General features: G+C 54.3%; 82 protein-coding genes, 1 tRNA gene, 1 pseudogene and 1 other annotated feature. Of the genes and pseudogenes, 59 read left to right on the forward strand and 25 right to left on the reverse strand.

Features of this window, described 5'->3' with window-relative positions; all coding sequences use genetic code 11:
- Positions 1 to 28: 28 nt before the first annotated feature.
- Both FHC49_RS16370 and rsmC read right to left on the reverse strand, forming a co-directional pair.
- Positions 29 to 114: transfer RNA gene (locus FHC49_RS16370), tRNA-Leu, on the reverse strand.
- Positions 115 to 339: 225 nt separating this feature from the next.
- Positions 340 to 1371 (reverse strand): 16S rRNA (guanine(1207)-N(2))-methyltransferase RsmC, encoded by a 1032-nt coding sequence (gene rsmC / locus FHC49_RS16375; protein ID WP_220440316.1) that lies wholly within the window; start codon positions 1369 to 1371, stop codon positions 340 to 342.
- Between the two features lie 227 nt (positions 1372 to 1598).
- On the opposite strand from rsmC, the gene FHC49_RS16380 reads away from it, so the two are divergent.
- From FHC49_RS16380 to FHC49_RS16415, 8 genes are all read left to right on the forward strand, one after another.
- On the forward strand, positions 1599 to 2012 hold the full coding sequence (locus FHC49_RS16380) for a DNA polymerase III subunit psi (RefSeq protein WP_220440317.1): 414 nt from the start codon (positions 1599 to 1601) through the stop codon (positions 2010 to 2012).
- A complete protein-coding gene (gene rimI, locus FHC49_RS16385) occupies positions 1981 to 2427 on the forward strand; it encodes a ribosomal protein S18-alanine N-acetyltransferase (protein ID WP_220440318.1) in 447 nt (148 codons plus the stop codon). Before FHC49_RS16380 ends, rimI begins: the two co-directional genes overlap by 32 nt.
- Before the next feature lie 14 nt (positions 2428 to 2441).
- A complete protein-coding gene (gene yjjG, locus FHC49_RS16390; RefSeq protein WP_220440319.1) occupies positions 2442 to 3122 on the forward strand; it encodes a pyrimidine 5'-nucleotidase in 681 nt (226 codons plus the stop codon).
- A 93-nt stretch (positions 3123 to 3215) separates the two neighbouring features.
- Entirely contained in the window at positions 3216 to 4805 is a 1590-nt protein-coding gene (prfC, locus tag FHC49_RS16395) for a peptide chain release factor 3 (protein WP_220440320.1), read from the forward strand.
- Between the two features lie 330 nt (positions 4806 to 5135).
- Positions 5136 to 5297 carry a DUF1328 domain-containing protein gene (locus FHC49_RS16400; RefSeq protein WP_185668247.1) on the forward strand — a complete coding sequence of 54 codons (162 nt, stop codon included), beginning with the start codon at positions 5136 to 5138 and terminating at the stop codon, positions 5295 to 5297.
- A 121-nt stretch (positions 5298 to 5418) separates the two neighbouring features.
- Positions 5419 to 6477 carry a patatin family protein gene (locus tag FHC49_RS16405; RefSeq protein ID WP_220440321.1) on the forward strand — a complete coding sequence of 353 codons (1059 nt, stop codon included), beginning with the start codon at positions 5419 to 5421 and terminating at the stop codon, positions 6475 to 6477.
- Positions 6474 to 7253 carry a metal-dependent hydrolase gene (locus tag FHC49_RS16410; protein ID WP_220440322.1) on the forward strand — a complete coding sequence of 260 codons (780 nt, stop codon included), beginning with the start codon at positions 6474 to 6476 and terminating at the stop codon, positions 7251 to 7253. The genes FHC49_RS16405 and FHC49_RS16410 overlap by 4 nt, the downstream gene beginning before the upstream one ends.
- Before the next feature lie 147 nt (positions 7254 to 7400).
- On the forward strand, positions 7401 to 8678 hold the full coding sequence (locus FHC49_RS16415) for a NupC/NupG family nucleoside CNT transporter (protein WP_185668250.1): 1278 nt from the start codon (positions 7401 to 7403) through the stop codon (positions 8676 to 8678).
- Here FHC49_RS16415 and FHC49_RS16420 read toward each other — a convergent pair.
- Both FHC49_RS16420 and FHC49_RS16425 read right to left on the reverse strand, forming a co-directional pair.
- The gene (locus FHC49_RS16420; RefSeq protein WP_220440323.1) at positions 8673 to 9536 is read right to left on the reverse strand and encodes a YjjW family glycine radical enzyme activase; all 864 of its coding nucleotides are present in this window, start codon (positions 9534 to 9536) and stop codon (positions 8673 to 8675) included. The two genes, FHC49_RS16415 and FHC49_RS16420, sit on opposite strands and share 6 nt — an antisense overlap.
- Positions 9508 to 11058, reverse strand: a complete 1551-nt coding sequence (locus FHC49_RS16425; RefSeq protein WP_220440324.1) for a YjjI family glycine radical enzyme — start codon at positions 11056 to 11058, stop codon at positions 9508 to 9510. The genes FHC49_RS16420 and FHC49_RS16425 overlap by 29 nt, the downstream gene beginning before the upstream one ends.
- A gap of 258 nt (positions 11059 to 11316) precedes the next feature.
- Here FHC49_RS16425 and deoC point away from each other — a divergent pair, with 258 nt between their 5' ends.
- From deoC to yjjJ, 5 genes are all read left to right on the forward strand, one after another.
- On the forward strand, positions 11317 to 12096 hold the full coding sequence (gene deoC, locus FHC49_RS16430; RefSeq protein ID WP_220440325.1) for a deoxyribose-phosphate aldolase: 780 nt from the start codon (positions 11317 to 11319) through the stop codon (positions 12094 to 12096).
- Between the two features lie 137 nt (positions 12097 to 12233).
- Positions 12234 to 13556: a thymidine phosphorylase gene (gene deoA, locus FHC49_RS16435; protein ID WP_220440326.1), complete on the forward strand. Its 1323-nt coding sequence runs from the start codon at positions 12234 to 12236 to the stop codon at positions 13554 to 13556.
- A 52-nt stretch (positions 13557 to 13608) separates the two neighbouring features.
- Positions 13609 to 14832 (forward strand): phosphopentomutase, encoded by a 1224-nt coding sequence (gene deoB / locus FHC49_RS16440; protein ID WP_185668255.1) that lies wholly within the window; start codon positions 13609 to 13611, stop codon positions 14830 to 14832.
- A gap of 57 nt (positions 14833 to 14889) precedes the next feature.
- On the forward strand, positions 14890 to 15609 hold the full coding sequence (gene deoD, locus FHC49_RS16445) for a purine-nucleoside phosphorylase (RefSeq protein WP_035894565.1): 720 nt from the start codon (positions 14890 to 14892) through the stop codon (positions 15607 to 15609).
- A 229-nt stretch (positions 15610 to 15838) separates the two neighbouring features.
- Positions 15839 to 17179, forward strand: a complete 1341-nt coding sequence (yjjJ, locus tag FHC49_RS16450; RefSeq protein ID WP_220440327.1) for a type II toxin-antitoxin system HipA family toxin YjjJ — start codon at positions 15839 to 15841, stop codon at positions 17177 to 17179.
- On the opposite strand, the gene lplA is transcribed toward yjjJ, so the two are convergent.
- Together lplA and FHC49_RS16460 are read right to left on the reverse strand one after the other, a co-directional pair.
- Complete coding sequence (gene lplA / locus FHC49_RS16455; protein ID WP_185668257.1) at positions 17176 to 18192, reverse strand: lipoate--protein ligase LplA; 1017 nt, start codon at positions 18190 to 18192, stop codon at positions 17176 to 17178. The genes yjjJ and lplA overlap by 4 nt on opposite strands.
- Positions 18193 to 18210: 18 nt before the next feature.
- On the reverse strand, positions 18211 to 18843 hold the full coding sequence (locus FHC49_RS16460) for a YtjB family periplasmic protein (protein ID WP_185668258.1): 633 nt from the start codon (positions 18841 to 18843) through the stop codon (positions 18211 to 18213).
- 106 nt (positions 18844 to 18949) lie between these two features.
- Here FHC49_RS16460 and serB point away from each other — a divergent pair, with 106 nt between their 5' ends.
- The 7 genes from serB to FHC49_RS16495 all read left to right on the forward strand — a co-directional run bounded on the left by serB (position 18950) and on the right by FHC49_RS16495 (position 29497).
- Positions 18950 to 19921 (forward strand): phosphoserine phosphatase, encoded by a 972-nt coding sequence (gene serB / locus FHC49_RS16465; RefSeq protein ID WP_185668259.1) that lies wholly within the window; start codon positions 18950 to 18952, stop codon positions 19919 to 19921.
- A gap of 10 nt (positions 19922 to 19931) precedes the next feature.
- Positions 19932 to 21314, forward strand: coding sequence for a DNA repair protein RadA (radA, locus tag FHC49_RS16470; RefSeq protein WP_220440328.1), 1383 nt, complete (start codon positions 19932 to 19934; stop codon positions 21312 to 21314).
- Positions 21315 to 21432: 118 nt separating this feature from the next.
- A complete protein-coding gene (gene nadR / locus FHC49_RS16475; protein WP_185668260.1) occupies positions 21433 to 22659 on the forward strand; it encodes a multifunctional transcriptional regulator/nicotinamide-nucleotide adenylyltransferase/ribosylnicotinamide kinase NadR in 1227 nt (408 codons plus the stop codon).
- Between the two features lie 486 nt (positions 22660 to 23145).
- Positions 23146 to 23922: an ABC transporter permease gene (locus FHC49_RS16480; RefSeq protein WP_220440360.1), complete on the forward strand. Its 777-nt coding sequence runs from the start codon at positions 23146 to 23148 to the stop codon at positions 23920 to 23922.
- A complete protein-coding gene (locus tag FHC49_RS16485) occupies positions 23919 to 24590 on the forward strand; it encodes an ABC transporter ATP-binding protein (RefSeq protein ID WP_185668261.1) in 672 nt (223 codons plus the stop codon). The genes FHC49_RS16480 and FHC49_RS16485 overlap by 4 nt, the downstream gene beginning before the upstream one ends.
- Before the next feature lie 34 nt (positions 24591 to 24624).
- Positions 24625 to 25749: a stealth family protein gene (locus FHC49_RS16490; protein ID WP_255581392.1), complete on the forward strand. Its 1125-nt coding sequence runs from the start codon at positions 24625 to 24627 to the stop codon at positions 25747 to 25749.
- Positions 25739 to 29497 (forward strand): CDP-glycerol glycerophosphotransferase family protein, encoded by a 3759-nt coding sequence (locus FHC49_RS16495; protein WP_220440329.1) that lies wholly within the window; start codon positions 25739 to 25741, stop codon positions 29495 to 29497. Before FHC49_RS16490 ends, FHC49_RS16495 begins: the two co-directional genes overlap by 11 nt.
- A gap of 16 nt (positions 29498 to 29513) precedes the next feature.
- Here FHC49_RS16495 and FHC49_RS16500 read toward each other — a convergent pair whose 3' ends face one another.
- The 5 genes from FHC49_RS16500 to ettA all read right to left on the reverse strand — a co-directional run bounded on the left by FHC49_RS16500 (position 29514) and on the right by ettA (position 37802).
- Positions 29514 to 30785, reverse strand: a complete 1272-nt coding sequence (locus FHC49_RS16500) for a capsule biosynthesis protein (protein ID WP_220440330.1) — start codon at positions 30783 to 30785, stop codon at positions 29514 to 29516.
- Between the two features lie 14 nt (positions 30786 to 30799).
- Positions 30800 to 32821, reverse strand: coding sequence for a capsular polysaccharide biosynthesis protein (locus FHC49_RS16505; protein WP_220440331.1), 2022 nt, complete (start codon positions 32819 to 32821; stop codon positions 30800 to 30802).
- A 65-nt stretch (positions 32822 to 32886) separates the two neighbouring features.
- Positions 32887 to 34560, reverse strand: a complete 1674-nt coding sequence (locus FHC49_RS16510) for a polysaccharide biosynthesis/export family protein (RefSeq protein ID WP_220440332.1) — start codon at positions 34558 to 34560, stop codon at positions 32887 to 32889.
- Positions 34561 to 34590: 30 nt separating this feature from the next.
- Positions 34591 to 35649, reverse strand: coding sequence for a capsule biosynthesis protein (locus FHC49_RS16515; RefSeq protein ID WP_220440362.1), 1059 nt, complete (start codon positions 35647 to 35649; stop codon positions 34591 to 34593).
- 485 nt (positions 35650 to 36134) lie between these two features.
- Positions 36135 to 37802, reverse strand: a complete 1668-nt coding sequence (ettA, locus tag FHC49_RS16520; protein ID WP_220440333.1) for an energy-dependent translational throttle protein EttA — start codon at positions 37800 to 37802, stop codon at positions 36135 to 36137.
- Positions 37803 to 38020: 218 nt separating this feature from the next.
- On the opposite strand from ettA, the gene sltY reads away from it, so the two are divergent.
- Entirely contained in the window at positions 38021 to 39958 is a 1938-nt protein-coding gene (gene sltY, locus FHC49_RS16525; RefSeq protein ID WP_220440334.1) for a murein transglycosylase, read from the forward strand.
- 63 nt (positions 39959 to 40021) lie between these two features.
- The gene (gene trpR / locus FHC49_RS16530; RefSeq protein ID WP_185668268.1) at positions 40022 to 40345 is read left to right on the forward strand and encodes a trp operon repressor; all 324 of its coding nucleotides are present in this window, start codon (positions 40022 to 40024) and stop codon (positions 40343 to 40345) included.
- A 16-nt stretch (positions 40346 to 40361) separates the two neighbouring features.
- Here the strand turns inward: trpR and yjjX are convergent, their stop codons facing one another.
- On the reverse strand, positions 40362 to 40880 hold the full coding sequence (yjjX, locus tag FHC49_RS16535; protein ID WP_220440335.1) for an inosine/xanthosine triphosphatase: 519 nt from the start codon (positions 40878 to 40880) through the stop codon (positions 40362 to 40364).
- 53 nt (positions 40881 to 40933) lie between these two features.
- Here yjjX and gpmB point away from each other — a divergent pair, with 53 nt between their 5' ends.
- Positions 40934 to 41581 (forward strand): 2,3-diphosphoglycerate-dependent phosphoglycerate mutase GpmB, encoded by a 648-nt coding sequence (gene gpmB, locus FHC49_RS16540; RefSeq protein ID WP_185668270.1) that lies wholly within the window; start codon positions 40934 to 40936, stop codon positions 41579 to 41581.
- Here gpmB and robA read toward each other — a convergent pair.
- Complete coding sequence (robA, locus tag FHC49_RS16545) at positions 41578 to 42447, reverse strand: MDR efflux pump AcrAB transcriptional activator RobA (RefSeq protein ID WP_220440336.1); 870 nt, start codon at positions 42445 to 42447, stop codon at positions 41578 to 41580. The genes gpmB and robA overlap by 4 nt on opposite strands.
- Positions 42448 to 42658: 211 nt before the next feature.
- Here robA and creA point away from each other — a divergent pair, with 211 nt between their 5' ends.
- Genes creA through creD form a run of 4 tightly spaced genes read left to right on the forward strand, consistent with a single transcriptional unit; the run spans position 42659 to position 46668 of the window.
- Positions 42659 to 43132: a protein CreA gene (gene creA, locus FHC49_RS16550; RefSeq protein ID WP_220440337.1), complete on the forward strand. Its 474-nt coding sequence runs from the start codon at positions 42659 to 42661 to the stop codon at positions 43130 to 43132.
- Positions 43133 to 43144: 12 nt separating this feature from the next.
- On the forward strand, positions 43145 to 43834 hold the full coding sequence (gene creB, locus FHC49_RS16555) for a two-component system response regulator CreB (RefSeq protein WP_185668273.1): 690 nt from the start codon (positions 43145 to 43147) through the stop codon (positions 43832 to 43834).
- Complete coding sequence (gene creC / locus FHC49_RS16560; RefSeq protein WP_220440338.1) at positions 43834 to 45258, forward strand: two-component system sensor histidine kinase CreC; 1425 nt, start codon at positions 43834 to 43836, stop codon at positions 45256 to 45258. The genes creB and creC overlap by 1 nt, the downstream gene beginning before the upstream one ends.
- 57 nt (positions 45259 to 45315) lie before the next feature.
- Positions 45316 to 46668 carry a cell envelope integrity protein CreD gene (gene creD / locus FHC49_RS16565; protein ID WP_185668275.1) on the forward strand — a complete coding sequence of 451 codons (1353 nt, stop codon included), beginning with the start codon at positions 45316 to 45318 and terminating at the stop codon, positions 46666 to 46668.
- Positions 46669 to 46713: 45 nt separating this feature from the next.
- Here creD and arcA read toward each other — a convergent pair whose 3' ends face one another.
- Positions 46714 to 47430, reverse strand: a complete 717-nt coding sequence (gene arcA, locus FHC49_RS16570; protein WP_015966004.1) for a two-component system response regulator ArcA — start codon at positions 47428 to 47430, stop codon at positions 46714 to 46716.
- A gap of 96 nt (positions 47431 to 47526) precedes the next feature.
- Here arcA and yjjY point away from each other — a divergent pair.
- The 7 genes and pseudogenes from yjjY to FHC49_RS16605 all read left to right on the forward strand — a co-directional run bounded on the left by yjjY (position 47527) and on the right by FHC49_RS16605 (position 54325).
- Positions 47527 to 47668: pseudogene (yjjY, locus tag FHC49_RS16575) on the forward strand (protein YjjY).
- A 399-nt stretch (positions 47669 to 48067) separates the two neighbouring features.
- Positions 48068 to 48754, forward strand: a complete 687-nt coding sequence (locus FHC49_RS16580) for a tRNA/rRNA methyltransferase (RefSeq protein WP_185668276.1) — start codon at positions 48068 to 48070, stop codon at positions 48752 to 48754.
- A gap of 205 nt (positions 48755 to 48959) precedes the next feature.
- Positions 48960 to 49028, forward strand: a complete 69-nt coding sequence (thrL, locus tag FHC49_RS24760; protein WP_072129079.1) for a thr operon leader peptide — start codon at positions 48960 to 48962, stop codon at positions 49026 to 49028.
- Positions 48967 to 49084 (forward strand) — a sequence feature (Thr leader region). It overlaps the preceding gene by 62 nt.
- 25 nt (positions 49085 to 49109) lie before the next feature.
- Positions 49110 to 51572: a bifunctional aspartate kinase/homoserine dehydrogenase I gene (gene thrA, locus FHC49_RS16590; RefSeq protein ID WP_220440340.1), complete on the forward strand. Its 2463-nt coding sequence runs from the start codon at positions 49110 to 49112 to the stop codon at positions 51570 to 51572.
- Between the two features lies 1 nt (position 51573).
- Positions 51574 to 52503 carry a homoserine kinase gene (gene thrB / locus FHC49_RS16595; protein WP_220440341.1) on the forward strand — a complete coding sequence of 310 codons (930 nt, stop codon included), beginning with the start codon at positions 51574 to 51576 and terminating at the stop codon, positions 52501 to 52503.
- 3 nt (positions 52504 to 52506) lie between these two features.
- Positions 52507 to 53793: a threonine synthase gene (thrC, locus tag FHC49_RS16600; RefSeq protein WP_220440342.1), complete on the forward strand. Its 1287-nt coding sequence runs from the start codon at positions 52507 to 52509 to the stop codon at positions 53791 to 53793.
- A 196-nt stretch (positions 53794 to 53989) separates the two neighbouring features.
- Positions 53990 to 54325, forward strand: coding sequence for a DUF2502 domain-containing protein (locus FHC49_RS16605; protein ID WP_220440343.1), 336 nt, complete (start codon positions 53990 to 53992; stop codon positions 54323 to 54325).
- Between the two features lie 84 nt (positions 54326 to 54409).
- On the opposite strand, the gene yaaA is transcribed toward FHC49_RS16605, so the two are convergent.
- Together yaaA and FHC49_RS16615 are read right to left on the reverse strand one after the other, a co-directional pair.
- On the reverse strand, positions 54410 to 55183 hold the full coding sequence (gene yaaA, locus FHC49_RS16610) for a peroxide stress protein YaaA (RefSeq protein WP_185668282.1): 774 nt from the start codon (positions 55181 to 55183) through the stop codon (positions 54410 to 54412).
- 66 nt (positions 55184 to 55249) lie between these two features.
- Entirely contained in the window at positions 55250 to 56680 is a 1431-nt protein-coding gene (locus tag FHC49_RS16615) for a sodium:alanine symporter family protein (protein WP_185668283.1), read from the reverse strand.
- Between the two features lie 252 nt (positions 56681 to 56932).
- Between FHC49_RS16615 and tal the strand changes: the two genes are divergently transcribed.
- Positions 56933 to 57886 (forward strand): transaldolase, encoded by a 954-nt coding sequence (gene tal, locus FHC49_RS16620; protein WP_220440344.1) that lies wholly within the window; start codon positions 56933 to 56935, stop codon positions 57884 to 57886.
- A gap of 58 nt (positions 57887 to 57944) precedes the next feature.
- On the opposite strand, the gene FHC49_RS16625 is transcribed toward tal, so the two are convergent.
- On the reverse strand, positions 57945 to 58883 hold the full coding sequence (locus tag FHC49_RS16625) for an Rpn family recombination-promoting nuclease/putative transposase (RefSeq protein WP_220440345.1): 939 nt from the start codon (positions 58881 to 58883) through the stop codon (positions 57945 to 57947).
- A 197-nt stretch (positions 58884 to 59080) separates the two neighbouring features.
- Here FHC49_RS16625 and mog point away from each other — a divergent pair, with 197 nt between their 5' ends.
- Both mog and FHC49_RS16635 read left to right on the forward strand, forming a co-directional pair.
- Positions 59081 to 59668, forward strand: a complete 588-nt coding sequence (mog, locus tag FHC49_RS16630) for a molybdopterin adenylyltransferase (protein ID WP_035896213.1) — start codon at positions 59081 to 59083, stop codon at positions 59666 to 59668.
- Positions 59669 to 59793: 125 nt separating this feature from the next.
- A complete protein-coding gene (locus FHC49_RS16635) occupies positions 59794 to 61089 on the forward strand; it encodes an MFS transporter (protein WP_220440346.1) in 1296 nt (431 codons plus the stop codon).
- Positions 61090 to 61200: 111 nt separating this feature from the next.
- Here FHC49_RS16635 and satP read toward each other — a convergent pair whose 3' ends face one another.
- The 3 genes from satP to FHC49_RS16650 form a co-directional block, all read right to left on the reverse strand.
- The gene (satP, locus tag FHC49_RS16640; RefSeq protein ID WP_185668287.1) at positions 61201 to 61767 is read right to left on the reverse strand and encodes an acetate uptake transporter; all 567 of its coding nucleotides are present in this window, start codon (positions 61765 to 61767) and stop codon (positions 61201 to 61203) included.
- 134 nt (positions 61768 to 61901) lie between these two features.
- A complete protein-coding gene (locus tag FHC49_RS16645) occupies positions 61902 to 62627 on the reverse strand; it encodes a DUF3944 domain-containing protein (RefSeq protein ID WP_220440347.1) in 726 nt (241 codons plus the stop codon).
- Between the two features lie 27 nt (positions 62628 to 62654).
- Positions 62655 to 63059: a DUF2541 family protein gene (locus FHC49_RS16650; RefSeq protein WP_185668289.1), complete on the reverse strand. Its 405-nt coding sequence runs from the start codon at positions 63057 to 63059 to the stop codon at positions 62655 to 62657.
- A 369-nt stretch (positions 63060 to 63428) separates the two neighbouring features.
- Here FHC49_RS16650 and dnaK point away from each other — a divergent pair, with 369 nt between their 5' ends.
- The 4 genes from dnaK (at position 63429) to nhaR (ending at position 68860) form a co-directional block, all read left to right on the forward strand.
- The gene (dnaK, locus tag FHC49_RS16655; RefSeq protein WP_035896220.1) at positions 63429 to 65351 is read left to right on the forward strand and encodes a molecular chaperone DnaK; all 1923 of its coding nucleotides are present in this window, start codon (positions 63429 to 63431) and stop codon (positions 65349 to 65351) included.
- An 88-nt stretch (positions 65352 to 65439) separates the two neighbouring features.
- Positions 65440 to 66579: a molecular chaperone DnaJ gene (gene dnaJ / locus FHC49_RS16660; protein WP_185668290.1), complete on the forward strand. Its 1140-nt coding sequence runs from the start codon at positions 65440 to 65442 to the stop codon at positions 66577 to 66579.
- Between the two features lie 173 nt (positions 66580 to 66752).
- A complete protein-coding gene (gene nhaA / locus FHC49_RS16665; protein WP_220440348.1) occupies positions 66753 to 67922 on the forward strand; it encodes a Na+/H+ antiporter NhaA in 1170 nt (389 codons plus the stop codon).
- 38 nt (positions 67923 to 67960) lie between these two features.
- Entirely contained in the window at positions 67961 to 68860 is a 900-nt protein-coding gene (nhaR, locus tag FHC49_RS16670) for a transcriptional activator NhaR (RefSeq protein ID WP_185668292.1), read from the forward strand.
- Between the two features lie 138 nt (positions 68861 to 68998).
- Here nhaR and rpsT read toward each other — a convergent pair whose 3' ends face one another.
- On the reverse strand, positions 68999 to 69262 hold the full coding sequence (gene rpsT, locus FHC49_RS16675; RefSeq protein WP_003018940.1) for a 30S ribosomal protein S20: 264 nt from the start codon (positions 69260 to 69262) through the stop codon (positions 68999 to 69001).
- Between the two features lie 328 nt (positions 69263 to 69590).
- Between rpsT and ribF the strand changes: the two genes are divergently transcribed.
- The 6 genes from ribF (at position 69591) to rihC (ending at position 76399) form a co-directional block, all read left to right on the forward strand.
- On the forward strand, positions 69591 to 70529 hold the full coding sequence (ribF, locus tag FHC49_RS16680) for a bifunctional riboflavin kinase/FAD synthetase (RefSeq protein WP_185668293.1): 939 nt from the start codon (positions 69591 to 69593) through the stop codon (positions 70527 to 70529).
- A gap of 33 nt (positions 70530 to 70562) precedes the next feature.
- The gene (gene ileS, locus FHC49_RS16685; RefSeq protein WP_220440349.1) at positions 70563 to 73412 is read left to right on the forward strand and encodes an isoleucine--tRNA ligase; all 2850 of its coding nucleotides are present in this window, start codon (positions 70563 to 70565) and stop codon (positions 73410 to 73412) included.
- A complete protein-coding gene (gene lspA / locus FHC49_RS16690; protein WP_185668295.1) occupies positions 73412 to 73900 on the forward strand; it encodes a signal peptidase II in 489 nt (162 codons plus the stop codon). The genes ileS and lspA overlap by 1 nt, the downstream gene beginning before the upstream one ends.
- A 117-nt stretch (positions 73901 to 74017) precedes the next feature.
- The gene (gene fkpB, locus FHC49_RS16695; protein ID WP_185668296.1) at positions 74018 to 74467 is read left to right on the forward strand and encodes an FKBP-type peptidyl-prolyl cis-trans isomerase; all 450 of its coding nucleotides are present in this window, start codon (positions 74018 to 74020) and stop codon (positions 74465 to 74467) included.
- Position 74468: 1 nt separating this feature from the next.
- Positions 74469 to 75419 (forward strand): 4-hydroxy-3-methylbut-2-enyl diphosphate reductase, encoded by a 951-nt coding sequence (gene ispH / locus FHC49_RS16700; RefSeq protein WP_220440350.1) that lies wholly within the window; start codon positions 74469 to 74471, stop codon positions 75417 to 75419.
- 65 nt (positions 75420 to 75484) lie between these two features.
- Entirely contained in the window at positions 75485 to 76399 is a 915-nt protein-coding gene (gene rihC, locus FHC49_RS16705) for a ribonucleoside hydrolase RihC (protein ID WP_185668298.1), read from the forward strand.
- Positions 76400 to 76405: 6 nt separating this feature from the next.
- On the opposite strand, the gene FHC49_RS16710 is transcribed toward rihC, so the two are convergent.
- Complete coding sequence (locus tag FHC49_RS16710; RefSeq protein ID WP_220440351.1) at positions 76406 to 77314, reverse strand: LysR family transcriptional regulator; 909 nt, start codon at positions 77312 to 77314, stop codon at positions 76406 to 76408.
- A 92-nt stretch (positions 77315 to 77406) separates the two neighbouring features.
- Here FHC49_RS16710 and FHC49_RS16715 point away from each other — a divergent pair, with 92 nt between their 5' ends.
- From FHC49_RS16715 to FHC49_RS16740, 6 genes are all read left to right on the forward strand, one after another.
- Positions 77407 to 78039 carry an alanyl-tRNA editing protein gene (locus FHC49_RS16715; protein WP_220440352.1) on the forward strand — a complete coding sequence of 211 codons (633 nt, stop codon included), beginning with the start codon at positions 77407 to 77409 and terminating at the stop codon, positions 78037 to 78039.
- 269 nt (positions 78040 to 78308) lie between these two features.
- Positions 78309 to 79130 carry a 4-hydroxy-tetrahydrodipicolinate reductase gene (gene dapB / locus FHC49_RS16720; protein ID WP_220440353.1) on the forward strand — a complete coding sequence of 274 codons (822 nt, stop codon included), beginning with the start codon at positions 78309 to 78311 and terminating at the stop codon, positions 79128 to 79130.
- Between the two features lie 456 nt (positions 79131 to 79586).
- Positions 79587 to 80735, forward strand: coding sequence for a glutamine-hydrolyzing carbamoyl-phosphate synthase small subunit (gene carA / locus FHC49_RS16725; protein ID WP_220440354.1), 1149 nt, complete (start codon positions 79587 to 79589; stop codon positions 80733 to 80735).
- An 18-nt stretch (positions 80736 to 80753) separates the two neighbouring features.
- Positions 80754 to 83978 (forward strand): carbamoyl-phosphate synthase large subunit, encoded by a 3225-nt coding sequence (gene carB / locus FHC49_RS16730; RefSeq protein WP_185668602.1) that lies wholly within the window; start codon positions 80754 to 80756, stop codon positions 83976 to 83978.
- A gap of 216 nt (positions 83979 to 84194) precedes the next feature.
- On the forward strand, positions 84195 to 85070 hold the full coding sequence (locus tag FHC49_RS16735; RefSeq protein ID WP_185668601.1) for an ROK family protein: 876 nt from the start codon (positions 84195 to 84197) through the stop codon (positions 85068 to 85070).
- Between the two features lie 103 nt (positions 85071 to 85173).
- A complete protein-coding gene (locus FHC49_RS16740) occupies positions 85174 to 85407 on the forward strand; it encodes a YgdI/YgdR family lipoprotein (protein ID WP_035896033.1) in 234 nt (77 codons plus the stop codon).
- Between the two features lie 48 nt (positions 85408 to 85455).
- Here the strand turns inward: FHC49_RS16740 and FHC49_RS16745 are convergent, their stop codons facing one another.
- The 3 genes from FHC49_RS16745 to idnO are packed head-to-tail and all read right to left on the reverse strand — an operon-like array spanning position 85456 to position 87230.
- Entirely contained in the window at positions 85456 to 85923 is a 468-nt protein-coding gene (locus tag FHC49_RS16745; RefSeq protein WP_220440355.1) for a YhcH/YjgK/YiaL family protein, read from the reverse strand.
- On the reverse strand, positions 85920 to 86450 hold the full coding sequence (locus tag FHC49_RS16750) for a gluconokinase (RefSeq protein WP_185668599.1): 531 nt from the start codon (positions 86448 to 86450) through the stop codon (positions 85920 to 85922). The genes FHC49_RS16745 and FHC49_RS16750 overlap by 4 nt, the downstream gene beginning before the upstream one ends.
- A 15-nt stretch (positions 86451 to 86465) precedes the next feature.
- Entirely contained in the window at positions 86466 to 87230 is a 765-nt protein-coding gene (gene idnO / locus FHC49_RS16755; protein WP_185668598.1) for a gluconate 5-dehydrogenase, read from the reverse strand.
- A gap of 253 nt (positions 87231 to 87483) precedes the next feature.
- Between idnO and FHC49_RS16760 the strand changes: the two genes are divergently transcribed.
- The 6 genes from FHC49_RS16760 to folA all read left to right on the forward strand — a co-directional run bounded on the left by FHC49_RS16760 (position 87484) and on the right by folA (position 94144).
- Positions 87484 to 88476, forward strand: coding sequence for a LacI family DNA-binding transcriptional regulator (locus FHC49_RS16760; protein WP_220440356.1), 993 nt, complete (start codon positions 87484 to 87486; stop codon positions 88474 to 88476).
- A gap of 197 nt (positions 88477 to 88673) precedes the next feature.
- The gene (locus FHC49_RS16765; protein WP_185668596.1) at positions 88674 to 89624 is read left to right on the forward strand and encodes a 2-hydroxyacid dehydrogenase; all 951 of its coding nucleotides are present in this window, start codon (positions 88674 to 88676) and stop codon (positions 89622 to 89624) included.
- A 57-nt stretch (positions 89625 to 89681) separates the two neighbouring features.
- Positions 89682 to 90992 (forward strand): MFS transporter, encoded by a 1311-nt coding sequence (locus tag FHC49_RS16770; protein WP_185668618.1) that lies wholly within the window; start codon positions 89682 to 89684, stop codon positions 90990 to 90992.
- A gap of 120 nt (positions 90993 to 91112) precedes the next feature.
- Positions 91113 to 91646, forward strand: coding sequence for a glutathione-regulated potassium-efflux system oxidoreductase KefF (kefF, locus tag FHC49_RS16775; RefSeq protein ID WP_220440357.1), 534 nt, complete (start codon positions 91113 to 91115; stop codon positions 91644 to 91646).
- Complete coding sequence (gene kefC, locus FHC49_RS16780) at positions 91639 to 93507, forward strand: glutathione-regulated potassium-efflux system protein KefC (RefSeq protein ID WP_220440358.1); 1869 nt, start codon at positions 91639 to 91641, stop codon at positions 93505 to 93507. The genes kefF and kefC overlap by 8 nt, the downstream gene beginning before the upstream one ends.
- A gap of 157 nt (positions 93508 to 93664) precedes the next feature.
- Positions 93665 to 94144 carry a type 3 dihydrofolate reductase gene (folA, locus tag FHC49_RS16785; RefSeq protein WP_035896030.1) on the forward strand — a complete coding sequence of 160 codons (480 nt, stop codon included), beginning with the start codon at positions 93665 to 93667 and terminating at the stop codon, positions 94142 to 94144.
- Positions 94145 to 94369: the final 225 nt, after the last annotated feature.

The following is a 94369-nucleotide window of genomic DNA, read 5'->3' on the forward strand; positions in this document are numbered from 1 at the left end:
TCTCGTTACTTTTGTTATATCGCTTCGTTGGTGCGAGGGGGGGGACTCGAACCCCCACATCCAAAGGACACTAACACCTGAAGCTAGCGCGTCTACCAATTCCGCCACCTTCGCATACCATTGACTCTTTATGAAAGAATCATTACCACGGGGCCGAATTCTAGAGATTTTACGCTGGGCGTCAACAGTTAATTATCGAACTCGGCGCGATTGCCGAAAAAAAAGGCGTTTCTTCGGTTATGGGGAGTTTATGTAGCCCGGCCGAGCGTAGCGACGCCGGGCAATGCCACGGTGTAAGTCCCGGCGTCGCTACGCTCGGCCGGGCTACAGGCGATCTGATTAGGCTTTTTTCGCCTGACGGGTCAAAACGGTGCGGTACACTTTAAAACGGCCAGTCTGGGCGATGACTTCGTGGAAACCGAAGGTTTCATCCAGCACTGCCGGATACGGCAGGAAGGCGTTCGCCACGATGCGTAGCTCGCCGCCGCTGTTCAGATGACGAACCGCGCCGCGGATTAAGGTCTGGGCAGCGTCCAGGCTGGTCTGCATCCCATCGTGGAACGGTGGGTTGGAGATAATCATGTCAAAGCGACCGTTAATCTCAGAGAAGACGTTACTGGCAATGACTTCACCCTCAACACCGTTCGCCGCCAGCGTGGCGCGGCTGGCTTCGACCGCCGGAGCGCTCACGTCAGACAGGGTCAGACGTACCTTTGGTGAATGGCTGGCAAGGGTGGCTGCCAGTACGCCAGCGCCGCAGCCGACATCCAGCACTTTGCCTTTGGTATGCGGGGTAAGGGTAGAAAGCAGCAGCTGGCTACCGACATCCAGACCGTCGCGGCTGAATACGCCAGGCAGAGTCTTGATGGTCAGATTATCCAGCTGGTACTCGCCCCAGAAACTCTCCGCATCGAAGGTGGGCTGTTTTTCCAGACGGCCATGGTACAGGCCGCAGCGACGCGCGCTGTCGATTTTGTTCAGCGGGGCATATTCAGCCAGCATCTGCTCGGCGCTACGTACGCCGCTGCGGTTTTCACCGACGACAAAAATATCGGTACCAACCGGCAGCAGAGAAAGAATATTCATCAGCTGGAACTGGGCTTCCGCCTTGTTCTTCGGCCAGTAGTAGATCAGGGTATCGCAATCCGCGACGTCTTCTGCCTGAGCTACCAGGCTAAAGCGAACGTTGTCTTCCATCTGACGGCTCAGCACCTGCCAGTGGTGATACTGCTGGGTATGCGCGCGGCTTGCCGCGGTGTCCAGACGTGCGGGCAGGTCATCCTGCAGATCGCCGGCAAAGAAAATACGGCTCTGTTCGAAATCATCACTGTGACGCAGCAAGACTTCACTTGCCGGGGTAAAAGCAGACATGAATTATTCCTCAATAAACTTAGGCGACGATTATACACGTCATCCTTCAAGTTGCCTCTACGTTGGCTGCACTCTTTCACCCCAGTCACGTACTTATGTACGTTTCTGGGGATTCATTCGCTTGCCGCCTTGACGCAACTCGAATGATTTTGTGTATATAGTGTGTAATTGGCGCAGTTTCGATGAATTTGCTATATTTGCGCCCTTGATAGACAGGAGCGTTTCACATGACATCCCGGCGAGACTGGCAATTACAACAGTTGGGTATCACCCAGTGGGTATTACGTCGCCCTGGGGCACTGCAGGGTGAAATTGCGATTACGCTTCCGCCGCACGTCAAGCTGGTGATGGTTGCCGAGGCGTTTCCGCCCCTCACCGAGCCGCTGATTAGCGATATTCTCCGCGCGCTGTGCCTGACGCCGGACCAGGTTTTACCGCTGACGCCTGACCGGGTGGCGATGCTGCCGCAGGACAGTCGATGTCACTGCTGGCGTCTTGGCAACGATACGCCGGTGACGCTGGAAGGGGCGATGATTTCGACGCCTCCGTTTAATGAACTACAGGCTAGCGCGCAAGCTCGCGCCGCGCTGTGGCAACAAATTTGCGCCCATGAACACGATTTCTACCCTCAGCACGACTGATTTACCCCGCGCCTTTCACATTGAAACTCGCGCGCATGCGTTTCCCTGGAGTGAAAAAACCTTCTCCAGCAACCAGGGCGAGCGCTATCTGAACCTTCAGCTGTCCGTCGACGGTGAAATGGCCGCGTTTGCCATTACTCAGGTCGTGCTGGACGAAGCCACGCTGTTCAACATTGCCGTCGATCCTGCGTATCAGCGCCGTGGTCTGGGACGTGAACTGCTGGAACATCTCATTGATGCACTAGACGCGCAGGGCGTGGTGACGCTATGGCTGGAAGTGCGAGCCTCAAACCACGCGGCCATCGCGCTGTATGAAAGCTTAGGCTTCAATGAAGCGACGATCCGTCGCAACTATTACCCCACGGCGGACGGCCGTGAGGACGCCATCATTATGGCGCTGCCCCTCAGTATGTAAGACAAGGTGAAAAGATGAAGAAGTGGGACTGGATTTTCTTCGATGCCGATGAAACGCTGTTTACGTTTGACTCGTTTAGCGGCTTACAGCGGATGTTTCTCGACTATAGCGTGACCTTTACCGCGGAAGATTTCCAGGACTACCAGGCGGTCAACCAGCCGCTGTGGGTCGACTACCAGAACGGCGCGATCACCTCGCTGCAGCTTCAGCACCAACGTTTTACCAGCTGGGCGGAGCGTCTGAACGTGAAGCCAGGCGACCTGAACGATGCCTTTATGAACGCGATGGCGGAAATCTGCGCCCCGCTGCCGGGCGCGGTATCGCTGCTGAATACCCTGAAGGGCAAGGTGAAGATGGGCATCATCACCAACGGCTTTACATCGCTACAGCAAATTCGTCTGGAGCGCACCGGGCTTCGCGAACACTTTGATCTACTGATTATTTCTGAAGAAGTGGGCGTGGCAAAACCGGACCGCCGGATCTTTGACTATGCCCTGGAACAGGCCGGTCATCCGGACCGTTCCCGCGTGCTGATGGTCGGCGATACCGCCGAGTCTGATATTCGCGGTGGGATGAACGCCGAGTGGGCAACCTGCTGGCTGAACGCGCATCAGCGTCCGCTGCCGGAAGGCATTACGCCTGACTGGACGGTGACCTCATTGCCTGAACTGGAGTTACTCCTGTGTAAACAGTGATTGCCAGCCCCCCTTTGATGGGTAAAATAGCCGCAATTTTTTCGTATTCAACCTGCGCGGCGTGAAGCCGTGCTTACTCAAGAAGATTGAATTATGACGTTGTCTCCTTATTTGCAAGAGGTGGCCAAACGCCGCACTTTTGCCATTATTTCCCACCCGGATGCCGGTAAAACGACAATCACTGAAAAAGTGCTGTTATTCGGACAGGCTATTCAGACCGCCGGTACGGTAAAAGGCCGTGGCTCCAGCCAGCATGCTAAATCTGACTGGATGGAGATGGAAAAGCAGCGTGGTATCTCTATTACCACCTCCGTGATGCAGTTCCCGTACCACGACTGTCTGGTAAACCTGCTGGACACCCCGGGGCACGAAGACTTCTCCGAAGATACCTACCGTACGCTGACGGCAGTGGACTGCTGTCTGATGGTTATTGATGCCGCGAAAGGCGTTGAGGATCGTACCCGTAAGCTGATGGAAGTTACCCGTCTGCGCGATACGCCGATCCTGACCTTTATGAACAAACTCGACCGTGACATCCGCGATCCGATGGAAGTGCTGGATGAAGTTGAGCGCGAGCTGAAAATTGGCTGTGCGCCAATCACCTGGCCAATTGGCTGCGGCAAGCTGTTCAAAGGCGTTTACCATCTCTATAAAGATGAAACTTATCTGTATCAGACCGGTAAAGGCCACACCATTCAGGAAGTGCGCATCGTTAAGGGCTTAAACAACCCGGAACTGGATGCCGCTGTGGGTGACGACCTGGCTCAGCAGCTGCGCGATGAGCTTGAGCTGGTGCAGGGCGCGTCCAACGAGTTTGATAAAGAGCTGTTCCTGGCAGGCGAAATTACCCCGGTATTCTTCGGTACCGCGTTGGGTAACTTCGGCGTTGACCATATGCTGGACGGTCTGGTGGAGTGGGCGCCAGCGCCAATGCCGCGTAAAACCGACACCCGTCTGGTGGAAGCGCTGGATGAGAAATTCACCGGCTTCGTCTTCAAAATTCAGGCCAACATGGACCCGAAACACCGTGACCGCGTGGCGTTCATGCGCGTAGTGTCCGGGAAATATGAGAAAGGCATGAAGCTACGTCAGGTCCGTATCGGTAAAGACGTGGTGATTTCCGATGCGCTGACCTTTATGGCGGGCGACCGTTCTCACGTTGAAGAAGCCTATCCAGGCGACATCATCGGTCTGCACAACCACGGTACCATCCAGATTGGTGATACCTTCACCCAGGGCGAAATGATGAAGTTCACCGGCATCCCGAACTTCGCACCGGAGCTGTTCCGTCGTATTCGCCTGAAGGATCCGCTGAAGCAGAAGCAACTGTTGAAAGGGCTGGTTCAGCTGTCCGAAGAGGGGGCGGTGCAGGTGTTCCGTCCGATCGCCAACAACGATTTGATCGTCGGCGCGGTGGGCGTGCTGCAGTTTGACGTGGTGGTTGCGCGTCTGAAAAGCGAATACAACGTGGAAGCTATCTACGAATCGGTGAACGTCGCGACGGCCCGTTGGGTTGAGAGCAAAGACGTGAAGAAATTCGAAGAGTTCAAACGTAAAAACGAAGTTCAGCTGGCGCTGGATGGCGGTGATAACCTGACCTATATCGCCCCAACCATGGTGAACCTGAATCTGACTCAGGAACGTTATCCTGAAGTTGAGTTCCGCAAAACTCGCGAGCACTAAAAACCCCTTCAGGGTGCGGCATCCGCTGCACCCTGACGCTTTTCCTTCCTGATTAGCCGTTTGCGGAAAGTTCTTAATTCCTCCTCTTTTTTCGCTAGCTGTCTGTTTTTTGACCAGCGGAGCGGGCGATTTCAAAATTGTGATCTATATTTAACAAAGCTATGACATTTTCGTTGGCTTTAAATGCTGATGATGCGTATGCATTAAGCGCTTAAAGCTAACATTTGTTTTTGTCGCAATATTAATCACTAATTCAGGTCGTTGCGGCGGCGAAAGCGGTTGAAGGCTCATAGCAAGCGGTCGACATTAACTATGGTAAAGGAGAAGCTTATGTTTCGTTGGGGCATTATATTTCTGGTTATCGCGTTAATTGCCGCCGCATTAGGATTTGGTGGACTGGCAGGTACGGCAGCGTGGGCAGCAAAAGTTGTATTCGTTGTCGGGATTATTATCTTCCTGGTGAGCCTGTTTACCGGGCGTAAACGGCCCTAGAACGCCACGCGTTAACGAGCATGACACCAAAGCCAGTCCAGCGGACTGGCTTTATTAGTTTTAGCCCAGCGGAAATTAGGCTACTTTGTCAGTCTGGTGAATAAAAAACAGGTAGGCAGAGGTGGGGCAGCGTATACCCGTCACGCTTGGTAATATTGCGCCATTATCGCTGAGTCGTTTCAAACCAGGCCGCACGGCACTGGTTTGTGAAGGAGGAGGGCAGCGAGGAATTTTCACCGCTGGGGTGCTTGATGAGTTTATGCGGGCACAGTTCAACCCCTTTGATCTCTACTATGGCACCTCTGCGGGCGCGCAAAACCTTTCCGCCTATCTGTGTAACCAACCGGGCTACGGGCGCAAAGTCATCATGCGCTACACCACCCGGCGGGAGTTTTTCGACCCAGTACGTTTTGTTCGCGGTGGTAATCTTATCGACCTCGATTGGTTGGTCGGCTCTACCGCAGGGCAGATGCCGCTGGCGATGGAAAACGCCGAACGCCTGTTTGAGTCGGGAAAATCCTTTTATATCTGCGCCTGTCGAAGCGATGACTATACCCCCAGCTATTTTTCGCCCACCAGGCAGAACTGGCTCGATATTATTCGGGCGTCCAGCGCGATTCCTGGTTTCTATCGCCCCGGCGTCGCGCTGGATGGCGTCAGTTACCTGGATGGTGGCGTGAGCGATGCGATCCCGGTGCGCGAGGCGGCAAAGCAGGGGGCTAAAACGCTGGTGGTGATCCGTACCGTTCCGTCGCAGATGTATTACACGCCGCAGTGGTTTAAACGTATGGAGCGCTGGCTGGGCGAAAGTAGCCTACAGCCGCTGATGAACCTGGTGCAGCACCATGAAACGACCTACAGTGAAACCCAGCAATTTATTGAGAACCCGCCGGGTAAGCTGCGTATTATTGAAATCTACCCGCCGAAACCGTTACTGAGTATGGCGTTAGGTAGCCGCATCCCCGCACTGCGTCAGGACTACAAAACAGGGCGCTTATGCGGCCGTTACTTTCTGGCGACCATTGGTAAACTGTTGGCTTCGACTCCGCCGTTAGTACGCCACCTCAAACGAGGCCGACCGACTCCCGTGGTTCCTGTGGTGGAAGATATGCCTGATGTTGCGATGAACGATGTACCACCAATAAACGATACACTCTTTGATGATAAGGATCTGGCGTGAACGGCCGTTTTATTGATACCCATTGCCACTTCGATTTCCCTCCATTTACCGGCGACGAAGAGGCGAGTATCCAGCGTGCGGCCGCCGCGGGCGTTAGCAAGATAATCATGCCGGCCACCGAAGCCGACAATTTCCCTCGCGTATTGGCGCTGGCCGAACGGTTTTCTCAGCTGTATGCCGCCATTGGGCTGCACCCGATCGTGGTCGAGCGTCATGGCGATGAGAGCCTGGCGCAACTGGAAGCAGCACTCGCCCTGAAGCCAGAAAAATTGGTGGCGGTGGGGGAAATGGGCCTCGATCTTTACCGGGAGAACCCGCAATTTGAACGCCAGCAGTACCTGCTGGATGAACAGCTGCGGTTGGCAAAGCGTTACGATCTGCCGGTGATCCTCCATTCGCGACGCACCCACGACAAGCTGGCGCTGCACCTGAAACGACATAACCTGCCGCGAACCGGTGTGGTACACGGTTTTGCCGGTAGCCTCCAGCAGGCGGAACGCTTCGTCCAGTTGGGCTATAAAATCGGCGTGGGGGGAACGATCTCCTATCCTCGCGCCAGTAAAACCCGCGACGTGATGGCGCAGTTGCCGCTTTCATCGCTGATTCTGGAGACCGATGCGCCGGATATGCCGCTCAACGGCTATCAGGGGCAACCGAACCGCCCGGAGCGGATTGCTGATGTATTCACGCACCTCTGTTCGCTGCGAGACGAGCCTCCGGAAGAGATAGCTTCAGCGCTGCTGGTAAATACGCACGCCCTTTTTTCACTCTCCTGAAGTGACGTAGATCTCATTACTGGCTATTCATCTGTTGCTGTTGCGTAAAACCTGTGACGTTTTGCAAAAAAGATAATTACGTAGCGTTATAATCGCCGCGATTGGTATGCCGTAATTACTATATTTTTCAATACACAGGGACTCTGTATGCAAATCCTCATGGGACTTATCGGCATGGTGGTGTTGCTCGCCATTGCCTTACTTCTTTCCAGCAATCGTAAAGCGATTAACTACCGAACCGTACTGGGTGCCTGGCTTTTGCAGATAGGTATCGGTGCGCTCATCCTCTATGTACCTGCCGGGCGTAAAGTCCTGCTGGCGATGTCCGAAGGCGTGGCTAACGTGATTGCCTACGGCAACGAAGGGATCGGCTTCCTGTTCGGCGGCCTGGTCTCCGACAAGATGTTTGAAGTCTTTGGCGGTGGCGGCTTTGTGTTTGCGCTGCGCGTACTGCCGGTTATCGTCTTCTTCTCCTCACTGATTGCGGTGCTGTACTACATCGGCATCATGCAGTTCGTGATTCGTATTCTGGGCGGCGCGCTGCGTAAGGTGCTGAAAACTTCACGCACGGAATCGCTCTCTGCCACGGCAAATATCTTTGTCGGCCAGACCGAAGCGCCGCTGGTGGTTCGTCCGTATATCGCCACCATGACCCGTTCCGAACTGTTTGCCGTGATGTGCGGCGGGCTAGCCTCGGTGGCGGGTTCCGTTCTGGCAGGCTATGCACAGATGGGCGTACCGCTGGAATACCTGATTGCGGCCTCGTTTATGGCGGCGCCAGGCGGCCTGCTGTTTGCCAAAATCATCGTGCCGGAAACGGAAACGCCGCACGATTCCCCAACGCTTGAGAAAGATACCAAGAACCCGGACGCACCGGCAAACGTACTGGATGCTGCGGCATCGGGCGCGGCATCCGGTATGCAGTTGGCATTGAACGTGGGCGCGATGCTGCTGGCGTTTATCGCGCTGATTGCATTGCTGAACGGGATGCTCTCTGGTATTGGCGGTTGGTTCAACCATCCGGAGCTGTCGCTGCAACTGATCCTCGGCTGGCTGTTTGCGCCGCTGGCGTGGGTGATTGGCGTGCCGTGGGGCGAAGCGACGGTGGCGGGCTCGTTTATCGGCCAGAAGCTGGTGATCAACGAATTCGTGGCTTACATGAACTTCGGTGAATACCTGAAGGCGGATGCTGAAGTGGCTGCGGCTGGCCTGCAGGTGATCTCCAACCACACTAAAGCGATCATCTCCTTTGCTCTGTGCGGCTTCGCGAACCTCTCCTCGATCGCCATTCTGATTGGCGGCCTGGGCAGCATGGCGCCAAACCGTCGTCAGGATATTGCGCAGCTCGGTCTGAAAGCCGTTGCCGCCGGGACGCTCTCCAACCTGATGAGCGCCACCATCGCGGGCCTGTTCCTCGCCCTATAAGTACAGCGCCGGAGGGATAAGCCTCGTTATTCCTCTGGCCTGTAGCGCCTGGCTGACGGCATCAATATCTGTTGGCCCGGCGCTACCCCACGCTTTTGCCTCACCGTAAACGCCGTGTGCGTGAAAGGCGTTCAGACGCACGGGAATATCCCCCAGCCCGGCGATAAACGCGCCTAGTGGCTCCGCTTCCTCCAGATAATCACTGTGCCCCGGAATAACCAGCAGCCGTAGCTCCGTCAGCATGCCGTGCTGGGCAAGCCACTGAATGCTCTGTTTGATCCGTGCGTTGCCGCGCCCGGTCAGGGCCAGATGTCGGGCGCTATCCCAGGATTTTAAATCGACCATCACCCCGTCACACACCGCTTGCAGCTTCTGCCAACCGCTTAGCGGCAGCTCGCCGTTACTGTCGACGAGGCAGGTCAGGTGCGTCAGTGAAGGCGTAGATTTCAGCGTCTGGAAGAGGGCGATGATGAACGGTAACTGCGTGGTGGCTTCGCCGCCGCTGACGGTAATACCCTCGATAAACGGTGCGACCTGCGCTATCTGCTGAATCACTTGCTCCACGCTCATGGTTTGCGCCATCGGCGTGGCCTGCTGCGGGCACATATGCAGACAGGTATCGCACTGCTGGCAAACCTCCGCCTGCCAGCTGACTTTCCCGTCGTGCACGCTTAACGCCTGGTGCGGACACTGCGGCACGCACTCACCGCAGTCGTTGCAACGCCCCATCGTCCATGGGTTATGGCAGTTTTTGCAGCGCAGGTTGCAGCCCTGCAGAAACAGGGCCAGGCGGCTGCCGGGCCCGTCGACGCAGGAGAACGGGATAATTTTACTGACTAAAGCGCATCTGCTGTTCATGGCTCACGACACGAGGTTGACGTTCCAGGATACGCGTGTTGCGTGCGGCTTCTTCGCCCAGCCACGTGGTGTTGGTGCGGGAGCCTTCATCACGGTATTTTTGCAGGTCGGACAGGCGCACCATATAGCCCGTGACGCGCACCAGATCGTTACCGCTGACGTTGGCGCTGAACTCACGCATACCGACTTTAAACGCGCCGAGGCAGAGCTGCATGACCGCCTGCGGGTTACGTTTCACGGTTTCATCCAGGGTCAGTATATCGCTGATCCCTGCGGTGTAGTGGGCGTGATGTGGGGCGACGGTGAGCAGGTGGTTTATCGGGTCCGGCTCGTCGCCGTATGGCAGACGTGCGCCTGGTGTGGTGCCAATGTCTGAGCTGATGCCGGACTGTGCGTGGAGCAGTGCGCGCTGCTGCCAGCCGTACTGTACCGGTGCACGGGCGACGAAGGCGGCAAGCTCGGCGCTGATGCGGTAGGCCAGCTGATTCGCCTGCTCGTCTTTACCGTAGCGCCCGCTAAGCCCTTCGCGCTCGCACAGGATGTTAACCGCCTCGGCGAGCGAGTAGATGCCGAACATCGGCACAAAACGGTCCGGGTCGATCAACCCTTCACTCACCAGGAAGCTATTCTCAAAGAAGTGCGACTGCTCGTAGAGGAAGCGGCAGCGCGCATCGATGATATCGACTTGCAGCTGGCAGAAACGCGGTAACACGTTGGCAAAGAAATCATCGATCGATTCACTGCGTTGCGCCACCTGCTGGAGATTCAGACGCACCAGCGTACTGCCGCCGCCGGCAAGCGGCAGCGAGTTGTAACAGCTTACGATGCCATATTGACTATTTGTGAATATTTTATCATTTAACGGCCCGTTGGCGATGTGCGGCTTACTGCACTCGCAGATATTTTGTGCTACCTGCAGCAGCAAATCATCGGAGGTTATTTCCGGGTCGTAGATAAAGGTCAGATTTGGCGCGACCTGCTTTAACTCTGCGTCTGCCCGTAGTATTGCGCGGGTGACAGGCGTATCAAGCGGGCCAATATTGACGTGCGTGAACGCATCAGGGAGCGTGCGATCGAGATAGCGCCAGAAACGTTTTATTCGAATATCAATTTCATCTTGTGTTAGAATTCTAACATAAGGCGATAACAGCGCATCAAGATGACCGAGGTACACCGGCATCGCCGTCACGGAAGGGACGTGATGGTAGAGGATGGTCAGTAGTGAAAGGGCATCGTCCAGATCTTTGGCTCCCTCCAGCTCCAGCCATTCAGAACCGTTAGCCAGAAAGCGCGCGTAGTCCGGCAGGACGTAACGCGGCTTATACGGCGCATGCCCTTCATACATATCGCAAATGACGCCGTCGGCCAGCGCCGCTTGCGCGTCCTCAGAGAGTTCTGGATACGGCAGGGCGTTTTCGGCCTCCAGCGCCAGAAAATGACGTTTCTGTTCTGGGGTTAACACGGAGCTTGTCACAATTTGCTGGCAGTGTTGCAGCAGTGATGAATCATTCGATGTTGGCATGTTCAGTTCCTCAGACGAGCGATAGGCGGAGTGTATGAAAAACGATGAGGCTGTCCTTTGATCCCAGCGGCCGAACGGGTGCTTTAATTACCGTTTCTGATTCCAAAATTTGATGTATGTCTCGTTATTGTTATGCAATTTTGTACGAAGTTTTCACTAAGTGTGATGAAAGTCGAAGTGTGAACGCGGGGCAGTGTTACAATAGTCACAGACCCGCAAGGTAACGATTTACACGGCAGTATGCCGTCGGAGAGAAAAATGACTGATTTAAAGGCAAGCAGCCTGCGTGCGCTGCAGTTAATGGACCTCACTACCCTGAACGAAGACGATACCGACGCGAAAGTGATCGCGCTGTGTCATCAGGCGAAAACGCCGGTGGGCAACACCGCCGCTGTCTGCATCTATCCGCGTTTCATTCCGATTGCGCGTAAAACGCTGAAAGAGCAGGGAACTCCGGACATCCGCATCGCCACCGTCACCAACTTCCCGCACGGTAACGACGATATTGATATCGCGCTGGCAGAAACCCGCGCGGCTATCGCTTACGGTGCTGACGAAGTTGACGTGGTCTTCCCATACCGTGCGCTGATTGCGGGCAACGAGCAGGTTGGTTTCGACCTGGTGAAAGCCTGTAAAGACGCCTGTGCGGCAGCAAACGTGCTGCTGAAAGTGATCATCGAAACCGGTGAGCTGAAAGAAGAGCGGCTTATTCGTAAAGCGTCTGAAATCTCGATCAAAGCCGGCGCTGATTTCATCAAAACTTCTACCGGTAAAGTGCCGGTGAACGCGACGCCAGAAAGCGCGCGCATCATGATGGAAGTGATCCGCGATATGGGCGTACAGAAAACCGTGGGCTTCAAGCCAGCGGGCGGCGTTCGCAGCGCAGAAGACGCACAGCTGTTCCTGTCTATCGCTGACGAACTGTTCGGTGCGGACTGGGCTGACTCCCGTCACTACCGCTTCGGCGCTTCTTCTCTGCTGGCTAGCCTGCTGAAGGCGCTGGGCCACGGCGACGGTAAAAGCGCTAGCAGCTATTAATGCATTATCGTAGCCCGGACGAGGCGCATGCGCGCCGACTCCGGGATCTCCCCGGCGGCGCTACGCTTGGCCGGGCTACAGGAACGTAGCGCGGGCGCGAGCCCGCTGCATTTAACCTGATTAATCAGGAGGGTACCTTGTTTCTCGCTCAAGAAATTATTCGCAAAAAACGTGATGGCCACGCGCTGAGTGATGAAGAAATTCGTTTCTTTATCAACGGGATTCGTGACAATACCATCTCTGAAGGGCAGATTGCCGCGCTGGCGATGACCATTTTCTTCCATGATATGAGCATGCCGGAGCGTGTCTCGCTGACCATGGCGATGCGAGATTCAGGCACCGTTCTGGACTGGAAGAGCCTCAACCTCAACGGCCCAATTGTCGACAAACACTCTACCGGCGGCGTAGGTGACGTGACCTCGCTGATGCTTGGCCCAATGGTGGCGGCCTGCGGCGGCTATATTCCGATGATCTCCGGTCGCGGCCTCGGCCATACCGGCGGTACGCTCGACAAACTGGAAGCCATTCCAGGCTTCGACATCTTCCCGGACGACAACCGTTTCCGTGAAATTATTAAAGACGTGGGTGTGGCGATTATTGGGCAGACCAGCTCGCTCGCTCCGGCGGACAAACGTTTTTATGCCACCCGCGACATTACCGCGACGGTGGACTCCATTCCGCTGATCACTGCGTCCATTCTCGCCAAAAAGCTGGCGGAAGGCCTCGACGCGCTGGTGATGGACGTGAAAGTAGGCAGCGGCGCGTTTATGCCGACCTACGAACTCTCTGCGGCGCTGGCGGAAGCCATTGTGGGCGTTTCTAACGGCGCAGGCGTGAAAACCACGGCCCTGCTGACCGACATGAACCAGGTGCTGGCCTCCAGCGCCGGTAACGCCGTGGAAGTGCGCGAAGCGGTGCAGTTCCTGACCGGTGAATACCGCAATCCGCGTCTGTTCGACGTCACCATGGCGCTGTGCGTTGAGATGCTTATCTCTGGCAAGCTGGCCAAAGACGACGCCGAAGCGCGCGCCAAACTGCAGGCCGTGCTCGACAATGGCAAAGCGGCTGAGATCTTTGGTCGCATGGTGGCGGCACAGAAAGGCCCAACCGATTTCGTTGAAAACTACGCGAAATATCTGCCGACAGCGATGCTGAGCAAAGCCGTCTATGCTGATACCGAAGGTTTTGTCAGCGCGATGGACACCCGCGCGCTGGGCATGGCGGTGGTTTCTATGGGCGGTGGCCGTCGCCAGGCTTCTGACACCATCGATTACAGCGTTGGCTTCACCGACATGGCCCGCCTGGGCGACAGCGTTGACGGACAGCGTCCGCTGGCGGTGATCCACGCGAAAGATGAAGCAAGCTGGCAGGACGCGGCGAAGGCCGTGAAAGCGGCAATTAAACTGGACGATAAAACGCCTGAAATTACGCCAACCGTCTATCGTCGCATCACCGAATAGTTATATACTGATCTGATCGCTTTTTTGCAGCGCAAGATGTATGGAGAACAAGATGAAACGTGCATTTATTATGGTGCTGGACTCCTTTGGGATTGGTGCAACGGAAGACGCGGACCGCTTTGGCGATGTCGGCGCAGATACGATGGGCCACATTGCAGAAGCCTGTGCCAAAGGCGAAGCTGACAATGGCCGTAAGGGCCCGCTGAATTTGCCTAACCTGACTCGTCTGGGTCTGGTGAAAGCACATGAAGGTTCAACCGGCAAAATTGCTGCTGGCATGGACGGCAACGCGGAAGTAGTGGGTGCATACGCCTGGGCGCATGAGCTCTCTTCCGGTAAAGATACGCCGTCTGGTCACTGGGAAATCGCTGGTGTGCCAGTTCTGTTCGACTGGGGCTACTTCAGCGACCACGAAAACAGCTTCCCGCAGGAACTGCTGGATAAACTGGTTAAGCGTGCCAACCTGCCGGGCTACCTCGGCAACTGCCACTCTTCCGGTACCGTGATCCTCGACCAACTGGGCGAAGAGCATATGAAAACCGGCAAGCCGATTTTCTATACCTCTGCTGACTCGGTGTTCCAGATCGCCTGTCACGAAGAGACCTATGGCCTGGATAAGCTCTACGAGCTGTGTGAAATCGCCCGTGAAGAGCTGACCGAAGGCGGCTACAACATTGGCCGCGTTATCGCGCGTCCGTTTGTGGGCGACAAAGCGGGTAACTTCCAGCGTACCGGTAACCGTCACGACCTGGCCGTTGAGCCACCGGCGGCGACCGTTCTGCAGAAACTGGTTGATGAAAAACACGGTCACGTGGTTTCCGTCGGTAAGATTGCAGACATCTACGCCAACTGCGGTATCACTAAAAAAGTGAAAGCCACTGGCCTGGACGCGCTGTTCGACGCCACCATCAAAGAGATGAAGGAAGCGGGTGATGAGACTATCGTCTTCACCAACTTCGTTGACTTCGACTCTTCCTGGGGCCACCGTCGCGATATCGCAGGCTACGCTGCGGGTCTGGAACTATTCGACCGCCGTCTGCCAGAGCTGATGGAGCTGGTGGGTGAGGATGACATTCTGATCCTCACCGCTGACCATGGCTGTGACCCAAGCTGGACCGGTACTGACCACACCCGTGAGCACATTCCGGTGCTGATCTACGGCCCGAAAGTTAAACCAGGTTCGCTGGGTCACCGTGAAACCTTCGCGGATATCGGCCAGACGCTGGCGACCTACTTCGGTACGTCTCCAATGGCGTACGGTAAAAACATGCTGTGATTCTTTGGGCGGGAGGATTCCCGCCCTTCGTCTATTTGAAAAATAAAGGAAATTACGATGGCTACCCCACATATTAACGCTGAAATGGGCGATTTCGCTGATGTTGTGCTGATGCCGGGCGACCCGCTGCGTGCAAAGCACATTGCTGAGACTTTCCTCGAAGATGTGCGCGAAGTGAACAACGTTCGCGGCATGTTAGGTTTCACCGGGACTTACAAAGGCCGTAAGATCTCCGTCATGGGCCACGGCATGGGTATCCCATCCTGCTCCATCTACACCAAAGAGCTGATCACCGACTTCGGCGTGAAGAAAATCATTCGCGTGGGTTCCTGCGGCGCGGTACGTGCTGATGTGAAACTGCGTGACGTGGTTATCGGCATGGGCGCATGCACCGACTCCAAAGTGAACCGCCTGCGCTTCAAAGATCATGACTTCGCGGCGATCGCCGACTTCGGCATGGTGCGTGACGCGGTTGATGCAGCTAAAGCGCTGGGCGTTGATGCTCGCGTAGGTAACATCTTCTCCGCTGACCTGTTCTACACCCCAGATCCAACCATGTTCGACGTGATGGAAAAATACGGCATCCTGGGCGTGGAAATGGAAGCGGCGGGTATCTACGGCGTAGCTGCAGAATTCGGTGCGAAAGCGCTGACCATCTGCACCGTATCCGACCATATCCGTACCCACGAGCAGACCACTGCCGCTGAACGTCAGACGACCTTCAACGACATGATCAAAATCGCGCTGGAATCTGTTCTGCTGGGCGATAAAGCGTAAGCCGATTCCCGGCGTAGCGTTCGATATACCGTAGCCCGGACGAGGTGCGTCAGCGCCGACTCCGGGGCCGCTCGGCGCTGAATCCCAGCGCTGCGTTGGTCGACTGGGATACCTTCTTAATACTGATAATCTATTCACACTCCCATTCTTCAATTCCATTTTATGTGTACAATTCAAGCAAATATGCTATTAAATGTATCCATATATCTATTCATAAATCTATTCACTCATGAGCGCATTAACCGATTTGCTTCTGCAAGGGCCACGTTCCGCCCCTGAACTGAGACAGGTACTGGCGATAAGCCAGGCGACCTTCTCGCGACTTGTGTCAGCTCATGATGAGGTGCTGCAGTTTGGTAAGGCGCGCGCCACTCGCTATGCCCTCATTAAACCGATTCGCGGTGTATCAACGTTTCCGCTTTGGCAGGTGGATGAGCAGGGGAACGCTCGCCAATTTGGCGTGTTGTATCCATGCTGGCCGCAGGGCAGTTGTCTGGTTGCATTGTCGTCAGGGGAATGGCAGTGGTTTGATGGCCTTCCGTGGTATTTGACCGACCTTCGGCCTCAGGGATTTTTAGGGCGAGCCTGGGGGAGGGCGGTTGCTACTCAGACTCATTTGCCAGACGATATCCGCTTATGGCAGGAAGATGAAGTGCTATACGGACTGCGTGTGTATGCGGGTGAAAATGCAGGTGGATGGCTTATTGGTGAAGAGAACTATCAACGATGGCTTATCGCGCCAGAGCGAGTTGCCGTCGCACAATGTGATAAAACCAGCGACTACGCCAGGCTCGCAGAAGAAGCCATCGCGGGCGATATTGTTGGGTCCTCTGCAGGAGGGGAGCAGCCTAAATTTGGCTGTTATGTGCAAACAGCGCAAGGCAATCAAAACGTATTGGTCAAATTTAGTGCCCGAGAACAGAATACGGTTTCCGAGCGCTGGGGTGACCTGCTGATTGCTGAGTCTATTGCGTTATCGGTATTGTCCGCTACGGACATTGATGCGAGCCATGCCACGGCGATCTGCTGCAGTGATACGGGGCAGGTGTTTCTCGAAAGTCTCCGTTTTGATTGTGTGGGCGTTCACGGCAGACGGCAAATCGTCTCTCTGGAAGCCCTACAAAGTGAATTCGTTTCCTCTCCGGGGGCCTGGCCTACCGTAACAAGCCAACTTTCCGCAAAGGGCATTATTGCTGAATATTCCCATCAGCAAACCGCGAAAATCTGGGCATTTGGGCGCTTAATTGCCAACAGTGATATGCACGCAGGTAATCTCTCGTTCTATTTATCTGCCACGCCAATGGTTATTGCCCCGGTGTATGACATGCTGCCAATGTCGTTTGCCCCGTCTAGTTCTGGCGCGATGCGTAGTGAGGCTGTCGATATTAAAGTGGATCCTACCGTCAGCAAAGCTGCATGGGAGTTTGCTTTACCGCTTGCGGAACAGTTCTGGCTGCGGGTTCAGGACGACCCGCGCATTAGCGCGGGTTTCCATGATATTGCTCGTGCTATGCTGGAAAAATTAACGTCAGCCGCCGTGATTATCGGGCGGCTCGCCTGGCGGTGTTAGCGCACCGCTCCCGCCAGCCAGCCCGATAGCTCTCGCAGTTCATTACGCTGCTCCGGGAACGCTTCTCTCAGCCCTTCGCAGGCTTGCTGCAGCACGTCAGCACGATACTGACAGCCCTGTAAGCGCGCGGCCAGCGCCTCCAGCGGCGCGGGGTTCAGACTGTCGGTAAACACCTGCGCGCGGGTGATAACGCCTTTCTCCACGTCGAAGTGCAGCTCTACGCCGCCCCAGGTGAAGCGCTCGTCCAGCAGATGACTGAACGCTGGGGCCTGGCCGAAATTCCACTCCCAGCTGCTTTGACGGGCAAACGTCTCGGCAAAATTTGGCAGGTCCGGTGCTTTATCCGGGGAGATTATTTCGGCTTCGACTCGCTCGCCGTAGTGGCGGAAAAACGCCTCAGTGACGGCTTCGCAGATTTGTTCATGGGTGATATCGGGCAGCAGCTCAACCAAATTCGCCACGCGCCCTCGCACCGAAGTAATACCCTTAGCCTGAAGCTTTTTCTTATCAGGGTTCAGGTAGTTAGCCAGACGGCTAAGATCGGCATTGAGCAGCAGCGTGCCGTGGTGGAAGCCACGGTCGATGGTCTCCCGGTAGGCGGAGCCGGAGACTTTACGGTCGCCTTCTTCGGTTTTCACGATCAGGTCGTTACGCCCGGAGGCTTCCGCCGTAATACCCAGCGAATTTAGCGCCTCGAGCACGATGGCCGTAGAGATGGTTTTATCGTACTCCGGCTTGCCAGCCATAAAGGTAAAGCAGGTGTTGCCGAGGTCGTGGAACACCGCGCCGCCGCCGCTGCTGCGGCGAGCCAGACGGACGTTGTCCTCTTCCATACGCCGGGTGTTGCACTCTTTCCACGGATTCTGCGCACGGCCAATGACGACCGTATCGGCGTTACGCCACAGGAACAGCACCCGCTGCGTGGCGGGCATCTGGCGAAAAATACACTCCTCCACGGCGAGGTTAAACCACGGGTCGTGGGAGTCTGAAAGCAGCAGGCGCAGCGTTGACATAGCGATTTCCTTTTCTGATTAATCTTTATCTTCGTCCTGCACTGGCTTGTTGGCAGTGAGCAGGAACGGCGACTGTTGCCAGCGGGTGCGTTTGCCGCGCAGCAGCGTGCGGGCGAGCACTACGCCGATAGCCAGCGACAGCAGCAGCATCAGACGAAGAATGTTGGTGGTGTTATCCACCTGACGGGATTCGGTGGCGATGGTGTGGGTATCCAGCGTCAGACGCAGGTAACCGAGGGGGCCGTTTTTCCCCTGAATAGGCTCAACGATTTGCTGATTAAAATAGCTGCCCGCTTTTTTGCCGTCCAGCGCCAGACGGTCGCGGAGATCGACCTGTTCCCCGGCGCGGGCGATCAGGTCACCCTGCTCATCATAGACCCCAGCGTCCAGAATACGGCTTTTGTCGGTTAGCTGTTTCAACAACTGACCGATCTTTTTCTCGTCCGGCGTTTCGCTTTTCATCAGCGGCGCGAGGTTCAGCGAGACCTGAAATGCCAGGGTTCTGGCCAGTTCTTCCAGCTGCGGATTTCGTTGTTTCTGGCTTTGTTGACTGAACCAGGAAGCGCCCTGCATCAATGCCACCAACAGAGCGAGACAGATCAGGACAATCGCGGTGCGATGCAGTCGAAATTTCAGTTTTGCGCGAACCATATTCCACCTTTGAAAATTTACAGCTTAATGTTGCCAGAAGCGCTGGTTACAAGGTAGCCTCATGCGTTATTTTCCTGGGCTTAATATAGTGAAGATTGGAGCTGTAATGCCAAACAGTTTGACCTGGTGCGATCTGTCAGAAGATGTCTCCCTGTGGCCTGGATTGCCGCTTTCCCTGAGTGGCGATGAAGTGATGCCGCTGGATTACCACGCCGGTCGCAGCGGTTGGCTGCTGTACGGCCGCGGGTTGAATAAAGCGAGCCTCACCACCTATCAGCGCAAGCTGGGGGCGGCGATGGTGATTGTCGCGGCCTGGTGCGTGGAAGACTATCAGGTTATTCGCCTGGCGGGGTCATTAACGCCACGCGCTACGCGCCTGGCGCACGATGCGGGTCTGGACGTTGCCCCGCTGGGTAAAATCCCGCATTTACGCACACCGGGTCTGCTGGTGATGGATATGGACTCCACGGCGATCCAGATTGAGTGCATCGACGAAATCGCCAAACTGGCCGGCACCGGTGAACTGGTGTCGGAAGTGACCGAACGCGCGATGCGCGGCGAGCTCGATTTCAGCGCCAGCCTGCGTCAGCGCGTCGCCACGCTGAAAGATGCCGATGCCGATATTCTGCGTCAGGTACGCGAAACGCTGCCGTTGATGCCGGGGCTGACTCAGCTGGTGCTCAAGCTTGAAACGCTGGGCTGGAAGGTGGCGATTGCCTCCGGCGGCTTTACCTTCTTCGCCGATCACCTGCGCGATAAGCTGCGTTTAACCGCTGCGGTTGCCAACGAACTGGGTATTCGCGACGGCAAGCTGACCGGCGAAGTGGTTGGTGACATCGTCGATGCGCAGTATAAAGCGAAAACCCTGCTGCAACTGGCTGAGAAACATGAAATTCCGCACGCCCAGACGGTGGCGATTGGCGACGGTGCTAACGACCTGCCGATGATCAAAAAAGCCGGGCTGGGGATTGCGTATCATGCCAAACCAAAAGTGAACGAACAGACGGAAGTCACTATCCGTCATGCCGATTTGATGGGGGTGTTCTGCATTCTCTCCGGCAGCATGAATCAGAAATAAAGAGGTTAACGTGGCGAAAGCTCCTAAACGCGCATTTGTGTGTAATGAGTGCGGTGCGGATTACCCGCGCTGGCAGGGGCAATGTAGCGCCTGCCATGCCTGGAATACCATCACCGAAGTGCGCGTTGCGGCTTCCCCTACGGTCGCACGTAACGAGCGCCTGAGCGGCTATGCGGGCAATGCTGGTGTCGCGAAGGTGCAAAAACTGTCGGATATCAGCCTGGAAGAGCTGCCGCGTTTTTCCACCGGCTTTAAAGAGTTTAACCGCGTACTGGGCGGCGGCGTGGTGCCCGGCAGCGCCATCCTGATTGGTGGTAACCCTGGGGCGGGGAAATCAACCTTGCTGCTGCAAACGCTGTGCAAGCTGGCGGAGCAGATGAAAACCTTGTACGTCACGGGGGAAGAGTCGTTACAGCAGGTTGCCATGCGCGCGCATCGTCTCGGCTTGCCAACCGCCAACCTGAATATGCTCTCCGAAACCAGCATCGAGCAGATTTGCCAGATAGCGGAAGAAGAGCAGCCGAAGCTGATGGTTATCGACTCCATCCAGGTAATGCACATGGCGGATATTCAGTCCTCACCAGGCAGCGTGGCGCAGGTGCGTGAAACCGCGGCCTATCTGACTCGCTTTGCGAAAACACGCGGTGTGGCGATTGTGATGGTCGGCCACGTGACCAAAGATGGCTCGCTGGCGGGGCCAAAGGTTCTTGAGCACTGTATCGACTGCTCGGTACTGCTCGACGGCGATGCCGACTCGCGCTTCCGTACGCTGCGCAGCCATAAAAACCGTTTCGGTGCGGTGAACGAACTGGGCGTATTCGCGATGACTGAACAGGGCCTGCGCGAAGTCAGTAACCCTTCTGCCATCTTTCTGAGCCGCGGTGATGAAGTCACCTCCGGCAGTTCGGTGATGGTGGTATGGGAAGGCACGCGTCCGCTGCTGGTAGAGATTCAGGCGCTGGTGGATCACTCTATGATGGGCAACCCACGTCGCGTAGCCGTTGGCCTTGAGCAGAACCGCTTAGCGATTCTGCTGGCGGTGCTGCACCGTCACGGCGGTCTGCAGATGGCGGATCAGGATGTGTTTGTAAACGTCGTGGGTGGTGTGAAGGTTACCGAAACCAGCGCTGACTTAGCCCTGCTGATGGCGATGGTTTCTAGCCTGCGCGACAGGCCGCTGCCGCAGGATCTGGTGGTCTTTGGTGAAGTGGGGCTGGCCGGGGAAATTCGTCCTGTACCTAGCGGACAGGAGCGTATTTCAGAAGCCGCTAAGCATGGTTTCCGCCGCGCTATCGTGCCGGCGGCAAACGTGCCAAAGAAAATTCCGGAAGGCATGAAGGTCTTTGGCGTGAAGAAGCTCGCCGACGCGCTGGACGTCTTTGACGAACTATAATGTTCAATCCTGGCGGCATATTGCGTCGCCGGTCTCTTTCCCCGGATAGTACCGTGAGTACATCCGGGTTTTTTGTATAATGGGTAGATGGTTTACCCCAATTCAGCAGGAGGCTCTTGTGTCGTCGTTCGACTATCTCAAAACCGCAATTCGTCAGAAAGGCTGTACGTTGCAGCAGGTCGCAGACGCCAGCGGCATGACCAAGGGCTATTTAAGCCAGCTTCTCAACGCCAAAATTAAGAGCCCCAGTGCGCAAAAGCTCGAAGCGTTACACCGCTTTCTCGGGCTCGAATTTCCGCGCCAGCAGAAAAATATCGGCGTGGTGTTCGGTAAGTTTTACCCGCTGCATACCGGCCATATTTATTTGATCCAGCGCGCCTGTAGCCAGGTTGACGAGCTGCACATCATCATGGGTTATGACGACACGCGCGACCGCGCGCTGTTTGAAGATAGCGCTATGTCGCAGCAGCCTACCGTACCGGACCGCCTGCGCTGGCTACTGCAAACCTTTAAATACCAGAAGAACATCCGCATTCACGCCTTTAATGAAGAGGGCATGGAGCCGTACCCGCACGGTTGGGATGTATGGAGTGCGGGCATAAAGACTTTTATGGAAGAGAAGGGCATCGAACCCAACTGGATTTACTCCTCTGAAGAGGCCGATGCGCCGCAGTACCTCGAGCATCTTGGGATTGAAACGGTGCTGATTGACCCGAAACGGACTTTCATGAGCATCAGTGGGGCGCAGATTCGTGAGAATCCGTTCCGCTACTGGGATTACATCCCAACCGAAGTGAAGCCGTTCTTCGTACGTACGGTGGCAATTCTCGGCGGTGAGTCCAGCGGAAAGTCGACGCTGGTGAACAAGCTGGCGAACATCTTCAACACCACCAGTGCCTGGGAATATGGGCGAGACTACGTCTTCTCGCATCTGGGCGGCGACGAGATGGCGCTACAGTATTCCGACTACGACAAAATCGCCCTGGGGCACGCTCAGTACATCGACTTTGCGGTGAAGTACGCCAACAAGGTCGCGTTTATCGACACCGATTTTGTCAGCACCCAGGCATTCTGTAAGAAGTATGAAGGCCGTGAACATCCGTTCGTGCAGGCGCTGATCGATGAATATCGCTTTGACCTGGTTATCCTGCTGGAAAACAACACGCCGTGGGTTGCCGATGGTTTGCGCAGCCTTGGCAGTTCGGTTGACCGCAAAGAATTCCAGACCTTGCTGGTCTCGATGCTCGAAAAGAACAACATCGAATTTGTGCATGTAGAAGAGTCGGACTATGACTCTCGGTTCCTGCGCTGTGTGGAACTGGTGAAAGGATTGATGGGCGATTAACCTTTCGGCACGGTGTCATCGTGGTACCGTGCCGATTTTCATATTCACTGTTAATATTTTATCGTGGATATTATTAAGCTAGAAATATAATAAGTGGCTTCATTTTTATTTTAGCGTTGTTATTATTGAATAATGACTTTATAAATTCGTATTTCCCATCACCATCTATTTCTTAACAACCTCTTGATTTATAGATAAAATATTTTATTTAATGTGAGCTTAATGATAATTTAAGTTTAATTAAATAAGATACTACTGGTCATGATGACAATTAAAAGATAAATTCCACTCTCCAATTTATTTCATTGGGATACATCAAGGGAATGATGTAGTTGTATTTATTTATGGTTTTTATAATTCACTTTAATTAGTGTTTCACCCTCTATTATTCACTCCCTGAAGATGTTCATCCCCTGTGATTTTTTGCTTATCGCTATGGTCGCATAAGGCCAGGGCGGTAGCATGCCTGAATGGAAGCAACATCTTATGGCCAGAAGCGGTATCGATGTCCAGCGTGCAGCGGTTTGCGCGCTATTTCTACGTGAGATCAAAACGCGTTTCGGCAAGTACCGGCTAGGCTACTGCTGGGCCATTCTTGAGCCTGCCGCGCATATGCTGGTTATGCTTGCGGTGTTTGGTTTTGTTATGCACCGCACGATGCCAGATATTTCATTTCCCGTTTTTTTGATAAACGGCATTATCCCCTATTTCCTTTTTAGCCATATTGCCACCCGCTCTATCAGCGCAATCGATGCGAACCAGGGGTTATTTAATTATCGGCCGGTAAAGCCGATCGACACGATCCTGGCAAGGGCATTGCTCGAAAGCCTTATCTACAGCTGCGTCTATATTGTCCTGATGTGCGTGGTCGGAATTGCCGGTGAGGTGTTTAGCGTCACGCAACTCATTACCTTAGTAGTGACGTGGTTGCTATTGATTCTCTTTTCCTGTGGGCTAGGAATGGTGTTTATGGTGGTAGGGAAGACGTTTCCTGAAATGGAGAAGTTTCTGCCTATCCTGATAAAGCCGCTCTATTTCGTCTCCTGCATCATGTTCCCGCTGCACGCCGTACCGCGTGACTATTGGCCCTATCTTCTCTGGAACCCTATCGTGCATATCGTTGAACTGAGCCGCGAATGCGTGGTGGCGGGCTATGAAAGCCAGGGGGTGAGTCTGCCTTATCTGGCCTTTTGTACCCTACTCATGCTGTTTGTCGGGCTTGCGCTGTATCGCCTGTGCGAAGAGGCAATGTTAACATCATGATCCGCATCGAGAATCTCACCAAATCCTATCGTACGCCCCAGGGGCGGCACTATGTCTTTAAAAATCTCAATATTGAACTGCCGAGTGGAAAAAGCGTGGCGCTTATTGGCCGCAATGGCGCTGGGAAATCGACGTTACTGCGTATGATTGGCGGTATAGACCGACCAGATAGCGGCAGGATCGTCACCAACAGTACCATCTCGTGGCCCGTGGGCCTTTCCGGCGGCTTCCAGGGAAGCCTGACTGGACGTGAAAACGTGAAGTTTGTCGCCCGACTGTATGCACAAAAAGGTGAACTGAAAGAGAAGGTCGCATTTGTCGAAGCGTTTGCCGAACTGGGGAAATACTTCGATATGCCGATTAGAACCTACTCGTCAGGGATGCGCTCGCGATTGGGTTTTGGTTTAAGTATGGCGTTTAAGTTTGATTATTATTTGGTTGATGAGGTTACCGCAGTGGGTGATGCCAGATTTAAGCAGAAGTGCGCGGATATGTTCAATGCGCGGCATAAAGAGTCGAGTTTTTTAATGGTATCGCATAGTTTGAATAGTTTGAAAGAGTATTGTGATGCGGCAATTTTTGTTGGTCGTGATAATGAGATTGAATATTGCAATAGCATCGATGATGTTATTAACCGATATAGAGATGACGAGGGTTTATCAGCATAGCAGAAAATATTCAGATAGTTAAAAGGATTAAAGAATGAGGAAGCAATCATCATTAATAAAAAGAATGACAAAGCTCATTCATTCTCCAGGCATATTTTTTCGGGATTATTTTAACAAGAAATACCCAGTGATTCGTAATGAAATATTATGTCCGGAAGTTGAAGAGTCAATTTTAATCAGGCACGATCTTCAATTGGAAAATATCCTGCATGCTGATTTTCCTATTGATGTTGTGTTTACATGGGTTAATGACAAAGACCCTAAATGGCAAGAGAAATATAAACGCTTCAAAATGGTTAATATTGATTCTCATGGTCAATATGCGACAGATACAGCTCGTTTTAGCAATCACAATGAACTCTATTTCTCTGTAAAAAGTGTGCTGACTTATCTCCCCTGGATTAATAATATTTATATCGTCACCGATGAGCAATATCCTGAATGGGTTGATAAATATGAGAATGTTATCGTTGTCGATCATAAAGATATTATACCAGAAAAATATCTGCCGACGTTTAATTCTCATGTTATTGAAGCGCATCTTCATAAAATAAAAGAACTTTCAGAGCATTTCATCTATTTTAATGATGACGTTTTTGTTGCCCGTGAATTGCCACAAGGCCATTTTTTTAAAAGTAACGGTATAGCTTCTATTTTCTTATCACGGAAAAATCTTGTAGAGATGAAAAATAGAGGAGTGACTACCCCAACGTTAAGTGCATCTATACATGCCAGTGAGTTATTAAAAGGTGCCTTTGGTTATGAAGTGTTGACGCCATTGGTCCATACTTATGTGCCACTAAAGAAAAGTATGTTCGAAGAAGTCTGGGGTAAATATTATAATGAAATTGATAGTTTTTTATGTAATAGATTCAGATCAGATTTTGACCTAAATTTAGCAACATTTTTAGTGCCGTGGTTTTCGTATTTTAAGCAGCAATCAATTCCAGCCAGAGATATCTGCTATTATTTTAATATTCGCTCACCTGTTGCCAGAGGGTGCTATTTGGCGTTGCTTAAATATAAAGTAATCTGCGCTCCTCATTCATTTTGCGCTAATGATTTCACATCAACGAGAAAAAATGTAGAAAATTATCAAGGTTCACTAATGGATATGTTAATAAAGTATTTTAGAAAGGGTAATACGGATGTTAAATAAAAAGCTAAAAAAATTAATGCGAAACCCAGGTTTGTTTTTTAGCGATATGCTCGCAAAAAAGAGAAAAAAGGTAAGTGGCCTCTATTCTAAGAAGGTAGATGGTAACTATGAGTATACGGTTGTCTCTGCCGTTTATAATGTCGGGCGATATCTTGATGATTACTTTAAAAGTCTTGTTAATCAGAAACTGAACTTCAAGAAAAATATCTATTTAATTATGGTTGATGACGGCTCTGTCGATGACTCAGCGGCAATTATTAAAAAATGGCAGAGCAAATACCCTGACAACATACTCTATCTCCGAACGGAGAATGGCGGGCAAGCTTCGGCGCGAAATCTGGGCCTTGAGCATGTAAAGACAGAGTGGGTGACGTTTATCGATCCTGATGATTTTGTTGATGTTAATTATTTCTATGAGGTTGACTCTTTTGTCAGTGCAGGAAATGATCAATACTGCATGGTTTCATGTAATGTTGTATTTTACCATGATAATAATAAATCAATAAAAGATTCTCATCCCTTGAACTTTAAATATTCTAAAGGAAATGTGTCATTAAATGTAAATAATCTTAATAAACATATTCAATTATTTTGTAATTCTGCTTTCTTTAAAACCAAAAATATAAATAATTATGGGCTGAAATATAATTCTGAGATCAAGCCTAATTTTGAAGATGGGAAATTTGTTGCTGATTATTTAATGTATCAACAAGCAGGGAAAGTGGCATTTGTTAGTACAGCAACATATTTTTATAGAAAGAGAAGTGATGGCACTTCCACTTTATATTTATCCTGGGACCAGGTTGGGCAGTTTACAATGGTAACCAGAAATGGTTATCTAGCATTGCTAAAAGAATACTATGATAAATTTGGCTATGTACCTATTTTTATTCAGAATACAATTCTCTACCTGGTTATTTGGCATCTTAAAAGACTCATTAACCATGCAGAGCGGGTTTCATTTTTATCAAATGAAGAGAAAAATGAATATATTCAAAATATATTTTCTGTTTTCAAATTCATAGATTCTGATGTAATTAACCGTTTTGATCTTGCTGGTTGTTGGTTTTACCAAAAAATGGGCATGCTTTCTTGTTTTAAAGAACTAAATCCTGAGTTCCAGATTGTATATGTGGAGCGCTACGATAAATATAAAAATATGGTGCAATTGAAATATTTTTGCAGAGGTGAAGGTTTTGAAGATATACAACTTGATGGTGTAAGTGTGCTTCCCGCGTATACTAAGACTGTTAGTCATGATTTCCTTGGATTTGAATTTATTCTCGAAAGAAGACTATGGGTTAATGTTGATGAGGCAAAAGAACTGCTTATTAAGATATCTGATGTTCCTACAAGGATATCGCTGTCAGGGAAGCATTATACTACACCAGTTAATATTGTTGATGTGGTCAGTTGTTTTCAGAATAAGATTCCATTCTATGGTAACCAAAGCAAATATTTATCTTCGTGGGTATTTCTTGATAGAGATTCGCAGGCTGATGATAATGCAGAGCATCTTTATCGTTATGTGATGAATAATCATCCTGAAAAAAGTATCTTCTTTGTTTTAAGAACTGATTCGCATGACTGGGATAGATTAAAGAGAGAGGGTTTTAATCTTTTGGAATATGGCTCTGATGAGCATGTCAATGCACTGAAATCTTGCAGGAAAGTGATCAGTTCGCATATAGATCTTTATGTGGCTAACTATCTTGGTAATGATATGTTAAAAGGTAGGCATTGTATATTCCTACAACATGGCGTCACAAAAGATGATCTTTCCACATGGCTTAATAATAAAGATAATATTGATTGTTTAGTGACTGTGTCTCCATATGAATATAACTCGATAGTAAATGATGGTTCTCGATATATTTACAATGAAAAAGAAGTTGTTCTTACTGGTTTCCCAAGGCATGATTCACTGATTAAATTTAATGATACAGAGAAATTAATCTTAGTTATGCCGACATGGCGTAAAAACATCGTTGGTGATGCTGTTACCCTTGGTAATGAAAGAGCATATAATCCTAATTTTATGCAGACAGAGTTTGCGCTGCATTGGTATAGTTTTGTACATTCTGAGAAATTAAAAGAACTCGTTGAATGTTATCAATATAAGGTTGTGTTCTTCCCTCATGCAAATATACAGCCATATCTTCAGAATTTTGAAGTCCCGGAATACATTGAAATAATTACACACCAGGACGGCAGTATCCAGAACCTGTTTGGTAAAGCGGCAATGATGATAACCGACTATTCATCTGTCGCATTCGAAATGGCGGTTATCAACAAACCTACATTGTACTATCAATTCGATGAAGCTGATTTCTTCTCCGGTGGTCATGCCTACACGAAAGGGTATTTTGATTATCGGGAGCACGGCTTTGGCGATGTCGCCACCACTGAAGAGGCTTTGTTATCAAGCCTTGAGGTGCTGTTAAAGAATGATGCGAAACCCGATGCGATTATCCAGTCACGTATCGACGCTACGTTCCCCTATCGTGACGGACACTGCTGCCAGAGAGTTTATGACGAAATTATCAAACTTGATGCGCCTATGCCCGATGATTATGTTGATGATAATATTTTGCGAGACTATGCCATTCAGTCATTAAATGCGCATCAGATCACTCTGTCTGAGCGTTGGTGGGAACAGTATATTTCTCGAAATACGAATGTTTCCTTAAGCGATAACCTTTTATATGTAACGGTGTTGCGGGAGTCTGGTAAGTTAAATGCGGCAGCTAAATATCTCGAAATGTTATTTTCCTCTTGTGGCGATAATGTTGATTCTTCATTGTACTTATCAAGAGCGTTGCTGATGTTGGCAATGCAGGAATGGAGTTCCGCAATTAATTTCTTTAGAATTTCTGGCGTTAAATCTGTCTCGGATAATTACTACCATTATCTCTTCTGTTTTTTACACTCCAGTGAGTATAAAGCGTTGCCGACTGAATCAATGCTGACGCCTGGTAATGGTCTTTTATTGAGCGCATTTTCACTTTTATCACATTGCCAATATAGGGAAGCTATTGAATTACTTAACTCGGTACCGGTTGATGAGAGTGATGAATATTATCGGTTATTGGTTTTATCCGATGCTTATGCAGGGCTGAAAAATTATCAAGAGGCCATGGGCTGTATTAATAAAGCTGAGTGTCTGCGTGGTGTTGATATTTTTGTTATCTATAAGAAAATAGGCTTGCTCTATGAGCTACAAGAGTGGGAAACAGTGTGCGAGCAATTCTCGACTATTGCTCATGATATAGCATCCCTACCCATTGTTTACGTGTTCTATTATGTGGCGGCACTCTGTCAGCTTGACCAAAAGGATGTGGCCCGAGAACAGTTCGAACGATTGAAACCTGATCATTATGATGAGAGTAATGAATACTTTTATTCAAAAATATGTATTATGCTGGATAAATGGGATTTAGCGGTGAGTTATCTGTCGAAAAACAACTTGGCTAACTCGCAAGCCGTCGAGGATCTGTCAAATGCATTAAGATTCAGCGGGCAGTTGATGCCAGCATTGTTGAATTTAAAAACACAAGAAGAGACTCTGGAGCCTTCAGGTTGGGCCTTAAGGGCTGAGCTTGCACAGCTGAATGATGACTGGGAGGATGCTTATCAAAGCTGGCGTCGTTATTTATCATTAGCCCCGTTACAGGTGACTACCGAGGCTATGACAAAACTTCAGGATTTAAAAAAGTTAAGTGAGTTGGTAAACGTTAATCGGTACTAATGTCACCTTCTTCTGGTTAGTTTTGTTTAGTGATGTTCCTATGTGTGGAGACAGCCTTATCAGCGATAAAGGCATGAGCATTTACCCGATTAGGTTGCTCCACACTGGCATTATGCTTTCCGTAAAATACTTCATTTATCTGCGTCGTTTCCAACAAATATCCACGAAACTTACCCAACAACTTCATATCCGGGCGGAAGCCCGCCGTCCAGAACTGGTGCAGATGCCCCTGATACGTCAACCCTTTCATGTCGTACAGGGCATCACCCATCACCTTCAGCGATTTATTGTGTATCAGCGCAGACAGCCCCGCCGTACTGTTAATCGTCACCATCGCTTTTGCGTGCTTCAGCATTTCCGGCATCGGTAGGTCGTGCACATAGAGCACGCGATTCCGGACCCCATATTTTTTACTGAGGCGCTTAATCAAGGGAGCATACAAACGGTGGCCGCGATCCATTGGATGGTGTTTAAACACGAGAAACTTTGTCGCTGGGGCTTTGGTCGCGAAAGAGTAAATCACATCATTAATATACTCGCGAACGTCGTTATATGGGCTGTGCTGCCGAATCTGGCTGTCGTTGTAGACCTGTAAAATGGCCAGGTAAAAACGATTATCCAGCTGGTTTTGCAAGCGCGGGAGCATATGCCGTTCGCTGAAGGCATACCAGTGTTTACGCCTCCACGCTCGGATCCAGCATCGCATCTCATACCACGGAGAGAACGACTTGTGGTGCCGATAGTGTGGGTACTGCTTTTGGTGAAACCAGCCAATCAGATAATACCAGGTTGCATGCCAGTAGCGCAGGCGCGTGGAGGGTTTCAGTGATTGAATAACGCGTGGCGGCATCTCCGGCAACTGGCGATAAAAGTCGGGTTCCTGAGGGAGGGAAGAGTAGGCGTTAACGCCGCCTACCTCAAGCGTAATGAAATGAGGACGCAAGTAGCCTTCTTCGAACGCCAGAAACCGCAGTCCCTTTGCGTTAGCCCACTGGCGCGCCGCCTGGTGCAAAGGGCGGCAATCGCCAAAACAGACCAGCGTGTCAAAGGGATAGGTTTGCCAGACTTCTTTAAGCCAGCGGGCAAACTGAGCGGGGGTTTGGGTGTAGTACAGCACGGAGCGCTGACGGCAATAAAAATGGTCACCGCCGTTAAACACAACGTTGACGGCCTCTCGCCCTTTACTCTCCAGCCAACCGGCTAGATCAGAAAAGAAGGGGCCCATTGGGCCTTGTAAAAGCAAATAGCGCTTACCTGCCAGCAGGTTGTTCATTGCGGTGCTTTCCATGCACCCTCCTGATTTTATTTGAATTTTACGCGGTAAAAATTGATGGCCTTGCGACTCAGACGTACCAGTCGATTGGCTTTTTTCTTTGCCGCCATATCGGGGCGGGTTTGCGTCATCAGCCACGCCGCAGCTGCTTCGGCCGTGATGACGCGCTGGTCATGCGGGTGGATATAGGTTGGGTAGGCAATGAGAGTCTGGTAGATGAGATCCTGCAGCGTTAACGACCGCTGGCGACGAGCATTGGGGTGTTCATCCACGGTAAGCCCCCATCCGGCGTAAAACGGTTGGCCGTAGCAGTACACCAGCTTACCGTGCAGCAGCGCTTCAAACCCGGACAGTGAGGTCATGGTGTGGAGTTCATCGGCCTGCTGAATGCACTCGATAATATCGGCATCAAGCGCCACGCAGTCGGCAAGGCTCGTCATCTCTTCTTCAGTAATGTGGCCGGGACGGTTACCGGTGAGCACGTCGGGGTGCGGTTTATAAATAATAAATGCATCTGGATGACGCTCGCGTACGGTACGCAGGAGTGTCAGGTTGGTATTGATGCTGAGTGTTCCCGTCGCGATGGAGGCATCGTTCTCCACCTGCCCTGGAACCAGCAGCACCCGCTTATCCCCGGTCGCCGGACGCTGCCAGCGTTTACCGAGGTTATACTTACTGAGCTTATTCTTCACCAGATGCTGATGGAGTTGCGAAGCTCGCTGCTGCTGTTCGACGGTCAGGAGAGAGTGGCTGAGCAGCTTCTCCAGATCGCTGGGGCGAGTGGCATCGTAGTAAATCCCTGTCTTGTCGAGCACCAGCGAAAGCGGAGGTAACAGATCTGAACCAAGGCCTGATGAACGTAGAAAGCCATCTTCCATTCTCCAGATAGGGAGGTTGCCTTCTGCCGCCTTATCTTTCCAACGCGCCTCGCCTTGAATTCCCCAGACGATGCACGCTGTCGCCTCTTTGCTGCGGCGGGAGAAACTCACCTGATTATCCGTCGTGCGTAAAAAGGGCTTCACAACGCTGCTTTTCCAGAGCGTCATACCCGGCGCCCATAAATACCCTCGCCGGGCGAGTTGGTGGGTTCGATTCAGATGCAGATAGTCCAGCACGTCGAAAAGCGTGGCCCGTTCGCCGGCGTAGGGGTCAATATAGCGGGTGTAGCGGAGCCAGGCGGCGCTGACCAGCGCCGTTAGCGGTGCAGAACCACGCCGTGCGGCAAGCGCTGGCGCATCAGGGTGCCGATCGTCTGTTAGCCCCCATCCGGCATACCAGGGCAGCCCGAAACAGACAACACGTTTACCGGCCATCAGCGCTTCGATACCGTACTGCGACGTTGCGGTGTAGACCGTGCTGACGTGTTGCAGCAAAGACTGCGGGCTAACGTCTTCGACGAACAGCCGGATTCGTGGGTTGGCTGGCAGTGCGTTGAAATAGCCGCGTTTTTTACCACTCAGCACGTCAGGATGCGTTTTAACCCAGATTTCGGCCTGTGGATGCTCGCGACAGGCGCTGGAAAGCATGGCGGCAAACTGGTGTTCGTTTGCTCCGCCTAGTTTCACGGAGATATCACCAAAGGTCTGGTCGATAACCAATACGATCTCTTTGCCCGTTGAGCGCTCTGAAAAGGGCGGGGCATGGTTATATTTTGAGAGATCGTAGTTAACCATCATGGCGATAGCGCGCAGCGCGTCGCCTTCCTGATAGGGGTCGGCGGCGGCTATCTGAATCAGTTTTTCCAGCCGACTGGGCGTGCGGGCATCGTAGTAAATGCCCAAATCATCTACCACCATTGCCAGCGGCGGTGCGCCATTTACGCCTAGCCCTAGCGAACGGGTAAAACCATCTTCCAGTCGTAGGATGGGAATACCGGCCTGCCGGGCCAGTTTGATGGGACGCTGCGCTGAAGGGCGATCTCCCCATACCGCGATGGCGCGAAGGCGGATTGACGCGAGGTTGCTGTGGGGCGTCAGCTTGATGCCGGGTTCACCGAGAAACGCCTCAAGGTGCGGCGTCTTCCAGAGGCCTGATGAATAAATGCCAATCATCCTGATTACATTCTCTATCGCTATGATGAGGTAGCGGCGGAATAGCCCGCCGCTCTTATCGGGTTTTACAGATCCAAAATCACTTTTGCCGCAACGGCCAACTGGTAAAGGATGGTAGAAATGCCGCGCGTAACCTCAATGTTCTTCGATTCATATTTCGGCAGAACCATAATTTCATCGCCCGCTTTGATGGTATTAACATCGTCGGCGTTTAGCGCTTCGCCATCCTGGCGAATCACGATGATTTTCGACTGCCCGGACTTTTGCGTCAGGCCGCCGCATTTTTTAATATAATCATCAACATCAAGCTTCTCCTGCCAGCTGACTGCGTTGGGAAACAGCACCGAACCGTGCACCATCACCAGCGACGTTTTCTCTGGGATGGTGACGACGTCGCCATCCTCCAGCAGTACCGAATCGAGATTACTTTCATTGAGAACGACCTGGCCTTTGGGGACGACGCTGCGGGCTTTAGCCACAAATCGGCTCACCAGCTGTGCTTCCTGAACGCGCAGACGCGCTTCTTCCTGGGTGGCGGACTGAGAGGAGAGGGAAGCTTCTTCCAGCTTCTGTAAGGAGAGATCGAGCATCTCTTTTTGTCGCAGGGCGACGGACTGGCGATACAGCTGAATGCTGTCCATCCGCGACATGCTATTAGTTCTGATCTGCGAGAGCACCTGCTTCATCGTGCTGCCGTAAGGCAGAACCAGCGCGTGCTCGCCGGAATGCGCGCCTTCAATGCGCACCTGGATTGTGCCCGCGTAGCGGTCGGAACTGATAATCAGCTTGTCGCCATCCTGCAGGCTTCTCCCGGTCGCGCTACCCAGCGGGTAGTATTCTGTCCGCTTGACCGTACCCTGCTGACGTACGATGGTGAAGTGAGTTGAGCCTGGCTTAGGTCGCGCCCAGTTCAGGGCCTCCTGAACGGGAATGGAACCTTCAGAAAACTCGAAGTCGTAACCGTTATAAACGTCGCCCTCAACGCTAAAAGTCTGTTTTCTGGCGCCAACCACAATGGTATCGCCATCGGCAAACTGCGAGAGCGCCAGCGTGCCGTTAAGCAGAAAATCGTACAAATTGACGCGGGTACGCGTTGATTTCCCGCGTTTTATCGCGATATCAACGTAGCTGCCACGTTCGCTGTCCACGCCTCCGGCTTTGCTCAGATAAGAGAGCAATGAATCCGACGCCACGCCGCCGTACAGCCCAGGATTTTTGACATACCCGGTGACAAAGACTTTCACCGGCTGAGCCTGCAGCAATGAGGCATATACGTTGACGTTAGATTGGTACACCTCTTTTACCTTGGTGGTGACCAGGCTATTGAGTTGGCTGTTGGCGACGCCGGTGACTTTTAGCGGACCAATATTCGGCACAAAAATATTACCTTTAGGATCGACCGTCAGCGCGCCGTCGAAGGCAAATGCCCCCCAGAGGCGAACCTGTACGGTATCGCCGAGCCCAATTACATAGTTCGGGTTAAAGCCGATACTGGCACCGCTATCCGCAGACGTGCCGGTAAAGAGTTGGGCGCCGAACATCCGGCTATTGGAGGGGAACAGCGGCGGAGGCGGTGTGTTATCAAAACCGCTGGCGTCGGCGGCGCTACCGTTTTGCGGCGTTAGCACAGAAGGGAGCGGGGCCGCGCCGGTCAATTCAGGGTCTGCCGTTACGCCAACGGCAAAAGAGGTGCTCGATTGCAGTAACAGAAATAAGAAAATGAGTGTAGCTCGTTTCATAGAGAATCCGTTTCAGTGTTGGCGTTAGCGTCAGTCGCGATGATCTTCAATAATGGTCAGCAGTAATCGGGCTACCCCGTACAGCAGGCAGCAGACCAGCAGCCAGCTCATCAGCAGGTAAGGGATGTTGGGAAACGTCGACTCTTGTGCCAGTTGCGGGGTGCTGATGGTGGCGAGCGTTTTTAACTTTCTGGCGCTTTCTACTCGCGTTTTTTCAAAGGCTTTGAGCGCGAGCGCGTACAGATCGCCTTCAAAAACGGCCTGCGACTTTATCTCTTCAAAATCGGCCGCCATGCTGTTGAGCTTTTTGCCTTCGGGGGCGGTGATCTTGCTTTGTTCTTGATCGATTTGAGATTGCAAAGAGGTAATGGCGTTCCTGGCGCTGACCACCTGAGGCGCATCGCTACGCAGGTAGGTCAGTAGGTTGCGGAGATCTGCCTCCATCTCAATTTTTTTCGCCAGTAGCGTATTCACCAGCGTGGTAGCCGCCTCCGCAGAGGCCAGCGGATCCAGAATATTGTGGTTGTTCTGATAGGTGATTAACGCTTGTTTGCTGGTGTTTAATCGGGATCTGGCCTGCTGTAGTTGCTCTTCCGCAAACGTCATCTGTTCACGGGATATCTGGTGAGACAGTTCATTGATAAAGCGCTCCGATTCTTTGAGTACGGCGCGGTTAAATTGAAGGGCAAATTCAGGAGTAAATCCCTGCGTCTGGATGGTCAGCAGGCCATTTTTTTCATCATAGTTCACCGAAATGCGCTGGCGATAATAGTCCAGCAGTCGTTCATTCGTGGTCTTCGCTGATAAGTGATAAAAAATATCTAAGCCGCTCTCACCAAATGCCTGATGGAAATTCAGCTGCTTATCGAGAATATGCATCATATCCGGAGAATTTATATATTCTTTAAGATACAGTGAATCTTCGGCCGATGAAGAGGTTGACCCCCCTAATAACAGGCCGACGTTCAGGCTGGCACTATCAATATCCGCAGGGCGTTTAACGGCCACTTTTGATTCGCTGACAAACCGCGGTTCGCTGAAGATAAATAGATAAATGAGCAGCAGTAGCATGGGGGCGGCGATCATCATTCGCCACAGGTGGCGTTGTATTTCAACGTGCTGCAGTTCGTTGGCTATCTTGCGATAGTTTTTTGCTGTTGCCAGTAATATCGCCGATATGCGCGGAGAAATTATTTTCATAGCTTCGCTGATTTAAACCTTTTTAATAGATATAAAATAGTTATTATGAATAATGGGTTTACCGTCATGCGTAGCGATAAAGATAGAAAAATAAGACATGTCAATTCCTTATGAATGTCATTGATTTATTATTTAAATGGCACTGTTATTGCGGATTTGCTTCGTGAATAAATTAAAAGTGAAGTAGTCTGTTTTATTCGAAGAGGTATTTTTAACACAGCTATTGAACTATCTCAATCCTGATGGAAAAGAAATGCGGTGAATGATAATAATCATATTTGAATATGTTATTGAATGGTTTTGAAATATAAATGGAGAATTTATTTTTGTACTAAATAAAAGGCGAATAACCGAAGTTATTCGCCTGATGAAGATTACTTGGCGATACGTTTGTACTTGATACGTTTCGGCTCCAGCGCATCAGCGCCCAGCGTGCGTTTCTTATACTCTTCGTATTCGGTGAAGTTACCTTCGAAGAACTCAACCTTACCTTCATCCTGGTAGTCCAGAATGTGGGTGGCAATACGGTCGAGGAACCAACGGTCGTGCGAGATAACCATTGCGCAGCCTGGGAACTCCAGCAGGGCGTTTTCCAGCGCGCGCAGGGTTTCGATATCCAGGTCGTTTGTGGGTTCATCGAGCAGCAGCATGTTGCCGCCAACCTGCAGCAGCTTCGCCAGATGCAGACGACCGCGCTCACCGCCGGACAGTTCGCCTACGCGTTTGCCCTGGTCGACGCCTTTGAAGTTAAAGCGGCCAACGTACGCACGGCTTGGCATTTCGATGTTGCCAACCTTCATGATATCCAGCCCGCCGGACACTTCTTCCCACACGGTTTTGCTGTTATCCATCGCGTCACGGAACTGGTCAACGGACGCCAGCTTCACGGTTTCACCCAGGGTGATGGTACCGCTATCAGGCTGTTCCTGACCGGACATCATGCGGAACAGGGTGGATTTACCCGCGCCGTTCGGGCCGATGATGCCGACGATAGCGCCTTTCGGCACTGAGAAGCTCAGGTCGTCGATCAGTACGCGATCGCCGTAGGATTTACGCAGATTGCTCACTTCAACGACTTTATCGCCCAGGCGTGCGCCAGGTGGAATAAACAGTTCGTTGGTTTCGTTACGCTTCTGGTATTCGGTATTGTTCAGCTCTTCAAAGCGTGCCAGACGGGCCTTGCCCTTAGACTGACGGCCTTTAGCGCCCTGACGTACCCACTCCAGCTCCTTCTCAATGGATTTACGGCGAGCCGCTTCCTGAGAAGCTTCCTGAGCCAGACGCTGATCTTTCTGCTCCAGCCAGGAGGAGTAGTTACCTTCCCACGGAATACCTTCACCGCGGTCAAGCTCGAGGATCCAACCGGCAACGTTATCGAGGAAGTAACGGTCGTGGGTAATCGCCACAACGGTACCTTCGAAGTCGTGCAGGAAGCGTTCCAGCCAGGCCACAGATTCTGCATCCAGGTGGTTAGTTGGTTCGTCGAGCAGCAGCATATCTGGCTTTTCGAGCAGCAGGCGGCACAGCGCGACGCGGCGGCGTTCACCACCGGAGAGTTTTTCGATTTTCGCGTCCCAGTCCGGCAGACGCAGCGCATCAGCGGCGCGCTCCAGCTGCACGTTCAGGTTGTGACCGTCGTGCGCCTGGATAATTTCTTCGAACTTACCCTGCTGGGCGGCCAGCTTGTCGAAGTCGGCGTCTGGTTCAGCATACTTCTCGTACACTTCGTCCAGGCCTTTCAGCGCGTTAACCACTTCGGCAACGGCTTCTTCAACCGATTCACGAACGGTATGTTCAGGGTTCAGCTTGGGTTCCTGCGGCAGGTAACCAATCTTGAGACCCGGCTGTGGGCGAGCTTCGCCTTCGATATCGGTATCGATACCGGCCATGATGCGCAGCAGGGTGGATTTACCGGCACCGTTCAGGCCCAGAACACCGATTTTTGCGCCAGGGAAGAAGCTCAGCGAGATGTTTTTAAGAATATGACGTTTCGGCGGAACCACTTTGCCGACACGATGCATGGTATAAACGAATTGAGCCACGTTGGACTTCGCCTCTTTTATAGTGAATAGAGTTTTTCAAAGGCGAAGTGTAGCTGTTTTCAACGTTCAATCCCAGCAGGCAAATTCAGGTGTGCTACGTCGCATTTAAAACGTAAAAAAGTGTTCATGGCGTGGCGTATTAGCCGATCAGTCGTTAGCATCAATTTATTACGCGGCATGATGCTGTACTGACGTAACGTGACAACGAGGAAGAGCTTGTGCAAAAAGCCAAACAAATGACGTGGCGTCTGCTGGCGGCAGGAGTCTGTTTGCTGACGGTGAGCAGCGTAGCCCGCGCAGATACCTTGGATCAGCAGCGAAGCCGCTATGCGCAAATCAAACAGGCCTGGGATAACCGCCAGATGGATGTGGTCGATCAACTGATGCCGACCCTACGTGATTACCCGCTGTACCCCTATCTGGAATATCGGCAGCTATCGGGTGACTTGATGAATACGCCGGCGCTGGCGGTGACCAACTTTGTGCAGGCTAACCCTACGCTTCCGCCTGCGCGCACCTTAAGAAACCGCTTTGTGAATGAACTCGCCCGCCGGGAAGACTGGCGCGGGCTGCTGGCGTTCAGCCCGGAGAAGCCAGGAACGGTAGAAGCGCAGTGCAACTACTACTATGCCCAATACGCCGTGGGCGATACTCAGGGCGCCTGGGATGGCGCAAAAACGCTGTGGCTGACGGGGCAAAACCGCCCGAATGCCTGCGATAAGCTGTTTGGCGCATGGCGTGCTTCTGGTACTCAGGATCCTCTGGCTTACCTTGAACGTATTCGACTGGCGATGAAAGCGGGCAATACCGGTCTGGTGAAAGCGCTGGCGTCACAGATGCCATCGCAGTATCAAACTATTGCTACGGCGATTACCGATCTCGCCAATAACCCGAACAACGTACTGACCTTTGCTCGCAGCACCGGCGCGACCGATTTTACCCGCCAGCTGGCGGCGGTCGCCTTCAGCAGCGTGGCACGTCAGGATGTTGAAAATGCGCGCCTGATGATCCCTACATTGGTGCAGGCGCAGCAGCTGAATGACGATCAGACCCAGGAGCTGCGCGATATCGTCGCCTGGCGCTTGATGGGCAACGACGTGACCGATGAGCAGGCGCGCTGGCGTGATGACGCCATCATGCGTTCGCAGTCAACGTCGCTGATTGAGCGTCGTGTGCGCATGGCGTTAGGCACGGGCGACCGCGCTGGGCTCAACACCTGGCTGGCACGGTTGCCGATGGAGGCCAAAGACAAAGATGAGTGGCGCTACTGGCAGGCCGACCTGCTGATGGAGCGCGGGCGTGATGATGAAGCGCGGTCTATCCTGCTGGCTTTAATGCAGCAGCGCGGTTTTTATCCGATGGTTGCCGCGCAGCGTCTGGGCGAACCTTATCCGTTGCGAGTTGAGAAAGCGCCGGGCACCATCTCGTCGACGCTGACCGGCGGCGCGGAAATGGCGCGGGTGCGCGAACTGATGTACTGGAATCAGGACAACACCGCCCGTAGCGAATGGGCCAATCTGGTGAGCAGCCGTAGCCAGACAGAGCAGGCCCAGCTGGCGCGCTATGCGTTTGATCAGCGTTGGTGGGATCTCAGCGTGCAGGCCACCATTGCTGGCAAACTGTGGGATAACCTACAGGAGCGGTTCCCGCTGGCCTATAACGATCTGTTTGTTCGCTACACCACAGGGAAAGACGTGCCTCAAAGCTATGCAATGGCGATAGCTCGTCAGGAGAGCGCGTGGAATCCGAAGGTGAAGTCACCGGTTGGGGCAAGCGGCCTGATGCAGATTATGCCGGGTACCGCGACCCATACGGTGAAGATGTTTAATCTGCCGGGCTACAGTAATCCTGTGCAACTGCTGGACCCGGAAACCAATATCAATATTGGGACTAGCTATCTGCAGTACGTCTACCAGCAGTTCGAAAACAACCGTATCTTCGCCTCTGCGGCCTATAATGCCGGGCCTGGACGCGTACGCACCTGGCTTGGTAACAGCGCCGGGCGTATCGATGCGGTGGCGTTTATCGAAAGTATCCCGTTCTCTGAGACTCGCGGCTACGTGAAGAACGTGCTGGCCTATGACGCTTACTATCGTCACTTTATGGGGCAGAAAGAGGATGTGCTTAGCAGCAATGAGTGGCAACGACGTTACTGATGCGTAAGACCTGTGTTATGCTTGTACTCGTTTAAGAGTACAAGCATAACATGGTGGCCCGACATGACCCAACAATCCCCTTATTCCGCCACGGTGGCGGAGCAGCGCAACCAGGAGTGGCTTCGCTTTGTGGAGCTTCTGCGTCTGGCGTATACCGATGAGCTTGCGCTGCCGTTACTCAATCTGATGATGACCCCGGACGAGCGTGAAGCGCTGGGAACCCGCGTGCGCATTATTGAAGAGCTGCTGCGCGGTGAGATGAGCCAGCGTGAGCTGAAAAATGAGCTGGGCGCGGGGATCGCGACGATCACCCGTGGATCGAACAGCCTGAAATCGGCGCCGGTAGAATTGCGCCAGTGGCTGGAACAAACCCTGCCAAAAACCTAATCAGCTATCCTGCAGGTTACCGACGATACAGGTCGTTATGGAAGGGGCTAAGCGCCAGCACCACCGCCTGATGATAGACGCTGCTGCGCGTGAGTACGCCCGCAGTGAATACGCCGATAGCGCCTTCTTTATTGCCAATCTTATCAATGCCGGTGTACTTCGACATCACCGGCCCCAGCGCTTCCCCGGCGCGAACCTGCTCAAGAATAGCTTCTGGCAGCGGTAGAGTGGCGGAGCGGGCTTCTCCGCGCTGTACGCCTCTCTCAATGACTACCCAGCTGAAGGTGGCGCCTTCATCGATCCCTGCCTCAATGGCAACCCAAAAATCCGCGTTCGGATGAGCCTCGCGCGCGTTGGCGACGCGGTTACGTGCGCCGGCACGCGTCTCAATGCTACCGAACGGCTGCTCAGGTACACCGGTATCGACGGAAACAGGAGTGATTTGGCAGGATCCTTCACCAAAAATCTGGTCAAATGCGGCAAGAATTGCCTGAATTTTGGCAGGATTGGTGGTAGCAGCGACAACTTGATGCATAATCTACACAACTCAGCTAATAAAATGTCATCGCAGTATAACGGATAAAAAACATGTTACAGGTATATCTTGTTCGCCATGGCGAAACGCAGTGGAACGCCGAACGGCGTATTCAAGGCCAGTCCGATAGCCCACTGACGGCTAAAGGAGAACAGCAAGCTGTACAGGTCGGCGACCGCGTACGCACCTACGGCATTACGCACGTCATTGCCAGCGATCTGGGCCGTACGCGCCGTACCGCCGAGATCATTGCGGATGCTTGCGGCTGTGGCGTGACGTTCGATGCGCGTCTGCGCGAGCTTGATATGGGCGTGCTTGAGCAACGCCATCTCGATTCGCTAAGCGCGGAAGAAGAGGCGTGGCGTCGGCTGGTGGTCAACGGTACGCCGGACGGACGTATTCCTGAAGGTGAGTCGATGCAGGAGCTGAGCGTGCGCATGCGCGCCGCGTTGAACGCTTGTCTCGATCTGCCTGCTGGCAGTCGGCCGCTGCTGGTGAGCCACGGTATTGCACTTGGCTGCCTGGTCGGTACGATCCTGGGGCTGCCAGCCCATGCGGAACGCCGCTTACGCCTGCGTAACTGCTCTATCTCAAGGGTGGATTATCAGGAAAGCCTGTGGCTGGCGCCGGGATGGGTGGTAGAAACGGCAGGGGATGTCTCGCATCTGGACACCCCTGCGTTGGATGAGCTGCAGCGTTAACGACGAATCGGGATCAGGTACTCGCAGCGCAGTTGAATAGGCGGTTCCTGATTCCGGGCTTCATCCTGCGGGAAGAAGCGCTCGATATCCTGGCCCTTACGGCGCGTCAGATTCAGCATCGGCATGCAGGTGCCGTACAGGGTCAGGATAAACTCCTGCAGGCCTGTTCCCAGCCCTTCATAGGTAAACATGACGTATTCGCCGCCCTCAAGGGTCACCGGATGCGCATTGTTGATATGGCCGTTTGCCAGCTCCGGCGTCAGCGCCGTGGTGTAGAACACCTCTTGCTCATCGTCTTTTTCCAGGCTTGGGCGCGGCTCATGCAGGCCGTAGAGCATTGGCGGAATTGACGGCGAGTTGCCGAGGAAGTCGGTCCAGAACTGAACGCGCATCTGCTGGCGGAAATCGGAAATCTCTTCCAGTTTACAGGTGTAGCTCTGGGTTACCCCTACCAGGTGGGTGGTAGGCAGCGTGATGAACTCGTACTGCGGCATCGCAAACTCACCCAGGCGCAGCGGCGGACGCATCCCGAACGAACTCCAGTCCGGAGAACGGCGGTACAGCGCGGGCGTTAACGCAAACTGCTTCTTAAACGCGCGGGTAAAGGTTTGCTGGGAATCAAAACGATATTGCAGCGCAATATCAAGGATAGGGCGCGCGGTCAGACGCAACGCAACGGCAGATTTAGACAGACGGCGAGCGCGGATATAAGCGCCGATAGCATGGCCGGTAACGTCCTTGAACATACGTTGCAGGTGCCACTTGGAATAACCCGCTTTTGCCGCCACATTATCCAGCGATAAAGGCTGATCTAAATGCCCTTCCAGCCAAACGAGGAGATCGCGAATAATTCCAGCCTGATCCATAAAATGCCCTCATCCTTAATTTCGTAGGTGCCTGTTACCAAAGTAGCGGATAATAGCATCTTTTGCTGTTTTAGCATTCAGTGTTTTTTTTGTGCATAAGTGCGATTTTACATTAGAAATAAGGCTGATTTTTGTAAAGCTGTGATCTTTAAATACTTTCCTGGCTGATGTTGAATAATTCTTCAATGCAATCGACGAAAATGGTAACAATATGAAATACAAGAAATTAATGGCTGGTCTGTTATTAAGTCTCTCTAGCCTGGGCGCTCACGCGGAGCAGATTGGTTCTGTTGATACGGTTTTCAAAATGTTTGGTCCCGATCATAAAATCGTGGTGGAAGCTTTTGACGATCCGGATGTCAAAAACGTAACCTGCTACGTCAGCCGCGCCAAGACCGGTGGCATCAAAGGCGGATTAGGTCTGGCGGAAGATACTTCCGATGCTGCCATCTCCTGCCAGCAGATTGGGCCGGTGGAGCTCAGCGATAAAATTAAGAACGGCAAAGCGGAAGGGGACGTGGTCTTTAAGAAACGCACGTCGCTGGTGTTTAAATCACTGCAGGTCGTTCGTTTCTACGATGCAAAACGTAACACGCTGGCCTACCTTGCCTATTCCGATAAGGTGGTGGACGGTTCGCCGAAAAATGCCATTAGCGCAGTGCCTATTATGCCGTGGCGCGAGTAACAGGGACGCTTTATGCAACAGGCAGTGGTCTGGTTAGTTGAAGATGAACAGGGAATTGCAGATACGCTTATCTACATGCTTCAGCAGGAAGGATTTAGCGTTGAAGCATTTGAGCGCGGCCTGCCCGCGCTGGAAAAAGCGCACCGCTGCCAGCCTGACGTGGTGATTCTCGACGTTGGGCTGCCGGATATCAGCGGCTTTGAACTGTGCCGACAGCTGTTGGCACGGTTTCCGGCGCTGCCTGTTCTGTTCCTTACCGCTCGCAGCGATGAGGTCGATCGCCTGCTGGGGCTGGAGATTGGCGCGGACGATTATGTGGCTAAACCGTTTTCTCCCCGCGAAGTGTGCGCCAGAGTCCGCACGCTGCTCAGACGCGTGACCAAGTTTTCTACCCCCTCGCCGGTGGTGCGCGCCGGTCATTTTGAGCTTAACGAACCGGCGGCGTTGGTGAGCTGGTTTGATACGCCGCTGCCGCTGACGCGCTACGAATTCCTGCTGCTGAAAACGCTGCTGGCCTCTCCAGGGCGTGTCTATTCCCGCCAGCAGCTGATGGACATCGTCTGGGCCGACGCGCAGGAGAGCTTCGACCGAACGGTGGATACCCATATCAAAACGCTGCGCGCTAAGTTACGCGCCGTGAACCCCGATCTTTCGCCGATCAATACCCATCGCGGCATGGGATACAGTCTGAGGATCCTCTGATGCGCATAGGCATGCGGCTGCTGCTGGGCTACTTTCTGATTGTTGCCGTGGCCGCCTGGTTTGTGCTGTCGATCTTTGTCCAGGAAATTAAGCCGGGAGTTCGTCGTGCCACGGAAGGGACGCTTATCGATACCGCTACGCTGCTGGCCTCGGTAGCGCGTGACGATCTGCTTTCTGGCGATCCGGCTCATGGCCAGTTGGCCAGGGCGTTTGAGCGTCTGCATAACTCTCCGTTTCGCGCCAATATCGGCGGTATTAGCAAAGTGCGTAACGAATACCATGTCTATATGACGGATGCGCAGGGGAAGGTGCTGTTTGATTCTACGGGGCAAGCCGTAGGGCAGGACTATTCTCGCTGGAACGACGTCTGGCTTACGCTGCGTGGGCAATACGGTGCGCGTAGCACGCTGCGGGATCCTGCCGATCCTGAAAGTTCGGTGATGTATGTCGCCGCACCGATTATCGACGGCGGGAAGACTATCGGCGTACTGAGCGTCGGGAAACCGAACGCCGCGATGGCGCCGGTGATCAAACGCAGCGAGCGGCGGATCCTGTGGGCGAGCGCAGTATTATTAGGGATCGCGCTGGTGATTGGGGCTGGTATGGTCTGGTGGATTAACCGCTCGATTGCCAAACTCACCCGCTACGCTGACGCCATCACCGAAGACCAGCCGGTGGCGCTGCCGTCGCTTGGCAGCAGCGAGCTGCGTCGGCTGGCGCAGGCGCTGGAAAGCATGCGCCTGAAGCTGGAGGGGAAGAACTATATTGAGCAGTACGTCTATGCGTTGACCCATGAGCTGAAAAGCCCGCTGGCGGCGATTCGCGGCGCGGCGGAGATTCTGCGAGAAGGCCCACCGCCCAGCGTGGTGGCCCGTTTTACCGATAATATTCTGCGTCAGAATGCCCGTATGCAGCTTTTGGTGGAAACGCTGCTGCGCCAGGCGCGACTGGAGAATCGCCAGGAGGTCGTGCTGGTGCCGGTGGCCGTCGAGGCGCTGCTGGCGCAAATTGTTGAAGCGCGCAGCGTGCAGCTTGCGGAGAAACACATTGCCGTGACCATTGATGCCCAGCCGCTGCATGTGGCAGCGGATGCCGCCTTACTGGAGCAAGCGCTGGGCAACTTACTGGATAATGCCATCGATTTTACCCCGGAAAAGGGGGCTATCACCCTGAGCGTACAGCAGCAGGGTGAGCAAGTACTACTTCTCGTGGCCGACAGCGGCAGCGGTATTCCCGACTACGCGTTGCCGCGTATTTTTGAGCGATTCTATTCGCTGCCGCGTGAAAATGGCCTCAAGAGCAGCGGTCTTGGCCTGGCGTTCGTCCGTGAAGTTGCCCGGCTCTTCAAAGGTGAAATCACCCTGCGTAACCGCCCGGAAGGGGGCACTGAAGCCGTTTTAAGACTTCACCGTCACTTCACATAGCTTCAAATTCTCCCCACATAGCAGGCGTACTTTGCGGTTATTGCAAAGGAGAACGCTATGTTGAAATCCCCCCTGTTCTGGAAAATTGTCACCCTGGGTGGCGCGATGGTGCTGTTGTTAATTCCGTTGATGATGGTTCGACAGGTTATCGTCGAACGGGCTGATTACCGAGGTGAAGTGGAGGACTCGATCCGCCAAAGCACCAGCGGGCCGCAAAAAGTGGTGGGGCCGCTGATTGCGATTCCTGCCACCGAGCTATACACCCGAATGGAAGATGATAAAGAGGTGACGCGGCAGCGTAACTTCATCCACTTCTGGCTGCCGGAGTCGCTGATGGTGGAGGGTAACCAGAACGTAGAAGCGCGGCAGATTGGTATTTATCAAGGTCAGGTGTGGCATACCGATACGGTCATCAACGCCAAATTTGACGTATCCCGCCTGAGCGAGCTGGATAAGCCCGGCGTCACGCTGGGTAAGCCGTTTATTGTGGTGGGCGTTGGTGATGCGCGAGGCATTGGCGTAGTGAAGGCGCCGCAGATGAATGGGACGACGCTGGTTGCTGAACCGGGAACAGGGCTGGCACAAAACAAAGAGGGGATGCATATCCCGCTGCCGGATAACTGGCGGCAGAATCTTGATTTGAACATGTCGCTTAATTTAAGCGGCACCGGCAGCTTCTCGGTGGTCCCCGTTGGCCGCAGTAGCGAAATGCGGCTGACCAGCAACTGGCCGCATCCGAACTTCCTGGGTGACTTCCTGCCCGGCAAGCGTGAAATTAGCGAAACGGGATACCAGGCGCAGTGGCAAAGCAGCTGGTTTGCCAATAATCTGGGCGACAGTTTAGAGCAGGGGAGATCCTGGCGTACGCTGCCTTCATTCAGCGTGGCCGTCGCCACTCAGGCCGACCAGTATCAACTGACCGACCGGGCAACAAAGTATGCTGTCCTGCTGATTCTGCTTACGTTCGTCTCCTTCTTCGTCTTTGAGACGCTGACGGGGCTGCGTCTGCACGCTATGCAGTATCTGCTGGTGGGGCTTTCGTTGGTGATGTTTTACCTGCTGCTGCTGGCGCTGTCCGAGCATATTGGCTTTACGCCAGCCTGGATTACGGCAAGCCTGGTTGGGGCGCTGATGAACGGCGTATATTTGCAGGCAGTGCTCAAAGGGTGGCGGCGCGCGGTACCGTTTACCCTGGCACTGCTGGCGCTGGATGGCGTGATGTGGGGGCTGTTACGCTCCGAGGAGAGCTCGCTGCTGATGGGATCGGGTATTTTACTGCTGGCACTCTGTGCGGTGATGTTCCTGACGCGTCATCTGGATTGGTATGCGCTTTCTGTCGCTAAACCCACTCCACCTGACGCGCCCGAGAAAGCTCAACCGAAGGACGATGAGCTTCGTATCTGGAAGTAAAACAAAGACATAAAAAAACGGCGCTGATTGCGCCGTTTTGTAGTCTTATTCCTGCAGCTCGCCGCAGAAGCGGTAACCTTCGCCGTGGATAGTGGCGATGATTTCCGGAGTATCCGGCGTAGACTCGAAATGTTTACGGATGCGACGAATGGTCACGTCAACCGTACGGTCGTGTGGCTTAAGCTCACGGCCGGTCATTTTCTTCAGCAGTTCAGCACGAGACTGAATTTTGCCTGGGTTTTCGCAGAAGTGCAGCATCGCGCGGAATTCGCTACGCGGCAGCTTGTACTGCTCACCGTTCGGGCTCACCAGAGAGCGGCTGTTGATGTCCAGTTCCCAACCGTTGAACTTGTAGCTTTCTACGCTACGACGTTCTTCGCTGACGGTACCCAGATTCATGGTACGGGACAGCAGGTTACGCGCACGGATAGTCAGTTCGCGTGGGTTAAACGGTTTGGTGATGTAATCATCTGCACCAATTTCCAGACCGAGGATCTTGTCGACTTCATTGTCGCGGCCGGTCAGGAACATCAGAGCGACGTTCGCCTGTTCACGCAGTTCGCGCGCCAGCAGAAGGCCGTTTTTACCTGGCAGGTTGATATCCATGATCACCAGGTTGATGTCATTTTCAGACAGGATCTGATGCATTTCCGCGCCATCGGTCGCTTCGAACACATCGTAGCCTTCTGCTTCGAAAATACTTTTTAACGTGTTGCGTGTTACCAACTCGTCTTCAACGATAAGAATGTGCGGGGTCTGCATGTTTGCTACCTAAATTGCCAACTAAATCGAAACAGGAAGTACCAATAGTCCCTGACCTGCCTGATGCATGTCGAAAATTAACATGATCGGCGTAACATGACTAAAGTACGTAATTGCGTTCTTGATGCACTTTCCATCAACGTCAACAACATCATTAGCTTGGTCGTGGGTACTCTTCCCTCTGGACCCGACAGTGTCAAAAACGGTTGTCATCCTAACCATTTTAACAGCAACATAACAGGTAAAGAGGCACCAGACCGCCAATAAACCTACGCTTCGTTGACATATATCAAGTTCAATTGTAGCACGTTAACAGTTTGGTGAAATCATCACTCTGGAATGATAACGCCTATCACATTTTTTCCACAACTCAAGTAGTTGCACAGGTTAACTGATAAATGTGGTGAATCCAATTGTTATTGTTCTATGGTAATGGAAATAGTTCGTATAAACATAGAGATATATCACTTCTGTTAACATAACTAATTGATAATTTCTCCCTGAATAGTTTAGCTTCTTTTATATGTTATGAAACATCATTTCATTGATTTTTGTTGCATTTTTGTAAATTCGCGCTGCGCAATATGTTGAAGTACATCACATTATTGCCGCTGACAGGAAATTAAGAGAACTTTAAATGCGCTTATCTATTGTGCTGGTTTCTCCAGCAAGAGCCGAAAATATCGGCGCTGCCGCCCGAGCAATGAAGACCATGGGATTCCACGATTTGCGTATTGTGGATAGCGTTGCGCACCTTGAGCCAGCGACCCGCTGGGTGGCTCACGGTTCGACCGATATCATTGATGACATCACCTGCTACCCAACGCTTGCGGAAGCGCTGCACGACGTGGATTTCACCGTCGCCACCACCGCTCGTAGTCGTGCCCGTTTTCACTACTACGCCACGCCGCAGGAGCTGCTGCCGATGCTGGAGGAAAAAGCGCAGTGGATGGGGCACGCCGCGCTGGTCTTTGGCCGTGAAGACTCGGGGTTAACCAACGACGAACTGGCGCTGGCCGATGTGCTGACCGGCGTGCCAATGGTCGCTGATTATCCCTCGCTGAACCTGGGGCAGGCGGTGATGGTTTATTGTTATCAGCTCTCCTCGCTGTTACAAACCGCGAACCCGACGGCAACGGAAGGTGACGAGAATCAGCTGATTGCGTTAAGGGCACGTATCACTGCTTTGCTGGCACGCCTGGATGTCGCCGGAGATGTAAAAATGGCTGACTGGCTGCAACAACGTATTGGCTTACTAACGCATCGCGATACGGCAATGTTGCATCGTTTGCTGCATGATATTGAAAAAAATATGCCAGAGTAAAATTCTGTCATCGTGTTTACGTATGGTGTTATGCCCCAACATTTTGCTTAACTTATGGCTGTTGTGGTGGTTTATCGGTGGTTGTTTGGGCTGATGTGAACTGATTGCGGAACGTGACGAAGTTAAAAATTCATTGACTTAGATGGGCAGATACTTTAACCAATATAGGTATACAGACAGAGAAATAACAGAGCACACAACATCCATGATTCGCATCAGCAGCATTATGACCATTACCACCACCACTATTACCACAGGTAACGGTGCGGGCTGACGCGTACAGGAAACACAAAAAAAAGCCCGCACCTAAACAGTGCGGGCTTTTTTTTCGACTAGTGATCAAGGGGTAAAAACCATGCGAGTCTTGAAGTTCGGCGGTACATCAGTGGCAAATGCGGAACGGTTTCTGCGTGTTGCCGATATCCTGGAAAGCAACGCCAGGCAGGGGCAGGTAGCAACCGTGCTCTCTGCCCCGGCAAAAATCACTAACCACCTCGTGGCGATGATTGAAAAAACCATTGGTGGCCAGGATGCGCTGACCAATATCGCCGATGCCGAACGAATCTTTGCTGAACTGCTTCAGGGACTCGCTAACGCCCAGCCAGGTTTTCCGCTCGCCGACCTGAAAGCTGCCGTTGAGCTGGAATTTTCTCAGATTAAGCACATCCTGCACGGCATCAGCCTGCTGGGTCAGTGCCCGGACAGCGTCAACGCAGGGCTTATCTGCCGCGGCGAGAAGCTGTCGATTGCTATCATGGCTGGCCTGCTGAGCGCCCGTGGCCACAAAGTGACCGTGATTAACCCGGTTGAAAAACTGCTGGCCGTTGGCCACTACCTTGAATCTACTGTCGATATTGCTGAATCTACCCGCCGCATCGTGGCAAGCCAGATCCCATCAGACCACATGGTGCTGATGGCGGGCTTTACCGCCGGTAACGAGAAGGGCGAACTGGTGGTGCTGGGGCGTAATGGCTCCGACTACTCCGCTGCCGTACTGGCCGCCTGTTTACGCGCCGACTGTTGTGAAATCTGGACCGATGTCGACGGTGTTTACACCTGTGACCCGCGCCAGGTACCGGATGCGCGCCTGCTGAAGAGCATGTCGTATCAGGAAGCGATGGAGCTCTCCTACTTCGGCGCTAAAGTTCTCCACCCTCGCACGATTGCCCCCATCGCCCAGTTCCAGATCCCTTGCCTGATTAAAAACACCGGTAATCCTCAAGCTCCCGGCACACTTATCGGTGCCAGCAGTGACGATGATTCATTGCCGGTGAAGGGGATCTCTAACCTCAATAATATGGCGATGTTTAACGTCTCTGGCCCCGGCATGAAAGGGATGGTTGGCATGGCGGCGCGCGTGTTTGCGACCATGTCTCGCGCCGGTATCTCGGTAGTGCTGATTACCCAATCGTCCTCTGAATACAGCATCAGCTTCTGCGTGCCGCAAAGCGACTGCGCGCGGGCGAAGAAGGCGATGGAAGATGAGTTCTATCTGGAGCTGAAAGAAGAGTTGCTGGAGCCGCTGGCCATCATGGAACGTCTGGCGATTATCTCCGTCGTTGGCGACGGTATGCGTACGCTGCGCGGCATCTCGGCGAAATTCTTTGCCGCGCTGGCCCGTGCCAATATCAATATCGTGGCGATTGCTCAGGGCTCTTCCGAGCGCTCTATCTCCGTGGTGGTGAACAACGACGACGCGACGACCGGCGTGCGTGTGACCCACCAGATGCTGTTTAACACCGACCAGGTGATTGAAGTGTTCCTGGTGGGCGTGGGTGGCGTCGGTGGCGCGCTGCTGGAGCAGATCAAACGCCAGCAGGCATGGCTGAAGAAAAAGCATATCGACCTGCGCGTGTGTGGCGTCGCGAACTCCCGTGCGCTGTTGACCAGCGTGCATGGCCTGAATCTTGAAAACTGGGAGGCTGAGCTGGCGGAAGCCAAAGAGCCGTTCAACCTGGGTCGTCTGATTCGCCTGGTGAAAGAGTATCACCTGCTGAACCCGGTGATTGTTGACTGTACCTCAAGCCAGGCGGTAGCCGATCAGTACGCCGACTTCCTGCGCGAAGGCTTCCACGTGGTGACGCCAAACAAAAAGGCCAACACCTCGTCGATGGATTACTACCATCAACTGCGTCATGCTGCAGGGCTGTCGCGCCGTAAGTTCCTCTACGACACTAACGTCGGTGCGGGGCTGCCGGTGATTGAAAACCTGCAAAACCTGCTGAACGCCGGTGATGAACTGCAGCACTTCTCCGGTATTCTCTCCGGCTCGCTGTCGTTTATTTTCGGCAAGCTGGATGAGGGGATGAGCCTCTCCGAAGCTACGGCGATGGCACGTGGAATGGGCTATACCGAGCCGGACCCGCGTGATGACCTTTCCGGGATGGACGTCGCGCGTAAGCTGCTGATTCTGGCACGTGAAACCGGGCGTAACCTCGAGCTGAGTGATATTGTGGTTGAGTCCGTGCTGCCGGAAAGCTTCGATGACTCGGGTGATACCGAAAGCTTTATGGCCCGTTTACCACAACTGGACGATGAATATTCCGCTCGCGTGGCGAAAGCGCGTGATGAAGGCAAAGTGCTGCGCTATGTTGGCAACATCGAAGAGGACGGCGTGTGCCGGGTGAAAGTGGCCGCTGTCGACGGCAACGACCCGCTGTATAAAATCAAAAATGGCGAGAACGCGCTGGCGTTCTACAGCCGCTACTATCAACCGCTTCCGCTGGTACTGCGCGGCTATGGCGCAGGCAACGATGTGACGGCGGCAGGGGTATTTGCTGACCTTCTGCGTACGCTGTCATGGAAGTTAGGAGTTTAACATGGTTAAGGTTTATGCCCCGGCTTCCAGTGCCAATATGAGCGTCGGGTTTGATGTACTGGGTGCCGCTGTGACGCCGATTGACGGCAGTCTGCTGGGCGATAACGTATCGGTTGAGGCGGCAGACCGCTTCAGCCTGCAAAATCTGGGGCGCTTTGCGGACAAGCTGCCGAGCGATCCGCATGAAAACATCGTCTATCAATGCTGGGAGCGCTATTGCCAGGAAATTGGCAAAAATATTCCAGTGGCGATGACGCTGGAAAAAAATATGCCGATCGGTTCTGGCCTGGGTTCCAGCGCCTGTTCCGTGGTCGCCGCGCTGGTGGCGATGAACGAATTCTGCGGTAAGCCGCTGGATGAAACCCGTATGCTGGCGCTGATGGGCGAGCTGGAAGGGCGTATCTCCGGCAGCGTGCATTACGATAACGTCGCACCGTGCTATCTGGGCGGCATGCAACTGATGATTGAAGAGAACGATATCATCAGCCAGCAGGTACCGTGCTTCGATGATTGGCTTTGGGTGCTGGCTTATCCGGGCATTAAAGTCTCGACGGCGGAAGCGCGGGCCATTTTGCCTGCGCAGTATCGCCGTCAGGACTGTATCGCTCACGGCCGTCACCTGGCAGGCTTTATTCACGCCTGCTACTCCCGTCAGCCTCAGCTGGCGGCGAAACTGATGAAAGACGTGATTGCTGAGCCTTACCGTACCAAACTGCTGCCGGGCTTTAATGAAGCGCGTCAGGCAGTAGCCGGTATTGGCGCCGTCGCCTGCGGTATCTCCGGTTCCGGGCCAACGCTGTTTGCCCTGTGCGATAAAACGGAAACGGCGCAGCGCGTGGCGGACTGGCTCAGCCAGCATTATCTGCAGAATCAAGAAGGCTTCGTTCATATTTGCCGGCTGGACACAGCGGGCGCACGAGTAGTGGGATAACCGATGAAACTCTATAACTTAAAAGATCACAATGAGCAGGTCAGCTTTGCGCAGGCTGTGACTCAAGGGCTTGGCAAACACCAGGGGCTGTTCTTCCCGCACGACCTGCCGGAATTCAACCTGACCGACATTGATGACCTGTTGACCCAGGACTTCGTCACCCGCAGCGCGAAGATCCTCTCTGCGTTCATCGGTGATGAAATCCCGCAGGCTGAGCTAGCCGCGCGTATCGGCAAGGCGTTCACCTTCCCGGCGCCGGTTAACAAGGTGCAGGTAGATGTCGGCTGTCTGGAGCTGTTCCACGGCCCAACCCTGGCGTTCAAAGACTTCGGCGGCCGTTTTATGGCGCAGATGCTGACCCTTATCGCGGGCGACAAGCCGGTGACGATTCTTACCGCGACTTCGGGCGATACCGGTGCGGCCGTGGCGCATGCCTTCTACGGCCTGCCAAACGTCAAAGTGGTTATCCTGTATCCGCGCGGCAAAATCAGCCCGCTGCAGGAAAAGCTGTTCTGCACCCTGGGCGGCAACATTGAAACCGTGGCCATTGACGGTGACTTCGATGCCTGCCAGGCGCTGGTTAAGCAGGCCTTCGATGACGAAGAGCTGAAGGTCGCGCTGGGTCTGAACTCCGCTAACTCCATCAACATCAGCCGCCTGCTGGCGCAGATTTGCTACTACTTCGAAGCGGTGGCGCAGCTGCCGCAGGAAGCGCGCAATCAGCTGGTGGTTTCCGTACCAAGCGGCAACTTTGGTGACCTGACTGCAGGTCTGCTGGCGAAATCGCTGGGTCTGCCGGTAAAACGCTTTATCGCGGCCACCAACGCCAACGACACCGTGCCACGCTTCCTGCAGGACGGCAAATGGGCACCAAAGGCGACTCAGGCCACGTTATCGAACGCCATGGACGTCAGCCAGCCTAACAACTGGCCGCGCGTTGAAGAGCTGTTCCGTCGCAAAATCTGGCGTCTGAACGAGCTGGGCTACGCGGCGGTGGATGATGAGACCACCAAAGCGACCATGCGCGAACTGCAAGGGCTCGGCTACACCTCTGAACCGCACGCGGCGATTGCCTACCGTGCGCTGCGTGACCAGCTGCAGCCAGGCGAGTACGGCCTGTTCCTCGGCACCGCGCATCCGGCGAAGTTTAAAGAGAGCGTCGAAGAGATTCTGGGTGAAACGCTGCCGCTGCCAAAAGCGCTGGCGGACCGCGCCGACCTGCCGCTGTTATCGCACAACCTGCCGGCTGATTATGCCGAGCTGCGTAAGCTGATGATGAGCAAAGCGTAATTTCTCCGTTTCCCCCTTTCTCAGCGAAGGGGGAAATAGGGAGAAATTATGCAGGGATTCGGCAGGGAAAAAGGAGGAATTCCCAATAAATGCGGGGCCTCAGAATATAGGATTGCGGACAATAACAAGCTGGGTTTTGCCGCAGTAAGCTTTGTTCATCGGCCACATTGACGAATGATGAACAAAGGAGTTACCTATGTTAAAACCTGCGATGTTAGCACTGGCAATGCTATTGGCGGCTCCGGTTATGACACAGGCCGCAGAGATTACTCTGCTGCCGGCAGTGAAGCTGCAAATTGGCGACCAGGATAATAACGGCAACTATTGGGATGGTGGACACTGGCGTGACCATAGCTGGTGGAAGGATCATTATGAATGGCGCGACAACCGCTGGCATGCTCATACGCCACCGCCGCCGCACTATGATAACCGCGGGCACGACGATCATCATGGCGATCGCCATGACGGTTGGGATCACAACGATCGTGGCCATGGCAACGATCATCGCCCGCCGCCAAATGACCATCATTAACCTGTAGCCCGGCCGAGCAAAGCGACGCCGGGTTTTTTATACCGCAGCAGCCCCGGCGTCGCTTTGCTCGGCCGGGCGACTTAGTTACTGTTCGTGGCGTTTGAAGACCAGTTCTTCAGCGCTCGAGCTTTCCGCATCAAAGAAATACCCTTCGCTATCAAACCCGGTCAACTGCTCCGGCTTGCTCAGGCGATTTTCAATGATGTACCGGCTCATCAGGCCGCGCGCCTTTTTGGCGTAGAAGCTGATCACCTTAAACTTGCCGTTCTTCTCGTCGAGGAACACCGGCTTGATGATGCGGCCTTCAAGCGCCTTCGGTTTCACCGAGCGGAAATACTCGTCCGAGGCCAGGTTAATCACCACATCGTCCCCCTGTGCTTCTAGCGCCGCGTTTAGCGTTTTGGTTATCTCATCGCCCCAGAACTGGTAGAGATCTTTCCCGCGCGGGTTCTCAAAACGAATGCCCATTTCCAGACGATAAGGCTGCATCAGATCCAGCGGGCGCAGCACGCCGTACAGGCCTGAGAGCATCCGCAGATGCTGCTGGGCGAAATCGAAGTCCGCCTCGCTGAAGGTCTCCGCCTGCAGCCCGGTATAGACATCGCCTTTAAACGCCAGAATCGCCTGACGTGCGTTATCGGGTGTGAAGTCCGGGTGCCAGTCGTGGAAGCGGGTGGCGTTGAGGTCGGCCAGCTTGTCGCTAATGCCCATCAGCGCTTTTATCTGCGGTGCGGAGAGCTTGCGCGCCTCGCGGATCAGCTGCTGGGAGTGCTCCAGCAGCGCGGGCTGGGTAAAGCGCGTGGTGGCGAGCTCGCTTTGGTAATCGAGCGTTTTGGCCGGGGAGATCAGAATCAGCATATCCAGTCCTTGCAGAAAATTTCACGCAACTTTAACAAAAAAACGGCGCAAAGTGATCGATTGCTGTTATTGGCGCGGCGGTTGATCCCAACTCTCCGGCGCCAGCTGCTGGGCGATTTCCGGATAATAATCAGGGTCAAACACTGGCGTTACGCCGAGCTTACGCTGGCGCAGATAGTCCAGCGCGATAATGCGCACCACCGGCGAGAGCAGCAGAATGGCCGTCAGGTTGGTGATGGCCATCAGCGCCATAATCACATCTGCCATTTGCCAGACCACCGGCAGACTCAACAGACTCCCCAGGACCACCATCGACAGCGTCGCGATGCGCAGCAGCCAGATTGCCCACGGCTTATCCCAACGTAAAAAGATCAGGTTATTCTCAGCGTAGATATAGTTCGCCACAACGGAGGTGAAGGCGAACAGTATCATTACGATGGCGACAAAGCTGGCGCCCCATTCCCCGACCAATACGCTCATGGCGTGCTGGATGAGCTGAATGCCATCATAGCTGGTGGTTTTTGTGCCGTGGCCGGCCAGCAGAACCACCATCGCACTGGCGCTACAGATAACGACGGTATCAATCAGCACGCCAATCATCTGCACAATCCCTTGTGCCGCCGGATGCGGAGGGAACGATGCGGCAGCAGCGGCGGCATTCGGTGTTGAGCCCATACCGGCTTCGTTGGAGAACATGCTGCGCTGAAAACCGCTGGTGATAGCCTGGCTCACGGTATAGCCCGCCGCCCCGGCTGCCGCTTCCTGCCAGCCAAAGGCGCTGCGGATAATCAGATTGACGATGGAAGGGAGTTCGACAATGTGCCACAGCGTAATCAGTAAACATGCCACTACCCACAGCAGCGCCATGCATGGTACCAGCCACTGGCTAAGCCGTGCGGCCCCTTTCAGCCCGCGCATAATGACCAGCAGAGCGACGAACGCCATAACTACGCCAGTTACCTCACCAGGGACGTTAAAGGCATATTTCAGCGCGTGCGCCGTGGAGTTGGCCTGCACGGTATTAAAGATTAACCCGTAGGCCACGAGCAGGAACAGTGAGAAGAGCACACCCATCCAGCGCATTCCCAGTCCGCGGGACATATACCACGCCGGGCCGCCGCGAAACTGTCCTTTGGCGTCGCGCTCTTTGTAGAGCTGGGCAAGCGAGCACTCTGCGAAGCTGCTGGCCATGCCAATGATCGCCGCGACCCACATCCAGAACACGGCGCCAGGGCCACCGATGGTAATAGCCAGCGCTACCCCGGCTAGATTGCCGCTGCCAACGCGCGCGGCGAGACTGATACACAGAACCTGAAATGAGGTCAGCCCACCTTCACGTGGTGCCAGGCTTCTTTTCAGACTTTTGCTAAACTGACGAATGTAGCGAAACTGGATGTAGCCGGTTCTCCAGGTGAACCAGATGCCGCACCCGAGGAGCAGGTAAATCATTACCGAACCCCACAGTATCTCGCTGATAAAAGACAGGAAATCAGGCATTAAACGTCCTCTTGTCTATGCCGAAACTGGTGGCTGCTTCCGGGAAGGTCACGTTCCTTCGCACGATTCGATTCAGCCAATGTAAGCGTTACCACAATAAGGGCAGAGAATCTCACCCCTCAAAGTTTGATGCTTCAGTTTATCATACTCTGCGGTCTGGCGATGTCGGCGGTTGCGCTGAGGAAGGGGCGTGATATTATCGGGGCAGACCGGTTACATCCCCCTAACAGCTGTTTAAAGAGAAACACTATCATGACGGATAAATTGACATCTCTGCGTCAGTACACAACCGTAGTGGCTGACACCGGAGACATCGCAGCAATGAAGCTGTATCAGCCTCAGGATGCGACAACCAACCCTTCCCTGATTCTGGGCGCCGCGCAGATCCCTGAATATCGCAAACTGATTGATGATGCGATTGAGTGGGCGCGTAGCCAGAGCAGCGACCGTGCTCAGCAGGTTGTGGATGCTACTGACAAACTGGCCGTCAATATCGGCCTGGAAATTCTGAAGCTGGTCCCTGGCCGTATCTCTACCGAAGTCGATGCGCGTCTGTCCTACGACACCAATGCGTCTATCGCTAAAGCGAAACGTCTGATCAAAATGTACAACGATGCTGGCATCAGCAACGATCGTATCCTGATCAAACTGGCTTCTACCTGGCAGGGTATCCGCGCAGCGGAGCAGCTGGAAAAAGAAGGCATCAACTGTAACCTGACGCTGCTGTTCTCCTTCGCTCAGGCGCGTGCTTGTGCTGAAGCTGGCGTGTTCCTGATCTCCCCGTTCGTGGGCCGTATTCTGGATTGGTACAAAGCCAATACCGATAAGAAAGAGTACGCACCAGCGGAAGATCCAGGCGTGGTTTCTGTTAGCGAAATCTACCAGTACTACAAACAGCACGGTTACGAAACCGTCGTTATGGGCGCAAGCTTCCGTAACATCGGTGAAATCCTGGAACTGGCTGGCTGTGACCGCCTGACCATCGCCCCTGCGCTGCTCAAAGAGTTGGCAGAAAGCGAAGGCGCTCTGGAACGTAAACTGACCTATACCGGCGAAGTGAAAGCGCGTCCAGACCGCATCACCGAGTCCGAGTTCCTGTGGCAGCACAACCAGGATCCAATGGCCGTTGATAAACTGGCGGAAGGTATCCGTAAGTTTGCCATCGACCAGGAAAAACTGGAAAAAATGATCGGCGACCTGCTGTAATTCAGCTTGGTTGCATGACAACAGCCCGCTTCTCTAAAGAGAGCGGGCTATTTTTTTATTAATGCTGGAGGGAGGGAAGTTCTTCTGCGCTCACGCCGGTCATTTCAATGATATCTGCCGCCGGGATTCCTTTTTCGAGCATTGCCCGCGCAATTTTACGCGATGTTTCGCGTTCCCCGGTTTGGATACCCTGCTGTAGACCTTGTTGCATACCTTGTTGTATTCCTTCGATGCGTCCTTCCTGCTTTAGCTGTTCTGCTAACGTCATGAGTTCGTCTCCATACTGTGGTGCGCGCTGCGCCATTTCGTACAGCAATGTGCGGGCATCCTGTGCTTCTCCCGCCTGAAGCATGTAGTTTACCAGCGCAATGACCTGTTGTCCGCTGATGTGGTTTCGAGTTAATAACCCAGCGAGTTTGTCGAGAAACCGCGTGAGATCGCGTTGGCGGATATGCTTCTGAATCAGCGTTAGCGCAGCCATGCTACGGTGGCGCATAATTTCATCATCGGGGATAACCGTGATGTCGATCAACGGAAAATCCTGGCTATAAATACGCGTCGCCAGCACCGGATCGGTAAAGTTATCCAACCAGTTCATGGAGTAGGGATAGGGGCTTTCTCGTCCATGGTAAAACAGAATGGGAATCACCAGCGGTAGCGTTTTATGGCCTGCTTCCAGATGGCGCTGCATGGCGGCAATGGCGTAGCGCATCAGGCGAAAAGCCATATGTTTATCCGGCGAGCTTTGATGTTCTATTAGTACATGGATATAGCCGTCACCGCAGGCGGTTTTTAGCGAGTAGAGCATATCGCTGTAGTAGGGGTGTAAATCCTCTTCGATAAAGCTGCCGGACTCGAGCTTCAGCGTTTGCAAATCGCAGAGCCGCAGCAGCGCGGGAGGAAGGTGAATGGCAATAAAATCCCGTGCGGTTTCCATGGTGGAAAGAAACGTTTTAAACACGAGATCGTGCGGCGTAGGTGTCCTGTTTTTTCGCATATCCAACCAACCCTCCGTGGAAACATTTGGCCGGAGTCTGCCACCCTCACTCTTGATACGATAGCGAATCGTTATTTGGCGTTTTCATTTTGCGGCGCGCCTCGGGAAACCCGGTGGATAACCCGTTCGGGGTCTTAGTATTGCCGCCCATTCGCGTGTATTATTCTGCTTAACGCTACGGTTTTAACGGAATAATCATGAACACTTTACGCATTGGCTTAGTTTCTATCTCTGATCGCGCCTCCAGCGGCGTTTATCAGGACAAAGGCATTCCGGCACTGGAAGAGTGGCTGGCATCGGCACTGACAACCCCTTTTAAGGTGGAAACTCGTCTGATTCCTGATGAACAAACCATTATTGAGCAAACGCTGTGTGAGCTGGTGGATGAGATGAGCTGCCACCTGGTGCTGACCACCGGCGGCACCGGCCCAGCCCGGCGTGATGTGACTCCGGATGCGACGCTGGCGATTGCCGACCGCGTGATGCCGGGCTTTGGCGAACAGATGCGTCAGGTGAGCCTGCACTTTGTCCCAACGGCCATTCTTTCCCGTCAGGTGGGCGTTATCCGTAAGCAGGCGCTGATCCTCAACCTGCCGGGCCAGCCGAAAGCCATTCAGGAGACGCTGGAAGGGGTGAAAGACGCGGACGGTAAGGTGCTGGTGAACGGTATCTTTGCAAGTGTACCGTATTGTGTACAGTTGCTGGAGGGGCCTTATATTGAGACGAACAGCGATGTGGTAGCAGCATTCCGCCCTAAGAGCGCTCGCCGCGAGACTTTATCCTGAATGTGATGCTTTTCTGACATAACCTATCATTCCTCTGGAGTGCGATAGGGTTTACGGTATAGTCATTTTTGCTTTACACAAATCGTAAACTTATATCAACAGCTCGACTTTGCGAATGGTTTGTTATGTCACATTACACCCGACCTCTGAATCGACAAGATTATAAAACACTGACGCTGGCGGCATTAGGCGGCGCGCTGGAGTTTTATGACTTCATAATTTTCGTCTTCTTCGCCGCTGTCGTCGGAGAACTCTTCTTCCCGGCTGATATCCCCGAGTGGCTGCGTCAGGTGCAGACCTTTGGCATCTTTGCCGCGGGCTACCTTGCCCGTCCGCTGGGCGGCATCATCATGGCGCATTTCGGCGATCTGGTCGGGCGCAAAAAGATGTTCACCCTTAGCATTCTGCTGATGGCGGTGCCGACGCTGGCGATTGGCCTGCTGCCGACCTTTGCCACCGCAGGTCTGGTTGCGCCGTTGCTGTTGCTGTTGATGCGTATTCTGCAGGGGGCGGCCATCGGCGGGGAAGTGCCGGGGGCCTGGGTGTTTGTGGCTGAGCATGTGCCCGCGCGCCGTATCGGCATTGCCTGCGGTACGCTGACGGCTGGGCTGACGGTGGGGATCCTGCTGGGCTCGGTGGTGGCAACGCTGATTAATACTCAACTCTCCGCGCAGGCGATTCATGACGGCGGCTGGCGTATTCCGTTCCTGCTGGGCGGTATCTTCGGCCTGGTGGCGATGTATCTGCGCCGCTGGCTGCAGGAAACGCCTATCTTCCTGGAAATGCAGCAGCGCAAAGCGCTGGCGCAGGAGTTACCGATTAAATCCGTTGTCCTCAAACACAAGCAGGCGGTAGTGGTCTCAATGCTGCTGACCTGGCTGCTGTCTGCGGGCATTGTGGTGGTTATCCTGATGTCGCCGGTCTGGCTGCAAAAGCAGTACGGCTTTGCCCCCGCGCTGACCTTACAGGCCAATAGCGTGGCAACGGTGATGCTCTGCGTCGGTTGCCTGCTGGCAGGGTTGATTGTCGATCGCGTTGGCGCCAGCAAAACCTTTATGGTTGGCAGCGTCCTGCTCGCCTGCTCAAGCTGGTTCTTTTACCATCTCGCAGGAACGCATCCTGAACAGCTATTCTTGCTCTACGGGTTAGTGGGGCTGTGCGTTGGCGTGGTGGGTGCAGTACCGTACGTCATGGTGCGCGCCTTCCCGGCGGAAGTGCGTTTTACCGGGATTTCCTTCTCTTACAACGTCTCTTACGCCATCTTCGGTGGCCTGACGCCAATTGCTGTCACCATGCTGATGGGCGTTTCGCCGATGGCGCCAGCCTGGTACGTCCTGGCGCTGTCGTTGATTGGCCTTGGGCTTGGCATCTGGCTGCGTAAAGAGATACCCGCAGCCAACCGTAGCCCGGCCGAGGCGTAATCCGACGCCGGGGAATCACGCAGATGGCGAGGAATCAATAATCCCAGGAACGGTAGTTTGCAGGCAAAAAAAACGCCGGACAGGCCGGCGTTTTTCAACATGAGGCGAGGATTAGTGCTTTTCACCAATTGGCAGTACGGTGCAACCGAACTGCTCGTTCAGCACTTCACCCATTGCCAGATAAATAGCGCTCGCGCCACAGATCAGACCAACCCAGCCCGCGACGTGGATAATCGCTTCGTTGCCGTTGATGTTGCCAATCGCCAGCAGTGCGAACAGCACGGTCAGGCTCAGGAACACGAACTGCAGCATACGTGCCGCTTTCAGCGTACCGAAGAACATGAACAGCGTGAACACGCCCCACACACCCAGGTAGGCGCCGAGGAACCGTGCATTAGGTGCCTCGGTCAGACCCATCTTCGGCATCAGCAGAATAGCGACCAGCGTCAGCCAGAAAGAACCATAAGAAGTGAATGCAGTCAGGCCGAAAGTATTCCCTTTTTTGTATTCAAGCAGGCCCGCGAAAATCTGCGCGATACCACCGTAAAAAATACCCATTGCGAGAATAATACCGTCTAAAGCAAAGAAACCCGCATTATGCAGGTTCAGCAGAATGGTGGTCATACCGAAGCCCATCAGGCCCAGCGGTGCGGGGTTAGCCAACTTAGTATTTTCCATAATCCCTCAAAGTCATCATTGAATGTTAAAGTTATCTCCCCAAATTCGGGGGCGCGGCATCATAATCATGGGCAAACCCGCTGTCTATGATCTGAACGAGGGGAAAATGAAATATTTACTCTCCAGGAGGGCGGCTAATCGGCGTGTTGCAGCGCGGATCTTGTAATAATTCGACGCAAGCAGGCAATGCGCAGCACTGCCGGAATCGTCACGCGATAGGCACTACCGCTAACGGCCTTCAGCCCGTTTACTGCGGCACCCACCGGGCCGCCAAGCCCCGCACCGCGCACCATGCCGTGGCCAATGATGCTAACGGCAGCATGTTTGTGCAGGATATGGCTTAGCTGAAAACCAAGCAGATGTTCAATGCCGTGATCCAGTCGATGGTGATCAATTAAGTGCGGCAGCATGGTTTCCAACTCCATCACTTTCAGCTCCACAAAAGTACGAAAACGAACTTTTTGTTCATCGGTCATACGCTTCCAGGCACTACGAACAAAATGCTCCAGCAGCAATTTCTCGATGGCTGGCGTTGGCATCGCCTTGTCGGTCTTAAGGCCCAGGCGCTTTGCCACATCGCGCAGAATTTCGCGATACAGTTTGCCGTGACCGCGAATCTGATTGGCAATGCTGTCGCCGCCAAAGTGCTGGAACTCGCCGGCAATCAGCTGCCAGTTACGGCGGTGCTGCTCCGGGTGTCCATCCATCGACATGTAGAGCTCGTTGTGCAACAGAGTGCTGGAAAGACGGCGCTTACCCTTTTCGTTATGCGTCAGCAGTTGTGCAATTTTGGCCAGCTGTTCTTCGCTACAGTGCTGAAAGAAAACGAGGTCTTCATCATTCAGATAGGAAACTTTCATTCGGGATATCGCTTCTCAAAGATTCGTTTAGTCGTCGCCGATGATTTTTAAAGAGGCCATATCGGAAGAGTTCACGGTATGCCCGGAGAAGGTGATTTTGGAGACGCAGCGTTTGTTATCGTTATCGCTGTTGATATTGATCCAGTCGGTGGTTACGCCCTCTTTCAGCGACGACGGTACGTTCAGGCTCTGGCTGCTGCTGCGCGCGGCCTTGAAGTAGACGGAGGCGCCGCTAAGTTCAGCGTCACCGCGATCGACGGTCAGTTGGATACGTTTGACGACGCGACAAACCGGCAGCTTCAGCGTCAGATCGCTGGTTTCATTACGGGGTAAAGCAATAACGCCCAGGGTTTTGTGATCGTTTGCGTAGGCGGAGGAGGCCAGCATCAGGCCGAAAGCCAGGCTTGCAGAGACGTTTAATACTGTTTTCATTTTATTCCTTACCGGAGAGACCCTTTAACAACATCAAATACAGGGGCGGATTTTATCCCTCTCCGATATGGCTTTCAGCGTTCAATCATTTCAACTTATGACAGTAATTAAATGAATATATTGGTGTTTTAATATGTTTGATGTGAATGAATATTGCCGGATTAGCCTTGCTGTTATCGCAATAAAACCGCACTGAATGAAAAAATTTTACGGCTGCCCCTTGATGGATGACGTTGCGACCCCATCTTGTAGTCAACCGCAGTGAGTGAGTCTGAAAAAAAACGATTCAGGGCAGTTGAAACCGCAGGTTTCGCCCTTATTACAGATTCACAACCACATGTTGACTGAATTTTTAGTGGAGACGTTTAGATGGGTAAAATTATTGGTATCGACCTGGGTACTACCAACTCTTGTGTAGCGATTATGGATGGCACTACCGCTCGCGTTCTGGAGAACGCCGAAGGCGACCGCACCACGCCTTCTATCATTGCTTATACCCAGGATGGTGAAACTCTGGTTGGTCAGCCGGCTAAACGTCAGGCAGTGACAAACCCGCAAAATACCCTGTTTGCGATTAAACGCCTGATTGGCCGCCGCTTCCAGGACGAAGAAGTTCAGCGTGACGTTTCTATCATGCCTTACAAAATTGTTGCCGCAGACAATGGCGACGCATGGCTTGATGTGAAAGGCACCAAAACTGCACCACCGCAGATCTCTGCTGAAGTGCTGAAGAAAATGAAGAAAACCGCTGAAGATTACCTGGGTGAGCCGGTAACTGAAGCTGTTATCACCGTACCTGCATACTTCAACGATGCTCAGCGTCAGGCTACTAAAGATGCTGGCCGTATCGCAGGTCTGGAAGTCAAACGTATCATCAACGAACCAACCGCAGCTGCGCTGGCTTACGGTCTGGATAAAGAAGTCGGCAACCGTACTATCGCGGTATACGACCTCGGTGGTGGTACCTTCGATATTTCCGTTATCGAAATCGACGAAGTTGATGGCGAAAAAACCTTTGAAGTTCTGGCGACCAACGGTGATACCCACCTGGGTGGTGAAGACTTCGATACTCGTCTGATCAACTACCTCGTTGACGAGTTTAAGAAAGATCAGGGCATCGACCTGCGTAACGACCCGCTGGCGATGCAGCGCCTGAAAGAAGCCGCTGAGAAAGCGAAGATTGAACTGTCTTCCGCTCAGCAGACCGACGTGAACCTGCCGTATATCACTGCAGACGCGACCGGTCCAAAACACATGAACATCAAAGTGACCCGTGCGAAACTGGAAAGCCTGGTAGAAGACCTGGTTAACCGTTCTATCGAGCCGCTGAAAGTTGCACTGCAGGATGCTGGCCTGTCCGTATCCGACATTCAGGACGTTATCCTGGTCGGTGGTCAGACTCGTATGCCAATGGTGCAGAAGAAAGTTGCTGAGTTCTTCGGTAAAGAACCGCGTAAAGACGTTAACCCGGACGAAGCTGTTGCTATCGGTGCAGCGGTTCAGGGCGGCGTTCTGACCGGTGAAGTAAAAGACGTGCTGCTGCTGGACGTTACCCCGCTGTCTCTGGGTATCGAAACCATGGGCGGTGTGATGACTGCGCTCATCAACAAAAACACCACCATTCCAACTAAGCACAGCCAGGTGTTCTCTACCGCTGAAGACAACCAGTCTGCGGTAACCATCCACGTGATTCAGGGTGAGCGTAAACGTGCATCCGATAACAAATCACTGGGTCAGTTCAACCTGGACGGTATCAGCCCAGCACCGCGCGGCATGCCGCAGATCGAAGTGACCTTCGATATCGATGCTGATGGTATCCTGCACGTTTCCGCGAAAGACAAAAACAGCGGTAAAGAGCAGAAGATCACCATTAAGGCTTCTTCCGGTCTGAACGAAGAAGAAATTCAGAAAATGGTTCGTGAAGCTGAAGCTAACGCCGAAGCTGACCGTAAGTTTGAAGAGCTGGTCCAGACCCGTAACCAGGGCGACCATCTGCTGCACAGCACGCGTAAGCAGGTTGAAGAAGCAGGCGAACAACTGCCGGCTGACGACAAAACTGCCATCGAGTCTGCGCTGACCGCGCTGGAAGCGTCTCTGAAAGGCGAAGACAAAGCGGACATCGAAGCGAAAATGCAGGCGCTGGCGCAGGTTTCCCAGAAACTGATGGAAATCGCTCAGCAGCAGCACGCACAGCAGCAGGCGGGTGCCGCAGGCGCTGACGCTTCCGCGAACAATGCGAAAGACGACGACGTTGTTGACGCTGAGTTCGAAGAAGTGAAAGACAAAAAATAATCGCCCTGATGCAGGGTAATTAATCAGCACGGGCGAAGAGGGTTTCCTCTCCGCCCGTGCTCGCATGTTAAGGGGCTGAAAAAAACCAATGGCAAAGCAAGACTATTACGAGATTTTGGGCGTTTCCAAAACAGCGGAAGAGCGTGAAATCAAAAAGGCGTACAAGCGCCTGGCCATGAAATTCCACCCGGACCGCAACCAGGGTGATAAAGAGGCCGAAGCCAAGTTTAAAGAGATCAAAGAAGCGTACGAGATCCTGACCGACGCGCAGAAGCGTGCGGCCTACGATCAGTACGGACATGCAGCCTTTGAACAGGGCGGTATGGGCGGCGGCGGTGCCGGTGGTTTCGGCGGCGGCGCGGACTTCAGCGATATCTTTGGTGACGTATTCGGCGATATCTTCGGTGGTGGTCGCGGCCGCCAGCGTGCATCTCGTGGCGCGGATCTGCGCTACAACATGGATCTTACGCTGGAAGAAGCGGTTCGTGGTGTGACCAAAGAGATCCGCATCCCGACGCTGGAAGAGTGCGACATCTGCCACGGCAGCGGCGCCAAAGCGGGCTCGCAGCCGCAGACCTGTCCAACCTGTCATGGCTCCGGCCAGGTGCAGATGCGTCAGGGCTTCTTCGCTGTACAGCAGACCTGCCCACACTGTCAGGGCCGCGGTACGCTGATTAAAGATCCGTGCAACAAATGTCACGGCCACGGTCGCGTTGAGAAGACCAAAACCCTGTCCGTTAAAATTCCGGCAGGCGTGGATACCGGCGATCGTATTCGTCTGACCGGCGAAGGCGAAGCGGGTGAACACGGCGCACCAGCGGGCGACCTGTACGTTCAGGTCCAGGTGAAGCAGCACGCTATCTTTGAGCGTGAAGGCAACAACCTGTACTGTGAAGTGCCAATTAACTTCTCTATGGCTGCCCTGGGCGGCGAGATTGAAGTCCCGACGCTCGACGGTCGCGTGAAGCTAAAAATTCCAGGCGAAACGCAAACTGGCAAACTGTTCCGTATGCGCGGCAAGGGCGTGAAATCCGTCCGCGGCGGCGTGCAGGGCGACCTGCTGTGTCGCGTGGTGGTGGAAACCCCGGTCGGCCTGAACGAGAAGCAGAAACAGCTGTTGAAAGACCTGCAGGAAAGCTTCGGCGGCCCAACCGGCGAGAACAACAGTCCGCGTTCGAAAAGCTTTTTCGACGGCGTGAAGAAGTTCTTTGACGATTTGACCCGTTAACCCTTCGCCCCTCGGGCGAGTGCGGACCAGACAAAAACCCGAAGCCTTCCGCTTCGGGTTTTTTATTGTTCGGCTAAACTGAATTATCATCCAGTTATAATCTGATTTTACCGATCTGTTAGACGCGATAATATGGTTTTATCGATGAATATGTGCTTATAGAGAGAGTAAAAGTGAAGCATCTTCAGCGCTTTTTTAGCAACGATGCCTCTGGTGGCATCATCCTGATTATTGCTGCGGTCCTGGCCATGCTGATGGCCAACATGGGCGCGACCAGCGGCCTGTATCATGCCTTCCTGGAAACGCCGGTGCAGCTGCGCGTGGGCGCATTAGAAATTAACAAGAACATGCTGCTGTGGATTAACGACGCCCTGATGGCGGTGTTTTTCCTGCTGATTGGTCTTGAGGTCAAACGCGAGATGATGCAGGGCTCGCTGGCTACGCGTCGTCAGGCTATTTTCCCGGTCATTGCCGCGCTGGGAGGCATGGTGGTGCCTGCGCTGGTCTACCTGGCGTTTAACGCTCAGGATCCGGTGGCGAGCGGCGGTTGGGCTATTCCTGCGGCGACGGATATCGCCTTTGCGCTTGGCGTGCTGGCACTGCTGGGCAGTCGCGTACCAGCCTCACTCAAGATCTTCCTGATGGCGTTAGCCATCATCGACGATTTGGGTGCCATCGTCATTATCGCGCTGTTTTACACTAACGATTTGTCGCTGCTGTCGCTGGCTGTCGCGGCGGCCGCCATTGTGGTGCTCGCGATTCTGAATATGAGCGGCGTACGCCGTACCGGTATCTATATTCTGGTGGGCGTGATCCTGTGGACGGCGGTGCTGAAGTCCGGCGTACACGCTACTCTGGCCGGAGTGATTGTTGGCTTCTTTATCCCGCTGCGCGAGCAAAACGGTAAGTCGCCGGCGAAGCAGCTTGAGCATGTGCTGCACCCATGGGTGGCCTTTATGATCCTGCCGCTGTTTGCCTTTGCCAACGCCGGTGTCTCCCTGCAGGGCGTCACGCTCGCCGGGCTGACCTCGCTGCTGCCGCTGGGCATTATTGCGGGTCTGTTTATCGGTAAGCCGTTGGGCATTAGTCTGTTTTGCTGGCTGGCGCTGAAGCTCAAGCTGGCGAAGCTGCCAGAAGGGGCCGACTTTTCACAGATTATGGCCGTTGGCCTGCTGTGCGGGATTGGCTTCACCATGTCTATCTTTATCGCCAGCCTGGCCTTTGGCAGCGTCGACCCGTCGCTGATTAACTGGGCGAAGCTTGGCATTCTGATTGGCTCGGTGATGTCGGCGGTCGTTGGATACAGTTTATTACGTGCGCATTTGAAGCCGCAGATGGCTTAAGCGCAAGATGAGAATCAAAGGAGAGGGGAGCACAGGGCATGTCGCACATTAATTACAACCACCTTTACTACTTCTGGCATGTCTACAAGGAAGGCTCGGTGGTGGGGGCGGCGGAGGCGCTGTTCCTGACGCCGCAAACCATCACCGGGCAGATCAAGGCGCTGGAAGAACGGTTGCAGGGCAAGCTGTTTAAACGTAAAGGGCGCGGGATTGAGCCGAGCGAACTGGGTGAGTTGGTCTTCCGCTACGCGGACAAAATGTTCACCCTAAGCCAGGAGATGCTGGATATCGTTAACTACCGCAAAGAGTCGAACCTGCTGTTCGACGTCGGCGTGGCGGATGCGCTATCCAAACGACTGGTCAGCGGCGTGCTGGATGCCGCGGTGGTGGAAGATGAGCAGATCCACCTACGCTGCTTTGAATCGACGCATGAGATGCTACTGGAGCAGCTGAGCCAGCATAAGCTGGATATGATTATCTCCGACTGCCCGATCGACTCGACGCAGCAGGAAGGGCTGTTCTCGGTGAAAATCGGTGAATGCAGCGTCAGCTTCTGGTGTATGAATCCGCCGCCGGAAAAACCGTTCCCGGCCTGCCTGGAGGAGCGTCGGTTGCTGATCCCGGGTCGTCGCTCGATGCTGGGCCGTAAGCTGCTGAACTGGTTTAACGTGCAGGGGCTGAAGGTTGAGATTCTGGGTGAGTTTGACGATGCGGCGCTGATGAAGGCGTTTGGCGCGGCGCATAACGCGATATTTGTCGCACCAACGCTATACGCGCATGACTTCTATGCCGATGACAATATCGTCGAGATTGGCCGGATGGACAACGTGATGGAAGAGTATCACGCGATATTCGCCGAACGGATGATTCAGCATCCGGCGGTGCAGCGTATTTGCCATCGCGATTATTCGGCGCTGTTTGCCGAACCATTTAAATAATCCGTTGTGCTTCAGGGCCGGTGCTGCAAGCGTTTGTAGCCCGGCCAAGCGAAGCGCCGCCGGGGAAACACCCAAATTACAGGCATAAAAAAACCCGCATTAAGCGGGTCTTTTTCAAAGCTGATAACAAGCGGGCGATTAAGCCAGTTTGTTGATCTGTGCAGTCAGGTTTGCTTTATGACGTGCAGCTTTGTTTTTGTGGATCAGACCTTTAGCAGCCTGACGGTCCACGATTGGTTGCATTTCGTTAAATGCTTTCAGTGCAGTAGCTTTGTCGCCAGCTTCGATAGCTGCGTATACTTTCTTGATGAAAGTACGCATCATAGAGCGACGGCTAGCGTTGTGTTTGCGAGCCTTTTCAGACTGAACGGCGCGCTTCTTAGCTGATTTGATATTAGCCAAGGCCAACTCCCAAATGTGTTCTATATGGACAATTCAAAGGCCGAGGAATATGCCCGTTTAGCCTTCTTTTGTCAATGGATTTGTGCAAATAAGCGCCGTTAATTTGACAACGCTGCATTACGTATTGATGGCGCAGGATTCTACCAGCTTGTGGGCAACGAATACAGTCCTTCCGGCACAAAAATCATGCGCGTCGGCCATATTTTCTTACCTTTCCAGCGGATGCTGATGAAAACATTCCTTCTTTCCGCCGTGAGGCGTAATCGCGGGTTAACGTGACGGGTTGTACAAGGTATACTCTGACGATTTTCACTCTTTTGAGCCAGACATGAAGCTGATACGCGGCATACATAATCTCAGTCAGGCACCGCATGGGTGCGTGCTGACCATTGGTAATTTCGACGGTGTGCATCGCGGGCATCAGGCGTTACTGCAAGGCTTACGTGCCGAGGGCAGAGCGCGCGGTTTGCCTGTGGTGGTGATGATTTTTGAACCGCAGCCGCTGGAGCTTTTCGCGGCTGACAAGGCCCCGGCTCGCTTGACGCGCCTGCGTGAAAAGCTGCGCTATCTGGCCGAGAGTGGAGTGGACTACGTCCTCTGCCTGCGCTTTGACCGTCGCTTTGCGGCGCTGACCGCACAGGACTTTATCAGCGAACTGCTGGTGAAGCGTCTGGGGGTGCAGTTCCTCGCCGTTGGCGATGATTTCCGCTTCGGCGCTGGTCGTCAGGGCGATTTCTTGTTATTACAGAAGGCTGGTGAAGATTTTGGTTTCGATATCACCAGTACCGAAACCTTCTGTCACGGTGGCGTGCGCATCAGTAGCACCGCCGTACGTCAGGCGCTGGCTGAGGATAACCTCGAACAGGCCGAAAGCCTTCTGGGCCACCCATTTATCATCTCCGGGCGCGTGGTGCACGGCGATGAACTGGGCCGCACCATCGGTTTCCCGACGGCGAACTTACCGCTGCGTCGTCAGGTGTCCCCGGTAAAAGGGGTCTATGCGGTAGAAGTCACGGGGCTGGGTGATAAGCCTCTGCCGGGCGTGGCAAATATTGGTACGCGCCCGACCGTTGCTGGCGTTCGCCAGCAGCTGGAAGTGCATTTGCTCGACGTTGTAATGGACCTTTACGGTCGCCATATAGATGTAGTGCTGCGTAAAAAAATACGCAACGAGCAGCGATTTGCGTCGCTGGATGAACTAAAAGCGCAGATTGCGCGTGATGAATTAACGGCCCGCGAGTTTTTTGGGCTTTCAAACCCGGCTTAAATGCCTACGTAAATATACGGAACCGAGAATCTGATGAGTGACTATAAATCAACCCTGAATTTGCCGGAAACAGGGTTCCCGATGCGCGGCGATCTCGCCAAGCGCGAACCGGGAATGCTGGCGCGTTGGACTGATGATGACCTGTACGGCATCATTCGTGCAGCCAAAAAAGGCAAAAAAACGTTCATTCTGCATGATGGCCCTCCATATGCGAACGGCAACATTCATATTGGTCACTCGGTTAACAAGATTCTGAAAGACATTATCGTGAAGTCCAAAGGGCTTTCCGGTTATGACTCTCCGTACGTGCCTGGCTGGGACTGCCACGGCCTGCCTATCGAGCTGAAAGTTGAGCAAGAATTTGGCAAGCCAGGTGAGAAATTTACCGCCGCCGAGTTCCGCGCCAAGTGCCGCGAATATGCCGCAACCCAGGTTGACGGTCAGCGTACCGATTTCATCCGTCTGGGCGTGCTGGGCGACTGGCAGAAGCCATACCTGACCATGGACTTCAAAACCGAAGCCAACATCATTCGTGCGCTGGGCAAAATCGTTGCTAACGGCCACCTGCACAAAGGCGCGAAGCCGGTGCACTGGTGCGTTGACTGCCGTTCTGCGCTGGCTGAAGCGGAAGTTGAGTATTACGACAAGACCTCTCCGTCCATCGACGTGGCGTTCCACGCCGCTGACCCGGATGCGGTAAAAGCGAAATTTGGTGCCGCGAACGTGACTGGCCCTGTCTCCCTGGTTATCTGGACCACCACCCCGTGGACCCTGCCAGCGAACCGCGCTATCTCTCTGGCGCCTGATTTCGATTACGCGCTGGTGCAAATTGACGGCCAGGCGCTGATTCTGGCAAGCGATCTCGTTGAGAGCGTGATGAAGCGCATCGGCGTGAGCGACTACACCACTCTGGGCACCGTCAAAGGCGCCGAGCTGGAACTGCTGCGCTTCACCCACCCGTTCATGGGCTTCGACGTTCCGGCTATTCTGGGCGACCACGTGACGCTGGATGCCGGTACCGGTGCGGTGCATACCGCCGGTGGCCACGGCCCTGACGACTATGTGATCAGCCAGAAGTACGGTCTGGAAATCGCTAACCCAGTTGGCCCTGATGGCGCTTACCTGGCAGGCACTTACCCAGAACTGGACGGCGTGAACGTCTTCAAAGCCAACGACAAAATCGTGGCGCTGCTGACGGAAAAAGGCGCACTGCTGCACGTAGAAAAAATGCAGCACAGCTACCCATGCTGCTGGCGTCACAAGTCACCGATCATCTTCCGTGCGACCCCGCAGTGGTTCGTCAGCATGGATAAAAAAGGCCTGCGTATTCAATCTCTGAAAGAGATCGACCGCATCGAGCAGGAAGGCCTGGCGAAAGAAGATCTGAGTGGCTGGATCCCGGCCTGGGGTAAAGCACGTATCGAATCCATGGTAGCGAACCGTCCTGACTGGTGTATCTCCCGTCAGCGTACCTGGGGCGTGCCAATGGCGCTGTTCGTGCATAAAGACACCGAAGAGCTGCACCCGCGCACCACTGAACTGATGGAAGCGGTTGCCAAATACGTAGAGAAAGACGGTATTCAGGCGTGGTGGGATCTCGACCCACGTGAAATCCTCGGTGATGACGCAGACAACTACGTCAAAGTGCCAGATACCCTGGACGTATGGTTCGACTCCGGTTCAACCAGCTACTCCGTCGTCGATGCGCGCCCTGAATTCGGCGGCCACGCGGCTGACATGTATCTGGAAGGTTCTGACCAGCACCGCGGCTGGTTCATGTCCTCCCTGATGATTAGCGTCGCCATGAAAGGCAAAGCGCCGTATCGCCAGGTACTGACCCACGGCTTCACCGTGGATGGTCAGGGCCGTAAGATGTCTAAATCTATCGGTAACACCGTTTCTCCGCAGGACGTGATGAACAAACTGGGCGCGGATATCCTGCGTCTGTGGGTAGCATCTACCGACTACACCGGCGAAATGGCGGTATCGGATGAAATCCTGAAACGTGCTGCCGACAGCTATCGTCGTATCCGTAACACCGCGCGCTTCCTGCTGGCGAACCTGAACGGTTTCGATCCGGTAAAAGACATGGTGAAACCGGAAGAGATGGTGGTGCTGGATCGCTGGGCCGTAGGCTGTGCGCAAGAAGCGCAGGCTGACATCATGAAAGCCTACGAATCCTATGACTTCCACGAAGTGGTACAGCGTCTGATGCGCTTCTGCTCCGTAGAAATGGGCTCGTTCTACCTCGACATCATCAAAGACCGCCAGTACACCGCGAAAGCGGACAGCGTGGCGCGTCGTAGCTGCCAGACTGCGCTGTACCATATCGCAGAAGCGCTGGTTCGCTGGATGGCACCTATCATGTCCTTCACCGCCGACGAAATCTGGGGCTACCTGCCGGGTAACCGTGAGAAGTACGTCTTCACCGGCGAATGGTACGAAGGTCTGTTTGGCCTGGCCGACAGCGAAGCGATGAACGATGCGTTCTGGGAAGAGCTGCTGCAGGTTCGTGGCGAAGTGAACAAGGTCATCGAGCAGGCGCGTGCTGACAAGAAAGTTGGTGGTTCTCTGGAAGCGGCAGTCACCCTGTATGCCCAGCCGGAACTGGCGGCTAAGCTGAATGCACTGGGCGACGAATTACGATTTGTCCTGTTGACCTCCGGGGCAACCGTTGCCGATTATGAAGCGGCAACCGCTGATGCCCAGCAGAGCGAACTGCTGAAAGGGCTGAAAGTGGCGCTGAATAAAGCCGAAGGCGAGAAGTGCCCGCGTTGCTGGCACTACACTCAGGACGTCGGTAAGGTGGCGGAACACGCAGAAATCTGCGGACGCTGTGTGAGCAACGTGGCCGGTGACGGCGAAAAACGTAAGTTTGCCTGATGAGTAAATCGATTTGTTCAACAGGGCTACGCTGGCTGTGGCTGGTTGTCGTCGTGCTGATTATCGATCTGGGCAGCAAATACCTGATCCTCCAGAACTTTGCTCTGGGGGAAACGGTTTCGCTGTTCCCGTCGCTTAATCTGCATTATGCGCGTAACTATGGCGCGGCGTTTAGCTTCCTGGCCGACAGCGGCGGCTGGCAGCGCTGGTTCTTTGCGGGTATCGCTATCGGTATCTGTGTGGCGCTGGCGGTGCTGATGTATCGCGCTAAGGCCTCGCAAAAGCTGAACAACATTGCCTACGCGCTGATTATTGGCGGCGCGTTGGGTAACCTGTTCGACCGTCTGTGGCATGGCTTCGTTGTCGACATGATCGATTTCTACGTCGGCGACTGGCATTTTGCTACCTTCAACCTGGCTGATACGGCAATCTGTATCGGTGCTGCGCTGATCGTGCTGGAAGGTTTCCTGCCGAAAAAGCAGGCGTAATCAAATAAGCGCAGTCTGTAGCCCGGCCGAGCGTAGCGACGCCGGGGAACTGCAGGCTACGCTATCTAATAACAATAATCGTCATTCCAATGTCGTAAGATAAAAGGCTGTCCCTGCATGTCTAACTCGATTCAAAGCAATAGTGCGGTGCTGGTGCACTTCACGCTGAAACTGGACGATGGCTCTACCGCAGAGTCGACCCGTAACAACGGCAAACCGGCGCTGTTTCGTCTGGGCGATGCCTCCCTGTCTGAAGGGCTGGAGCAGCATCTTCTCGGCCTGAAGGCCGGGGACAAAAAAGCATTCTCTCTGGAGCCTGACGCGGCGTTTGGGATTTCCACGCCCGATCTTATCCAGTATTTCTCCCGCCGCGAATTTATGGATGCGGGCGAACCGGAAATCGGCGCTATCATGCTGTTCACCGCAATGGACGGCAGCGAGATGCCAGGCGTGATCCGCGAGATTAACGGTGACTCCATCACGGTTGATTTCAACCACCCGCTGGCGGGCCATACCGTTCATTTTGATATTGAAGTACTGGAAGTCGATCCGGTACTGGAGGCGTAACATGCAGATCCTGTTGGCCAACCCACGCGGCTTTTGTGCAGGCGTTGACCGCGCTATCAGCATTGTTGAAAATGCGCTCGCCATCTATGGCGCGCCAATCTACGTTCGTCATGAAGTGGTGCATAACCGCTACGTGGTGGACAGCCTGCGCGCACGTGGCGCTATCTTTATCGAGCAGATTAGCGAAGTGCCGGACGGCGCTATCCTGATCTTCTCCGCCCACGGCGTTTCTCAGGCCGTGCGTAACGAAGCGAAAAGCCGAGACCTGACGGTCTTTGACGCGACCTGCCCGCTGGTTACCAAAGTGCATATGGAAGTGGCGCGCGCCAGCCGTCGCGGCGAAGAGTCGATTCTTATCGGCCACGCCGGTCACCCGGAAGTTGAAGGCACAATGGGCCAGTACAGCAACCCGAAAGGGGGGATGTACCTCGTCGAGTCGCCGGAAGACGTACTGAAGCTGGCGGTGAAAGACGAAAGCAAGCTGTCGTTTATGACCCAGACTACGCTCTCGGTGGACGACACTTCTGATGTTATTGACGCGTTGCGCAGCCGTTTCCCAAAAATCGTCGGCCCGCGTAAAGATGATATCTGCTACGCCACCACCAACCGTCAGGAAGCCGTGCGATCGCTCGCCCAGCAGGCGGACGTGGTGCTGGTCGTTGGGTCGAAGAACTCTTCCAACTCCAACCGTCTGGCCGAGCTGGCGCAGCGGATGGGTAAAGCGGCCTATCTGATTGACGATGCATCTGATATCCAGGAAGCCTGGGTGAAAGAGGCAACCTGCGTTGGCGTCACCGCCGGGGCATCCGCGCCGGATATTCTGGTGCAGAACGTCATTGCTCGCCTGCAATCGTTAGGTGGCGGCGAGGCGATTACCCTTGAAGGTCGTGAAGAGAACATCGTCTTTGAGGTGCCGCGCGAGCTGCGTGTGGATGTTCGTGAAGTCGAATAAATTAATTCTCCCGCAGATGTGAAAAAATGCCAGGCTTAACGTCTGGCATTTTTTATGGAGAAATCATGCGACTGCCTATCTTCCTGGATACCGATCCCGGTATCGACGATGCCGCGGCGATAGCCGCCGCGCTGTTTGCTCCCGAGCTGGATCTCCAGCTCATGACCACCGTCGCCGGCAACGTCTCCGTCGAGAAAACCACCCGTAATGGCCTGCAGCTGCTCCATTTCTGGGAGGCGGATGTGCCGCTGGCGCAGGGCGCGGCCGCACCGCTGGTTCGCCCGCTGCGCGACGCGGCGTCGGTACACGGCGAATCCGGCATGGAGGGCTATGATTTTGTCGAGCATAACCGCCAGCCGCTGGCAAAACCGGCGTTTCAGGCGATCCGCGATGCGCTGATGCTGGCATCTGAGCCGGTCACGCTGGTCGCCATTGGCCCGCTGACCAATATCGCACTGCTGCTGACGCAGTATCCTGAGTGCCGCTTCAATATTCGCCGCCTGGTGATTATGGGCGGTTCCGCCGGGCGCGGTAACTTTACGCCGAACGCCGAGTTTAATATCGCTATCGACCCGGAAGCGGCGGCGCTGGTGTTCCGCAGCGGCCTGGAGATTGTGATGTGCGGTCTGGACGTGACTAACCAGGCGACGCTCTCGCCGGAATATCTGGCCTCGCTGCCCGCGCTGAATAAAACCGGCGGTATGCTCCATGCATTGTTCAGCCACTACCGCAGCGGCAGTATGCAGAGTGGCCTGCGCATGCACGACCTGTGCGCGATTGCCTGGCTGGCACGCCCGGCGCTGTTTACTCTGCAAAGCTGCTACGTCGCCGTTGAAACACAGGGGCAATTTACCGCTGGAACAACGGTTGTGGATATTGAAGGGAAGCTCGGCCAGCCGGCTAACGCGCAGGTGGCGCTGGGGCTGGACGTCGAAGGCTTCCGCCAATGGGTGGCGGAGGTTTTTGCACTGGCGTCGTAATTATCATTAGCGGCTTTGCTGCGGCAGCTTCTCGCTCAGATAATCAATCATCGCCCGCATTCTGGCGGGCATATGCTGGTTACGCGTCCATAACAGCCACAGATCGCCGCTGTAGTCGCTGATAAACTCCCACTCCGGCAGTACCTGCACAATCTCACCGTTAGCCAGTGCTTCCTGCGCGGTAAACAGCGGCAGGCTGCCAATACCAAGATGGTTTTTCACCGCGTCCAGCCGCACGCCGGCATGGTTGGCGGCGTAGCGTCCGTGAGTCTGAATCGTCTCGCTCTTCTCCCCAAGCCGGAATTTCCAGCGCGCGTCGGCGGGCGTTTCACCGAGGCTGATACAGCTATGGTGGCGCAACGCATGCGGTGTGTCTGGCGTGCCGTGCTGACGTAAATACGCCGGGGTAGCGCAAATGACATGGCTGACCGGCATTAGCGCTTTGCCGTACAGACCGGGGGAGGGGGACTGGCTGATGCGCAGCGCCAGGTCGACGCCGTCGTCAATCAGATCCATATAGCGGTCTTCCAGGCGCAGGCACACGTCGACGTCCGGGTAGCGCTCAAGGAATTCGGCCATCAGCGGGTGAATCACAAAACGTCCCACCGCTTTCGGTACACTAACGGTCAGCTTGCCTTGGGCCACCTGCTGGCGGCTACTGCCGGAATCCAGCGCCATCTGCGCGGCATTCAGCATCTCCTGCGCGTGTTCGTACACCATTTTCCCTGTTTCGCTCAACGCCAGCTTGCGGGTGGTGCGATGCAGCAACTTACTGCCCAGCGCTTGCTCCAGGCGCGACACGCTGCGGCTAATGGCGGAAGGCGTGGCTCCAGCGGCTTTTGCCGCCGCGGTAAAGCTGCCCTGGTCAATAATCAACACAAAGGTGGCAAGGTCGGGCAGAAGGTTAGGGTTCATTTGTGCGTACCAGGCAAAGATGCATTGAGTGGGCGCAGGATTATCGCCGCAGATAAAGTGAATATACTCTTCTCATTAAGAGGAGAACAATCATGACTGAACGTCTTTATTACACCTGCGATGATGCTGAAGGTCGGGCTAACGTACTGAGCTGTACACCTGAGCCGGACGGGCGCTATGCGGTAGTGCTGGATAGCACCCTGTTTCACCCGCAGGGCGGCGGGCAGCCTGCGGATGTGGGCTGGATTGACAATGAGCCGGTTGAAGCGGTGATTGCGCGCGGTGACGAAGTGCTGCATATCGTGGCAAAACCGTTATCCCCCGGGGCAGTGGATCTACGTGTGGATGCCGCGCAGCGCAAGCTGCACGCTCGGCTGCATTCTGCGGGGCATCTGATTGGCCTGGCGGGTACGGAATTCGGCTGGCATCCGGTAAAAGCGCACCATTGGCCCAATGAGGGGCGTATTACTTTCGCCACCGATGAAGGTGCTATGTTGCCGGATGCGCCGTCGCTGCTGGCGAAAATCAGCGCCTGGCAGGCGGAAAATCTCGCCCGACAGGTGACATTCGCCGACGGACTGCGGCAGGTGGGTTTTGGCCATCTCCCGGCTTACCCGTGCGGAGGAACGCACGTTGCCCATCTCTCTGAGATTGGGCCGGTAACGATTACCCAGGTGAAGATGAAAAAAGGGCAGATGATCGTCAACTACACGCTCGAGGCGTAAAACCGACGCCGCGAAATTATCTTCGCGGATTCGCTGGCCACTGCTCGGTTTTCCCGCTGTTTTCCCACCCCTAATCGCCATCCCGAGCGAGTTTGACTTCTTTCCCTTGCTGCGGCAATGATTCATCCTGCGGGATGAATCATGTCTTTTACTGATATTCCTCTCTGTTTATCATTAAATTCTAATTATGGGCGTTTTCGGCTGGCGACCCTGCAGCGGGCTGGTTACTCTGAAAACGATTTACGCAATTTTAACAAAAGAGAATAGCTATGCATGATGCACAAATCCGCGTCGCCATTGCTGGCGCTGGCGGCCGCATGGGACGGCAGTTAATCCAGGCAACCCTGGCGATGGAAGGAGTTCAATTAGGGGCAGCGCTGGAGCGTGAAGGCTCTTCTTTACTGGGCAGCGATGCCGGTGAACTGGCGGGCGCAGGCAAGTCTGGCGTCACCGTTCAGAGCAGCCTGGATACGGTAAAAGATGATTTTGACGTGTTCATCGATTTTACCCGCCCGGAAGGCACGCTGGCGCATCTGGCGTTTTGCCGCCAGCACGGCAAAGGCATGGTCATTGGCACCACCGGCTTTGACGATGCCGGTAAACAGGCCATTCGCGAGGCTTCAGAAGAGATTGCGATCGTTTTCGCGGCCAACTTCAGCGTTGGCGTTAACGTCATGCTCAAGCTGCTGGAGAAAGCGGCAAAGGTCATGGGCGACTATACCGATATCGAAATTATTGAAGCGCACCACCGCCACAAAGTGGATGCACCGTCAGGTACGGCGCTGGCAATGGGTGAGGCGATCGCCGGGGCGCTGGATAAAGATCTGAAGGACTGCGCGGTCTACTCGCGTGAAGGTTATACCGGCGAACGCGTGCCGGGTACCATTGGTTTTGCCACCGTTCGCGCCGGTGACATTGTCGGTGAACACACCGCGATGTTTGCTGATATTGGCGAGCGTGTAGAGATCACGCATAAGGCTTCCAGCCGCATGACGTTTGCTAACGGTGCGGTGAGATCGGCATTGTGGCTAAAGACTAAGGAAAATGGTCTTTTTGATATGCGTGATGTGCTGAGTTTGAATGAACTATAAGTATTTATTACCCATCGTGATGTGGTTATTGTAGTCATAATTACTTGATTACAGAGGGCAATATTTTATTGCCCTTTTATTTTGTCTTTTTTTTATGATTTTTTTTATGAAAGCATTATTTTCATAAATTATCCGGCTTAAATGTGTTGGTTAAATGTAAATTTTGACCATCTGGTCTACTTTTTTACTCCCCTCAGTGAAATTTAACACTCTTCCTGCTCCGCAAGCGTTTTCTACAATGAGTTAGTTGATCTTTTTGATGGCTATCGCCTTGCTGCCACATCAGTGGCGCAAAATAATAATAAAAATTGTCCTTTAAGGTAGACATTTGCCGAGGCTGTCACTAGAATGCCGCCGTTTGCCAGAAATTCATCGGTAAGCAAATTTGCATTGATTTGTGCCATTGTTATGAATTAATATGCAAATAAAGCGAGTAAATATTCTCTGGAGGGTGTTTTGATTAAGTCAGCGCTATTGGTTCTGGAAGACGGAACCCAGTTTTACGGTCGGGCCATAGGGGCAACGGGTTCGGCGGTTGGGGAAGTCGTTTTCAATACTTCAATGACCGGTTATCAAGAAATCCTCACTGATCCTTCCTATTCTCGCCAAATCGTCACCCTTACTTATCCCCATATTGGTAATGTCGGCACCAACGCCGCTGATGAAGAGTCCTCTCAGGTTCACGCTCAGGGTCTGGTTATTCGCGACCTGCCGCTGATTGCCAGCAACTACCGCAACACCGAAGACCTCTCTTCTTACCTCAAGCGCCATAACATCGTGGCGATTGCCGATATCGATACCCGTAAGCTGACGCGACTGCTGCGCGAGAAGGGCGCTCAGAACGGCTGCATCATCGCAGGCGATAACCTGGATGCTACGCTGGCCTTAGAAAAAGCCAAAGCGTTCCCGGGCTTAAATGGGATGGACCTGGCAAAAGAAGTGACCACGGCTGAAGCCTACAGCTGGACGCAGGGTAGCTGGACGCTGGCGGGTGACCTGCCGGAAGCGAAATCCGAAGAAGAGCTGCCGTTCCACGTGGTGGCTTACGATTTTGGCGCGAAGCGCAACATTCTGCGTATGCTGGTTGACCGCGGCTGCCGCCTGACGGTGGTGCCAGCGAAAACCTCCGCCGAAGAAGTTCTGGCGATGAATCCAGACGGCGTGTTCCTGTCTAACGGCCCTGGCGACCCGGCACCGTGCGACTACGCTATCGACGCGATTGAAAAATTCCTCCAGACCGAGGTGCCGGTATTTGGCATCTGCCTCGGCCATCAGTTGCTGGCGCTGGCGAGCGGTGCGAAGACCATCAAGATGAAGTTTGGTCACCACGGTGGTAACCACCCGGTGAAAGACATGGATAAGAACGTGGTGATGATCACCGCGCAGAACCACGGTTTTGCGGTGGATGAAGCGTCGATGCCAGCTAACCTGCGCGTGACCCACAAATCTCTGTTCGACGGTACCCTGCAGGGGATTCACCGTACCGATAAACCGGCGTTCAGCTTCCAGGGCCACCCAGAGGCGAGCCCAGGCCCGCACGATGCGGCACCGCTGTTCGACCACTTTATCGAGCTTATTGAGCAATACCGTCAGTCCGCGAAATAATCAGGAGTAATAAGAGCCATGCCAAAACGTACAGACATAAAAAGTATCCTGATTCTGGGCGCGGGCCCGATTGTTATCGGTCAGGCGTGTGAGTTTGACTACTCTGGTGCCCAGGCGTGTAAAGCGCTGCGCGAAGAGGGCTACCGCGTCATTCTGGTGAACTCCAACCCAGCGACCATCATGACTGACCCGGAAATGGCCGATGCAACCTACATCGAGCCGATTCACTGGGAAGTGGTACGCAAAATCATCGAAAAAGAGCGTCCAGATGCGGTTCTGCCGACGATGGGCGGCCAGACCGCGCTGAACTGCGCGCTGGAGCTGGAACGCCAGGGCGTACTCGAAGAGTTCGGCGTGACCATGATTGGCGCTACCGCCGACGCGATTGATAAAGCAGAAGACCGCCGCCGTTTCGACGTGGCGATGAAGAAAATCGGCCTCGATACCGCCCGTTCCGGTATCGCGCACACCATGGAAGAAGCGCTGGCAGTTGCTGCTGACGTCGGCTTCCCATGCATCATCCGCCCAAGCTTCACCATGGGCGGCACCGGTGGCGGTATCGCTTACAACCGCGAAGAGTTCGAAGAAATCTGCGAACGCGGCCTGGATCTCTCGCCAACCAACGAGCTGCTGATTGATGAATCACTGATCGGCTGGAAAGAGTACGAGATGGAAGTGGTGCGTGATAAGAACGACAACTGCATCATCGTCTGCTCTATCGAAAACTTCGATGCGATGGGCATCCACACCGGTGACTCCATCACCGTGGCGCCAGCGCAGACCCTGACCGACAAAGAATACCAAATCATGCGTAACGCCTCGATGGCGGTACTGCGTGAAATCGGCGTCGAAACCGGTGGTTCTAACGTCCAGTTCTCGGTGAACCCGAAAGACGGTCGCCTGATTGTTATCGAAATGAACCCGCGCGTATCTCGCTCCTCGGCGCTGGCCTCAAAAGCAACCGGCTTCCCGATTGCGAAAGTGGCGGCCAAGCTGGCAGTGGGTTACACCCTCGACGAACTGATGAACGACATCACCGGCGGCCGTACCCCGGCCTCCTTCGAACCGTCTATCGACTACGTTGTGACCAAGATCCCGCGCTTCAACTTCGAGAAGTTTGTTGGCGCGAACGACCGTCTGACCACGCAGATGAAATCTGTTGGTGAAGTGATGGCGATTGGCCGCACGCAGCAGGAATCCCTGCAGAAAGCGCTGCGCGGCCTGGAAGTCGGCGCGACCGGCTTCGACCCGAAAGTGAGTCTCGACGACCCTGAAGCGCTGACCAAAATTCGCCGCGAGCTGAAAGATGCGGGCGCTGAGCGTATCTGGTACATCGCCGATGCCTTCCGCGCGGGCCTCTCCGTCGATGGCGTGTTCAACCTGACCAACATCGACCGCTGGTTCCTGGTGCAGATTGAAGAGCTGGTGCGTCTGGAAGAGAAAGTGGCGGAAGTGGGCATCAACGGCCTCGACGCTGACTTCCTGTTCCACCTGAAACGCAAAGGCTTTGCCGATGCGCGTCTGGCAAAACTGGCGGGCGTACGCGAAGCGGAAATCCGCAAGCTGCGTGACCAGTATAACCTGCACCCGGTCTACAAGCGTGTGGACACCTGCGCGGCGGAATTCGCCACCGACACCGCTTACATGTACTCCACCTATGAAGAAGAGTGCGAATCCAACCCGTCCGTTGACCGCGATAAAATCATGGTCCTCGGCGGCGGCCCGAACCGTATCGGTCAGGGTATCGAATTCGATTACTGCTGCGTTCACGCCTCGCTGGCGCTGCGCGAAGACGGGTACGAGACCATCATGGTCAACTGTAACCCGGAAACCGTCTCTACCGACTACGACACTTCCGACCGCCTGTACTTCGAGCCGGTCACCCTGGAAGACGTGCTGGAAATCGTGCGCATCGAGAAGCCGAAGGGCGTTATCGTGCAGTACGGCGGCCAGACCCCGCTGAAGCTGGCGCGTGAACTGGAAGCCGCAGGCGTACCGGTTATCGGTACCAGCCCGGATGCCATCGACCGTGCGGAAGACCGCGAGCGCTTCCAGCATGCGGTTGACCGTCTGAAGCTGAAGCAGCCGGCGAACGCCACCGTGACCGCGATTGAACAAGCGGTTGAGAAGGCGAAAGAGATTGGCTACCCGCTGGTGGTGCGCCCATCCTACGTACTCGGCGGCCGTGCGATGGAAATCGTTTACGACGAAGTTGACCTTAAACGTTACTTCCAGACCGCTGTCAGCGTATCCAACGACGCACCAGTGCTGCTGGACCGCTTCCTCGACGACGCGATTGAAGTCGATGTCGACGCTATCTGCGACGGCGAAATGGTGCTGATTGGCGGCATCATGGAGCACATCGAGCAGGCGGGCGTTCACTCCGGTGACTCCGCGTGCTCCCTGCCAGCCTATACGCTGAGCCAGGAAATTCAGGATGTGATGCGTGAGCAGGTGCAGAAGCTGGCCTTCGAACTGCAGGTACGCGGCCTGATGAACGTGCAGTTTGCGGTGAAAGATAACGAAGTCTACCTGATTGAAGTCAACCCACGTGCGGCGCGTACTGTACCGTTCGTCTCCAAGGCGACCGGCGTACCGCTGGCGAAAGTGGCGGCGCGCGTGATGGCAGGGAAAACCCTGAAGCAGCAAGGCGTGACCAAAGAGATCATTCCACCGTACTACTCGGTGAAAGAAGTGGTGCTGCCGTTCAACAAATTCCCAGGCGTTGACCCACTGTTAGGGCCAGAAATGCGCTCTACCGGGGAAGTGATGGGCGTGGGCCGTACCTTCGCGGAAGCGTTCGCCAAGGCGCAGCTGGGCAGCAACTCCACCATGAAGAAACAGGGCCGTGCGCTGCTCTCCGTTCGCGAAGGCGACAAAGAGCGCGTGGTTGACCTGGCTGCTAAGCTGCTGAAACAGGGCTTCGAGCTGGATGCGACCCACGGTACCGCGATTGTGCTGGGCGAAGCCGGTATCAACCCGCGTCTGGTGAACAAGGTGCACGAAGGTCGTCCGCACATTCAGGACCGTATCAAGAATGGCGAATACACCTACATCATCAACACCACCGCAGGTCGCCAGGCGATTGAAGACTCCAAGCTGATTCGCCGCAGCGCGCTGCAGTACAAGGTGCATTACGACACCACCCTGAACGGCGGTTTCGCGACGGCGATGGCGCTGAATGCGGATGCCAAAGACAAAGTGACTTCCGTCCAGGAAATGCACGCACAGATGAAAAAATAAGTGCGAGCGATAAAATAAAACGCCGGGCAACTGCCCGGCGTTTTTGTTTTTGTAACCCGTCCAGGCGAAGCGCCGCCGGGAGCGTCTCGACGCTAACCCCGACGGTATTTCTCCAGTACGTTTCTCATGTTGAGAGAATGCACAAGTTTAACCATTTATCCTCACGGCATAATGGCCCGATTTCTTTCTGTTACTACTCATAACTACGGAATATATATGGCTATTTTGTTATTTGATTGGGGTGGGAGTTCAATTAAGTACGGCGTCTGGCATCAGGACACTTTAACGGATACGGGGGCAGTAAAAACGCCTGATAGCTGGGAGAAAATGCAGGCACAACTGCTGGAAATCTGCCGTCAGTACCAGCAGCGCTATGACATTCAGGGCGTGGCCATTAGCGCTCCCGGCAGCGTAGACCCTGAACGCGGCGTGATAGGTGGCCTCAGCGCCATTCCTTATATCCACCACTTCCCGATTGTCGAGGCGCTGACGGCGCTGTTTGGCCTGCCGGTCAGCATTGAGAACGATGCCAACGCGGCAGGTATTGCCGAGGCGGCGTTGGGGGCCGGGCGAGACTATCGGCACGTGCTGTTTGTGATCGTCGGCTCAGGCGTGGGCGGGGCTATCCTGGAAGATAAAGTGCTGCGTCGCGGTAGTCACGGTTATGCAGGTGAGTTTGGCCTGATGACGCTGGAGGGCGGGCAGACGTTCAGCGAACTGGGCACCGCCGTGGCGATGGCGCGGCGCTACGCGCAGCGGATGTCGCTTGAGCTGGATTCGATTTCCGGGGCCGAGGTGTTTCGTCTGGCCGAGCAGGGCGATGAGGTCGCGAAGCAGGAAGTGGCGCAGTTCTACCACTGGATGGCTGTCGGCTTGCTCAATTTGCAGGTCTGCTACGATCCGGATTGTCTGGTGATCGGCGGTGGGATCTCTGCCAGCGATGCTATTTTTGCCGGGATCGCCTCTCGCTTAACCGATCTGGTCGCGGAAAAAGATCTCGCGGAATTTATGCCGAAGCTGCTGCTCTGCCAGTACCGCAACGACGCCAATCTTATCGGCGCAGCGGTGAGCTTTACACAGCAACATGGCTAAAATGTCGCTTCGGAGTGTTCTGGTTTCCCTCTCGCTTTCAGCCAGCTAACCTAAAATGGTTAGAGTGATAACGATTTTAGCTGAGAAGCAGGAGGGAAACATGATGCAATATAAGCGACTTACCGTAGCGATTCTGACCGCCGGCGCGCTCTTTACCGTTGCTGGGTGTTCATCCAACCAGGCGTTAAAAACTACCGATGGGAAGACTATCGTCACCGACGGGAAACCGCAGGTCGATGAAGATACCGGCCTGGTGTCTTACAAAAATGCTGAAACCGGCAAAACCGAACAGATCAATCGCGATCAGGTGCGGTCGATGGGTGAGCTCGATAACTAAACGTTATTCGTGGCCCCGCGAATGCAGTGCGGGGCCAGCGCATAACGTTTAAATCAATGCGCTATTGATTTTGACGATGATTTTACGCAGCGGTGCGCCCGCGCCAAGGCTGCTCATCGGGCGGTGCAGTTCGCCGGGGAAGATGATGGCAATCTCTTCCGGGTGCAGGTGAATCAGCGTTTCGCTGCTGATTTGCGTGCAGAAGCCGATATCATGCGCGTCGTTAAACGCGCCGTCCTCGACAATCTCCAGTCCCTTATTACCCGCCCCAATAATCTCTTCACCCTTCAGTACGATGTGAATATCAATATATTGACGATGATACTCCGGGCGCTGCTCGGCAAGCGGCTTGCTTTCTCCTTCTACCACGTTGAAGAACAGGTTATCGCCATCGACGGTATATTTACCCGGCGGCAGGGTGTGTGGCTCCTGTTGGATCACGGCGCGCAGCGCCTTGCGGATAGCCTGCGGATAAAAGGCGGTTTTCTCCGCGTTGTACAGCGTGTCGATAATCATGCCGGAACTCCCGATGCGGGTTGATGGGCTAAAAGGGTGAGCGAGCGGGCAACAATGCCCGGTACATCTCCGGAAATATCGACCGGCAGAATGTCCGGCTCGCGGTCGTCTGGGGCTTCCAGCGCGGCAAACTGGCTTCGCAGCAACGCTTCCGGCATAAAGTGGCCTTTGCGCGCCTGCATACGTTGCAAGATGCAGTCGTAGTCACCGGTCAGCCACAGGAAGCGCAGATGCGGATTACCCGCGCGCAGCTGGTCGCGGTAGCGCTTTTTCAGCGCCGAGCAGACCAGCACGCCGGACTCGTTTTTCTGCCCGAGGCTAAAGATCACATCGCCAATACGTTCCAGCCACGGCTGGCGGTCGCTATCCTCCAGCGGCTGGCTGGCGGCCATTTTGACGATATTGGCCCGTGGGTGAAGGTCATCGCCGTCGATAAACTTCGCCCCCAGCGCCTGGGAAAGCGCTTGCCCGACGGTGGTTTTTCCGGTGCCGGAGACGCCCATTAAAATAATGCATTGTCCTGCCATGGTTTTGCTCCCGACTCAGACGGCAACCAGCATGCCGCCGTCAACAAACAGCAGATGCCCATTCACAAAATCAGAGGCTTTCGACGACAGGAATACCGCCGCGCCAACCAGCTCCTGCGGGTCGCCCCAGCGGGCGGCTGGCGTACGTTTGCACAACCAGTCAGTGAAGGCTTTATCGTCAACCAACGCCTGGGTCATGGCGGTTTTAAAGTAGCCAGGAGCGATACCGTTAACCTGAATGTTATGGCGCGCCAGCTCCACGCACATTCCGCGGGTCAGCATTTTGACCGCGCCTTTGGCGGCGGCGTACGGGGTGATGGTGTCGCGGCCCAGTTCGCTCTGCATCGAGCAGATATTGACGATTTTCCCCGCGCCGCGCGTCATCATGCGTTTGGCCACGGCCTGGGAAACCAGGAAAACGGCGGTCTGGTTCACGGCAATCACGTCGTTCCATTCTTTCACCGGAAACTCGGTGAACGGATGGCGGCGCTGGATGCCGGCGTTATTAAACAGTACGTCGATAGCGCCGATGCGAGTTTCAATATCGGCAATAGCGTTTTCCACCGACTCCGGGTCGGTGACGTTAAAGACCGCAGTATGGGCGGTGGCACCCTCGTCGCGGAGTTTCATCGCCGCCTGCTCGGCGCGTTCTGCGGAGATATCGTTGATGATGATTTCCGCGCCGTACTGGGCCAGTCCCTGAGCCATCACGTAGCCGATACCTTGTCCGGAACCGGTAATTAAAATGCGTTTGCCTTGCAGGCTGAATAAGTTGTTCATCACAGTGTCCTGTATTGCGAGCCGATGCGCCAAGAAGATGCTCTCTATCTCACGGTTTTTGCCTCGGTGAAACTGTGATGAAGATCACTCTCAACTATGTTACAAAAAGGGGTTACAGCATGTGTGATCCTGAAGAGGAATACCGGGCGAAAACCGCGCCATACGGGGCTTTGACGATGGGTTATCGCTTTCTCTTTTTTGTAACCTGCTGGCATAATAGGCCACGGGATTTCGGCAATGACGGGCAGGGCTAATGAAAGTACAACGCATCACGTTAGAGGATATCGCCGCGCTGGCGGGGGTAACCAAAATGACCGTCAGCCGCTATTTACGTACCCCCGAGAAGGTGAAGCCGGAAACCGCCGAACGCATTGCCAGCGTGATTGAAGAGGTGGGCTACCAGCCGGATGCCGATAATCCCGCCATAAGTAGTAACGTTGCGCCGCGCATTGGCGTGCTCATCCCCTCTTTTAATAACCAGATTTTCTCCGACGTGCTGGCAGGTATTGAATCGGTCACCACCGCCCACGGCTATCAAACGCTGGTGGTGAACTACGATTACGACAGCCAGCGTGAAGAGGAACAGATTGCTACCGTGCTGGCGCTGAACGTCAAGGCGCTGCTGCTAACCGAATCGGTCCATACGCTGCGGGCGGAGAAATACCTGAAAGCCGCAAAAATACCCATTGCCGAGGTGATGGGGCTATCGGATAACGCCGATCGCATTAACGTGGGCTTTGATAATTACCGCGCCGGGTTGGATATGACCAACATGCTGCTGGCCAGCGGCAAAAAGCAGATTATCTATTTTGGCTCGATGTCGGATATTCGCGATGAGCAGCGCTATGCGGGCTACTGCCGGGCAATGGAGGAGGCGGGTCTGGCTGTCGGGCGCATAGCGCCAAACAAGGTCTCTTCGGTGTCAATTGGCACCGGCATGATGACCCTTGCCCGTCAGATGTATAAAGAGATGGATGCTATTCTCTGCACCAACGATGACCTGGCGGTCGGGGTGTTACAGGAGTGCATCGCTTCGGGTATCGCGGTGCCGCAGGAGATGGCGATTGCAGGGTTCCATGGGCTGGAGATGGGTCAGGTGGTGAGCCCGCGTCTGGCGAGCGTTTTGACCCCGCGCTTTGAAATGGGCAAGGTCGCCACCGAGATTTTAATCAAGAAAATAAAAGGGTTACCTACTATTGAGAAGGTTGACCTGCATTATCGTTTATCGATGGGTGAAACCATCTAGCTTTCGCCTGCCACGTCGGCAATGTTATTCAATTGTTGCCACCCAGCCCGCATTCCAGCGGGCTTTTGCTTCCACGATCACGTCATCCGTAACACGGATTTCTAACACGATCTGCCGTGATGCAGATCGCAAAATGACATCGCGAAAACCCGTTTGATAGGCGTAACAAATTTCTAAACGCTTAAACAGGTAACACGATGAATACTGCAAACCCAAACACGGTACTGTTGATTGCTCCGGTCGTAGACGGCCTGATGGACAAACTCTCCACCGCTTTCCAGGTCTATCGTCTGTATGAACAGGCTGACCCGCAGGCTTTCTTACGTGAAGTCGGCCATCAGGTGCAGGCGGTGGTCACCCGTGGTGATATCGGCGTCACCCGCGCCGTGCTGGAACAGCTGCCTAACGCCGGGCTGGTAGCGGTGTTTGGTGTTGGTACTGATGCGGTGGATCTCGACTATACCCGCGCTCATGACATTGCCGTCACCATCACTTCCGGCGTGCTGACCAACGATGTTGCCGACCTGGCGATGGGGCTGCTGCTGGCAGGCGCGCGCCAGCTGTGCCAGGGCGATAAATTTGTTCGCGAAGGCAAATGGCTGAAACAAGGGCCGGGGCTGGCGACTCAGGTTAGCGGTAAACGCCTCGGTATCTTTGGCATGGGTAACATCGGCCAGGCCATTGCCCGTCGCGCCAGCGGATTTGATATGGAGATCCTCTACACCGACCGCAAAAAGCTTAATCACGTTGACTATCAGTGGTGTGCCGACCTGCACACTCTGGCCCACGAAAGCGATTTTCTGGTGATTGCTGCTTCAGGCGGCGCGGCAAACCGCGGGCTGATCGATGCGAGCGTGTTTAACGTGATGCCAAAACACGCGTGGCTGATTAACATCGCGCGCGGCACCCTGGTGGATGAAAAAGCCCTGATTCACGCCCTGCAAAATGGTGTCATTGCCGGTGCCGGGCTGGATGTGTACGAAGAAGAGCCGCATGTGCCTGAGGCGCTGATTGCCATGGATAACGTGGTACTGCTGCCGCACGTAGCGAGCGCTACCCACGAAACCCGCCAACGGATGAGCGAGGTGGTGTTCAAGAACGTCGACGCCTTTTTCAACGCGACGCCTTTACCGAATGCCATTGATTAATCCTCGGTTCTTTTCGCCATGCTGAGCATGGCTTCCCCTCGAGAGAGAGTATGAATGATGAATGAGAAAATACCTGGCACTCGCTGGCTGCGCATCATTGCGCCTGTTCTCATCGCGTGCATTATTTCGTTTATGGACCGGGTTAATATCAGCTTCGCGCTGCCCGGCGGCATGGAGTCCGACCTGGGTATTACCAGCCAGATGGCGGGGGTCGCGAGCGGGATATTCTTTATTGGCTATCTCTTTTTGCAAATACCGGGTGGGCGCATTGCGGTTCACGGCAGCGGTAAGCGTTTTATCGCCTGGTCGCTGCTGGCGTGGGCGATTGTCTCGATTGCTACCGGCTTTGTGACCCATGAATACCAGCTGCTGGCGCTGCGTTTTATCCTCGGCGTGTCCGAGGGCGGCATGCTGCCGGTGGTGCTGACGATGGTCAGTAACTGGTTCCCGGAAAAAGAGATTGGCCGTGCGAACGCCTTTGTAATGATGTTTGCCCCGCTGGGCGGCATGCTCACCGCGCCGGTCTCCGGGGCGATTATCTCGGCGCTCGATTGGCGTTGGCTGTTTATCATCGAAGGGCTGCTGTCGCTGGTGGTGCTGACCGTATGGTGGCTGATGATTAGCGACCGCCCGGAAGAGGCGCGCTGGCTGCCGGAGCGTGAGCGTGAGTATCTGATAACCGCGCTGACCGCCGAGCGAGAGGCTCGACGTTCAGAAGCGCCGGTGAGCAACGCACCGGTGCGGGAAGTGTTCCGTAACTCGGGGCTGATGAAGCTGGTACTGCTCAACTTCTTCTACCAGACCGGGGATTACGGCTACACGCTGTGGCTGCCGACCATCCTCAAGAACCTGACCGGCGCCAATATGGCGAGCGTGGGCGTGCTGGCCATCCTGCCATTTATCGCCACGCTTGCCGGGATCTACATTATCTCCCTGTTCAGCGACCGCAGCGGGAAGCGGCGTTTGTGGGTTCGCTTCTCGCTCTATGGTTTTGCCGCCGCGCTGCTGGCTTCGGTGGTGCTGCGCGACCATGTGGTGGCGGCCTATATCGCGCTGGTGGTGTGCGGCTTCTTCCTGAAAGCGGCGACCAGCCCGTTCTGGTCAATCCCCGGGCGTATTGCCATGCCGGAAGTGGCGGGCAGCGCGCGTGGCGTGATCAACGGCCTGGGTAACCTGGGCGGCTTCTGCGGGCCGTATCTGGTCGGGGTGATGATCTACTTCTATGGCCAGAACGTGGCGGTGTGCGCGCTGGCGGGCTCGTTGATTATCGCCGGGACCATCACCTTCTTCCTGCCAAAACAGTGCGACCTGACCGCATCATCTGACGAACCGCCTGTGGCGGATAAACCAGCCAACCAACCTTCCTGACCCTGCCGGGGCGTGGTTCTCACGCCCCCCAATTCCTGCTGTTGTGTGAACTGATCCTGTAAGTGTCATCATTAACTGTCTAAACTCAGGAATAAAATAATGAAGTAAGACAGGCCAATTATGATTCTTATTATTTATGCGCATCCTTATCCGCATCACTCGCATGCGAATAAGCGGATGCTTGAGCAGGTAAGGACGCTCGACGGCGTTGAAGTCCGTTCTCTCTATCACCTCTATCCCGATTTTAATATCGACGTTGCCGCCGAACAGGAGGCGCTCTCCCGCGCCGATCTGGTCATTCTGCAGCACCCGATGCAGTGGTACAGCACGCCGCCGCTGCTGAAGCTGTGGCTAGACAAAGTGCTGGCGCACGGTTGGGCCTACGGTCACGGCGGCACGGCGCTGCACGGCAAAAGCGTGATGTGGGCGGTCACCACCGGCGGCGGCGAAAGCCACTTTGATATTGGATCACATCCAGGCTTTGACGTGCTGGGACAGCCGCTGGAGGCCACCGCGGTGTACTGCGGCATGAAATGGTTGCCGCCGTTTGCCGTCCACTGCACGTTTATCTGCGACGAAGAGACGCTGCAGGCGCAGGCGCGACACTACAAACAACGGTTACTGGCCTGGCAGGAGGAGCACAACAATGGATAGCCATACGCTAATACAGGCGCTGATTTATCTCGGTTCGGCGGCGCTGATTGTACCCATCGCCGTCCGTCTGGGGCTGGGTTCGGTGCTCGGCTACCTGATTGCTGGTTGTATTATCGGCCCCTGGGGGCTGCGGCTGGTGACCGACGCCGAGTCTATTCTGCACTTTGCTGAAATCGGCGTGGTACTGATGCTGTTCGTGATTGGCCTTGAGCTGGACCCGCAGCGTCTCTGGAAACTCCGCGCCTCGGTGTTTGGCGGTGGTCTCTTGCAGATGGTGCTGTGCGGCGCGTTAATCGGCGTCTTCTGTATCTTCCTCGGCCTTCGCTGGCAGGTGGCGGAGCTTATCGGCATGACGCTGGCGCTGTCGTCTACCGCGATTGCCATGCAGGCGATGAATGAACGCAACCTGACGGTGACGCAGGTGGGGCGTAGCGCCTTTGCGGTGCTGCTGTTCCAGGATATTGCAGCCATTCCGCTGGTAGCGATGATCCCACTGCTGGCGAGCAGCGGCGGTTCCACCACGCTCGGCGCCTTTGCGTTCTCGGCGCTGAAGGTGGCCGGGGCGCTGGCGCTGGTGGTGATGCTGGGGCGCTATGTTACGCGACCGCTGTTACGCTTCGTGGCGCGCTCCGGTCTGCGCGAAGTATTCAGCGCCGTGGCCCTGTTCCTGGTCTTTGGCTTTGGCTTACTGCTGGAAGAGGTCGGGCTATCGATGGCGATGGGCGCATTCCTCGCCGGGGTGCTGCTGGCGAGCTCGGAGTACCGTCACGCGCTGGAAAGCGATATCGAGCCGTTCAAAGGGCTGCTGCTAGGTCTGTTCTTTATCGGCGTCGGAATGTCCATCGACTTTGGCACGCTGATTCATAACCCGCTGCGCATTATTACGCTGCTGGTCGGCTTCCTGGTGATTAAGTCTGTTCTGCTGTGGCTGATTGCCAAACCGCTTCAGGTGCCGCGCTCGCAGCGCCTGTGGTTCGCGGCGCTGCTGGGGCAGGGGAGTGAGTTTGCCTTCGTGGTGTTTGGTGCCGCGCAGATGGCTAACGTGCTGGATCCGGAATGGGCCAAGGCGCTGACGCTGGCGGTAGCCCTGTCAATGGCGGCGACGCCGATTCTGCTGGTGCTGCTGACCCGCCTTGAGAAACGTAATAGCGCAGGTGATGCGCGCGAAGCGGATCAAATCGACGAAGAACAGCCGCGGGTGATTATCGCTGGCTTCGGGCGTTTCGGGCAGATTACCGGCCGCTTGCTGCTGTCGAGCGGGGTGAAAATGGTAGTCCTCGATCACGATCCGGATCACGTCGATACGCTGCGTAAATTCGATATGAAAGTCTTTTACGGCGATGCAACGCGAGCCGATCTGCTGGAGTCGGCAGGCGCGGCGAAGGCCGAGGTGCTGATTAACGCCATTGACGATCCGCAGGCGAGCCTTGAGCTAACCGAGGTGGCAAAAGAGCACTTCCCGAATCTGACGATTATTGCACGCGCCCGCGACGTTGAGCACTACATCAAGCTGCGTCAGGCCGGGGTAGACGCACCGGAGCGTGAAACCTTCGAAGGGGCGTTGAAGTCGGGTCGTCAGGCGCTGGAGTCACTGGGGCTTGGCGCCTATGAGGCGCGCGAGCGTGCCGACCTGTTCCGTCGCTTTAACACGCAGCTGATGGAAGAGATGGTGGAGATGGCGGAAAACGATGACACTTCACGGGCAGCGGCGTTTAAACGCACCAGCGCTATGCTCACCGAGATTATCAACGAAGATCGCAACCACCTGTCGGTGATTCAGCGCCACGGCTGGCAGGGAACGGAAGAGGGAAAACATAGCGGTAATCCAGAAGACGAGCCGGAAGTAAAGCCGACGCTCTGATGCCGTATTAGGTGTAATGCTGGCTGTCCACTTAACCTACCGTGGACTTGCCAGCAAAACGAAAAATTTTCTTCTTCTTTACCTGGCTGCCAGTCGACGAAAGATTAAGCTTTCCGTATAGTGGCGACAATTTTTTTTCGTATCTGGGACACACTCAATGATCAGTCTGATTGCTGCACTAGCGGTAGATCGCGTTATCGGTATGGAAAACGCCATGCCCTGGGACCTGCCAGCCGATCTGGCCTGGTTTAAACGCAACACCTTAAACAAACCGGTGGTGATGGGCCGCCTGACCTGGGAGTCCATCGGACGCCCGTTGCCGGGCCGTAAGAACATCGTCATCAGCAGCCAGCCGGGCACTGATGACCGCGTACAGTGGGTGAAATCGGTCGATGAAGCGATCGCTGCCTGCGGCGACGTGGAAGAGATTATGGTGATTGGCGGTGGTCGCGTGTACGAGCAGTTCCTGCCGAAAGCGCAGAAGCTTTATCTGACGCACATTGATGCCGAAGTGGAAGGCGACACCCATTTCCCGGATTACGACCCAGACCAGTGGGAGTCGGTGTTCAGCGAGTTCCATGATGCGGATGAGCAGAACTCTCATAGCTACTGCTTTGAGGTGCTCGAGCGTCGTTAAGACCGAGCCTTTCCCGGCGGCGCTTCGCTTGGCCGGGCTACAGATAAGGTTCAGCAAAATAAAAACGCCGGGTTCTCACCCGGCGTTTTTTTGCTTTGGTAGCCCGGCCAAGCGAAGGTACAAACCGGAAACATAGGTAACACTTTAGACCGGATACATGGGTAACAGTTATAACTGGCATAGAAGAGGAGACTCGCTATGCCCTGGACTGAGACCCGACCTATG

It is taken from the genome of Kluyvera sp. EC_51, from assembly GCF_019584505.1.
Taxonomy (GTDB): Bacteria; Pseudomonadota; Gammaproteobacteria; order Enterobacterales; family Enterobacteriaceae; genus Kluyvera; species Kluyvera sichuanensis.

Bases quoted from the DNA above. Each gene is read 5' to 3' on its own strand.
- rsmC (WP_220440316.1), bottom strand. From the start codon at position 1,371: ATGTCTGCTTTTACCCCGGCAAGTGAAGTCTTGCTGCGTCACAGTGAT.
- nhaR (WP_185668292.1), top strand. From the start codon at position 67,961: ATGTCGCACATTAATTACAACCACCTTTACTACTTCTGGCATGTCTAC.
- robA (WP_220440336.1), bottom strand. From the start codon at position 42,447: ATGGATCAGGCTGGAATTATTCGCGATCTCCTCGTTTGGCTGGAAGGG.
- yjjG (WP_220440319.1), top strand. From the start codon at position 2,442: ATGAAGAAGTGGGACTGGATTTTCTTCGATGCCGATGAAACGCTGTTT.
- dapB (WP_220440353.1), top strand. From the start codon at position 78,309: ATGCATGATGCACAAATCCGCGTCGCCATTGCTGGCGCTGGCGGCCGC.
- FHC49_RS16380 (WP_220440317.1), top strand. From the start codon at position 1,599: ATGACATCCCGGCGAGACTGGCAATTACAACAGTTGGGTATCACCCAG.
- creC (WP_220440338.1), top strand. From the start codon at position 43,834: ATGCGCATAGGCATGCGGCTGCTGCTGGGCTACTTTCTGATTGTTGCC.
- thrA (WP_220440340.1), top strand. From the start codon at position 49,110: ATGCGAGTCTTGAAGTTCGGCGGTACATCAGTGGCAAATGCGGAACGG.
- serB (WP_185668259.1), top strand. From the start codon at position 18,950: ATGCCAAACAGTTTGACCTGGTGCGATCTGTCAGAAGATGTCTCCCTG.
- carB (WP_185668602.1), top strand. From the start codon at position 80,754: ATGCCAAAACGTACAGACATAAAAAGTATCCTGATTCTGGGCGCGGGC.
- ileS (WP_220440349.1), top strand. From the start codon at position 70,563: ATGAGTGACTATAAATCAACCCTGAATTTGCCGGAAACAGGGTTCCCG.
- creD (WP_185668275.1), top strand. From the start codon at position 45,316: ATGTTGAAATCCCCCCTGTTCTGGAAAATTGTCACCCTGGGTGGCGCG.
- creA (WP_220440337.1), top strand. From the start codon at position 42,659: ATGAAATACAAGAAATTAATGGCTGGTCTGTTATTAAGTCTCTCTAGC.
- satP (WP_185668287.1), bottom strand. From the start codon at position 61,767: ATGGAAAATACTAAGTTGGCTAACCCCGCACCGCTGGGCCTGATGGGC.
- fkpB (WP_185668296.1), top strand. From the start codon at position 74,018: ATGTCTAACTCGATTCAAAGCAATAGTGCGGTGCTGGTGCACTTCACG.
- FHC49_RS16650 (WP_185668289.1), bottom strand. From the start codon at position 63,059: ATGAAAACAGTATTAAACGTCTCTGCAAGCCTGGCTTTCGGCCTGATG.
- lplA (WP_185668257.1), bottom strand. From the start codon at position 18,192: ATGTCAACGCTGCGCCTGCTGCTTTCAGACTCCCACGACCCGTGGTTT.
- rimI (WP_220440318.1), top strand. From the start codon at position 1,981: ATGAACACGATTTCTACCCTCAGCACGACTGATTTACCCCGCGCCTTT.
- trpR (WP_185668268.1), top strand. From the start codon at position 40,022: ATGACCCAACAATCCCCTTATTCCGCCACGGTGGCGGAGCAGCGCAAC.
- FHC49_RS16490 (WP_255581392.1), top strand. From the start codon at position 24,625: ATGAGGAAGCAATCATCATTAATAAAAAGAATGACAAAGCTCATTCAT.
- FHC49_RS16735 (WP_185668601.1), top strand. From the start codon at position 84,195: ATGGCTATTTTGTTATTTGATTGGGGTGGGAGTTCAATTAAGTACGGC.
- FHC49_RS16740 (WP_035896033.1), top strand. From the start codon at position 85,174: ATGCAATATAAGCGACTTACCGTAGCGATTCTGACCGCCGGCGCGCTC.
- FHC49_RS16635 (WP_220440346.1), top strand. From the start codon at position 59,794: ATGTCACATTACACCCGACCTCTGAATCGACAAGATTATAAAACACTG.
- FHC49_RS16495 (WP_220440329.1), top strand. From the start codon at position 25,739: ATGTTAAATAAAAAGCTAAAAAAATTAATGCGAAACCCAGGTTTGTTT.
- thrC (WP_220440342.1), top strand. From the start codon at position 52,507: ATGAAACTCTATAACTTAAAAGATCACAATGAGCAGGTCAGCTTTGCG.
- ispH (WP_220440350.1), top strand. From the start codon at position 74,469: ATGCAGATCCTGTTGGCCAACCCACGCGGCTTTTGTGCAGGCGTTGAC.
- yaaA (WP_185668282.1), bottom strand. From the start codon at position 55,183: ATGCTGATTCTGATCTCCCCGGCCAAAACGCTCGATTACCAAAGCGAG.
- lspA (WP_185668295.1), top strand. From the start codon at position 73,412: ATGAGTAAATCGATTTGTTCAACAGGGCTACGCTGGCTGTGGCTGGTT.
- FHC49_RS16515 (WP_220440362.1), bottom strand. From the start codon at position 35,649: ATGATGATCGCCGCCCCCATGCTACTGCTGCTCATTTATCTATTTATC.
- FHC49_RS16760 (WP_220440356.1), top strand. From the start codon at position 87,484: ATGAAAGTACAACGCATCACGTTAGAGGATATCGCCGCGCTGGCGGGG.
- FHC49_RS16400 (WP_185668247.1), top strand. From the start codon at position 5,136: ATGTTTCGTTGGGGCATTATATTTCTGGTTATCGCGTTAATTGCCGCC.
- FHC49_RS16645 (WP_220440347.1), bottom strand. From the start codon at position 62,627: ATGAAAGTTTCCTATCTGAATGATGAAGACCTCGTTTTCTTTCAGCAC.
- kefC (WP_220440358.1), top strand. From the start codon at position 91,639: ATGGATAGCCATACGCTAATACAGGCGCTGATTTATCTCGGTTCGGCG.
- FHC49_RS16415 (WP_185668250.1), top strand. From the start codon at position 7,401: ATGCAAATCCTCATGGGACTTATCGGCATGGTGGTGTTGCTCGCCATT.
- FHC49_RS16625 (WP_220440345.1), bottom strand. From the start codon at position 58,883: ATGCGAAAAAACAGGACACCTACGCCGCACGATCTCGTGTTTAAAACG.
- kefF (WP_220440357.1), top strand. From the start codon at position 91,113: ATGATTCTTATTATTTATGCGCATCCTTATCCGCATCACTCGCATGCG.
- FHC49_RS16500 (WP_220440330.1), bottom strand. From the start codon at position 30,785: ATGGAAAGCACCGCAATGAACAACCTGCTGGCAGGTAAGCGCTATTTG.
- FHC49_RS16580 (WP_185668276.1), top strand. From the start codon at position 48,068: ATGCGCTTATCTATTGTGCTGGTTTCTCCAGCAAGAGCCGAAAATATC.
- gpmB (WP_185668270.1), top strand. From the start codon at position 40,934: ATGTTACAGGTATATCTTGTTCGCCATGGCGAAACGCAGTGGAACGCC.
- mog (WP_035896213.1), top strand. From the start codon at position 59,081: ATGAACACTTTACGCATTGGCTTAGTTTCTATCTCTGATCGCGCCTCC.
- deoD (WP_035894565.1), top strand. From the start codon at position 14,890: ATGGCTACCCCACATATTAACGCTGAAATGGGCGATTTCGCTGATGTT.
- arcA (WP_015966004.1), bottom strand. From the start codon at position 47,430: ATGCAGACCCCGCACATTCTTATCGTTGAAGACGAGTTGGTAACACGC.
- FHC49_RS16715 (WP_220440352.1), top strand. From the start codon at position 77,407: ATGACTGAACGTCTTTATTACACCTGCGATGATGCTGAAGGTCGGGCT.
- FHC49_RS16420 (WP_220440323.1), bottom strand. From the start codon at position 9,536: ATGAACAGCAGATGCGCTTTAGTCAGTAAAATTATCCCGTTCTCCTGC.
- FHC49_RS16510 (WP_220440332.1), bottom strand. From the start codon at position 34,560: ATGAAACGAGCTACACTCATTTTCTTATTTCTGTTACTGCAATCGAGC.
- prfC (WP_220440320.1), top strand. From the start codon at position 3,216: ATGACGTTGTCTCCTTATTTGCAAGAGGTGGCCAAACGCCGCACTTTT.
- FHC49_RS16745 (WP_220440355.1), bottom strand. From the start codon at position 85,923: ATGATTATCGACACGCTGTACAACGCGGAGAAAACCGCCTTTTATCCG.
- ribF (WP_185668293.1), top strand. From the start codon at position 69,591: ATGAAGCTGATACGCGGCATACATAATCTCAGTCAGGCACCGCATGGG.
- dnaJ (WP_185668290.1), top strand. From the start codon at position 65,440: ATGGCAAAGCAAGACTATTACGAGATTTTGGGCGTTTCCAAAACAGCG.
- FHC49_RS16710 (WP_220440351.1), bottom strand. From the start codon at position 77,314: ATGAACCCTAACCTTCTGCCCGACCTTGCCACCTTTGTGTTGATTATT.
- thrB (WP_220440341.1), top strand. From the start codon at position 51,574: ATGGTTAAGGTTTATGCCCCGGCTTCCAGTGCCAATATGAGCGTCGGG.
- dnaK (WP_035896220.1), top strand. From the start codon at position 63,429: ATGGGTAAAATTATTGGTATCGACCTGGGTACTACCAACTCTTGTGTA.
- yjjX (WP_220440335.1), bottom strand. From the start codon at position 40,880: ATGCATCAAGTTGTCGCTGCTACCACCAATCCTGCCAAAATTCAGGCA.
- idnO (WP_185668598.1), bottom strand. From the start codon at position 87,230: ATGAACAACTTATTCAGCCTGCAAGGCAAACGCATTTTAATTACCGGT.
- FHC49_RS16770 (WP_185668618.1), top strand. From the start codon at position 89,682: ATGAATGAGAAAATACCTGGCACTCGCTGGCTGCGCATCATTGCGCCT.
- rihC (WP_185668298.1), top strand. From the start codon at position 75,485: ATGCGACTGCCTATCTTCCTGGATACCGATCCCGGTATCGACGATGCC.
- creB (WP_185668273.1), top strand. From the start codon at position 43,145: ATGCAACAGGCAGTGGTCTGGTTAGTTGAAGATGAACAGGGAATTGCA.
- FHC49_RS16505 (WP_220440331.1), bottom strand. From the start codon at position 32,821: ATGATTGGCATTTATTCATCAGGCCTCTGGAAGACGCCGCACCTTGAG.
- deoB (WP_185668255.1), top strand. From the start codon at position 13,609: ATGAAACGTGCATTTATTATGGTGCTGGACTCCTTTGGGATTGGTGCA.
- yjjJ (WP_220440327.1), top strand. From the start codon at position 15,839: ATGAGCGCATTAACCGATTTGCTTCTGCAAGGGCCACGTTCCGCCCCT.
- FHC49_RS16615 (WP_185668283.1), bottom strand. From the start codon at position 56,680: ATGCCTGATTTCCTGTCTTTTATCAGCGAGATACTGTGGGGTTCGGTA.
- FHC49_RS16425 (WP_220440324.1), bottom strand. From the start codon at position 11,058: ATGCCAACATCGAATGATTCATCACTGCTGCAACACTGCCAGCAAATT.
- FHC49_RS16750 (WP_185668599.1), bottom strand. From the start codon at position 86,450: ATGGCAGGACAATGCATTATTTTAATGGGCGTCTCCGGCACCGGAAAA.
- FHC49_RS16480 (WP_220440360.1), top strand. From the start codon at position 23,146: ATGGCCAGAAGCGGTATCGATGTCCAGCGTGCAGCGGTTTGCGCGCTA.
- FHC49_RS16605 (WP_220440343.1), top strand. From the start codon at position 53,990: ATGTTAAAACCTGCGATGTTAGCACTGGCAATGCTATTGGCGGCTCCG.
- FHC49_RS16485 (WP_185668261.1), top strand. From the start codon at position 23,919: ATGATCCGCATCGAGAATCTCACCAAATCCTATCGTACGCCCCAGGGG.
- folA (WP_035896030.1), top strand. From the start codon at position 93,665: ATGATCAGTCTGATTGCTGCACTAGCGGTAGATCGCGTTATCGGTATG.
- tal (WP_220440344.1), top strand. From the start codon at position 56,933: ATGACGGATAAATTGACATCTCTGCGTCAGTACACAACCGTAGTGGCT.
- deoC (WP_220440325.1), top strand. From the start codon at position 11,317: ATGACTGATTTAAAGGCAAGCAGCCTGCGTGCGCTGCAGTTAATGGAC.
- FHC49_RS16765 (WP_185668596.1), top strand. From the start codon at position 88,674: ATGAATACTGCAAACCCAAACACGGTACTGTTGATTGCTCCGGTCGTA.
- FHC49_RS16460 (WP_185668258.1), bottom strand. From the start codon at position 18,843: ATGGTTCGCGCAAAACTGAAATTTCGACTGCATCGCACCGCGATTGTC.